Here is a 115,343-nt window from a genome sequence, read left to right on the forward strand (position 1 = left end):
ATTTCGCTCACGCGCCACCTCCGGTGCACGTGCAGTCCTCGAAGGTGCGGCAGCACACTGGGCAGTTGCCAGTCACGACGCCCTCCGGTCCTGCTGCGCGGGCACCGACTTCAGTGCACCGAGGGACAGCAGCCGATCCGCGAGACGCAGCACCTGCACCCCGTACACCGGGACCCGCCCGTCGTCCGCGACCTCGGCCAGCAGATCGGCGACCCGCTCGTCCCGCTCATGCGCCGCATGCGAATCGATGCCCTGGTGGGCGGCGGACCGGGCGCACTCCGCGATGTGGACCAGCTCGGCGAGCAGGCCCTCACCGTCCTCCTCGGCCGCCGACGCCAGGTTCAACAGCACCGAGGTGAGGTAGTGGGACAGGTCGAGCGTCACCCCGGCGGGCAGCGCGTCGACGTAGATGCGGTACGGCCCGTCGACGGGCATGCGGTCAGCGGGCATTGGTGCCTCCGAGGACGGTCATGTTGTGGAGGAGCCGGATGGCGTCGGTCTGGAGGGTGGCGGTGGTGGGCTGGAGTGCGTCCCCGTCGGCGGCCCTGGCGGCAGCCCAGGCGGCGTCCCCGGCGGCGACGGCCAGGAGCAGCTTCTCGCGGTCGTCCCCGTCGGCGGCCCTGGCGGCAGCCCTGGCGGCGTCCCCGGCGGCGTCCCAGGCGGCAGCCCAGGCGGCAACCCAGGCGACAGCCCCGGCGACAGCCCCGGCGGCTCGCGCCACATCACGCGCCTCCCGCACCACCGGACCCGCCAGCCCGGCCGACTCCAAGTCCACAATCCGAGGCAGCCCCCGCACCGACGCCGCAGCATCGCCCAGGCCCCCAGCCTCCAGCCACGTCGGCAGATACACGCGCACCAGCCAGTCCAGCGCCATGTAGCTACGCGCCTCGTCGTGCCCGTCGCCAGCCGTCCCGGCCATCAGCGGCACCAGCGGCACCAGTTCCTGCCGCATGTCCTGCGGCAGGACGTCGTTCAGGTTGCGGCCGAAAGTGCCCAGGACCGGGCTGACGCACTTCGGGGCGTCGCCGTGGGGCTCGCCCGCCCACCAGGCGACAGCTTCCAGCAGGCACACACCATCGGTGCGGGTCGCGTGCTGGCCGTGGGACAGGGTGAGCGTGGTCAGGTCGATGGGAGTGGTCTGGTCAGGCATCGGTGCCTCCGAGGAGCAGTTCGAGGAGCCAGAAAGAGAGGACGGCGAGGGCGAAAACGATCAGCCAGATCACGGCGCCACCCCCGGCAGCGCGCGCGGTGCGAGGTGCTCGAAGGGGTGGTCGAGGGCGTCCATCAGGTGCCGCTGCTCCGCCTCACGACCAAGGCGCGCCTCCAAAACAGCGATGCGGTCGCGCTGCACCCGCAGCGCCTCGGCCGCATCGGACAACGCCTCGTTCGTCGAGTGCCGCTCCGCCTGGAGCCGGTCCCGCTCCTCCTCGGCCCGCCGCCGACGGCCCATCTCCTGGCTCATGACCACGCGCCACTCCTGGACCTCGGCCTCGGCCTCCGCCGCGCGAAGCCTCCACGCCAGCTGCGTACGCCGCTGCTCGGCCGCTGTCTCCGGGGACTGGAGCATGCACACCGAATCCAGCACGAAAGCCAGCGAGTACGGCTCCCGATTCCCCCGGTCCATCGCATCCCGCAGCACCTTCGCCGCCGCGTCGATCAGCCTCGGGTCGATACTCATACCGCACCACCCAGCGTCCGCACCGGGGAGAACCACGCGACGATCGCGGCCGGCGTCCACGGGTACGACGGCCCGTCGCCCCGGTCCTCCGGCGCCTGCGGCGAGTCACACACCATCAACGGCTCACCCGACGCGGTCACACCGGCCTGCCGCCACACGTCACCGTCACGGTCCACCAGCACAAGAGCCACCGGCACCGGCCGGGACGGGGCGGTGAACTCGACGCGGACCGTGCGCCGATCACCGCTCGGGATGTTGGTGGGTAGGGTGATATCCACGGTGTCCTCATTTCTGTCTTCGTGAGGTTCCGGGGGCCGTTCCGGTCGGACGGAGCGGCCCCGTTTTGCTGTCAGCCGATGCGGCGGGTACTGCCCCGCGCGGGAAGCGGCCGAAGTGCGGCAAGCGGGTGCGGACCCGCCGCCGACGCCGGAACGGTGGCGAGGGGGCCAACCGTCGGCTCGTGATGGAAGATCGCGTCGATGCGATCCAGGTCCGCGTCTGTGAAGGTGACGACGCGGCCCTTCTTCGAGTGCGGAAGTTCCTTGATGTGGCGCCGGAGCCAGGACTCTTCGATCCGCAGTTCCTCGGCGGCCTCGGGGTACGTGTAGCGCCGTGTCATGCCGTGTCCGTGAGGCGGAGGTGAGGAGTGCTGGAGTCGGCACGCTGGGAGGGGATGAAAAGAATCAGGAGGTCGACTCCGATCCGCTGTGCGATGGCCTGGGCGGTGGTGGCCGAGACCGTGTCGCGTGCTCCGGTGAGGAGTTCGCCGATGATGCCGTGGGCGACGCCCACGTCGCGGGCCAGCTGTCGGCCGGTGACGGCCGATCCGATGCCGGTTCGCTGCATCAGAGTGCGAAGCAGATCGGCGCTGACAAGCCGGTACTTCGGTGCGTCTGCGATCACATTTACCGCCATGAACGGAGTGTTGTCCTGGGTGAACAACTCCACTGTGGCACACCGTGAACGCTTTGTCCATCAGAAACAACAGCGCGGTGACGATCCGGCCAAGGAGCCGAGCGCCACTAGCGCTCGGTGTTGCTCTTCATGGACAATCCGTTCAGCGCACGCAATGGCGCATGCGCTCCACCTGGGGGTTTTCGCCATACGCACCGCGAGTCACATGGACACCCCACAGCCCATGACATGACACGGAGTGGCAGGATGAGCCCTATGGCTACCGCAGATCGACCCACCACGCTCACGGGGCGGACCGATCTATCCGACCTCGTCAGGGACCGCCGCGCCGAGCTCCGCCTCAGCCTGCGAGGTGTGGAGGGGCGCACGGTCGACCCGGCCACGGGCGAGCCGCTGTGCAAGTACAGCTGGGTCAACAAGCTGGGGAAGGGCCTCGCGGTCGACGCGCCGACCTACCCGCAACTCCGGGCCCTCGCCGTGGCACTTGAGCTCCCACTTGGCAAGATCCAGGATGCGGCCGGCGCGCAGTTCTTCGGCATCGACACTGTGTGGAGCGTCAGCGGTGAGGCGCGCGCACTCGCCGTTCGCGCCGACCGGATGACGCCCGAGCAGCGCGAGCAGTTGCTCCGCCTGATTGAGACCTTCGCGCCGTCCGAGTAAGGCGTATGTCCTTGGCCATGACCGGCACTCTGCGTAGTGTGTACGTGCAGGGTGTAGTCAGAAGTTGTTCAAAGTGGCAGCATTGGTGATCCGCCTGGGGGGCGTGGTTGTCCGGTAGCCTGCATGTTCTGTCCGAGTCGAACTGACGAGCGAATATGCGGGTCGCGCGCACTTGGGGGTTCCATGGCCGAAAGTGAAGGAATGTCGTTGGCGGGCATGCGCATCGAGGTGGCACCCGCAGACGCCATGCCAGAGGGCCGCCTGGTGGTCCCCGTCATCGACAGGGCGGGGGAGGTGGTCTGGGTCGTACGCGAGGACAAGATGCCCGACGACCTCCGCCGAGAGTTCAACGCCCACTTCGAGAACATCACCCACAACCACCTCCTCGACCCGCTGACAGACGAGAAGCCCCCGCCTGGTCACCCGCACTAGGCGCTGCGCACCGACCGCAGCCCCGAACCCTGCACCGGCACCCCCATGACCGCCTCCACGGCCACTGCGATGTCGTCGTCGAGACCCTGCACCAGATGCCCGTACCTGTCCACCGTCGTCTGAATGCTCTCGTGCCCCAGCCGGATTTGAATCGCCGGCAGAGGGATCCGCGCAGCGATCAGCCACGACACATGCGTGTGCCGAAGGTCATGAAGCCGGGGCCGCTTCGGCAGCCCCTTCTCCATCGCCTTCTGCACCGCGGGCAGCCATTTTCGGTTGTAGTAGTTCGCGTGCCGCCAGGCCCCGCCCATCGCGGCCCGGAACACGTAGTCATCCGGCTTTCGCCCGGCCACGTGCCGCCGCACCAACTCCACCTGCGCCGGCGCGAGACGCAGCAGGCGCCTCGCCTTCTTCGTCTTCGGCGGCCCCAGGTAGTACGCCCCGCCTGGTGCGCCTTTCTTCGCCTTCTTCCACGCCCGCTGGATGCTTGCTGACGGCCGGTCGCCAGTCAGGTTCAGGTCGGACACCTTCAGCGCCGCTGCCTCGCTCCACCGCATCCCGGTGCCGACGAGCCAGTCAGCCAGGTCCCGGGCGTCCGGGTCGGTGATCTCCGCGGCGATTCGCTGGTACTCGTCGCGCTCCAGGAAAGTCATCTCCTCGTCCGTGTGGTCGTCCACGCGGGGGAGTCGGGTCTTGGCGCAGCAGTTCTTCGTGCGGAGCTGCGGCTCGGCCTCCACGGCGGCCTGGACGACGCAGTAGAGGAGCCCGTGGCGGTTGCGGATGGACTTGGGGTCGGCCTCGCGGCGCAGCCACTTCTCTGGGTCGTCAGGGTCCCGTTCGCCGTCCTCCTCTGTGCGCACCCAGTCGGACACGTCGTCCTGGGTGAGGGTGCAGATCGTCGCCTCGCGTTCCACGCCGGCCGGGTCGAGGTGCTTGATCAGAGAGAAGTGGATGCGGATCTCGCGGTGGTAGTCCTCGCGGGTCCGGTCGTCGATGCCGGTGAGTCGGTCGACGTAGCGGCTTGCGTAGGCCACGAGGGGCATGTCGCCGGGAGTCTTCGGCTGCTCGACGAAGCCTTCGCCGCGTACCCAGCCGTGCGGCCAGCGGCCACCGTGAGCCTCCACGAGGCCCTTGAACTGATCGGCCGCCGGGCGCTCGCCGAAGTTCTCCGTCTGCCATGTGCCGTCCTGGCGCCACTTCACCTGGAAGGTGCAGGTGCCGTCCTTCTTGGGCCGTTCCACGATGCTCGCCATGGCCCGACGATACGACCGGCGGATGGCATTGTGTTCCCGTTGTGTTCCCAAGGATTCGAGCACGACGAAGGGCTGACCTGTTCTCACAGGCCAGCCCTTGATCATTCAGGGTGAGTAACGGGACTCGAACCCGCGACATCCTGGACCACAACCAGGTGCTCTACCATCTGAGCTATACCCACCATGACCGGGGGTTTCCCTGAGGTTTCCCCGACCGGCCGAGAAGAAGTCTACAGGGTCCCGACGGGTGCTCGCGCCCGCATTCACGGCGAGCGCGAGCGGCGTCTCATTCCGCGGGCAGGACGTGGCGCGCGGCGATCCTCTTCGCGGTGTCCGAGTCGGGGCCGGGCTGCGGGACGAAGACCGCCTCGCGGTAGTAGCGCAGCTCGGCGATGGACTCGCGGATGTCGGCGAGCGCCCGGTGGTTTCCGCTCTTCTCCGGGCTGTTGAAGTACGCCCTCGGGTACCAGCGCCGGGCCAGCTCCTTGACCGAGGAGACATCGACGATCCTGTAGTGGAGGTACTCCTCCAGCGCCGACATGTCGCGGGCGAGGAAGCCGCGGTCGGTGCCGACCGAGTTTCCGCACAGGGGCGCCTTGCGGGGCTCCTTCACGTGCTCGCGGACGTACGCCAGGACCTGGGCCTCGGCGTCGGCGAGCGTGGTGCCGTCGGCCAGCGCGTCGAGCAGGCCCGAGCTGGTGTGCATCTGCCGCACGATCTCCGGCATGGTCTCCAGGGCCGAGTCCGGCGGGCGGATCACGATGTCCACACCGTCGCCGAGCACGTTCAGTTCCGAGTCGGTGACCAGTGCGGCCACCTCGATGAGTGCGTCGTCCGTCAGCGAGAGCCCGGTCATCTCGCAGTCGATCCACACCATGCGATCGTTCATGCGTCCACCTTAGGGGGTGGCCTGTGGATCGGACCCCGCACGGCACCTCGGACACCGCCCTTCGTACGCCGACGGGCGCCCGGGGTGGTGTCCCCTGGCGCCCGTCGGTCTGGGCTGCGCGGCTTGTGGCGCGCGGTCTTGCGGACGCGTCCCCTCAGGGGGTGCGCTGGCCCGGCAGAGCCGGACGTCCGGAGGCGTAGGCGTCCGGGTGGGGCTTGCTGCCCGGCTCCGGGGCCCCGGGCGCGCGCCGTGCCGTCGCCTGCGCGGGCACGACCGGCTCCAGGACCGAGGTCGCCGCGTCACCCTGCGGGCGCCGGGCCCGGTAGGCGGCCCGGTAGGCCGCCGGAGAGGAGCCGAGCTGCCGCCGGAAGTGGCCGCGCAGGGCCACCGGCGAGCGGAAGCCGCACCGGCCCGCGACCTCGTCGACCGAGTAGTCGGAGGTCTCGAGCAGGCGCTGCGCCTGCAGCACCCGCTGAGTGATCAGCCACTGGAGCGGGGCCGAGCCCGTCAGCGAGCGGAACCTCCGGTCGAAGGTCCGCCGGGACATGTACGCGCGGGCCGCGAGCGTCTCCACGTCGAACTGCTCGTGGAGGTGCTCCAGTGCCCAGGCGACGACCTCCGCGAGCGGGTCGGCGCCGATCTCCTCGGGTAAAGACCTGTCGAGGTAGCGCTCCTGACCGCCGCTGCGCCGCGGCGGGACGACCAGCCGGCGCGCCAGTGCACCCGCTGCCTCCGTGCCGTGGTCGGTCCGCACGATGTGCAGACAGAGATCGATTCCGGCCGCGGTGCCGGCCGATGTCAGCACGTCCCCGTCGTCGACGAAGAGCTCCCGCGGGTCCACGTGGACCGACGGGTAGCGCTTGGCGAGCGTGGGCGCGTACATCCAGTGTGTGGTGGCCGGCCGTCCGTCGAGCAGACCGGCGGCGGCGAGCACGAACGCTCCCGTGCACAGTCCGACGATCCTGGCCCCCTCTTCGTGTGCCCGGCGCAGCGCGTCGAGCGCTTCCGGCGGCGGCGGCGAGGTGATCGACCGCCAGGCCGGCACCACGACGGTTCCGGCCCGGCTGATCGCGTCCAGGCCGTACGGCGCGGTGAGTTCCAGCCCGCCGGTGGTCCGCAGCGGACCCTCCTCGCCGGCGCAGACGAGCAGCCGGTAGCGCGGCACGCCCGCGTCCTGTCGGTCGATGCCGAACACGGAGAGCGGGATGGAACTCTCGAAGATGGGGCCACCGCTGAACAGCAGCACCGCGACGACTTCGCGACGGCGGCGCCCGGACAGTTTCCGTGCGGCCTCCGGTGCGGCGGAGTCCTGGCTCATGACGCTAAGCCCCCCTCGGTGTTCGCGTCTCCCTGGTCCTGTCGCTCCTGCACTTTTCCCCTTGGTTTTGCACGAGACCCCAGTCTTCGATACCCATGATCGAATCTACTGTGTCCGGCACCGCCGGAGTGACAAGTTCTCCAACCGGCACATTGTCGACATGGCCACTTGGCGTGAAGCATTCGATCACGAAGTGTTCCGCTCGTGGGTCGTGCGGGGAGACCCGTGGCTCACGTATGGCCCGTCCGCAGGCGGTGTGCGCGCCTGGCGCAGGGCTTTCCCCCCTGGTGGCGCAAGGGTTGAAGAGACGTTCCGCCAAAGACACGCCGGTGTCGGGAAGTTGGCTGAAAACATACGGGTGCGTCTGTGCGACCTTGTCAGCTCCGGGGTGATGGCGTCAGCTGCGCCGCTCCCCGTCGGGCTCCCGCTCCCGGAAGTACGCGCCGGTCCGAGGCTGTCGGCCGCCCGGGTTCTCCCTCTCGGCGCGCAGGCCACGCTCCGAGCGTCGCAGCAGGAAGCGGCAGGCCGCCGTCACCGCCGCGAGGCCGAGGGCCGCGCCGGCGGCCCCGCCCAGTGAGGTGCCGTAGACGACGAGGACCACGGGGACGAGGACGCAGCAGAAGGCGGCCCACCCGACGACGTCCTCCGTGGCGTCCCCGGCCGCCGTGCCCGCCCGGTCCCGGCCGCCCGGCCCGTCCGGCGGCACCGCGCTCCCGCCCGGTGCGCCCGGCCCCGCGGAGGGTGGTGCCGTCCGGCGCAGGCTCGGGTGTCGGCCGGGGGCCGCGGCGGACTGGGGGGTGGTGGCCGGTGGTGCGGGCACGGGCGGGCTCCCTGATCGGTGGCTGGACCTGTGGCAACGAGGAACGGAAGGTTCCGGTCACTACGGAGCGCGTCCGTTCGGCCGCGTGCGGGGACACCTGTAGGGCACATCCGGCATTGCCATATCGGGACGGGCTCGTGCATGCTCCCTGGAATGCCGTGAGGCGGTCGCGTGTGGCATGGCCGTCTCTGGGCAGGAGGAGAGTGTCGCCGTACCCTTGGGGGTATGGGCTTGGGAAGATGATTCCCGGACACAGCTCCGCCCGCCAACCGTTGTTCCGTACGCCGTACTCTTCCGTCCCCTCCACGAGGATCTTCTTCGCCGAGACACCGATGGCCGGTCACGAATTCCCCGAACCCGCGGACCGCAAGCGCGTCGCCGACTCCACGGTCGACCCCCTCGCGGTGGAACAGCCACGCCACCCCTGTGATCCTGCCTTCCGGCACGGGGTGGTCGTCGGCTTCGACGGCTCCACCTCCAGTGAGCGTGCCCTCGCCTACGCCATCGGCATGGCCAGGCGCTCGGCGTCCGGCCTGATCATCGTGCACGTGGCCAACCGGCTGCCCACCACCGTCTGGGCCGGCTGTGAGCCCCCGGTCTTCGTGGACGTGCCCGATCACCGGACCGAGGTGCTCGGTCTGGAGCTGGCCTGCGCCGACTACCTGACCGAGGTCCCCTGGATCCTCGTCGAGCGGGGTGGGGACATCTGTCACGAACTGGAGGAGGTCGGCCGGGAGTACTCGGCCGACGCGATCGTGGTGGGATCCACGCACGGCATCGTCGGCCGGATCTTCGGTTCGGTGGCCGGCCGGCTCGCGAAGCGCGCCCAGCGGCCCGTCGTCGTCATCCCCTGACGCGCCGCCGGTGCGGCGGCGCCGGGCGAGGGGCCATCAACTCCGCCTGGATGGAATAAATCTGGCCACCCTCAGGTGAATTGTGTGCTTGTGAAGGGTAGATAAGTGCCATCGGAGCACAGCGGCCCAAGCAGCACGACTGCGTACCTGAAGGGAGCCCGCCGTGGACAACGAAGTCGCCGCGGGAAACACCACCTCCACGCTCGGCCATCTCGCCCTCGGACTGACCCTGCTGGCCTTCGGCATCGGCAGCACGGGCGTGATCGACAACGTCGCGGCATCGGACGCCGCGGGCCTCGCCACCTGGGTCGGCGGGGTGACGCTGTTCCTCGTCGGCCTGCTCGCCCTGCGGGCGGGCAACACCGGCGAGGGGACGGCCTGTTCGGCGCTCGGCGCCTTCTGGTTCACCTGGGGTGTCGGCGTGGGCGGCGCCGCCGTCTCGTCCGAGGCGGCCGGGCTCTTCCTGCTGCTGTGGGCACTGCTCGCGCTCACCCTCACCCTCGCGGCCTCCGGCGGTGGGCTGCTCGGGCAGGGCGTGTACGGGCTGCTGTTCGTCGCGCTGCTCCTGCTGGGGATCGGCGCGCTCGCCGGCAACGGAGGGCTCGCCAAGGCGGGCGGCTGGGTCGCCGCGGTCGCCGGTCTCGCCGCCTGGTACCGCGCGACGGCGGCGGTGGCCGACTGGCCGACCTCGCTCGGACGCGCCGCGGGACGCCGGGGAGTGACGGCCACCGGCTGACGCGGCTACGGGGTCGCGCCCCGCTCGGGGTGGCGCGACCCGGGGCCGGTGAGCGGGCGGCCCGCCCGCGCCCCTCCGGGGGTGAACCGGCCCCATGGAAGCGGTCCCCGCGCATGGGTGGCGTGCGCGGGGACCGTTCGCGTCCGGGCGGCCGGACCGGCGGGTGCCCGGACGCGAACAGGTCGCCGGGGGCGGCCCTTCCGGGCCGCTACTCGACCGTGACGGACTTGGCCAGGTTGCGCGGCTTGTCGATGTCGCGGCCCATGGCGAGTGCCGTGTGGTACGCGAAGAGCTGGAGGGGGATGCCCATCAGGATCGGGTCCAGCTCGTCCTCGTTCTTCGGCACGACGATGGTGTGGTCGGCCTTCTCCTGGTGCTGGTGGGCGACCGCGAGGATGCGGCCGCTGCGGGCCTTGATCTCCTCCAGGGCGGCGCGGTTCTTCTCCAGCAGGTCGTCGTCGGGGACGATCGCGACCGTCGGCAGGGCCGGCTCGATCAGTGCGAGCGGGCCGTGCTTCAGCTCGGAGGCGGGGTACGCCTCGGCGTGGATGTAGGAGATCTCCTTGAGCTTCAGGGACGCCTCCAGCGCGACCGGGTAGCCGCGCACCCGGCCGATGAACATCATCGACTGGGCGCCCGCGTACTCCCGTGCGAGCCTCTCGATGTCGCCCTCGGACTCCAGGATCTCGCTGATCTGCGCGGGGAGCCTGCGCAGGCCCTCGATGATCCGCTTGCCGTCGGTGACCGACAGGTCGCGGATGCGGCCCAGGTGCAGGGCGAGCAGCGCGAAGGCGACGACGGTGTTGGTGAAGCACTTGGTGGAGACCACGCAGACCTCCGGACCGGCGTGCACGTACATGCCGCCGTCGGCCTCGCGGGCGATCGCCGAGCCGACGACGTTGACCACGCCGAGGACGCGGGCGCCCTTGCGCTTCAGCTCCTGGACGGCGGCCAGCACGTCGTACGTCTCGCCGGACTGGGAGACGGCGATGTAGAGGGTGTCGGGGTCCACGACCGGGTTGCGGTAGCGGAACTCGGAGGCCGGCTCGGCGTCGGCGGGGATGCGGGCCATGGACTCGATCAGCCCGGCACCGATCAGGCCGGCGTGGTACGAGGTGCCACAGCCGAGGATCTTGATGCGGCGGATGCCGCGGGCCTCGCGCGCGTCCAGGTTGAGGCCGCCGAGGTGGACGGTGGAGAAGCGGTCGTCGATCCGGCCGCGCAGCACGCGGTCGACCGCGTCGGGCTGCTCGGAGATCTCCTTGTGCATGTAGGTGTCGTGGCCGCCCATGTCGTAGGAGGCGGCCTCCCACTCGACCGTCTCCGGGGTGGCGGTCGTGGACGCGCCCGAGGTGGTGTACGTGCGGAAGTCGTCGGCCTTGAGGGTGGCCATCTCGCCGTCGTCCAGGGTGACCACCTGGCGGGTGTGGGCGATCAGCGCGGCGACGTCGGAGGCGACGAACATCTCCTTCTCGCCGATGCCGAGGACGACCGGGGAGCCGTTGCGGGCCACCACGATGCGGTCGTTGAAATCGGCGTGCATCACGGCGATGCCGTAGGTGCCCTCGATGACCTTGAGCGCCTCGCGGACCTTCTCCTCCAGGGTGGTGGCCTGGGAGCGGGCGATCAGGTGGGTGATGACCTCGGTGTCCGTCTCCGACGCGAAGACGACGCCGTCGGCCTCCAGCTTGGCGCGCAGCTCCGCGGCGTTGTCGACGATGCCGTTGTGGACGACGGCGACCTTGTTCTCGGGGTCGAGGTGCGGGTGCGAGTTGACGTCGCTGGGGGCGCCGTGGGTGGCCCAGCGGGTGTGGGCGATGCCGGTGGTGCCGGAGAAGCGCTTGGGCACGCGGGCCTCCAGGTCACGCACCCGGCCCTTGGCCTTCACCATCTTCAGGCCGGCGGCCTTCGGGCTGGTGATCACGATGCCGGCGGAGTCGTACCCCCGGTACTCCAGCCGCTGCAGGCCCTCCAGCAGCAGCGGGGCGACGTCGCGCTTTCCGATGTAACCGACGATTCCGCACATGAGGTCTGAACCCCTCCAGGTTGTGGGTGTGTGCTCGGGCGTGGACGAACCGGAAGGCCGGTTCAGCCGTAGACGATGCGCCGCAGCTGGCGGAGCGAGAGCTCCGGCGGAGCCACGGCGCGGTGCGGCAGTTCCGCCGCGATGCGTTCGAAGATCTCCGCGTTCACGGCCCCACCGGACTGCAGTTCACGGTGGCGGCGGCGGACGAATTCCTCGGCCGGCTCGTCGAAGTACGCCAGCACGTCGAGCACCACCCGGGCGGCCTCCCCGCGCTGGAGCGCGGTGCTGCGCACCAGGTGGTCGATGAGGTCGTCATGGGACGGGCGGCGATCGAGCACTCGTGCATATTGAGGGGTTCCGACCTCTCTCCGCAAGAATCCTGCCCGATATCGGGCAGGGTGGGCCTGATCGGGGCCTTCAAGGGCCCCTTGGTCCATACCTTGCCGTCCGGCGGGTGCCGCGGTACGCATGGTGACCGTGGGGTACACCCCGCGCCCGCCGGCCCGTCGAAGGGGACCACGCCCGTGCACCGGCTCAGAACGTCTCCGCGTCTTCTCGGCGCCCTGCTCCTGCTCGCCGCGGCCGGTGCCCCGGCCGCCGGGGCAGCCCCGTCCGTCGCCTCCGCCACCCTGTCCTCCGCGCCCCGGCCGCTCGGCCGGATCGTCCCGGCGCCCGCCTCCGTCACCCCCGGCGGACCGCCCTACACGCTCACCGCCGCCACCCGCATCCGGGTCGACCGGGGCCACCGTGCGGCCCGCGCCGTCGGCCACTACCTCGCCGGCGTCCTGCGCCCCTCCACGGGCTTCCCGCTGCCCGTCGTCGACGCGGCGGCGGCGCGCGGCGGCATCCTGCTGCGGCTGCGCCCCGCCGACGCCGCGCTCGGCGACGAGGGCTACCGGCTGGAGTCCGGGCCCGGCGGCGTCACCCTGACGGCCCGCGGGCCCGCCGGGCTCTTCCACGGCGTCCAGACCCTGCGCCAGCAACTGCCGGCCGAGGTGGAGCGGGACACCGTGCGGCCCGGTCCCTGGACGGTGGCCGGGGGCGCCGTCACCGACGTCCCGCGCTTCGCGTACCGGGGCGCGATGCTCGACGTCTCCCGCCACTTCTTCACCGTGGCCCAGGTCAAGCGCTACATCGACCGGCTCGCCGTCTACAAGATCAACAAGCTGCATCTGCACCTCTCGGACGACCAGGGCTGGCGGATCGCCGTCGACTCCTGGCCCCGCCTCGCCACCCACGGCGGCTCCACCCAGGTCGGCGGCGGCCCGGGCGGCCACTACACCAAGGACGACTACCGGGAGATCGTCCGCTACGCGGCCTCCCGCTACCAGGAGGTCGTCCCCGAGATCGACATGCCCGGGCACAGCAACGCGGCGCTCGCCTCCTATCCCGGACTCAACTGCGACGGAGTGGCCCCGCCGCTCTACACCGGCACCTCGGTGGGCTTCAGCTCGCTGTGCGTGGCCGAGCCCAGGACATACGACTTCGTGGACGACGTGATCCGGGAGCTCGCCGCCCTCACCCCCGGCCGTCACCTCCACATCGGCGGCGACGAGGCGCACTCCACCGGCCACGCCGACTACGTGGCCTTCATGGACCGCGCGCAGCGCATCGTCGCGAAGTACGGCAAGTCCGTGATCGGCTGGCACCAGCTGACCGGCGCCGTACCGGCGCCGGGGGCCCTCGTCCAGTACTGGGGCCTCGACCGTTCCCCGGCGGCGGAGAAGGAGCGGGTGGCCCTCGCCGCGCGGAACGGCACCGGGCTGGTCCTCTCGCCCGCAGACCGGGTCTACCTCGACATGAAGTACACCGCGGACACCCCGCTGGGGCACACCTGGGCGGGCTACGTCGACGTGCGCCGGTCCTACGACTGGGACCCCGGGGCGTATCTGCCGGGCGTGCCGGAGTCGGCGGTGCGAGGGGTCGAGGCGCCGCTGTGGACGGAGCGGATCGCGACGGACGCGCAGCTCGACCGGATGGCGTTCCCGCGGCTGCCGGGCGTGGCGGAACTCGGCTGGTCGCCGGCGGCCACCCACGACTGGGAGACGTACCGGGTGCGGCTCGCCGAGCAGGGGCCGCGGCTGGCGGCGCTGGGAATCGACTACCACCGCTCGTCCCAGGTGCCCTGGCCCGTCGGACCGGTGCCCGGCGGGTGACCCGGCCGACCGCCCAGCTTCGCGAAGCCCAGAGCCTGTCGGGTGGCCTTCGGGGCGGAAACGGCGCGGGCCCGGCGCAGGACCGTACTCCGCCGGCCCGCGCCGGTCTATCGGGCGAACCGCGCGATCGGGTTCACCAGGTCGCCGACGAGCTGGAGGGCCCCGGACGGGTCCGCCAGATCCACCATCTGCCGGTTGTCGCGGAGCTGCAGCCGGTTGAGGGCGGACAGCGCGAAGGTCTCGGCGAACATGTCGTACCGCGCGTACTTGTCCGCCATCTCCGGCACCGACTCCTGGTAGCCGCGCACGCACTCCGCGACCGTCCGCCAGAAGCCGTCCTCGTCCAGGACGCCCTCGGCCGCCAGGGTGGCCGCCAGGAACCGGAAGAAGCAGTCGAAGACGTCCGTGAAGACCGAGAGCAGCCGCATGTCCTCGGGGACGTCGGCGCGGACCCGCTCCACCGCCGGCGGCAGGACCGCGTCCGGGTCCATGACGCAGATCTCCTCGGCGATGTCCTTGAAGACGGCGCGCGCGACCGCGCCCCGCTCGTCGAGCACCAGGATGACGTTCTCGCCGTGCGGCATGTACGCCAGGTCGTACGCGTAGAAGCTGTGCAGCACCGGAAGCAGGTACGCGTCCAGGTAGCCGCGCAGCCACTGCGCGGGGGCGAGTCCCGAGCCCTCGATCAGGGCGCCCGCGAAGGACGCGCCCGTGTGGTCGACATGGAGCAGCGAGGCCATCGTGGCGAGCCGCTCGCCCGGCTCCAGGGACGCCACCGGCGACTCGCGCCAGAGCGCGGCGAGCATCTTGCGGTAGGGGGAGTACCGGTCGGTGGCGGCCTCGTACTCCAGGTGCCGGTAGCCGACCGCCGCCCGCTCGCGGATGATCGAGAAGCGGGCCGCCTTCAGGACGGGGTCGGCCTCGACCAACCCGGCCAGCCAGTCGTTGATCGCCGGGGTGGCCTCCATGTAGGCGGCCGAGAGCCCTCGCATGAAGCCCATGTTGAGCACGGACAGGGCCGTCTTGACATAGTGCTTCTCCGGCGCGGAGGTGTTGAAGAAGGTCCGGATGGACTGCTGCGCCAGATAGGCGTCGTCGCCCTCGCCCAGGTAGACCAGCCGCTCCTGGGCGACCTCGGCGGCGAAGGTGACCGACAGTTTGTTCCACCACTGCCAGGGGTGCGCCGGGATCAGCAGGTAGTCGGCCGGGTCCAGGCCCCGCCCGGTGAGCGTGGCGGCGAAGCCTTCGACGGCCCGGTCGCCCAGCTCGTCCCGGACGAAGGTCTCGTAGGCGAGACCGGCGCCGGCGGTGAAGGTGGCGCGGTCACGGTGCGCCGCCAGCCAGATCAGGCGGACCTCGCTCGCCGCCTCCGGGGCGTACGCGCGGAACTCGTCCACGCCGAAGCCGAGCCGGCCGTTGTTGGCGACGAAACAGGGATGGCCTTCGGTCATCCCGGTCTCGATCGCCTGGAAGCCGGCGCGCGCCAGCACGGCCGCCGGGACGAGCGGCTTGCTCGCCTTGAAGGCCGTCCCGGCCAGGGTGGAGGAGATCTCCTCCAGGTACACGGGCAGGACCTCGTCGCTCAGCCCCAGCGCGCCGCGCAGCTCGGTGATGAAGCGGAGCGCGTCGAGCGGGAGCTGTTCGCCGTCGCGGTGGCAGCTGACGGACTCGGGACGGACCTGCCAGTGGTCGAGCGCGAAGCGGTCGGCGGTGAAGCGGTACTCGGTGGCGCCGTCGTCGCCGAGTACCCGGTAGCGGTCCTCGCCGAGCTCCTGCGGGTCGATCAGCCGTTCGTGGGCGAACTCGGCCAGGCCCTTGCGGATCAGTGCCCGGTTGGCGTCGGCCCAGCGTGCGGGGGTGAGGTGGGCGACGGGGTTCACGGGGCGGCTCCTACGGCGGCGTCGAACTGCTCGCGGGTGCAGAAGCTGAGCAGTGCCCGCTTCTCCGGCTTTTGGATCTCGCGCTCCGGCACGAAACCGACGGCCTCGTTGAGCGCGTGGACGGCCGTGTTGCGCACGTCCGGCTCGACGACGACCCGCGCGGTCGCCGGGTCGGCGAACAGCTCCCGCATCACGGCGGTGATCACCCCGCGGGTGAAGCCGTGGACGGGCTTGTCGGTGGGGGCGACCAGGAAGTGCATGCCGACGTCCCCGGGCCGCGGTGCGTACAGGCCGGCCAGTTCCACGTGCCGGGGGTCGTAGCGCTCCATGAGGACGGCGGGCTCGCCGTCGGCCAGGCCGATGAACGCGTCGTGGTGCGGGTGCGCGGCTATCGCCATGTACGCGCGCTCCACGTCCTGGAGCCGCGCGTCCCCCATCATCCAGAAGGCGGACTTGGGATGGGTGACCCAGGTGTGGACCAGTTCGGCGTCGGCCGTCGGGTCGAGGGGGCGGAAGCTGACGGTCATACGGCGAACTCCTGGAACGCGATGGTCTTCTCGACGGGGTAGTGCTCGCGGCCCAGCATCTCCGCGATGATGCGGGCGTTGCGGTACGCGCCCATGCCCAGGTCGGGCGAGGTGACGGAGTGGGTGTGCACACCGGCGTTCTGCAGGAAGACGCCCCGGCCGGTCGTGTCGACCGCGTAGTTGCGCGCCACGTCGAAGCGGCCCCGGCCGTCCCAGGTGATCCGGTCGCGCAGCGGCTCCAGGAAGGCGGGGACGGTGTAGCGGTAGCCGGTGGCGAGGATCAGGCCCTCGGTCTCCACGGTGAAGTCCTTCCGCTGCTCCTCCTGGTGGAAGCCCAGGGTGTACGTGCCGTCCGTGGCGTCGTACGCGGCGGAGCGGAGGGCGGAGTTGGTGAGCAGGCGGGTGGGGACCGGGCCCACCAGGTTCTTCTGGTACAGCAGGTCGAAGACGGCGTCGATCAGGGCGCCGTCGATGCCCTTGAAGAGGCTCTTCTGCCCGCTCTCCAGGCGGTAGCGGGTCTCCTCGGGCAGGGCGTGGAAGTAGTCCACGTACTCCGGCGAGGTCATCTCCAGGGTGAGCTTGGTGTACTCCAGCGGGAAGAAGCGCGGGGAGCGGGTGATCCAGTTCAGCCGGTAGCCGTGGACGTCGATCTCGGAGAGGAGGTCGTAGTAGATCTCGGCCGCGCTCTGGCCGCTGCCGACCAGGGTGATCGACTTCTTGGCCTGGAGGGCCGCCTTGTTCGGCAGGTAGGCCGAGTTGTGGATCAGGTCGCCGCCGAGGCCGCGGCAGGCTTCGGGAAGGTGGGGCGGAGTGCCCGTGCCGAGCACGATCCGACGGGCCCGGAACGTTTCTCCGCCCTCGGTGCGCACCACGTACAGGTCCTCGGACTCCTCGTGGGCGACGGAGGTGACCGTGGTCGAGAAGCGTATGGAGGAGAGCTTTCCGGCCGCCCAGCGGCAGTAGTCGTCGTACTCCGTCCGCAGCGGGTAGAAGTTCTCGCGGATGTAGAAGGAGTACAGCCGCCCCTTCTCCTTGAGGTAGTTGAGGAAGGAGTACGGCGAGGTCGGGTCGGCCATGGTGACCAGGTCGGACATGAACGGGGTCTGGAGGTGGGCGCCTTCGAGGAACATGCCCGAGTGCCATGAGAAGTCCGGCTTCGACTCCAGGAAGAGGCCGTTCAGTTCGTCGATGGGCTCCGTCAGGCAGGCGAGCCCGAGATTGAACGGACCGAGCCCGATGCCGATGAGATCAAGAGGCTGCGTGGACAAGGTTCTCTCCCAGGTACTGCTCGGCGTGGCCGGCTATCAGATCGAGGACGGCGGCGATGTCGGCCACGGTCGTCTCGGGGTTGAGCAGGGTGAACTTCAGGTACTGGCGGCCGTCGACCTTCGTTCCGGCGACGACGGCCTCGCCCGAGGCGAACAGCGCCTTGCGGGCGTGGAGGTTGGCCCGGTCGATCTCGGCGGGGGAGGTCACGGCCTCGGGGACGTAGCGGTAGACGAGGGTCGACAGCCGCGGCTCGACGACGACCTCGAAGCGCGAGTCGCGGCGGAGCAGGTCCCAGCCGGCCCCGGCCAGGTCGCAGACCTCGTCGAAGAGCCGGCCGACGCCGTCGGCGCCCATCACGCGCAGGGTCATCCACAGTTTCAGGGCGTCGAAGCGGCGCGTCGTCTGGAGGGACTTGTCGACCTGGTTGGGGATCAGTTCCTCGACGCTGCGCCGGGGGTTGAGATAGTCCGCGTGGTACGTCGCGTGCCGTAGCGCGTGGCGGTCGCGGACCAGGACGGCGGAGGAACTGACCGGCTGGAAGAAGGACTTGTGGTAGTCGACGGTGACCGAGTCGGCGCGCTCGATGCCGTCCAGGAGGTTTCGGCGGGTGCGCGAGGCGAGTAGGCCGCAGCCGTAGGCGGCGTCCACGTGCATCCAGGCGCCGTACTCGGCGGCCAGGGCGGCGATCTCGGGCAGGGGATCGAGGGAACCGAAGTCCGTGGTGCCGGCGGTGGCGACGATCGCCATGGGGATCAGTCCCTCGGCGCGGCAGGTCTCCAGTTCGGCGGCGAGGACGACCGACTGCATGCGCTTGTCGCGGTCGACGGGGACGGAGACGACGGCGTCCCGGCCGAGTCCGAGGAGCGTGGCGGACTTCTGGACGCTGAAGTGGCTGCACTCCGAGGCGAAGATCCGCAGTCTGCCCAGGTCCGCGGTGCCGGACTCCTCGCGGGCCAGCAGCAGGGCCTGGAGGTTGGACTGGGTACCGCCGCTGGTGAACACGCCGTCCGCGGCCGGTCCGAGACCGATGCGGGCGGTGGTCCAGTCGATCAGTTTCCGCTCGATGAGGGTGCCGCCGGCGCTCTGGTCCCAGGTGTCGAGCGAGCTGTTGACGGCCGAGAGGACGGCCTCGCCGAGGACGGCCGGGATCACCACCGGGCAGTTGAGGTGGCCCAGGTAACGGGGGTGGTGGAAGTAGACGGCGTCGCGGAGGTAGACGTTCTCCAGTTCGTCGAGAGCCGCGGAGGTGTCTCCCAGGGGCTTGTCGAGGTCGACGGCGTCGATCGCCGGGGCGAGTTCGGCGGGGGTGACACCCGTGAACGGGCGCCGCGTCGTGGCGAGTCTGTCCGCCACCCGCTCGACTCCCTCGGTGACGGAGCGTCGATAGCTCTCCGCCGTGGCGTCGTTGAGCAGGTGCGAGCGCATGCAGATCCTCCCGGATGCGGGACTCGGTCGCTCCCTCCGGACAGGGGAGAGGGGGGCGAGGGGCGACAGCAAACTTAGGTTAGCCTAACCTAAGTTGCGTGCGCAATGATCCCTCACCCCCCTCGGGGCGCACCGGCCGCGCCCCGGGTGTCGGTGGCGGGTCAGGCGGCTTCCGCGGCCTCGTCCGGCGCCTCCCGCAGGGCGTCCTCGGACAGCCCCTTGCGCCAGTAGCCGACGAAGGTGACCCGGCGGCGGTCCAGTCGCCGCTCCTGGACGAGGTGGCGGCGCAGTTCCTTGACCGAGCCCGACTCGCCGGCGATCCAGACGTACGGTGCCGCGCCGGGCAGTTCGGCCGCGCGCACCGCATCCACGGCGGACGGGGCGCCCTCCTCGCGTACCAGCCAGGTGATCGTCGCGTCGGCCTCGGTCGCCGGCTCCATCCGGTCCCCGGTGTACGGCACTTCGAGGTACACCTGCGCGCGGGTGTCGGCGGGCAGCCATTCCAGGATCGCGCAGGCCGCCGGCAGGGCTGTCTCGTCCGCCCAGATCAGCACCGAGTCCGCGTCGGCCGGCAGCCGGAAACGGACGCCGGTGTTGACCGGTACGGCGGGGCCGAGGGCGACCACCCGGTCGCCCTTCGCCGCCTGCCGGGCCCAGCGGCACGCGGGGCCGCCGTCCTCGTGCAGGGCGAAGTCGATGTCGAACTCGCCGGGACGCGAGCGCTGCTCCCTGACGGTGTAGGAACGCATCACGGCGCGCTCGTCGCCGGGCATCGCGCGCCAGGCACCGAGGACCGCGTACAGATCGTCCGTGTCCAGCGGCGGCATGACCGGTTCCGGCTGCCCGGGGTGCGGGAGGAAGAGCGACAGCGACTGGTCGCGGCCCCCCGAGGCGAAGGCGTCGAGGTCCTCCCCGGTGAAGGTGATCCTGACCAGGGACGGGCCGAGCCGCTTCGTCCGGTCGACCTGGAGCGCGAAGAAGCGGAAGGGGGCGGTCTCAGCGGTCGTCATCGGGGCGGGCCACCTTCTGGACGGACGGCTGGATCGATCGAGGGGATCGACCCGACGGAAGCGATCGAAAGATAGGTTAGCCTAACCTCACATGTTCCGTCAGGGTGGGGTGCGGAATCCGCACGCCGCCGGACGCGCCCGTGCCCGCCACCCCGGAGGGCGACGGGCACGGGGACGTGGCCGGGAGGAGCCGCCGTCAGGCGGGCAGCCCCAACTCGCGGGCGATCAGCATGCGCTGGACCTCGCTGGTGCCCTCGCCGATCTCCAGGATCTTGGAGTCGCGCCACATCCGGGCCACCGGGTACTCGTTCATGAAGCCGTAGCCGCCGTGGATCTGCGTGGCCTCCCGCGCGTTGTCCACCGCCACCGTGGAGGAGTACAGCTTCGCCAGCGCGGCCTCCTTCTTGAACGGCTCGCCGAGCACCAGCCGCGAGGCCGCGTCACGCCAGCCGACGCGCGCCATGTGCGCCCGCATCTCCATGTCCGCGATCTTGAACTGGATCGCCTGGTACTCGCCGATCGGCCGGCCGAAGGACACCCGCTCCTTCGCGTACTTCACCGACTCATCGACACACCCCTGCGCCAGCCCGGTCGCCAGCGCCGAGATCGCGACCCGCCCCTCGTCCAGGATGCGGAGGAACTGCGCGTAGCCGCGCCCCTCCTCGCCGAGCAGGTTCGCCGCCGGGACCCGCACGTCGTCGAAGGACAGCTCGCGGGTGTCGGAGGCGTTCCAGCCGACCTTGGAGTACGGGGCGGCCACCGTGAAGCCGGGCGTGCCGGACGGGATGATGATCGAGGAGATCAGCGGACGGCCGTCGGGCTTGCGGCCGGTCACCGCCGTCACCGTGACCAGACCCGTGATGTCCGTACCGGAGTTGGTGATGAAGCACTTCGAACCGTTGACGACCCACTCGCCGGTGGACTCGTCCCGCACGGCCGTGGTGCGGGTGCCGCCCGCGTCCGAGCCGGCGCCCGGCTCGGTCAGGCCGAACGCGCCCAGGATCTCGCCCGAGCACATCCGCGGGAGCCACGCGCGCTTCTGCTCCTCGGTGCCGAAGAGGTGGAGGGGCATCGCGCCCAGCGAGACCCCCGCCTCCAGGGTGATGGCCACGGAGGAGTCGACCCGGGCCAGCTCCTCCAGGGCGATGCCCAGCGCGAGGTAGTCGCCGCCCATGCCGCCGTACTCCTCGGGGAAGGGCAGGCCGAACAGGCCCATGCGGCCCATCTCACGGACGATCTCGTACGGGAACTCGTGGCGCTCGTAGTAGTCGCCGATCTTCGGTGCGACGACGTCGTGGGCGAACTCCTCGACGGTACGGCGGAGTTCCTCGTGCTCTTCGGAGAGCCGGTGGTCGAGGGGCATTGCTAGGACTCCTTGTGGGAGAGCGCGCGAACGGTACGGGAAGGGCTGGGTCGGCCCAGTCGGTCGGCCATCCACACGCTGGTGGCGGTGAGGGCGGCCAGGTCGACACCGGTCTCGATGCCGAGACCGTCGAGCATCCACACGAGGTCCTCGGTGGCGAGGTTGCCGGTGGCGCTCTTGGCGTACGGGCAGCCGCCGAGGCCGCCGGCGGACGCGTCGACGGTGGTGACGCCGCACCGGAGCGCGGCGAGGGTGTTGGAGAGTGCCTGGCCGTAGGTGTCGTGGAAGTGCACGGCCAGCCGGGACGCGGGCACGCCGGCCTCGGCGAGCGCGCCGAGCAGCGCCTCGACGTGCCCGGGGGTGGCGACGCCGATGGTGTCGCCGAGGCTCAGCTCGTCACAGCCCATGTCGGCCAGCTCCCGGGTGACCCGGACGACCTGCTCGACCGCGACCGGCCCCTCCCAGGGGTCGCCGAAACACATGGAGAGGTATCCGCGCACCTTCACGCCGTGCTCTATGGCCCGGGTGACGGTCGGCCGGAACATGGACAGAGCCTCGTCGACGGTCCGGTTCAGATTGGCGCGGGCGAAGGACTCGGTGGCCGAGGCGAAGACGGCGATCTCCCGGGCGCCGAGCGCCAGCGCGCGGTCCAGGCCGCGCTCGTTGGGCACCAGGACGGGCAGCCGGGCGGGCACCCCGGCCAGCAGCGGGAACAGCTCCTCGGCGTCGGCCAGCTGGGGCACCCACCTGGGGTGCACGAAGCTGGTCGCCTCGACGGTGCCGAGCCCGGCCGCCGCGAGACGCCGTACGAACTCGGCCTTGACCGCGGTCGGGACGACGCTCTTCTCGTTCTGGAGCCCGTCGCGGGGTCCGACCTCGTGGATCCGGACCCGGGCGGGCAGCCCGGGGGCGGGCACGCGCAGGGGCAGGCCCGTGGTCATGATTCCTCCCTGGGGGTCACCACGGCGAGCACCTGGTCCATGGCGACGGTGTTGCCGGGTGTGACGTCCAGCTCGGTGACGGTGCCCGCGTGCGGGGCGGAGATGACGTGCTCCATCTTCATCGCCTCGACGACCAGCAGACTCTGTCCCGCCGCCACCTCGTCCCCGACGGCCACCTTGACGACGGTGACCGTGCCGGGCATGGGCGCGGAGAGCGTGTCCGCGCCGGCGTGCGCGGCACCGGACAGGGCGCTGGCCACCGGATCGTGGTCGAGCACGTGCCAGGCGTCCCCGTCGCGGCCGAGCCAGACCCCCTCGGCGGAGCCGGCGCGGTGGAAGTGGTGGGTCAGCCCGTCCAGCCGGACGGAGACACGGTCCGCCGAGATCTCCCCGACCCCGGCCCGCGCCGGGGCCTCCCCGGCCGCGGTGTCGCCGAGGACGAGCTCGGCCTCCGCCGCCGTCCCCCGCACCCGCACCGTCGACGGTTCCCGGCCCGGGACGCGGAAGGGCCGTGGAGTCCAGGCCGGCCGGCCGCCGAGCCGCCAGCCGTCGGCGGCGTCGAAGGGGTCCGTCCAGCCCGAGGCGTCACCGGACTCCGGCGCGAACTGGCGCAGCAGCGCCGCCGCCGCGTACACCTCCTCCGGCACGCCCTCGGGTACCAGCCCGTCCGCCTCACGTTCCACCAGACCCGTGTCCAGGTCGCCGGCCACCACGTCCGGATGGGCGAGCAGCCGACGCAGGAACCCCGCGTTGGTGGGGACGCCCAGCGTCACCGTGTCCGCCAGGGCCGCACGCAGCCGGCGCAGCGCGGTGGCCCGGTCCGGCGCGTGCACGATGACCTTCGAGAGCATCGGGTCGTAGAGGCTGGAGACCTCCGTGCCCTCGCTCAGGCCCGAGTCCGTCCGCACCCCGTCGCCCCGCGGCTCGCGCAGGGACAGGACCGTCCCGCCGGACGGCAGGAAGCCGCGCGCCGGGTCCTCCGCACAGATCCGCGCCTCGATCGCGTGACCTGTCAGGCGCACGTCGGACTGGCCGAAGCCCAGCGGCTCGCCCGCGGCCACCCGCAGCTGCCACTCCACCAGGTCGACGCCGGTCACCAGCTCGGTCACCGGGTGCTCCACCTGGAGGCGGGTGTTCATCTCCATGAAGTAGTACGAGGAGGGGTCCACGCCCGGCACGATGAACTCGACCGTGCCCGCGCCGACATACCCGCAGGAGCGGGCCGCCTCCACGGCCGCCGCGCCCATCGCGGCCCGGGTCTCCTCGTCGAGCAGCACACTCGGCGCCTCCTCGACGACCTTCTGGTGGCGCCGCTGGAGCGAGCACTCGCGCTCCCCGAGGTGCACCACGTTCCCGTGCGCGTCGGCGAGCACCTGGATCTCGATGTGGCGCGGGCGGTCGATCCACCGCTCCACCAGCAGGGTGTCGTCGCCGAACGAGGACCGCGCCTCGCGCCGCGCCGACGCGATCTCGTCCGTCAGCGTCGACAGGTCGCGCACCAGACGCATGCCCTTGCCGCCGCCGCCCGCGGACGGCTTCAGCAGGACCGGCGCGCCCAGCTCCCGCGCGGCGGACTCCAGTTCGGGGTCGGCGGCGCCCGGCACCACGGGCACGCCCGCCGCCTTCACCGTCTCCTTCGCCCGGATCTTGTCGCCCATCAGGGCGATCGCGGACGCCGGCGGGCCGATGAAGGCCAGCCCCGCGTCCGCGCAGGCCCGCGCGAAGACGGCGTTCTCGGCGAGGAAGCCGTAGCCGGGGTGGACCGCCTGCGCGCCGGTACGGCGGGCGGCCTCCAGCAGCCGCTCCACGGACAGGTAGCTGTCGGCCGCCGGCGCCGGTCCCAGCCGGACCGCCGTGTCGGCCTCCCGCACGTGCCGGGCGTCACGGTCCGCGTCGCTGAAGACGGCGACGGAACGGACGCCCATGGCGCGCAGCGTGCGGATGACCCGCACCGCGATCTCGCCGCGGTTGGCGACCAGGACTGTGTCGAACATGGTCATCTGTCACTCACATCCGGAAGACGCCGAAGGCGGGTTCGGCGAGCGGGGCGTTGGCGCACGCGGTGAGCGCGAGGCCCACCGCCTGCCGGGTGTCCATCGGGTCGATGACGCCGTCGTCCCACAGCCGGGCGCTCGCGTAGTAGGCGTTGCCCTGCTGCTCGTACTGCGCGCGGATCGGGTCCTTGAACGCTTCCTCGTCCTCGGTGGCCCAGCTCTCGCCGCGCCCCTCCAGCTGGTCGCGCTTGACCGTCGCGAGCACCGACGCGGCCTGCTCGCCTCCCATGACGGAGATCTTGGCGTTGGGCCACATCCACAGGAAGCGGGGCGAGTACGCCCGGCCGCACATCGAGTAGTTGCCCGCGCCGTAGGAGCCGCCGACGACGACCGTCAGCTTCGGCACCCGGGTGCACGCCACGGCGGTCACCATCTTGGCGCCGTGCTTGGCGATGCCGCCCGCCTCGTAGTCCCGGCCCACCATGAAGCCGGAGATGTTCTGGAGGAACAGCAGCGGGATGCCGCGCTGGTCGCACAGCTCGACGAAGTGCGCGCCCTTCTGCGCGGACTCGGAGAACAGGATGCCGTTGTTGGCCACGATCCCCACCGGGTGACCGTGGATCCGGGCGAAGCCGGTGACCAGCGTCTGCCCGTACTCCGCCTTGAACTCCTGGAAGCGTGAGCCGTCGGTGATCCGCGCGATGACCTCGCGCACGTCGTACGGGGTGCGGGAATCCACCGGCACCGCTCCGTAGAGCCCCGCCGGGTCGACCTTCGGCTCCTCGACCGGCTCGACCGACCAGGGCAGCGGGCCGCGTCCGGGGAGCGTCGCGACGATGTTGCGGACGATGCGCAGCGCGTGGGCGTCGTCCTCGGCGAGATGGTCGGTGACGCCGGAGGTCCGGGAGTGGACCTCTCCGCCGCCCAGCTCCTCGGCCGTCACGACCTCGCCGGTGGCGGCCTTCACCAGGGGCGGTCCGCCCAGGAAGATCGTGCCCTGGTTCCGCACGATCACCGCCTCGTCGCTCATCGCCGGCACGTAGGCCCCGCCGGCCGTGCACGAGCCGAGGACCGCCGCGATCTGCGGGATGCGGGCACCGGACATCCGGGCCTGGTTGTAGAAGATCCGGCCGAAGTGCTCGCGGTCCGGGAAGACCTCGTCCTGCATGGGCAGGAAGGCACCGCCCGAGTCGACGAGGTAGAGGCAGGGGAGACGATTCTCCAGTGCCACCTCCTGGGCCCGGAGGTGCTTCTTCACCGTCATCGGGTAGTAGGTGCCGCCCTTGACGGTCGCGTCGTTGGCGACGATCACGCACTCGCGGCCCGAGACCCGGCCGATGCCGGCGATCACGCCGGCGGCGGGCGCCTGGTCGTCGTACATGCCGTTCGCCGCGAGGGGGGCCAGCTCCAGGAAGGGCGACCCCGGATCGAGAAGCGTGTCCACCCGGTCCCGCGGCAGCAGCTTGCCGCGCGCGGTGTGCCGGGCGCGGGCCTTCTCGCCGCCGCCGAGCGCGACCGCGGCGAGCTTGGCGCGCAGGGTCGCCGCCAGCTCGTGATGGGCCGCCTCGTTGGCCTGCCAGGCCGGCGACGCGGGGTCCGCCGCGCTCGTCAGCACAGGTGCCTGCTGCATCCCTCGAGCTCCCTTGCTCGGTTAATGAGCGTTAACGTATGTCCTCCAGGTTAACGACCGCTAACGGCATTGTCTAGAATCGGATCCATGACCACCACCGCCAGGACCGACGCCCCGACGCGCCGCGAGCAGATCCTCAAGGAGGCCGCCCGCCTCTTCGCCGAGCGCGGCTTCCACGGGGTGGGGGTGGACGAGATAGGGGCTGCCGTCGGGATCAGCGGCCCCGGGCTCTACCGGCACTTCGCGGGCAAGGACGCGATGCTGGCGGAGCTGCTCGTCGGGATCAGCGAGAGGCTGCTCGACGGCGGGCGGCTGCGGGCGGGCGAGGCCACCGGAGACCCGCGGGCGCTGCTCGGCGCGCTCATCGACGGCCACATCGACTTCGCGCTCGACGACAGGCCGTTGATCACCCTCCACGACCGGGAGCTGGACCGGCTGAAGGACGAGGACCGCAAGCGGGTTCGCCAGCTCCAGCGGCAGTACGTGGAGCTGTGGGTGGCGGTCGTGCGCGAGCTGTACCCGGCGGCGGGGGAGTCGGAGGCGCGGGCGGCGGTCCACGCGGTGTTCGGGCTGCTGAACTCGACCCCGCACCTCGCGGCGCTCGGCCGCCCGTCGATGGAGAAGCTCCTCAGACGCCTGGCGCACGGGGCCTTCGGAGCGCTGGCCGAGGCGTGACCACCGGTCCACGGCGTGGGACCCGGCGGCCGCCGGCGCCGCGGCCCGGCAGAATGTCCCCATGCCGATACTCAGCCGCCCCGCCCTCGTCGAGCACCTCGTCCGGACCCGTATCGCGGGAGACGTCGCCACCCCGCGCGACAACAACCTCTCCCACTACCGCAAGCTCGCCAACGGCGACCGGCACTACTGGCTCGGCCTGGAACTCGGTGACCGGTGGGCCGACGAGCAGGACGTGCTCGCCGTGATGGCCGAGCGGTGCGGTGTGATCGATGATCCGGCCCATCGCGCCGGGCAGGACACCATCGACCCCGAACTGACCGTCGACGCCCTCGACCGGATGGCCGCCCGACTGCGCAAGGCCGCCGCCGGCAAGGAGCGGGTGCTCTTCGCGACCGGGCACCCCGGCGCCCTGATCGACGCCCACGGCCGGGTCGCCGCCGCCCTGCGGGCGAAGGGCTGCGACATCGTCCGCATCCCCGGTGGACTGGTCGCCGACGAGGGCTACGTCGTGCAGTTCGCCGACGTCGCCGTCTTCGAGCGCGGCGCCAGCCTCTGGCACACTCATTCCCCGGAGCCGATGAACGCCGTCCTGGACGCCCTCGGGGAGGACGGCCGGCCGGATCTCGTCGTGGCCGACCACGGGTGGGCGGGCCGCGCTGCGCAGCGCGGCGTCGACTCCGTCGGCTACGCCGACTGTAACGACCCGGCCCTGTTCATCGGCGAGGCCGAGGGCACGATGCAGGTGACGGTCCCGCTCGACGACCACGTCGTGGACCCGCGTTTCTACGAGCCGATGACGGCGTACCTGCTGGACGCGGCGGGGCTCACGGCCTGAGGTTCTGGGGCCCGTCGGGAGTCCGCGGCGCCCCGGCCGCCGGGGGACTGGTCGGGTCCGGTCACCCGCTCGCCCTCCCGGGCCGTGGTCCGCCGGAGGCCGGTCGGGAGCCGTCGTTCAGGGGCCGCCGCCCCGGGGGCGGTCGCTCAGGGCGTGTCCCGCAGGAAGCGGATGACGGTCTCCGCGTACTCCTGCGGATGCGTGACATGGGGGACGTGCCCGGCGCCCTCGAAGAGGTGGCGCCGTGCCTGGGGCAGCGCCGCGGCCAGCCGTTCCAGGACCACGGAGCACCACCTCGGGCTGGTGCCGCCGCCGGACAACAGCACGGGAGCCGCGCAGGCGGACAGCCCGTCCAGGTCGAGATCGGCCCAGCCGGGGTCGGTCTGTTCGTCCAGCCACGTGCCGGCGTGGGTCACGAACGACGCGCGCAGGTGTTCGGGGAGCTGGTCCCACATGCCGGGCCCGAGGGTGACCTCCTCGACGAACAGTCGAGCCCCCTGCTCGTACTCCCCCCTGCGGAGGTGGTCCATGACGGCGTCGACCGAGGTCATCATCGGCTGCATCTCGGCGAGGGTGTCCGGGTCGTCGGCCACGATCCCGACGAGCGGCGGTTCGTGGACCACGACGCGCCGCAGCAGTTCGGGGCGGCGGGTGGCGAGTCCCAGCGTGACGGAGGCCCCGAAGGAGCCGGCGGCGACGTGCGCGGAGCCGTCGCCGAGCCGCTCGATCAGCTCGGCCAGGTCGTCCTCGTCCCGGCGCCGGGTTCCCTGACCCTCGGTGTCCGTGCTCCGCCCGTGGCCGCGGCGGTCATAGCGGATGACACGGAAGGACGATCCCAGCCCGGCGTCGACGGCGGGCTGCCAGCTCCGGTGGTCGTTCCACGACCCGTGGACGAGGATCAGCGGCTCTCCCTCTCCCGTGACCTCGTAGAAAAGTTCGACTCCGTTGGCGCTCAGCTGTGGCATGCCGTGTTCCTACCAGCGCCGGTCCGCGCGGTACCCGGGACCGCGCCGGGGGTCACGCGTACGGCGGAGCCCGGCGCGGGGCATCGCGCGCCGGGCGGCCCAGGTCCGGGGTAGCCCCGGGCAGAGGCCACCCGACAGGCTCTCAGCCGCGCGGCACGCGGACGACGCCCTCCTGGATGACCGAGATCGCCAGCTTCCCGTCCTGGGTGTAGATCCGGGCCTGGCCGAGTCCGCGTCCGCCCGAGGCGGACGGGGACTCCTGGTCGTACAGCAGCCACTCGTCGGCCCGGAACGGCCGGTGGAACCACATCGCGTGGTCCAGCGAGGCGCCCACCACGTCGCCGACGGCCCAGCCGCCCCGCCCGTGGGCGAGGAGCACCGAGTCGAGCAGCGTCATGTCGGAGACGTAGGTGGCCAGGCAGACGTGCAACAGCGGATCGTCGGCCAGCTTGCCGTTGGTGCGGAACCACACCTGCGAGCGTGGTTCGCGCGGTTCGCCGACGCTGCCCCACGGGGGTGCGTCGACGTACCGCAGGTCCACCGCGCCGCGCGCCTGGACGAGCCGCTCGGCCACGTCCGCCGGAAGGTACCGGGGCAGCATCTCCGCCGCCGTCGGCAGGGTCTCCGGGTCCGGTGCCGAGGGCATCGGGTACTGGTGCTCCAGCCCCTCCTCGTCTGCCTGGAAGGAGGCGGAGAGGTGGAAGATCGGCTGCCCGTGCTGGACGGCGACGACCCGGCGGGTGGTGAAGGAGCGGCCGTCCCGGATGCGATCGACCGTGTAGACGATCGGCGCGCCGGGGTCACCCGGCCGCAGGAAGTAGGCGTGCAGGGAGTGCGCGAGCCGGTCCCCGGGGACGGCCCGGCCGGCCGCCACCAGCGCCTGGGCGGCCACCTGGCCGCCGAAGACGCGGGGTACCACGGCCGACCGCGACTGTCCGCGGAAGATGTTCTCCTCGATCCGCTCCAGGTCGAGCAGATCGAGGAGGCCATCCAGTGCGCTGTGCTCCTCGGGCACTTACAGGCCCATCGACTTGGCGATGATCGACTTCATGATCTCGCTGGTGCCGCCGTAGATGCGGTTGACGCGGTTGTCGGCGTAGAGGCGGGCGATCGGGTACTCGTTCATGTAGCCGTAGCCGCCGTGCAGCTGGAGGCAGCGGTCGATCACGCGGTGCGCGACCTCGGTGCAGAACAGCTTGGCGCTGGCGGCCTCGGCGGGGGTCAGCTCGCCCGCGTCCAGGGCCTCCAGCGCGCGGTCGGCGACGGCCTCGGCGGCGTCCACCTCGGCCTGGCAGGCGGCCAGCTCGAACTTCGTGTTCTGGAAGTGCGCGACCGGCTTGCCGAAGACCGTGCGGTCCGTGACGTACTCCTTGGCGAACCGGATCGCCGCCTTGGCCTGGGCGTAGGCGCCGAAGGCGATGCCCCAGCGCTCGGAGGCCAGGTTGTGGCCGAGGTAGGAGAAGCCCTTGCCCTCCTCGCCGAGCAGGTCCTCGACCGGCACCTTCACGTCGACGAACGCCAGCTCGGCGGTGTCGGAGGTGCGCAGGCCGAGCTTGTCCAGCTTGCGGCCGATGGAGTAGCCCTCGGACGTGGTGTCCACGGCGAAGAGGGAGATGCCGAAGCGGCGGTCCTCGGCCGTCGGGGCGGAGGTGCGGGCGCAGACGATCACGCGGTCGGCGTGGACGCCGCCGGTGATGAAGGTCTTGGCACCGTTGAGGACGTAGTGCGTGCCGTCCTCCGCGAGCTTGGCGGTGGTCTTCATGCCCGCGACGTCGGAGCCGGTGCCCGGCTCGGTCATCGCCAGCGCCCACATCTCCTCACCGGAGACGAACTTCGGGAGGTAACGCTTCTTCTGCTCGTCGGTGGCGAGCATCTTGATGTAGGGCAGAGCGAGCAGCACGTGCACGCCGGAACCGCCGAACTGCACGCCGGCGCGCGAGGTCTCCTCGTAGAGGACCGCCTCGAACTTGTGGGTGTCCAGCCCGGCGCCGCCGAACTCCTCGGGCACGTTGATGCCGAAGACGCCCAGCTCGCCGAGCTTGTCGTAGAACTCGCGCGGCGCCTGGCCCGCGGCGAACCACTCGTCGTAGACGGGAACGACCTCGGCCTCGATGAAGGCGCGGATGGTCTCCCGGAACGCCTCGTGGTCCTCGTTGAATACGGTACGGCGCACGGTACGACTCCTCCGATGTGCGGGCCCTTGGCTAAGCGCTTGCTCAGTCAAGTTACCCGTCGGTCGTCGAAACTGTCCAGAGTGATACGTCCCACGCCGCGTCCCGGTGGAATCCGGCCACCCGGCCGTCTCCCCTGTCACCGCGGCGCTCGTCGTGCGGCCGGCCCCATGACCTCCGCCCGGCCGCCAGCGCGATCCCTCCACCGAAGTGTTCGAATTCGTTGAGAAGGGCCTGAGGGCCGCCGGGTACTGATACGAAACGGCCGTTCGCGCTCAGGGTTAGGACCTGTGCGTCGACCAGTAGCTCTTCCAGGCGTCCCGGTTCCCTTCGCTGCCGCGCCGGATCGACTGCCGCGTCGGCCGGGAGTGGGCCGGCGGCCGCGTCCAGCCGCGGGCGGCACGAACGGGGGGCGCGGAGCCGATGGTGGACGTGGCCGACCTCACCGCCGCTGGGGCGGCTGCCTCCCGCCAAGAGACCAGGCCGGAGTCGGCCGCATGCGTCTGGGGTGGCCGCTGTTCCAGCTGCCCACGCATCTCGTCGACTACGTGATCGCCCCTGAGCTCGCCCACGTGCGTGCGTCCGGGCACGGGGCGGACTTCCGGCGCCGGCTCGGACGGGCTCCGCCCGAATACGAGGAGAGACGAACCGGACGAACTCGGGCGGCGTAGGTGGAGGGGGGACACCACGTAGCCCCAAGCCGTGGATCAGGCTCCGGCCCGCACGGAGCCGAGCGCGAACCACAGCTCCATCCGCACGTCCGGGTCGTCCAGGTCCCGTTCGAGCAGGGCCGCGCAGCGGGCGATCCGCTGCCGGACGGTGTTGCGGTGCACGCCCATCGCCACGGCCGTCCGGTCCCAGCCCCCGTGCAGCGAGAGCCAGGAACGCAGGGTCTCGGTGAGCGGTTCACCGTCCAGTGGAGCGAGCAGGGCGCGGGCATGGGCCGCGGCCTCGTCGGTGTCCACGAGGGACGTGAGGCCGCCCGGGTGGTGGCGGACCAGGGGCCTCCGGGTCGCCTCCGCCCGGCGCAGCGCCCGCGCCGCCTGTGCGTCGGCTGCCACGAGGCCGGACGCCCCGGCGGGGGAGCTCACCCCGAGGGTCCAGCCGGGCCGGGCCGTGGCGGGGGACGAGGCGGGCAGGAGGAGGCGTACGGGGGAGTCCCCCTCCAGCAGCGTCGTCCCCAGTGCCGCCGCCAGGCCCGCCGCCGCGAACGGGGTGCCGTCGCCGCCCCTCGCGTGGACCACCGTCCACGGGCCCGGGTCCAAGGCGGACGCGGCTTCGGCCGGGGAGGCGCCCAGGAGCAGCCGGACCAGCGCCCCGTCCCGTACGGCCGCGTCCGCGCCCCGGTGCGGGGCCGTCAGCAGGGAGAGCAGCACCACGGCCACTCCCGCGATCGTGTGGTCGCCCGGCTCGCGCCGCTCCGTCGCCACGCCCAGGGTGAGCCCCTCCTCTCCACCGAGCGCGTAGGCGGCGAGCCGCAGCCCGCCCCCGTCGCCGCTCGCCGAGGCCGGCGCGCCCGGACGCGGCCCCAGGACGCCGGCCAGCTCCGCGAGGGCCCGCGCGGCGTCCGCGGGGACCGCGCGGCCGGCCGCCGCGGACACCGCGCCGTCCGGTCCGAAGAGCTCCGCCCGGCCGCCCAGCCGGGACGCGAGCGCGCCGAGGACCGCCGGCACCGGGGCCGGCCGGGCAGCCGCCACCGCCAGTGACTGCTGGGCCTCGGTCACCCGGCGCAGCTCGTGGTGGCGAGCCTCGGCCATCAGCCGCCAGACCGCCCGTGCCACCGCCGTGAACGGGGTGCCCGGCGGTACTTCGAGCAACGGCAGCCCGTGCCGCGCGCACGCGTCGACCAAGGCCGCCGGAACCGTGTCGTACACCGGCGTCACCCCGAAGCCGAGGGCCGCCGCCCCCGCCTCCACCACCCGCTCGACGTACCGCTCCGGGTCGGCCAGCTGCACACCCGCCGTCATCAGCAGCTCGCCGCCGAGCAGGTACGGATAGGGATCGGACATCTCCGAGGTGTGTACCCAGTGGAGCGACGTGTCGCGCGGCCCCGTGAGCAGCCGCAGGCCGAGGTCGCCCCGCTCCAGGAGCGCGCCGAGCGCCACGGGAGGGGCGGGGGGAGTGGAGATGCGCTCCGGCACGGACACGACCATGGACCCTTCGTACATTCAAGAGCTACGCGATGGAGGAAACGTACACTTCTGTGGTGGCGTCCCGCGACCTACTGTCGAGGCACACCCCCAGGCATCCAGGAGGACCCGACATGAGCAGCAGCGACCAGAACGCGTTCCGCGGCCCGACCGACTCGTCCCGCGTCCCGCGGTACGCCGGTCCCGCGACGTTCGCCCGGCTGCCGCGGCTCGACGAGGTCGGCACCGCCGACGTGGCCGTCGTCGGTGTCCCCTTCGACAGCGGTGTCTCCTACCGCCCCGGGGCACGCTTCGGCGGCAACGCGATCCGCGAGGCGTCCCGCCTGCTCCGCCCCTACAACCCGGCGCAGGACGCCTCGCCGTTCGCCCTCGCGCAGGTCGCGGACGCCGGCGACATCGCCGCCAACCCGTTCGACATCAACGAGGCCGTCGAGACCATCGAGGCCGCCGCGGACGACCTGCTCGGCACCGGCGCCCGCATGATGACCCTCGGCGGCGACCACACCATCGCGCTGCCGCTGCTGCGCTCGGTCGCCAAGAAGCACGGCCCGGTCGCGCTGCTCCACTTCGACGCGCACCTCGACACCTGGGACACGTACTTCGGCGCCGAGTACACCCACGGCACGCCGTTCCGTCGTGCCGTGGAGGAGGGCATCCTCGACACCGAGGCGCTCTCCCACGTCGGCACCCGCGGCCCGCTCTACGGCAAGCAGGACCTCACCGACGACGAGAAGATGGGCTTCGGCATCGTCACCTCCGCCGACGTCTACCGGCGCGGCGCCGACGAGGTCGCCGACCAGCTGCGCCAGCGCATCGGCGACCGCCCGCTGTACATCTCCATCGACATCGACTGCCTCGACCCGGCGCACGCGCCCGGCACCGGCACCCCGGAGGCGGGCGGCATGACCTCCCGCGAGCTGCTGGAGATCCTGCGCGGCTTGTCCTCCTGCAACCTGGTCTCCGCCGACGTCGTCGAGGTCGCCCCCGCCTACGACCACGCCGAGATCACCTCCGTCGCCGCCTCCCACACGGCCTACGAGCTGACGACGATCATGTCGCGGCAGATCGCCGCGAGCCGTACCGCGGGCTGACGCCCCCGTCGCGCCGGGGCCGGCCGCCCCGGCGCGCACCGGGAGCCGCGCCCGCCGCCCCCGGTGTCCCGTGCCGCCCCGGGCCCCGCGCCCGGCCCTCGCCCCGCTGCCCGCACGCCACCTCCGACGGGACCGTCCATGACCCACGACCACGACCTGGTGCTGCGCCCCACCGAGGCGCAGACGGCCGCCGCGCTCCACCCGCCGGCCGGCCGCACCGGCGGCGACCTCGTCATCGAGACCCTCTCCGGGCTCGGCGCGACCACGGTCTTCGGCCTGCCCGGACAACACGCCCTGGGGATGTTCGACGCGCTGCGCCGCTCGACGCTCCGGTACGTCGGCCTGCGCGTGGAGAACAACGCGGGCTTCGCCGCCGACGCCTACGGAAGGGTGACCGGCGAGGCGGCCCCGCTGCTGCTGTCCACCGGGCCGGGCGCGCTGATGTCGCTGGCGGCGCTCCAGGAGGCCGCGGCGGCCTCCGCCCCCGTCCTGGCGATCGGCAGCCAGATCCCGGCGGCCGGCCTCGGCGGCGGGCGACACGGCTATCTCCACGAACTGCGCGACCAGCAGGCGTCCTTCCGGGACGTCGTGAAGTCCGTGCACACCGTCCGGACCCCCTCGCAGATCCCCTCGGCGATCGCGGCGGCCTGGGAGTCGGCGCTGACCGCCCCGCACGGTCCGGTGTGGGTGGAGATCCCTCAGGACGTGCTGCTCACGGAGACGATCCTGCCGGTCGTCACGGCGATGGACGCCACGCCGGAGGAGGTCGTACCCCGCCCCGAGCTGACGGCGGTGGCGGCCCATCTGCTGGCGCACGCCGAACGCCCCGCGATCATCGCCGGCGGCGGTGTGGTGCGCGCGGACGCCTCGGGCAAGCTGCGCGCGCTCGCCGAGCGGATCGACGCGCCGGTCGTCACCACCTTCGGAGGCAAGGGCGCCTTCCCGTGGGAGCACCCGCTCTCGCTCCAGTCCTGGCTGGAGGACCGCCACACCACCGAGTTCCTGGAGGACGCGGACGTCCTGCTGGTGGTCGGCTCCGGACTCGGCGAGCTGTCCTCGAACTACCGCACCTTCGCCCCGCGCGGCCGGGTGATCCAGATCGAGGCCGACGCCGGGAAACTGGAGTCCAACCACCCCGCGCTCGGCATCCACGCGGACGCCCGTCTCGGTCTCGCGGCCCTCCTGGAGACGGTGCCGGTCCGTACGGACACGGGCGCCCCGGAACGTGTGGCCGACGTCCTGACCCGGATCAGCGACCGGATCGCGGCACAGGACCTGGGCCTGGAGCAGCGGGTCGTCGCCTCGGTCCGCGCGGCGCTGCCCGACACCTCGCCCAGCTTCTGGGACATGACGATCCTGGCCTACTGGGCCTGGTCCGCCTTCGACGCCCGCCACCCCAACACCATGCACTCCGCCCAGGGAGCCGGCGGCCTCGGCTACGGCTTCCCGGCGGCCCTGGGCGCGGCGGCGGCGGACCCGACCCGGCCGGTGCTGGCGGTGTCGGGTGACGGCGGCGCGATGTACTCGATCGCGGAGCTGGCGACGGCGAAGCAGTACGGGTTCGACGTGACCTGGCTGATCGTCGACGACGGCGGCTACGGCATCCTGCGCGCGTACATGACGGACGCCTTCGGCGAGGCCACGGGCACCGAACTGGCCCGCCCGGACTTCGTGGCGCTGGCCGAGTCCTTCGGCGTGCCGGCGGTCCGCGCGACACCGGAGTCCCTGACGGAGGACCTCAGGGAGGCCCTGGCGACCCCCGGCCCTTCGGTGGTGGTCCTCCCCGCCCTGCTGAGGATGTTCGAACCGACCCACCTCTGAGCGCCCGCCGCCGGCCTCCGGCGGCGGGCTCCGGCCGGGGCCGTCCTCTCCCCGCGCCGCGTCACGAGGTCGGGCGTCGCCACCCCCGGGACCGTCCTAGGACCGTCCTGGCGCCGGCCCGGGACCGTCCTAGGACCGGGAGAGGCCGGGCTGGGTCCTCGGACCGTACTTCGCGGACCTTCGCCGCCGCGGGATGAAATCACGCGCCCGCCGCGTTGGTGCCTTCCGGCAGATCAGGACGAACGGGAGGCGCCAGGTGGCGGCGGTGGGGCACACAGAGCAGGGCTGGGCGCGCAGGCTGGCCGGGTACGCGTGGCGGTACCGGGCGAACGTCGTGCTCGCACTCGGGTCCTCCCTCGTCGGCATGGCCGTACTGGCCCTGGCGCCGCTCATCACCAAGGTGATCATCGACGACGTCATCGGCGAGGGCACCCGTTCCCTCGGCGTCTGGACCGGACTCCTGCTCGGCTCCGCCGTCCTCGTCTACGGCCTCACCTACATCCGGCGTTACTACGGCGGCCGGCTCGCGCTCGACGTCCAGCACGACCTGCGGACCGATATGTACGGGACCATCACCAGGCTCGACGGCCGCCGCCAGGACGAACTGTCCACCGGCCAGGTCGTCGGACGGGCCACCAGCGACCTCCAGCTCATCCAGGGCCTGCTCTTCATGCTCCCGATGACCATCGGGAACTTCCTGCTCTTCCTCATCTCCCTGGTCGTGATGGCCTGGCTGTCCCTTCCGCTCACCCTCGTCGCCCTCGCCGTCGCCCCCGCGCTCTGGTTCATCGCCAAGCGCAGCCGTACCCGGCTGCACCCCGCCACCTGGTACGCGCAGGCGCAGGCCGCGGCCGTGGCCGGTGTCGTCGACGGCTCCGTCACCGGTGTCCGGGTCGTCAAGGGCTTCGGACAGGAGGACCAGGAGACCGGCAAGATCCGCGCGGCCGGCCGCAAGCTCTTCGCGGGCCGACTGCGGACCATCGGGCTGAACGCCCGGTACACCCCCGCCCTGCAGGCCGTTCCCGCCCTCGGTCAGGTCGCCGTCCTCGCCCTCGGCGGCTGGCTCGCCACCCGCGGCCAGATCACGCTGGGCACCTTCGTGGCCTTCTCCACCTACCTCGCCCAGCTCGTCGGCCCCGTCCGCATGCTCGCCATGGTCCTCACCGTCGGCCAGCAGGCCCGCGCCGGCGTCGATCGCGTCCTGGAGCTCATCGACACCGAGCCCACCCTGCGGGACGGCACCAAGGAGCTCCCCTCGGACGCCGCGGCCACCGTCGAGTTCGACGACGTGAGTTTCGCCTACGACGACGGCCGCCCCGTCCTCGACGGCTTCTCCCTGCAGATCCGCTCCGGTGAGACCGTCGCCGTCGTCGGCGCCTCCGGCAGCGGCAAGTCCACCGTCTCGCTCCTGCTGCCCCGCTTCTACGACGTCACCCACGGCGCGATCCTCGTCGGCGGCCACGACGTCCGCGAACTGACCCTCGACTCGCTGCGCGCCGCCATCGGACTCGTACCGGAGGACAGCTTCCTCTTCTCCGACACCGTCCGCGCCAACATCGCGTACGGCCACCCCGGCGCCACCCAGGAGCAGATCGAGACCGCCGCCCGCGCCGCCCAGGCGGACCGCTTCATCGCCGCGCTGCCCGACGGCTACGACACCAAGGTCGGCGAACACGGCCTGACCCTCTCCGGCGGTCAGCGCCAGCGCGTCGCCCTCGCCCGCGCCATCCTCACCGACCCCCGGCTGCTCCTCCTCGACGACGCCACCTCCGCCGTCGACGCGCGTGTGGAACACGAGATCCACGAAGCGCTCTCCTCCGTGATGGCCGGCCGCACCACCCTCCTCATCGCCCACCGGCGCTCCACTCTCGGTCTCGCCGACCGGATCGCCGTCCTCGACGACGGCCGGCTCTCCGACATCGGCACCCACGACGAGCTGGAGAAGCGCTCCGCGCTCTATCGCAGACTGCTCACCGACCCCGATGAACTCGGCGGCGTCTCACCCGGACACCTCCCTGCGGCCGAGACCCCCGAGGACGACTCCCTCCGCGCCGAGCTGGACGCCGAGTTCGACGCCGAGCGCGGCATCACCCCCGCCCTCTGGGTCCGCGAGGAGGAGCCGGCCGGGGAGGCCGCCGCACCCGGCGCCACACCCGAACTGCTCGCCGCCGTCGAGGCCCTCCCCCCGGCCACCGGCACCCCCGGCATCGACGAGGCCCGCGCCGTCGCCCCCGAGGTCTCCTACGGGCTTCGCCGGCTGCTGCGCGGCTTCGGGCTGCCGCTGCTCCTCAGCCTCGGCCTGGTCGCCGTCGACGCGGGCATGGGCCTGCTGCTGCCGGTCCTGATCCGCCACGGCATCGACGACGGCGTCAACAGGCTCGCCCTGGCCGCCGTCTGGACCGCGTCCGCGCTCGCCCTGCTGGCCGTCCTCGTGCAGTGGGTCGCGCAGACCGCCGAGATCCGGATGACCGGCCGCACCGGCGAGCGGATCCTCTACGCCCTGCGGCTGAAGATCTTCGCCCAGCTCCAGCGGCTCGGCCTCGACTACTACGAGCGCGAACTGACCGGCCGGATCATGACCCGGATGACGACGGACGTGGACGCCCTCTCCACCTTCCTCCAGACCGGTCTGGTCACCGCCTTCGTCTCCGTCGTCACCTTCTTCGGGATCATGGTCGCGCTGCTCGTGCTCGACCTGCACCTCGCCCTGGTCGTCTTCGCGACGCTCCCCGTCCTCGCCGTCGGCACTTACTTCTTCCGCCGCTCCAGCGTCAAGGCGTACGAACTCGCCCGCGAGCGGATCAGTGTCGTCAACGCCGACCTCCAGGAGTCGGTCTCCGGCCTGCGGATCGTGCAGGCGTTCCGCCGCGAACGCGACGGTGTGGCCCGGTTCACCGCGCGCAGCGACGACTACCGCGACGCGCGCGTCCGGGGACAGTGGCTGATCTCGGTCTACTTCCCCTTCGTCACGCTCCTGTCGTCCGTGGCCGCCGCCGCCGTCATGGTCATCGGCGCCAACCGGATCGAGGCGGGCACCCTGACCACCGGTGCCCTGGTCGCCTACCTCCTCTACATCGACCTGTTCTTCGCACCCGTGCAGCAGCTCTCCCAGGTCTTCGACGGCTACCAGCAGGCCACCGTCTCGCTGGGGAGGATGCAGGAGCTGCTCCGCGAGCCGACCTCCACGGCCCCGGCCGACCGGCCTCTCGACGTGTCGTCGCTGCGCGGCGAGATCGCCTTCGAGAACGTCTCCTTCGCCTACGGCTCCGAGGAGGAGGCCCTGACCGGGATCGACCTGCGCATCCCGGCAGGCCAGACCGTCGCCTTCGTCGGCGAGACCGGCTCCGGGAAGTCCACCCTGGTCAAGCTGGTCGCCCGGTTCTACGACCCGACCGGCGGCCGGGTCACCGCCGACGGCACCGACCTGCGGGACCTGGATCTCACGGCGTACCGCCACCGGCTCGGCGTGGTGCCCCAGGAGGCGTACCTCTTCGCCGGCACGGTCCGCGACGCCATCGCCTACGGCCGTCCCGACGCGACCGACGCCGAGGTCGAGGCGGCGGCCCGCGCGGTCGGCGCGCACCATGTCATCGCCACCCTGGACGGCGGTTACCTGCACGAGGTCGCCGAACGGGGCCGCAACCTCTCGGCCGGTCAGCGTCAGCTGATCGCGCTGGCCCGCGCGGAACTCGTCGACCCGGACGTCCTCCTCCTCGACGAGGCGACGGCCGCGCTCGACCTGGCCACCGAAGCCCAGGTCAACCAGGCCACCGACCGCCTCGTGGGCCGCCGTACGACCCTGGTCGTCGCGCACCGCCTCACCACCGCCGCCCGCGCGGACCGGGTGATCGTGATGGCCGACGGCAGAGTCGCCGAGGACGGCACCCACGACGAACTGCTGCTGCGCGGAGGCGCCTACGCGGAGCTGTGGCGCACCTTCATAGGCGAGGAGGAGCCCGAGCGGGTCTGAGCTCAAAGCCGCGAGCCTGCCGGGTGGCCTTCGACCGGCAGGCGGACGCGTGCCATGGCGCGTCCGCCCGCCGGCCGAAGTGCCGGGACGGCCGGCCCTGCCCGCCGACCGTCCCTCCGGACCGCCGCCGCCCGGATCGCTTCTCCCGTCCGTCGCGGCTTCCGCCCGGCCGTCCCGCCCGCCACCGGTCCCGGTGGTTCCGTCACCGGTTACTTCCGGCCAATCTCCCCGCGCCCGCCGCACACGGCCGAGGGGGAGCGGCCGGGGCGCGGCCCGGTGGGTCCCGGCCGATCGCGGGTGAGGCCGACGGCCGAGGCAACCGCCCGGGGCTCCCGTGCGTCGTACGCAAGTACGACACAGGGACGGGAGGGGTTCGCGTGTTCGGTAGGGCGGGACGGGGAAGGCACGGAACGTGCTGGCTCGCGCAGTTGACGGCGGCCTTCCTCACAGCGGGCGCGCTCCTCCTCGGCGGGCCTGGCGTGGCCTCCGCGGACGCCGCCTCGGTGTGCAGCGGGCGGCCCGCGAAGACCGTGCGCTTCGCCACCGGCGAGTTGCGCCTCTACAGGACCCGGCAGTACGTGTGCGCCCTGACCGTCGCCAAGAACCCCGGGGCCCGGCGGGCGATGTCCGTCTCGCTCCAGCCCCGCGGAGGGCGTCCCGTCGTCGACGGCGGACGCTTCACCCGCCAGGCCGGCCCCGTCACCGTCCACGCCCTGCACCGCTGCGTCCGCGCCTCCGGCAGCATCGCGGGACACCGTGTGGCGACCGGGTGGATCCTCTGCTGAAATCCCGCCGCAAGGGTCAACTTCGTCTGGCGGCACATGTGTTCGCCCCGCTAGGTTCGCGACACCGTTGTGAGTCAAGGGGAGGGTGAATGCGCAAGTCGCTGAGATGGCTGCTGTCGCTCGCGGTGCTCATAGGCACCGTCGGTGCGACCGGCGCGGCTACCGCCGCGGAGCCGGCCGTCGGCCCGTCCGGTGCCACGAGCGCCGGAACGTCCGCCACCGCGGACATCGAGGACCGCATCCTGGCGATCCCCGGGATGAGCCTGATCGAGGAGAAGCCCTACGCCGGCTACCGCTTCTTCGTCCTCGAGTACACCCAGCCGGTCGACCACCGGCGCCCGTGGAGAGGAACGTTCAAGCAGCGCCTCTCCCTCCTCCACAAGGGCACGGACCGGCCGACCGTCTTCCACACCGGCGGCTACGCGCTGAACACCAACCCCAGCCGCCGTGAGCCCACCCGGATCATCGACGGCAACCAGGTCTCCATGGAGTACCGCTTCTTCACGCCCTCCCGGCCACAGCCCGCCGACTGGTCCACGCTGGACATCTGGCAGGCCGCCAGCGACCAGCACCGCATCTTCACCGCCCTGAAGCGGATCTACGGGAAGAAGTGGCTCTCCACCGGCGCCTCCAAGGGAGGCATGACAGCCACGTACTACGAGCGCCACTACCCGCGCGACATGGACGGCGTGGTCGCCTACGTCGCGCCCAACGACGTGGTCGACAGGGAGGACTCGGCGTACGACCGGTTCTTCGCGCGCGTCGGGACCGAGGACTGCCGCGACCGCCTCAACGCGATGCAGCGCGAGGCACTGGTCCGCCGCGCGCCGCTCGAGAAGAAGTACGCGGAGTGGGCCGCGGCCGAGGGGGCCACCTTCCGCACCCTCGGCTCCCTCGACCGGGCCTACGAGGCCGTCGTCCTCGACTTCGTCTGGGCCTTCTGGCAGTACAACGGCCAGGAGGTGTGCGAGAAGATCCCGGACGCCACGACCGCGAGCGACGACACCGTCTACGAAACGATCGACGCCTACTCCGGCTGGGCCTTCTACAGCGACCAGGGCCTGGAGCCGTACACCCCGTACTACTACCAGGCGGCGACCGAACTCGGCAGCCCCACCATCGAGCAGCCGCACCTCAAGGGCCTGAGCCGCTACGGGTACCAGCCGGCCCGCAGCTTCGTCCCGCGTGAGATCCCGGTGAGGTTCAAGCCGTGGGTCATGCGGGACGTGGACGACTGGGTCCGCAGGCACGCGCACCGGATGCTCTTCGTCTACGGCGCCGACGACCCGTGGGGCGCCGAGCCCTTCCACCTCGGCCGGGGCGCGCGGGACAGCTACGTCTACTACGCGCCGGGCGCCAACCACGGCGCCACCGTCTCGGCCCTGCGCGACGCCGAGCGCGCCAAGGCCACCGCCCGCATCCTGGCCTGGGCCGGCGTCGACGCCGAGGCGACCGCCGAGGCTCGCCCGCTGGCCCGCTTCGACGCGCGCCTCGACACCGTGGACGACGAGGTGTCCTCCCGGGAGCACGGCCTGCGGCCGTGACCCCCGGAGCCTGACCACGTGCGGCCGGCGCCCTCCGGGGCCCGGCCGCACCGGTCTTCACGCCGGGGCCCCCGTGCCGCTGCCCACCCCTTCAGGGGTTCACCGGTACGACAGGCCGAAACCCACGGGGTGCAGTACCCGTGTCGGGTCGTCCGCCCGTGGCACGGGCACCGGAAGCCGCCCCTCGGGCCGCGCCCGGCCCGCGAGGACCCGGACCGCCGCCCGCAGTTCGACGTCGGTCCAGGCGTACGCGGCGACGGTCGCCCGCTGACCGCTGAGCTGCGCGATGTCGTACGGGTTGCGGAGCGCCACCGTCACCACGGGCACGCCGGTCGCGGCCAGGCGGGAGACGAGGGTCCGCTGGGAGCTGGCCGCGTCGACGTCGTAGGTGCCGACGACGACCACGTCCCGGCCCGCCGCCGCGGCCACCGCCTCCTCGATCCGCGCGGCGCTCGGGGAGACGCCGGTGGACAACGCCGTCGCGGTGAAGCCGAGTTCGGTGAAGGCGGCGGCCATCGTGGCGGTCGGCGGCCCGGCCGTACCGGACGGCGAGACGGGATCGGCGCCGACGACCAGGACGTCGCGGTGAGCACGGTTCGACAGCGGCAACAACCGCCCCTCGTTGCGGAGCAGCGTCGTGGTCCGCTCGGCGATGCGGTCGGCGCGGCCGAGGTGGGCCGGGACGCCGACCGCGCGGTCCACGCCGGCCCGGCTGACGTACGGCTCCCGGAACAACCCCAGCCTCGCCTTGAGACGCAGGATGCGCAGGATCGATTCATCGATCCGGGACTCGGCCAGTTCGCCGCTCTTCACGGCATCGAGGACGGCGTTCCAGGCGACGTCCAGCTTCGGCGGGTTGAGCAACTGGTCGACGCCGGCCTTGAGCGCCAGGACCGGGACCCGCGCGTCGCCGTACTTCGTCCGAACCCCCTCCATCCCGAGGGCGTCGGTCACCACCACGCCGTCGTAGCCGAGCCTCTCCCGCAGGATGCCGGTCAGGATCGGACGGGAGAGCGTCGCCGGGTCCTCGCTGGGGTCGAGCGCGGGGACGACGAGGTGACCCGTCATGATCGAGTCGACCCCGGCGGCGATCGCGGCGCGGAACGGCGGCGCGTCGAGCGCGGCCCACTGCGCCCGGGTGTGCGTGATGGTCGGCAGACCGTAGTGGCTGTCGACGGCCGTGTCGCCGTGGCCGGGGAAGTGCTTGGCGGTGGCCGCGACCCCGGCCCGCTGGTAGCCCTCGACCTGGGCCGCGACCAGCCCGGCGACGGCACGCGGTTCGGAGCCGAAGGAACGGACGCCGATGACCGGGTTGACGGGGTTGACGTTGACGTCCGCGACCGGCGCGTAGTTCTGCCGGATGCCGACGGCCGCCAGCTCGGCGCCCGCGATCCGGGCGGCCGTCCGGGCGTCGGACCGCGAGCCTCCGGCCCCGAGCGCCATCGCACCGGGGAGCAGGGTGGCGGGTCTGCCCATCCGGCAGACGGCGCCGTGCTCCTGGTCCGTGGAGATCAGCAGGGGGAGCGGGGTGCGCTGGGCGAGGCCGGCCCGCTGGATGCCGTTGGACAGCTCGGCGATCTGGTGCGGATCACGGGTGTTGTGCGCCCAGCCGAAGTAGATGATCCCGCCGACGTGGTAGGTCTCGACGAGCTCGGCGGCGGTGCGGACGCCGATCTCCGTGAGGTTGGCGTCGATGTCGGCCTGGTCCGGGGCGGTGGCGGAATGGCCGTACACCCGCATGACGAAGAGCTGGCCGACCTTCTCCTGCGGTGTCAGGCCGGCGATGAGCCCGCGCAGCCGGGTCTCGTGGTCCCCGGCCCCGGAGGGGGAGGACCCGTGAGCCGCGCGGGCGAGCGGGGAGGACGCGCCGGTGACGGCCGCGGCGGCCCCGGCGGCGGTGACGGTGAGAAGGGTGCGTCTGGAGGTGGCACGGTGGTGCACTGATGCTCCTTCCGGCCTGCGGGGTGATGGAAACTTCCAAGGAGCCACGGATAGCCCGAAAGTAACTGCCGGTCAAGGACCCGCGCGGCGAAGGGACGGCGTGGTGCGCGGGGCGCGGCGGAACGCGGCCCGGAGGCACCCCGGCCGGCGCCGGGTCAGAGTGCCGCCGACACCGTCGGCCGGACGTCCCGGAGGACGTGCACGGCCATCGGTGATCGCGGGGCGACGGGCCCCTCACAGGCCACAGCGCCCACAGCCGCCGCGTCGGGACCGGGGCCGGACGGACCGGCCCCCTTCTCCGGGCTCGTCCCGGCCTTCGGGACGTCCTCGGAGCGCTCGCCCCGGGTGAATGAGCCAGCCCGCTGCGGTGGTGCGCCGCCGCCCTGCCGGTCGCTGGCGCGGCCGTGACCTCTTTCGCACCCCGCGGGAGCGCCGTCACCGCGGAAGGTGCGGATACCGTCTTCCGGCATGGACTTCGTACCCATCGACCGTGAGCCCGCCCCCGCGGTGCTCCTTCTCGGCGGTATCCCCGGCAGCGGCAAGTCGACGGTGGCGGCGGCCTTGGCCGCGCGATTCGCGCGGTCCGCGCACATCGAGGTCGACGCCCTCCAGGACCTGATCGTCCGGGGCGGCCACCCGCCGGTCCCGGAGGGGGACCCGGAAGCCGACCGTCAGATCTTCCTGCGCGCCCGCAACGCCTGCCTGCTCGCGGACAGTCTCGTCTTGGCGGGCTTCCTCCCGGTGATCGACGACGTGGTCGTCCGCCGCACCCACCTGGACTTGTACGCTTCCTCCCTGCGGACCCGCCCCTTCCACGCCGTCTTCCTGGCCCCCGGCCCGCAGAAGGCGTGGGAGCGCAACAACGCCCGCGACAGCGGTTGACGACGGACTGGGCGCCCCTGGACGAGGCCATGCGCACCGAGCTGCGGGGCGACGGCGTCTGGATCGACAACGCCCGACAGTCGGTGGAGGAGACCGTCGACGCCGTCCTCGCGGCGACGGGACTCGGCCCGACGGCTCCGCCGGGCACGCCGGCGGACGGCACGGGCTCCCTGCGATAGAGCACCCCGCCCCCCGCCCGGCGTTCCGTCCACCGCCTCACCCGGCGAGCCGTCCCGGCGGCCGGTACCGCCGGGCCCCCGCTACGGCATCTTGGCGTCGGGCAGCCGGCCGCTCTTCTGGGCGCAGTCGCGGAACTCGTACCACGGCGCCGCACCCGGCCAGCGCAGGAAGCCCGACGCGCCGGTTCCCGTCGTCATGTTGTTGAAGCGGCAGCCGTCGTAGAGCAGCTTGCCCGCCGTCGTCGTGCCGGCCGCCGTCACCTGGTGCGAGCCGAGCAGCGCGCAGTCCTGATAGCGGATCATCGGACCGCGCGAGGGGCTGACGGCGTCGAAGCGGTACTGGTGGGGGACGGCGTCCACGGCCCAGGACTTGAAGGAATGGGCGGTGTCGTCGCAGGAGACGAAGGTGATGGTGCCCTTGTACCAGGACGAGTCGATCACCTTGTGTCCGGTGCCCCGTACCTCGAAGCGGATGCCCTGGGCGTACAGGCGCATGACCGAGTCGGAGCGCGGCGGGTTCGCGTTCAGTTCGAAGAAGGTGCCCGTCGAGTTCGGGTCGGTGAGGATGTAGGAGCCGCCGATGAAGTTCATCGATCCGCCGTGCTCGTTGCGGACGAAGACCCCCGACTGGAACTCCACCTTGCAGTCGCGGAACCAGTAGTTGAGGAACTGGTCCTGCTGCTGCTCGGCGGGCTCGGTGCCCATGACCAGGAACGCGTCCGCGTAGGAGCCGCTGATCTGGCAGTGGTCCCAGCCCATCTCGCTGTTGAGATTGGACTTGCCCGCCTTCGGACCGTCCAGGACGATGCCGGCCTTCCAGGTGCCGCGCCACTCGACGTCGGCGTACCAGGTGTCCTGCACGCCGAACGTCGCCGAGGAGTAGGAGCGGTTGAACGTCGCGGTCGAGTCCCGGCTCTCGAAGGTCAGGCCGCTGATCCGGATGTTCTTGTACCGGTCCATGTTCCGCCACAGCACGGTGTCGCGGACCGTCGGGTCGTACACGATGTGGGAGAGCCGCTTGCCGAAGCCGCTGATCGAGATGCCGTTGACGACACTGTGCTCGGCGGGGTCGGTGTTCTGGGTCGGCGGCAGCAGGTCCGGCTCGGTGAGCAGGTAGGTGCCCGGCGGGATGAGCAGCACCTTCCCCGGGGTGACGCCGGTCCCGGGAGCGCCGCCGAGCATCTCGGCCACGGCGGCCCGGAAGGCGGCGTCGCTCGGCGTCGCACCGGTGGGGTCGGCCCCCTTGGCGACGACGTCGACCACGTACGGCCCGGCGGTGGCCGTCACGGCGGCGGGGACGGCCACGGCGCTGCGGGTGCCGAGCGCCAGGCCGCCGGCCACGGCGCCCGCCCCGGTCAGCCCGGCCAGCAGCGTCCGGCGGCCCGGACGGCGGCCCGTCTCGTGTCCGCTCGCCGACTCGGCCGCCCGTGCGGACGGCGCGGAGTCCGCCGGTGACGTGTGATCTGTGGATGGTGAGGACATCGCCAACCCCCGTTGTGGTGAACGTCGCTGAGCCGTGATCCGTCGAAGATCACGACAAGAGGTGATCTTCTGTCATGTCCTCAGTCGAAGCAAGGCGCGGACACCGTCCCGGCCCCTCACCCCGCTCCCGCGCGGAGGGCCGGGTGGCGTGGAGGGTGGCGCCGGGTTCTCCTGCCGCCGGGTCCGTCGCCCGTCCGCGGGCCCGGTCCCGCTGTGACGCGGTGTCCCGCTTTCACCGGGCCCCCGGCGCGCTGTCCTACCCCTTCGCTACCGTCGGTGCATGTCCAATCTGGCAGTGCTCGAAGGTGTTCTGGAGCGGATCACCTACGCCAACGAGGAGAACGGCTACACCGTCGCCCGCGTCGACACCGGGCGCGGGGCCGCCGACCTCCTCACGGTGGTCGGTTCGCTGCTCGGTGCCCAGCCGGGCGAGTCGCTCCGGATGGAGGGGCGCTGGGGCTCCCACCCGCAGTACGGCAAGCAGTTCACCGTCGAGAACTACACGACCGTCCTGCCCGCGACCATCCAGGGCATCCGCCGGTACCTCGGCTCCGGGCTCATCAAGGGCATCGGCCCCCGGATCGCCGAGCGGATCGTCGAGCACTTCGGCACCGACACGCTGGAGATCATCGAGCAGCGGCCGGCACGGCTGGTCGAGGTGCCCGGACTCGGGCCCAAGCGCACCCGGATGATCGGCGCGGCCTGGGAGGAGCAGAAGGCGATCAAGGAGGTGATGGTCTTCCTCCAGGGAGTCGGCGTCTCCACCTCCATCGCTGTGCGGATCTACAAGAAGTACGAGGACGCCTCGATCTCCGTCGTGCGGAACCAGCCCTACCGCCTGGCCGCCGACGTCTGGGGCATCGGCTTCCTCACCGCCGACCGGATCGCACAGGCCGTCGGCATCCCGCACGACAGCCCGGACCGTGTGAAGGCCGGCCTCCAGTACGCCCTGTCGCAGTCCACCGACCAGGGGCACTGCTTCCTGCCCGAGGAACAGCTCATCGCCGACGCGGTGAAGCTGCTCCAGGTCGACACGGGTCTGGTCATCGAGTGCCTCGCCGAACTGGCCGCCGACCCGGAGGGGGTCGCGCGTGAGAGCGTCCCCGGCCCCGAGGGGCAGCCGGTCACGGCCGTCTACCTGATCCCCTTCCACCGCGCCGAGATATCCCTGGCCGCCCAGCTCACGCGGCTGCTGGGGACCGGGGAGGACCGGATGCCGGCCTTCCGTGACGTCGCCTGGGAGCGGGCCCTGGCCTGGCTGGCGGACCGGACCGGGGCCACTCTGGCGCCCGAGCAGGAGCAGGCCGTCCGGCTCGCCCTGACCCGCAAGGTCGCGGTGCTCACGGGTGGGCCGGGCTGTGGGAAGTCGTTCACGGTCCGCTCGATCGTGGAGCTGGCCCGTGCCAAGAAGGCCAAGGTCGTGCTCGCCGCGCCCACCGGGCGGGCCGCCAAGCGGCTCGCCGAGCTGACCGGAGCCGAGGCGTCCACGGTCCACCGTCTCCTGGAGCTCAAGCCGGGCGGGGACGCGGCCTACGACCGGGACCGGCCGCTGGACGCCGACCTGATCGTGGTGGACGAGGCGTCCATGCTCGATCTGCTGCTCGCCAACAAGCTGGTCAAGGCCGTGGCGCCGGGTGCCCATCTGCTCCTCGTCGGCGACGTGGACCAGCTGCCCTCGGTCGGCGCGGGCGAGGTCCTGGGCGACCTGCTGGCTCCCGGCAGTCCGGTACCCGCGGTTCGGCTCACCCGGATCTTCCGGCAGGCCCAGGAGTCCGGTGTGGTCACCAACGCCCACCGGATCAACGCCGGAATCCCCCCTGTCACCACCGGCCTCGCGGACTTCTTCCACTTCGTGGAGGACGAGACGGAGGACGCCGCACGGGTCGCCGTCGAGGTCGCCGCCCGTCGGATTCCCGCCAAGTTCGGTCTCGACCCCCGCCGTGACGTGCAGGTGCTCGCCCCGATGCACCGCGGCCCGGCGGGCGCCGGCTCGCTCAACGGGCTCCTCCAGCAGGCCATCACACCGGCCCGCCCCGATCTGCCCGAGAAGCGCTTCGGCGGCCGGGTCTTCCGGGTGGGCGACAAGGTCACCCAGATCAGGAACAACTACGACAAGGGCGCCAACGGTGTCTTCAACGGCACGGTCGGCGTCGTGACCGCGCTCGACGCCGACGAGCAGCGGCTGACGGTCCGCACCGACGAGGACGAGGAGGTCGCGTACGACTTCGACGAGCTGGACGAGCTGGCCCATGCCTACGCTGTCACCATCCACCGTTCGCAGGGCAGCGAGTATCCGGCGGTCGTGATCCCTGTCACCAACAGTGCCTGGATGATGCTCCAGCGCAATCTGCTCTACACGGCCGTGACCCGGGCCCGGAAGCTGGTGGTCCTGGTCGGCTCCCGCAAGGCCATCGGCCAGGCCGTGCGTACGGTTTCCGCCGGTCGGCGCTGTACCGCGCTGGCCCATCGGCTCGGCGGTACCCCGGCCGCGCGACCGTAGCGCCCCGAGGTGCCGCGGCCCCGGCTCGGTCACGCGAAAGGTCACCCCGGACTTCCGGAAGCGGGGCGAAGGGGGCAAGATGAGCAGGTTGGCGGCACTGAGTGCCGCCGAATGGCCCAATGGTCGACCCCGAGTGCACTCTCCTGAGCCAAATGGGGGATGGTAGAGACAGTCAGGGCACCTCGAAGAAGAGGCACTACGTCGGTGAGGGATGACGTGAGCGACAACTCTGTAGTACTGCGGTACGCGGACGGTGAATACACCTACCCGGTGGTCGAGAGCACCGTCGGCGACAAGGGCTTCGACATCGGGAAGCTCCGAGCCCAGACCGGTCTGGTCACCCTGGACAGCGGATACGGCAACACCGCCGCCTATAAATCCGCCGTCACCTACCTCGACGGCGAGCAGGGCGTCCTGCGGTACCGCGGCTACCCCATCGAGCAGCTGGCGGAGCGCTCCACCTTCCTCGAGGTGGCGTACCTGCTGATCAACGGTGAGCTTCCCAAGGTCGACGAGCTCTCGACCTTCAAGAACGAGATCACCCAGCACACGCTGCTGCACGAGGACGTCAAGCGCTTCTTCGACGGCTTCCCGCGCGACGCCCACCCGATGGCGATGCTGTCCTCCGTGGTCTCCGCGCTGTCCACCTTCTACCAGGACAGCCACAACCCGTTCGACGAGCGGCAGCGCCACCTCTCCACGATCCGGCTGCTGGCCAAGCTGCCGACGATCGCGGCGTACGCCTACAAGAAGTCGATCGGCCACCCCTTCGTCTACCCGCGCAACGACCTCGGGTACGTCGAGAACTTCCTGCGCATGACCTTCTCGGTCCCCGCCCAGGAGTACGAGCTGGACCCGGTCGTGGTCTCGGCGCTCGACAAGCTGCTGATCCTGCACGCGGACCACGAGCAGAACTGTTCGACCTCCACGGTGCGTCTGGTCGGCTCCTCGCAGGCGAACATGTTCGCTTCGATCTCGGCCGGCATCTCGGCCCTCTGGGGCCCGCTGCACGGCGGCGCCAACCAGTCGGTCCTGGAGATGCTCGAGGGCATCCAGGCCAACGGCGGCGACGTCGACTCCTTCATCAACAAGGTGAAGAACAAGGAGGACGGCGTCCGCCTGATGGGCTTCGGCCACCGGGTGTACAAGTCCTTCGACCCGCGCGCCAAGATCATCAAGGCTGCCGCGCACGACGTTCTCTCCGCGCTCGGCAAGTCCGACGAGCTGCTGGACATCGCGCTCAAGCTGGAGGAGCACGCGCTCTCCGACGACTACTTCGTCTCGCGTAACCTCTACCCCAACGTGGACTTCTACACGGGCCTGATCTACCGCGCGATGGGCTTCCCGACCGAGATGTTCACCGTGCTGTTCGCGCTCGGCCGTCTCCCGGGCTGGATCGCCCAGTGGCACGAGATGATCAAGGAGCCCGGTTCCCGCATCGGACGTCCGCGCCAGATCTACACCGGCGAGGTCCTGCGCGACTTCGTCCCGGTCGAGGGCCGCTGAGGAACGCGATTCCCGCAGGCGCCGCCGGGTGGTACCCGACGGCGCCCCGGAGGGCCGCCGAACGAAAAGCGCCCCGCCACCGATCCCCCCACGGGTCGGCGAGCGGGGCGCTTCCCATATCCCCGGTGCGGATTCCCCCCACGGGATCCGGGCCGGGCGCCTGCCGGTGTCAGCAGAGGCTTCGTGGGACTGCGCGGTCTGCCGGGGTACGTACGGGAGGGCCGCTCAAAGCTCCCCGAGCACGTGCCCCGGCCAACGCTTGCCTGGAACGTCCCCCAAGACATTCCATGAACGTCCCCCAAGACGTTCTTGGCATCGCCCACTTAGACTCGCGAACGGCCCGAATGGTTACCCCCAAATATCTGTGATCTAGGTCTCTTTGTGAAGGTCCTGTGCGTCACGTGTAGGTGAATTCACGTGAAGCGCCGCAGGCGCAGGCTGTTCGTCACCACGAAAACGGACGAGAAGGCCATCGTCAGGCCCGCGATCATGGGGTTGAGCAGTCCGGCGGCCGCCAACGGCAGGGCCGCGACGTTGTATCCGAACGCCCAGCCGAGGTTGCCCCTGATCGTCGCCAGCGTGCGGCGGGAGAGCCGGATGGCGTCCGCGGCCACCCGTAGGTCGCCGCGGACCAGGGTCACGTCGCTCGCCTGGATGGCCGCGTCCGTGCCGGTGCCCATCGCCAGGCCGAGGTCGGCGGTGGCGAGCGCGGCGGCGTCGTTGACGCCGTCGCCGACCATGGCGACCGTGCGGCCCTCGTCCTGCAGCCGCCGGACCACGGCGGCCTTCTCCTCGGGCAGCACCTCCGCGAAGACCCGGTCCGCGTCGATGCCGACCTCGGCCGCGACCCGCTCCGCGACGGGCCGGGCGTCGCCGGTCAGCAGCACCGGCGTCAGCCCCAGTGCGCGCAGCCGGGCCACCGCCTCCGCACTGGTCTCCTTGACCGTGTCCGCGACCGTGAGGACCCCCCGGGCCCGTCCGTCCCAGGCGACGTGCACCACTCCGGGGGTGTGAACTCCGGGCACCTCGATCCCCTCGGCCCGCAACAGCGCGGCGCGTCCGGCCTGTACCCGGCGACCGTCGACCGAGCCGCGCACTCCGAGACCGGGCACGTTCTCGAAGGCCACCGGCACCGGCAGCTCGCCCACGGTCCGCCCCAGCCGCTCGGCGGCGCCGGCCGCGACCGCGCGGGCGACCGGATGCTCCGAGGCGTGCTCCAGCGCGCCGGCGAGCCGCAGCAGCTCGCTCGCGTCCTCGCCCTCGTACGCGGTCACCGCGTCCAGGGTCATCCGGCCGGTGGTGACGGTGCCGGTCTTGTCCAGGACGATGGTGTCGACCGCGCGGGTGGACTCCAGGACCTCGGGTCCCTTGATGAGGATGCCGAGCTGGGCTCCGCGGCCGGTGCCGACCATGAGGGCGGTCGGGGTGGCGAGTCCCAGCGCGCAGGGGCAGGCGATGATCAGTACGGCCACGGCCGCGGTGAACGAGGCCGTCACGTCGTCGGTCAGGAGCAGCCAGGTCACCAGTGTGGCGAGGGCCAGCAGCAGGACGGCCGGCACGAAGACGGCGGAGACCCGGTCGGCGAGCCGCTGGACCTCGGCCTTGCCGTTCTGGGCCTCCTCGACCAGCTTCGCCATCCGGGCGAGCCGGGTGTCCGCGCCGACCCGGCGGGCCTCGACGACCAGCCGGCCCGAGACGGTGACGCAGCCGCCGGTGACCGGGTCGTGCGCCGCGACCTCCACCGGGACGGACTCCCCGGTGAGCAGGGACGCGTCGACGGCCGAGGCGCCCTCCACGACGACGCCGTCGGTGGCGATCTTCTCTCCGGGCCGGACGACGAAGCGGTCGCCGACGCGCAGCGCGTCCACCGGAACGCGTGTCTCCGCGCCGCCGCGCAGGACGGCCACGTCCTTGGCGCCCAGATCCATCAGCGCCCGCAGTGCCGCGCCGGCCTTCCGCTTGGCGCGCGCCTCCAGGAGGCGGCCCAGCAGGATGAAGGTGGTGACCCCGGCCGCCACCTCCAGGTAGACGGCCTCGGTGCCGTCCGCGTGGCCGGCGGTGAGGTCGAAGCCGTGGCGCATGCCGGGCGCGCCCGCGGCGCCGAAGAACAGCGCCCAGAGCGACCAGCCGAAAGCGGCCAGCGTTCCGAAGGACACGAGGGTGTCCATGGAGGCGGCGCCGTGCCGGAGGTTCGTCCAGGCGGCCCGGTGGAAGGGGAGCGCGCCCCAGACGACGACCGGCGCGGCGAGGGTGAGGGAGAGCCACTGCCAGTTGTCGAACTGGAGAGACGGCACCATCGCCGTCAGGACGACCGGAGCGGAGAGGGCGGCGGAGACGACCAGGCGCTGCCGCAGCGCGGCGAACGCCTGATCGGGGGCCGCCGCGGCGGGGCCGTGTCCACCAGGTTCGCCGCCTTCCCCGTCGGGCTCCGGTCCGAGGTCCGGCTCGGGTGGCGTGAGGGGCACCTCGGCGGTGTAGCCGGTCTTGACGACGGTCGCGATCAGATCGGCGACCGAGGTCCCCTCCGGATACGTGATCCTCGCCTTCTCCGTCGCGTAGTTCACCGTCGCCGTGACGCCGTCCATGCGGTTGAGCTTCTTCTCGACGCGGGCCGCGCAGGAGGCGCAGGTCATCCCGCCGATGGTCAGCTCGGTGCCGAGCACGGGGGTGGTGCTGGAGGTCATGTGCGCGTCCAAAGGGAGCAGGGCCATACCGGTGCAACGGTACGGCCCTGCCGGAGTGTGCCGGGAGTGAGGTCCGGGGTCGGGCCCGGGACGGTGGGGGCCGGGGTGCTCGGCGGGTGGACCCGGCCGAGGGTCAGACCCGTCCGGCCAGCTCGTAGCCGGCCTCGTCGACGGCGGCGCGCACGGCCTCGTCGTCGATCGGCGCCGCGGAGACCACCGTGACCCGGCCGGTGGCGGCGACGGCCGTGACAGAGGAGACGCCGGCGAGCTCGGAGAGCTCGGCGGAGACCGCGCCCTCGCAGTGCCCGCATGTCATGCCCGAGACCTCGTAGACGGTGGTGACGCCGTCGGCCCGGCCGTCCGTGGTGCCGTCCTGGGGTGAGCCGGTCGACGCGCAGCAGCTGCCGGTGACCTGGGGGAGTTCGGTCTTCGTCTCGGCGGTCATGAGGTTCTCCTCGTGTGCGGATGGTGCTGGTTCCGGGTCGTACACTCGCACAGGCTATACCCCTAGGGGGTATGAATTCCACTCGCGGCGCGATCCCGTCGGCCATTGGCCGGAGCCGGTCGCCCGGACGCCGGACCGCCGGACCGCCGGATCTTCGGGTTACCGGGCTCGGGCCCGCGGAGCGGCGGGTCCGCCCCTCCCGGGCGAAGCCCCTCATGTCCCCGCCCGTGGTCGGGTCGGCCGGTCCGGGTGCGTGATAGGTACCCGATATGTCGTTTTCGGGGAAGGCTCTGCTCCTGATCATGTCGATCGCCGTCGCGGCGCCGCTGCTGGCCTACTGGATCGGCCGCCGGATTCCCGTCCCGCTCGTCATCTTCGAGATCGCGCTCGGTGTCCTCATCGGCCCCGACGTCCTGGGCTGGGCGGAGGCGGACCCCCTGATCGACGGCCTCTCGGAACTCGGTCTCGCGATGCTGATCTTCCTCGCGGGCTACGAGATCGAGTTCGGGAAGGTCCGCGGGGACACTCTGAAACGCTCCGTCGGTGCCTGGCTGTGCGCCCTGGCCCTCGGGCTGGGCCTGGGCGTGCTCCTCGCGGACGGCTCCTTCGACAAGGGCGTCTTCATCGGGGTGGCCCTCACCAGTACGGCGCTCGGCACGGTGCTGCCCGTCCTGCGCGACGCGGGTGACCTCCAGGGCCGGTTCGGTTCGGTGGTGATGGCCTTCGGCGCGGTGGGGGAGTTCGGGCCGATCATCGCGATGGCGCTGCTGCTGAGCGGTCGCAACCCCGCTCGTTCGGCCGTACTGCTCGGGATCTTCGCCGCACTGACGGCGGCGGCGGTGTTCTGGGCGCTGCGCCCGCGCCCCCCGTGGTTCTCCGGCGTCATCGCCAAGACCCTGCACACCAGCGGACAGTTCGCCGTCCGCTTCGTCTTCCTGCTGCTCGCGCTCATGCTCGCGGCATCGGAGACGCTCGGCCTGGACGTGCTTCTCGGCGCCTTCGCGGCCGGTCTGATCACCCGTCTGCTGCTGACCGGCGCCGCCCCCGAGTCCGGTCCGGCGGTCCTGGAGAAGGTCGAGGCGGTCGGCTTCGGCTTCCTGGTGCCGGTCTTCTTCGTCGTCACCGGGATCGAGTTCGACCTCGACTCACTCCTCGACGGCGGTCGTACGCTCCTGCTCCTGCCCCTGTTCCTGCTGCTGTTCCTGGCGGTGCGCGGCGGGCCGCTGTGGTTCCTGGCACCTCGTGACTTCGCACGCGCGGACCGCGCCGGACTGGTCCTCTACGGTTCCACCGCCCTGCCGCTCGTCGTCGCCATCACCGCTATCGGGGTGAACGACGAGGCGTTGTCGGCGGCGGACGCGGCGGCTCTGGTCGGGGCCGCGATGGTGTCCGTGCTCGTCTTCCCGCTGCTGGCGCTGAAGCTCCGCGCCCGCGCCGGCGGCGGGAAGGCGCTGCCCGCAGACGCGGCGCGCGACAGGGTCGCCGGCTCGGAGTCGTGGTGAGCGGTCCGGGCCGGGTGGGGGCGGCGGGTGCGGGGGTGCCGGTCAGGCGGTGAGCTCCCGCGTGGCCGGAGCCGTCAGGTTGGCGTCGCGGATGACCGGGTCGAGGTAGCGCAGCAGGACCCGCTTCAGCTCCGCGGCGATGGCGTCGCGCTCGGGTCCCTCCGGCGCGGCGAGCACCAGGGTGAGTCCGCCCTTGAAGATCACGAACGTCATGTCGGCGATCCGGGACCGCTCCGCTGCGGGCAGCTCGGGCACGTACTGGCCGAGCAGGTCGCCGACCCGGGCGAGGAGCGAGGCGTGCAGCTCGTCGTGCTCCTCGGCGATCCGGCCGGGCACGTCGGAACCGTGCATCAGGGCGAGGAAGGCCGGGTTCTGGCAGTTGAACTCGATCAGCGGGTCGACGACCGCGTCCAGCAGCTCGGCCAGCGGCAGCTGGAAGTTCTCCGGGGTGAACGCCTGGCCGTGCGCCTCGCGCATCTCGTGCAGCAGGCGCTCGCCGAGCTCGACGGCGATCGCCTCCTTGTTCGGGAAGTACTGGTAGAGCGTGCCGGGGGAGACGCTCGCCTCGCGGGCGATCGCGTTGGTGCTGGCCGCCGTGTAGCCGTTCGTGCAGAAGACGTTCGCGGCGGCCTGCAGCAACTGCGCGATGCGGCGTTCGCCGCGTGCCTGGCGGCGCCGCGGCTTCGGTTCGGCGGTTCCCTCGGGCATGGCTGTCCCCAGCTTTCGTGGACACGTTTGACAAATGCGAGAGGTCGCTCGCATTCTTGTGGAACGCGAGCGATGACTCGCGTTTGCCAGTCTATGGCAATGGACGACCCATGCGGCCTGCCGGGAAGCGAGCGCACGGGTCACGGTGAAGGGGACACCGCGTCATGGCCGAAGTCAAGAACCCGGGATCCGCCCGCGGCGGGGGGTGGACCCGGTTCGTCACGGCCCGGCCGCGCCTCTCGCTGCTGGTCGCCCTGGTGATCACGGCGCTCGCCGTCCTCGCGGGCAGCGGGGTCGGCGATCACATGGGCAGCGGCGGCTGGGAGGACCCCGACGCCGAATCCACGTACGCCACCCAGGTGCTGGAACGGGAGTTCCCCGCCTCGCAGCCCAATCTGCTGCTCCTGCTCGACGCGGGGGCGCCCGGGGTCGACGACCCGTCCGTCACCGCGGAGGCCCGGCGGACGGTCGAGCGCCTCGCCGCCGAGCCGGGCGTGAGCGGCGTCGGCTCCTACTGGGCCACCGGATCGCCGGCCCTGCGCTCCGCGGACGGCCGGCAGGCCGTGATCGCCGCCCGGATCGAAGGGGAGGAGAAGGAAGCCGGTGAGATCCTCCAGCGGATCGCCCCCGCCTTCCGCGGGACGCACGGCCCGGTCGAGGTGACCGTCGGCGGGCCCCTCGCCGTACGGCACGAGATGCAGACGGTCATCCAGGAGGACCTGCTGCGCGCCGAGCTGATCGCCCTGCCGGTGACACTCGTGCTTCTTGTCATGGTCTTCGGAAGCGCCGTCGCCGCCCTGCTGCCGCTGGGCGTCGGCATCGTCGCCATCCTCGGCACCAACGCGGTGCTGCGCGGGATCACCGAACTCACCGACGTGTCGGTGTTCGCGCAGAACCTGACCACGGCGCTCGGGCTGGGACTCGCGATCGACTACGCCCTGTTCGTGGTCCGCCGCTTCCGTGAGGAGCTCGCCGCCGGAGCCGACACCCGCACCGCGGTGGGAGTCACCCTGCGCACCGCCGGGCGCACGGTCCTGTTCTCCTCGCTGACCGTGGCCGTCTCGCTCGCCGCCATGCTGGTCTTCCCGCAGTACTTCCTGCGTTCCTTCGCCTACGCCGGTATCGCGGTGGTGATGCTGGCCGCGGCGGCGGCGCTCATCCTGCTGCCCGCGGCGCTGATGCTGCTCGGCGACCGGATCAACGCCTTCGACCTGCGCCGGCTCCTCCGGCGCCGCGCGACCGCGAGGAGCGACGGAGGCGAGGGAACCGAGCGGGCGGGGGCCGCGGCCACCGGCGGCGGAGCGGGCTGGGCCCGCACGGCGGCACTCGTGATGCGGCGGGCTCCGGTCTTCGCCGTGGCCACCACCGCCGGTCTTGTGCTGCTGGGGCTCCCCTTCCTGGGAGTGAAGTTCGGTACGGCCGACGACCGGCAGCTGCCCGCCGCCTCCGAGTCGAGGGTGGTGCAGGACCAGCTGCGCGACGGCTTCCCGGGCAATCCGGGCGGCGGGCTGATCGTGCTCGCCGAAGGAGCGGCCACACCCGGCGAGTACGCCGACTACCGCGGGCGCATCGAGCGGCTGCCCGGTGTCGAGCGGGTCGACGGGCCGGTCGCCTCCGGTGACGGTGCCTACTTCACCGTGGTGCCGAAGGGCGAGGCCGTCGGCGAGGACGCGCAGCGCGTGGTGGGTGAGATCCGGTCGGCGCAAGCCCCCTTCGACACCTCCGTGACCGGCACGGCGGCCGTGCTGACCGACTCCAAGAACGCCATAGCCGAGCGGCTGCCCTGGGCGGCGGCGATCATCGTCGTGGTCACGCTCATCCTGGTCTTCCTGCTCACCGGCAGCGTGCTGATCCCGGTCCAGGCCGTCGTCCTCAACGCCCTCAGCCTCACGGCGATGTTCGGCGCGGTCGTCTGGGTCTTCCAGGAGGGTCATCTGTCCGGAGCGCTCGGTTTCACCGCCACGGGGGACATCGAGACGACGCTGCCGGTCCTGATGTTCTGCGTCGCCTTCGGACTGTCCATGGACTACGGCGTCTTCCTGCTCTCCCGCATCAAGGAGGAGTACGACGCCACGGGCGACCACGAGCACTCCGTCCGCTTCGGCCTCCAGCGCACCGGCGGACTGATCACCGCCGCCGCGGCGATCCTCGCCGTCGTGATGGTCGCCATCGGCACCTCCCGGGTGACCAACACCAAGATGCTGGGACTCGGAGTGGCGCTCGCCGTGCTGATGGACGCCATGGTCGTGCGCAGCCTGCTGGTACCGGCGGTGATGAAGCTGACCGGGCGCCTGACCTGGTGGGCCCCGGGCCCGTTGCGCCGCTTCCACGACCGCTTCGGGATCAGTGAGGGCGGCGACGCGTCGCCGGAGGAGCCGAAGGTGCTCGCCGACGCGGCGGCCGGGGCCGGGGAGCCCGCCCGCGACCGCGAACCGGTGGGCTGACCGGGCGGCGCCCGCGAGGGCGCCCCACCCGACCCGCTCGCCGCTCGCCCGGCGAGCGGGCCGGGCAGGCGAGCGGGTCGGGAGGTCAGCCGCGCCGGCTCCGGTTGCCCGGACGGTTGGCGACCCAGGTACGGATGGTGTCCGGGCGCCAGTAGGGCTTGCCCGACTCCACGTGGTCGGGCGGCGGCAGCAGTCCGTGCTTCCGGTAGGAGCGGACGGTGTCCGGTTGGACTCTGATATGCGCGGCAATGTCCTTGTACGACCAGAGCCTTCTGTCGGTCATGCGGGCACCTCCCTGCGCGCCTCGCAACGACGGCGGGGGTGCCGTTCGGGGGGTCTGTGGGGCGCGCGATGGCGATCACTGAGCCTGTGCCCGGTGAACGACACCCCCCGACCGGAGGAGAGCGCCTGTTGAACGTCTGTGACGGAAAGCCCGCGTCATGGAGACATGTGTGACGACAGCGGGACGGATGTGACGCAAGTGACGCACAGTCGTATCCGTTCCCGACCGTGGCCGTCCACCGTGCGGGTCCGCGCGGGAGCCCGCATGGTGGACGCCGCGCTCAGAGCCTGTCGGCCGAAGGTCACCCGACAGGCTCTCAGGCGCCGCAGGAGCGCAGGAAGCGGCGGGTGCGCGTCGCGATCGGATACGGCCGGTCCGGTGGGCACGGGTACATGTCCTGCTCCACGATGGCGAAGAGCTCGACGCCCAGGGCCTGCGCCGCGGCGAGCACCGGTTCCAGGGCCGGCACCCCGCCGGGCGGTTCGCACATCACTCCCCGCGCCACCGCCGGCCCGAACGGCACCTCGTCCGCCACGACCCCGGCCAGGATCTCCGGGTCGACCTGCTTGAGGTGCAGGTAGCCGATCCGCTCCCCGTACGTCTCGATCAGCCTGACGCTGTCGCCGCCGCAGTAGGCGTAGTGCCCGGTGTCCAGGCAGAGCGATACCAGGTCCGGATCGGTGGCGTCCAGGAAGCGGGCCACGTTCTCCTCGGTGTCGACATGGGTGTCCGCGTGCGGATGGAAGACGATCCGCAGGCCGTAGCGCTCCCGGACCTCCCGGCCCAGACGCTCGGTCAGTTCCGTCAGCCACCGCCACTGTGCGGCACTCAGCGTGCGGTCCTCCAGCACCGCACCGGTCTTGTCGTCCCGCCAGAAGGAGGGGATGACGACCAGGTGTCCGGCGCCCATGGCCTGGGCGAGGGAGGCGTTCTCGGCCACATGGGCCCAGGTCTTCTCCCAGACCGCCGGGCCGTGGTGCAGCCCGGTGAAGACGGTCGCGGCCGAGACGCCGAGGCCGCGACGGGCCGTCTCGTCGGCCAGGACGGCCGGATCGGTGGGCAGGTACCCGTAAGGACCGAGCTCGATCCACCGGTATCCGGCGCCCGCGACCTCGTCGAGGAACCGCCGCCACGGCACCTGACGCGGATCGTCGGGAAACCACACGCCCCAGGAGTCGGGAGCGGAACCGATGCGGATACGGGACAGTGGTGACGGCGTCGTCATACCAGCCACCTTGACCGGGGCCGCGGAACAGCGTCAAGACGGTCGTCCGAATGTAAGGACATGTCGTTGACAGGGCTCCGGAAGGGCGGCTAGACCTGGGTGCGGGGCCGCGGCGAGAGGTGACGCGCATGGAGACGGAGCCGGATACCGCGCCATACCGGGCGCCGCAGGCCGAGCCGTACGACCTGATCACGATGGGGCGCATCGGCGTGGACCTCTACCCCCTTCAGGTCGGCGTCCCGCTGGCCCGGGTCGAGAGTTTCGGGAAGTTCCTCGGCGGCTCGCCCTCCAACGTCGCCGTCGCGGCCTCCCGGCTCGGCCGCCGCACGGCCGTCATCACCCGGACGGGTGCCGACCCCTTCGGCGACTACCTGCACCGCGAACTGCGCGCGTTCGGTGTCGACGACCGCTGGGTGACGCCCGTGGCGGCCTATCCGACACCGGTCACCTTCTGCGAGATCTTCCCGCCCGACGACTTCCCGATCCATTTCTACCGGCAGCCCAAGGCCCCCGACCTGGAGATCCATCCGCACGAACTGGACCTCGCGACGATCCGCTCGGCGCGCGCTTTCTGGGTGACGGGCACCGGACTGAGCGCCGAGCCGAGCCGCACGGCCACCCTCCGCGCGCTGCGGGAACGCGACGGAGACGGCCTGACCGTCCTCGACCTGGACTGGCGGCCGGCACTCTGGGCCGACCCCACCGAGGCCGGACCGCTCTACCGGGAGGCGCTCCGGGAGGCGACCGTCGCCGTCGGCAACCTCGACGAGTGCGAGGTCGCGACGGGGGAACGGGAGCCGCACGCCGCGGCGCGCGCCCTGCTGGACGCCGGAGTGCGGCTCGCGGTGGTCAAGCAGGGGCCCGCTGGCGTCCTCGCGTTGTCCGCCGACGGCGCGTGCGCCGAGGTCCGCCCCCTGCCGGTCGAGGTCGTCAACGGCCTGGGCGCCGGCGACGCGTTCGGCGGCGCCCTCGCGCACGGTCTGCTCGCCGGCTGGGGCCTGGAACGCACCCTCCGCTGGGCCAACGCCGCCGGCGCGATCGTCGCCGGGCGTCTCGCCTGCTCCCCGGCGATGCCCTGCCAGGACGAGATCACCCAGGCCCTGGCCACCGGCACCGGAGCGGTCCCCGAACGCCCCGCGTCCGAAGACCCCGCGGAACGGGCGGGCCCTGTGCCTCGTACGGAGGACGGCGCCCGCGCGGACCGCCCTGTCCGTACGGAGCGCGCCTCATGAACGGCGACGCCACTCCGGCTGACCCCGCCGCCGCACGCCACCCACGGGCGGACCCTTCTCCGCCGGACCCTGCCGCCCCGGAAGACTCAGCCCTCGGACGCGACGCCCCGGGTCCCACCGACGAGGCCGACACCCCCTACCACCTGACCGCCGCACCACGCCCGCCCGCACCACGCCCGTCCGCACCACGCCCGCCCGGCCCGCCCGTGCGGCCCGGCAGGCGCACCGGCGGCCCACCACGCCCGCCCGCCCCCGGTCACCTCCGTCCCGCCCCCGACTTCGGCCTCGACGAGTTCGGCTTCGACCTCGACCGGCTCGTCACCCTGCGGGCCCATCACCCCGAAGCCGTCGCCGAAGCGGCCGTCCGCCGCCGCACCCGCCCCCTGCTGCGCGGACGGGACCGGCTGCTGATCATCGCCGCCGACCATCCCGCCCGCGGCATGCTGGGCGTCGGCGACCGGCCGTACGCCATGGCCGACCGCGCCGAGCTGCTGCGCCGCCTCCGCCTCGCCCTCTCGCGGCCCGGCGTCGACGGGGTCCTCGCCTCCGCCGACATCCTCGACGACCTGCTCCTGCTCGGCGCCCTCGACGACCGCCTCGCCCTCGGTTCCATGAACCGCGGCGGCCTCGCCGGCGCCGCGTTCGAACTCGACGACCGCTTCACCGGCCACCGCCCCCGGGACCTCGCCCGCCTCGGCTTGGACGGCGGCAAGCTGCTCCTGCGCATCGACCCCGAGGACCCCGGGTCGCTGCGCACCCTCCACTCCGCCGCCCGCGCCGTCGACGAGATGGCCGGACTGCGCCTGCCCGTCTTCGTCGAGCCCTTCCTCTGCCGGCGCGACACCGAGGGGCGACTGCACACCGACCTCTCCGCCGGCGCCGTCACCACCTCCCTCGCCATCGCCTCCGGACTCGGTGGCACCTCCGCCTACACCTGGCTCAAGGTCCCCGTCACCGAGCCCCCCGACTCCATGGCCCGGGTCATGGAGAGCACCACCCTTCCCGCCGTCCTCCTCGGCGGCGACCCCGGGCCCGAACGGGACGCGCAGGAGAGGGCGTACGAGAAGTGGCGCGGCGCGCTGCGCCTGCCGACCGTCCGGGGCCTGGTCGTCGGCCGCACACTGCTGTACCCGGCGGACGGCGATGTGGCCGGAGCCGTCGATACGGCGGCGAGTCTGCTGTAAGAAGGGGTACACCGACCATGAACTCCCTGCACCTGCCCGCCGGGACCACCGCCCGCGGGCCGTACGCCGTCCATGTCGACCCCGACCGGGCCGGCTGGCGGTACTCCGCCCTGCGCGTCCTCGAACTCGGCCCGGGAGGAACCCACCTCCTGGACACCGGGGACAGCGAGTGGATCGTGCTTCCGCTGACCGGCGGCTGTACCGTGCACACCGACGGCGAGAAACTCGAACTACTGGGCCGCGAGAGCGTGTTCGACGGAGTCAGCGACTTCGCGTACGTGCCCCGCGACGCCCGCGCCCAGATCGCCTCCGGTGCGGGAGGCCGCTTCGCTTTGGCAGGAGCGAAGTGCGAGCGACGACTCCCCGCACGCTACGGCCCCGCGCCGGAGGTTCCCGTCGAGGACCGCGGCAGCGGAGACCAGGCCCGCCGGGTCCACGGCTTCGCGGCGGCCGGCGCCTTCGCCTGCGACCGGCTGATCGCCGTCGAGGTGATCACCCCCGGCGGCAACTGGTCCTCCTTTCCGCCGCACAAACACGACGAACACCGCCCCGGCGAGGAGTCGGAGCTGGAGGAGATCTACTACTACGAGATCGACCCGGCCGGCCTCGGCTACCAGCGCGTCTCGCCCTCCCGGCCGGGTGGTGCCGACCTGCTCACCGAGGTCCGCGGCGGGGACGTCGTCCTCGTCCCCGACGGTTGGCACGGCCCGTCCATCGCCCAGCCGGGACACCCGATGTACTACCTCAACGTCATGGCCGGGCCCGGACCGGAACGCGAATGGAAGATCCGCTTCCACCCTGACCACAGCGAGGGATACCAGTGACCGTCCTGACCGTCGCCCAGGCGCTCGTCCGCTTCCTCGCCGCCCAGTTCTCCGAACGCGACGGCGAGCGTCGTCGGCTGATTGGCGCGACCTGGGGCATCTTCGGGCACGGCAACGTCGCAGGGATCGGCCAGGCCCTCGTCGAGTACGCCGACGACCCTTCCTGCCGCATGCCGTTCCACCAGGGCCGCAACGAACAGGCCATGGTGCACGCGGCCGTCGGGTACGCGCGCCAGTCGAACCGGCTCTCCGCCCACGCCGTCACCACCTCCATCGGACCGGGTGCCACCAATCTCGTCACCGGCGCGGCCCTCGCCACGATCAACCACCTCCCGGTGCTGCTCCTGCCCGGCGACACCTTCGCCACCCGCCCCGCCGACCCCGTGCTGCAGCAGCTCGAAGTCCCCCACACCGGCGACGTCTCGGTCAACGACTGCCTGCGCCCCGTCTCCGCCTACTTCGACCGGATCACCCGCCCCGAGGCCCTGGTCCCGGCCGCGCTCGCCGCCCTGCGCGTGCTCACGGACCCCGCCGCCACCGGTGCCGTCACCCTCGCCCTGCCCCAGGACGTGCAGACCGAGGCGTACGACTGGCCGGAGGAGTTCTTCGCCGAGCGGACCTGGACGGTCCGCAGGCCACGGCCCGGCCGGGCCGAGATCGAGGCCGCCGCCCACGCGGTCGGAGCGGCGGAACGCCCCCTGGTCATCGCGGGGGGCGGGGTGAAGTACAGCGGTGCCGAAGACGCCCTGCGCGTCTTCGCGGAGCGCGGCGGCCTGCCCGTCGCCGTCACCCAGGCCGGCAAGGGCGCCCTCCCGTACGACCACGTCTGCGAAGTCGGCGGCATCGGCCACACCGGCACCGGCACCGCCGCCGCGCTGGCCCGCGACAGCGACCTCGTCATCGGCGTCGGCACCCGCTACACCGACTTCACCACCGGGTCGGGCACCCTCTTCCCCGCCGGCGTCCGCTTCCTCAACCTCAACATCACCGGCTTCGACGCCCACAAGCAGAGCGCCCTGCCCGTGGTCGGCGACGCCCGCGAGTCACTCGCCGCCCTGACCGAGGCGCTCGGCGACCGCCACGGCGACACGACCCGGTGGACGTCCGCCAAGCGGGACTGGCAGCGGCGCACCGACGCCGCCTACGCGACCCCGGACGAACACGCCCGCCCCACCCAGACCCAGGTCCTCGGCCTGCTCGACACCCTGGTCACCGGGGACGACATCCTGGTCAACGCGGCCGGCTCGCTCCCCGGAGACCTTCACCGGCTCTGGCGGGTCCGGTCGGCCGACCAGTACCACGTCGAATACGGCTACTCCTGCATGGGCTACGAGATCCCCGCGGCCATCGGCGTCGCGCTCGCCGCGCCCGGCCGGCCCGTGTGGGCCCTCGTCGGCGACGGTACGTATCTCATGAACCCCACCGAAATCGTCACCGCCGTGCAGGAAGGAGTGCCCCTCAAGATGGTCATCCTCCAGAACCACGGGTACGCCTCCATCGGAGGACTCTCCGCGTCCGTCGGCGGTGAGGGCTTCGCGACCGCCTACCGCTACCGGGCCCCGGACGGCACGTTCACCGGTGCGCCCCTCCCCGTCGACCTGGCCGCCAACGCGGCCTCCCTCGGGATGCGGGTACTACGCGCCCACACCATCCGTGACCTGCGAGAAGCCCTCGCTGACGCCCGAGCGTCGACTGTGCCCACATGTGTCTACGTCGAGACCGAAACGGCAGACACAGTGTCGGGCGCGCCCCCCGCCCAGGCGTGGTGGGATGTGCCCGTGGCCGAGACCTCGACCCGCTCGTCGGCGGTCAAGGCCCGGGAGGAGTACGACCGGCACGTCACCGCCCGACGCCGCCATCTCTAAGGAGTATTTCGTCATGACGAAGACCGTCAACCACTGGATCGGTGGCAAGACCGTCGAAGGCACGTCGGGCAACTGGGGCCCGGTCACCGACCCGGCCACCGGCGCCGTGACCACGCGGGTCGCGCTGGCCTCGGCGGAGGAGGTCGACGCGGCGGTGGCCGCCGCCAAGGCAGCCTTCGGGACCTGGGGCACGGCGTCGCTGGCCCAGCGCACCACCATCCTGTTCAGGTTCCGGGCGCTGCTCGACGCCAACCGCGACGCGATCGCCGAGCTGATCGTCGCCGAGCACGGCAAGGTGCACTCCGACGCGCTCGGCGAGGTGGCCCGCGGCCTGGAGATCGTCGATCTCGCCTGCGGCATCACCACTCAGCTCAAGGGCGAGCTGTCCACCCAGGTCTCCCACCGGGTGGACGTGGCCGCGATCCGGCAGCCGGTCGGCGTGGTCGCCGGCATCACGCCCTTCAACTTCCCGGCCATGGTGCCGATGTGGATGTTCCCGATCGCCATCGCGTGCGGCAACACCTTCGTCCTCAAGCCGAGCGAGAAGGACCCCTCCGCCGCCCTGAAGATCGCCGAACTGCTCGCCGAGGCGGGGCTGCCGGACGGCGTCTTCAACGTCCTGCACGGGGACAAGGTGGCCGTCGACCGGCTCCTGGAGCACCCGGACGTCGCCGCCGTCTCCTTCGTCGGCTCCACCCCGATCGCCCGCCACATCCACACCACCGCGTCGGCCCGCGGCAAGCGGGTCCAGGCGCTGGGCGGTGCGAAGAACCACATGCTGGTCCTCCCCGACGCCGACCTCGACGCGGCGGCGGACGCGGCGGTCTCGGCCGCCTACGGCTCCGCGGGAGAGCGCTGCATGGCGATCTCGGCGGTCGTCGCCGTCGGCCACATCGCCGACGAGCTGGTGGAGAAGATCCGCGAGCGCGCCGAGAAGATCAAGATCGGCCCCGGCAACGACCCCGCCTCGGAGATGGGACCGCTGATCACGGCCGTCCACCGCGACAAGGTCGCCTCCTACGTCAAGGGCGCGGCGGACGACGGCTGCGAGGTCGTCCTCGACGGCACCGGCTACACCGTCGAGGGGTTCGAGGACGGCCACTGGATCGGCCTCTCGCTCCTGGACCACGTCCCCACCACCGCCAAGGCGTACCAGGACGAGATCTTCGGCCCGGTGCTCTGCGTCCTGCGCACCGAGACCTACGAGGAGGGCGTCGCCCTCATCAACGCCTCGCCGTTCGGCAACGGCACCGCGATCTTCACCCGCGACGGCGGCGCCGCCCGCCGCTTCCAGATGGAGATCCAGGCGGGCATGGTCGGCGTGAACGTGCCGATCCCCGTCCCCGTCGGCTACCACTCCTTCGGAGGCTGGAAGGACTCGCTCTTCGGCGACCACCACGTCTACGGAAACGACGGCGTCCACTTCTACACCCGGGGCAAGGTCGTCACGACCCGCTGGCCCGACCCGTCCGAGGCCCCTTCCGGTGTGGACCTGGGCTTCCCGCGCAACCACTGAAGCCCGCCGAACCGCACCCCTCCGCACCCCCCTGCCCCCACGGGCGGGGGGACGCTCCCGCGGCTGTCGAGCCGCAGCGGCGAGGCCGGATACGGAACCACCGGTGCCGCTTCGTGTTCGTCCCCGCCCTTGGAACCCGGGGCCGGGGACACCAGACTTCTTCCCATGACAGCCACCACCGAAGAGCGCTGGGAGCCCGTCCACGGCGCCCCCTACCACCCGGTCCCCTACCGCCCGGAGCGCATGGAGCCCGCGGAGTCCCTGACCCGCTCGGCAGAGCTGCGCGACCGGATGGGGCAGCGGCGCACGGTGCGCCGGTTCTCCTCCGACCCGGTGCCGGACCAGGTCGTACGGGACGCCATCGCCTGCGCGGCCACGGCACCCTCCGGTGCCCACCAGCAGCCCTGGACCTTCGTCCTGGTCCGGGACCCGGAGATCCGCCGGCGTATCCGCGAGGAAGCCGAGCGCGAGGAGGAGATCTCCTACGACGGCAGGCTCGGCGAGGAGTGGCTCGCCGCCCTGCGCCCGCTGGGCACGGACGCGGTGAAGACGCACCTCACGGACGCTCCGGCGCTGATCGTGGTCTTCCAGCAGCGGTACTGGCTGGGTGAGGCCGGCGTGAAACGGAAGCACTACTACGTGGACGAGTCCGTGGGTATCGCCGTCGGCATGCTGCTGTCCGCCCTGCACCTGTCGGGCCTGGCCGCGCTGGTCCACACGCCGAGCCCGATGCGCTTCCTCTCCCAGGTGCTGGGACGGCCCGAGAACGAGAAGGCATTCGCGGTGATCCCGGTCGGCTACCCGGCCGAGGACTGCCAAGTGCCGGACCTCAAGCGGAAGGCTCTGGACCAGGTGATGGTGGAGGTCTGACGGACTCGGGTGGTGCCGGCCGCTCCGGGCCCCGGGGTTCGGATCGGGTCTCGCGCGGGCCGGTCCGGTGTGACCGCACGTCCCGGCCGTCCGCCGAGGGCGAGTGCCAGGGGCGACCGCCGCGGCCGGGTGGAGGCGGACGGCCAGGAGCGTGCGGGCTCTCGACTCGCATGGGGTCGACCTTGCGCAGCTCACGGCGGGCCGGCGGGACGGACCGCGCGCCCCGCCGCCACCTCAGCGCCGGCGAGCGGTTCTGGTGCGAGGGTCTTGGCGTGCGTTCCGTCAGCCCACCTCCATGCCGTGGATCAGCCGCGGGCCCACGTCGACGCCGTGCACGGCCGGCCACGGGGCCCGCCTCCGCTGTCGCCGCAACCGGGCGTGCTCGCGCTCCTCGTACGCGACGAGGTACGGCCCGGACATCATGCGGGAACAAGTGCGCCACCTCCTGTGCGTCGCCGTCGAGCCCCACGTGACGTTCCAGGTGATCCCATTCGAGAAGGGCGCACACGCCGGGATGACCGGCAGCTCCGTGCACATGGACTTCCCGGACGCGGACGACCCCGAACTCGTCTCTCTGGACACGCCCGCCGGTGACCTGTTCCTCGAGTCGGAGGCCGAGATCCGGCGCTACGAGTCGATGTTCGAGCATCTTCAGGCAGTGGCCCTGGGGCCGGCCGACAGCCTCGATCTGCTGGCTGGGGTGGCAGAGGCGAGAGGCCGAGAGGAGGTGTGTGGCGTGCGACATGATCCTGCCGCGTCTGTGTGGCGGAGCAGCGGTCACAGCAGTGGCAACGGCCAGTGTGTCGAGGTCCGGGACGACCTGCCGGGCACCGTGCCGGTCCGGGACGGTAAGCGGACGGCGGGGCCTCACCTGGCCTTTGGCGCGCGTTCTTGGGAGTCGTCCGTCGGAGCGCTCAAGGAACGTCGTCTCGGGTGACCGAGTGCGTGGGGGACCACGCTGCCCCCTCCGCGACAACGCGCGGCCGGGCGGCGCGGTCCCGGTGTTCACGCCCCGGGCGCGGAGGACGACAGGTCTGTCCCCCTCGCGGGCTCCCCTCCGCGAGGGGGACAGACCTGTCGTCCTCCGCGTAAAACGACTGGCCCCGGAGGAGCGTGAGCCACCACTCTGAGGCCATGCCCCTCCCCGTTCAGCCCCCCAAGCACCAGATCCGGGCCGTCCACACCGACACGACGGTGACCGTCTACCAGGCGTACAACCCGTCGATCGGCCTCCCGACGGCCCGCGACGGGCGCTTTCCCGTCGCCTGGAAGAGGGAGCGGATGACCTGGATCAAGCCTTCCTTCCTGTGGATGATGTACCGCTGCGGCTGGGGACTGAAGGATGGTCAGCAGACGGTCCTCGCCGTCGAGATCAGCCGGGCGGGCCTGATCTGGGCGCTGCGGCACGCGTGCCTCTCGCGTCATGTTCCGGAACTCCACGGTGACCGGGTCGCGTGGAAGCGGGAGCTGAAGCGCGCGCCGACGCGCGTGCAGTGGGACCCGGAGCGGGACCTCCACCTCCGCGCCCTGCCCTACCGGTCCCTGCAACTCGGGCTGGCGGGGGAGGCGACCGCGCGCTATGCGGACGAGTGGATCGTCGGGGTCGAGGACGTGACCCCCCTGGCGCGAGAAGTCCATGCCCGTGTCCGGGCCGGCGCGCTCGAGGAGGCGACCGCGCTGTTGCCCCGGGAGACGCCTCTCACGGTGGCGGACGAGGTGCTCGACCGGCTGGGGCGATAGACCGCCCGTCATCCGTCACCGCCACCCGCCATCCGAGCCGTGGTCGTGGTCGTCGCGGGTCGCCGGCCCGACGGCGTGGGAGATTGCCCGGCCCGACCGGCCGCGACATGATCGTTTCCTCGGTCGTGGCGGCGACACAGGGGACCTTGCCTGCCGCAGCCCTGCCCAACGGCCACGGCTGGGTGCCGCGGCCGCACCGGAGGAGGCGGAATGCACGAGGTGCGCGAGGACTTCGTCACGACGGACGACGGCGTGCGACTGCGCTATCTGGAGGCGGGCAGCGGTCCCGACATGCTCCTCGTCCCCGGCTGGTCGCAGACCGCCGCGCAGTGGAAGCACCAGATCTCCGACTTCGCCCGGACCCACCACGTCGTCGCGGTCGACCACCGCGGCCACGGCGGATCCGACAAGCCCGACCACGGATACCGGGTCGCCCGGCTGTCGACGGACCTCCACCAACTCATCCACCGACTGGACCTCACGGAGGTCGTCTGGGTCGCGCACTCCATGGGGTGCGCGCTGGCCTGGTCCTACTGGGACCTGTACGGCGGGGACCGTCTGGCCCGCCTGGTGCTGTTCGACGAACCCGCCGTGCTGCTCCGGCAGCCGTACTGGCCGGACGGCACGGCCGAACGTCTCGGCGCGTTGTACGGCCTCGGACAGATCGCCGACGTCGTCGCCGGGCTCCGCGACCCCCGTGCGGACGCCGAGGCCCTCAGCGCGGGATTCCTGGACGCCATGTGGACGCCCGCCGCCGAGGAGTCGGACCGCGCGTGGGTCGTCGCCCAGAACCTGCTCCTGCCCAGGGAGTACGCGGGCAGACTGCTGTTCGACAACGTCATGCAGGACTGGCGAGACGTACTGCCGAGGATCACGGTGCCGACCCTGGTCCTCGGCGGAGACGACAGCGTGATCCCGTCCGCCGCTGCCCGCGCGGTGGCGGCGGCCATCCCCGGAGCGTCGGTGCGCATCCTCCGGGAACGCTCCAGCCACTTCGCCTTCTGGGAGAACCCCGCCGCCTTCAACCAGGAGATCCGGTCCTTCCTCGACGCCGCTTCCGACGCCTTCCGCGCGACCGCCCGCGACACCGGCTGACACACCGCGGCGCCCGGGACCGCGACCTGAACCGGGAGCGGACCGGGACCGAAGCCGGGTGCCGACGGCGTGTCCGGCGGGCCCCGGTGCGGGGGCCGGGAGGCGCGTGCCCGGCCCCCGCACCGGGACGTGTCGGGATGCCGGGGCGCTCCGAGACATACGCCTTCCCGGCGGGCGGCCGGTCTCGGCCGTCCGACGGCCGTGCCGCGGCGGCCCGTAGGCTCGGACCCATGCAGCTCCGACTTCCCCGGTGGGCCGCGGTCACCGCCGCCCTGGCCGTGCTCGCCGGCGCCGGCACCTGGACGACCGTCGCCTCGGACGAACCCTCGCCCGTGGACCGCGTGGACCAGGTGATCGACGTGCCCGGGGCGCGGATCGACACCTCGTACTTCACCGGCGGGGGCGGCGGACGTCGCCCTGCCGTGCTGCTCGGGCACGGCTTCGGCGGGTCCAAGGACGACGTCCGCGCCCAGGCGGAGACACTCGCCCGCGACGGCTACGCCGTCCTGACCTGGTCCGCGCGCGGCTTCGGCGCCTCCACCGGACAGATCGGGCTCAACGACCCCGCGCACGAGGTCAAGGACGTCCGGAGACTCGTCGACTGGCTGGCGAAGCGCCCCGAGGTCCGGCTGGACAAGGACGGCGACCCGCGCGTCGGCGTCACCGGCGCGTCCTACGGCGGCGCGATCTCACTGCTCGCCGCCGGGTACGACCCGCGGGTCGACGCGATCGCACCGCAGATCACCTACTGGAACCTCTCCGACGCGCTCTTCCCGGACGGCGTCTTCAAGAAGCTCTGGGCCGGGATCTTCTTCTCGGCGGGCGCCGCGAGCGCGGACACCGCGGGTACCGGCCGGCAGCCCGAGGCCCCGGCTCGCCCCACCGGCCCGCAGCCCGGGGCACGGCAGCCCGGGGAACCGCGGTCGGCCACGCCCGGTTCGGCCGCTGGTTCCGCCGGGAACGCGTGTGGACGCTTCACGCCCGAACTGTGCGCCATGTACCAGCGCGTCGCCGTCGCGGGAAAGCCCGACGCCGCCGCCCGCGCCCTGCTCGAAGCGCGCAGCCCCTCCGCCGTCGGAGACCGCGTCAAGGTGCCCACCCTCATCGTCCAGGGCCAGTCCGACTCCCTCTTCCCGCTCTCGCACGCCGACGCCATGGCGCACACGATCGCCGCGCACGGCGCGCCCGTCGCCGTCGACTGGATCGCCGGCGGTCATGACGGCGGCAACCGTGAGAGCGACCGGGTCGAAGCCCGGATCGGAACCTGGTTCGACCGCTACCTGAAGGGCGACGAAACCGTCGACACCGGGCCCGCGTTCCGGGTCAGCCGCACCGGAGGAGTCGACTCCACCGACGGTCGCGCCACGCTGCGCGGGGCGACCTCCGACACCTATCCGGGGCTCTCCGCGGACGGCCGGACCGTCGCGCTCGGCCCGAGCGGCCCGGTCTCCTTCCGAAACCCGGCCGGCGCCACCCCACCCGGCGTCTCCGCCGTCCCCGGCCTCGGCGGCGGACTTCCCCAGCTCTCCTCTCTCGGCCTCGGCCTCTCCCTGGACTTCCCCGGCCAGTACGCCGCCTTCGACGCGGCACCGCTGGACCGGGCGCTGCGGATCACCGGCTCGCCCACGGTCCGTGTCAAGGTCACCTCCGACAGCGCCGACGGCTCCGCCGTCCTGTTCGCCAAGGTGTACGACGTCGCCGCCGACGGACGGCGTCAGGTGCTGCCCGCACAGCTCGTCGCCCCCGTACGGGTCGAGGACGCGCGCGAGGGCAGGACCGTGCGGCTGACGCTGCCCGCCGTCGACCACGAGATCGAGGCGGGCCACCGCCTGCGACTGGTGCTCGCCGCCACCGACCTCGGCTACGCCTCCCCGGTCGCCCCCGCCACCTACACGGTCGCGGTCGAGAGCGGACTGACCGTGCCGACCGCGCCCGCCGTCACCACTCAGACGGCCGGACTGCCCTGGTGGGTCGTGGGCCTGCCGCTCGCCGGTGCCGTGATCGCCGCCGCCCTGCTGCTCACCGCGCGGCGCCGGGCCGCCGCGCCCGCCCCGGACCCGGCACTCGCGCCCGTACCGCTCCTGATCTCCGGTCTCGGCAAGAAGTACGCGGGCGGTGACCGCTACAGCGTCCGGGACCTCTCCTTCCGCGTCGAGCAGGGCCAGGTGCTCGGTCTGCTCGGACCCAACGGGGCGGGGAAGACCACCACCCTGCGGATGCTGATGGGCCTGATCACCCCCGACGAGGGGGAGATCAGAGTCTTCGGCCAGGCGGTCCGGCCCGGTGCCCCCGTCCTCTCCCGGGTCGGCTCCTTCGTCGAGGGCGCCGGTTTCCTTCCACACCTGTCCGGGCGGGAGAACCTGGAGCTGTACTGGAAGGCCACCGGCCGCCCCGCCGAGGACGCGCACCTCGACGAAGCCCTGCGGATCGCGGACCTGGGCGGCGCGCTGGCGCGCGCCGTCCGGACGTACTCCCAGGGCATGCGGCAGCGGCTCGCGATCGCCCAGGCGATGCTCGGCCTGCCCGACCTGCTGATCCTCGACGAACCGACCAACGGGCTGGACCCGCCGCAGATCCGCGAGATGCGGGACGTCATGATCCGTTACGCGGCCTGCGGCCGGACCGTCATCGTCTCCAGCCATCTCCTCTCCGAGGTCGAGCAGTCCTGCACCCATCTCGTGGTCATGGACCGTGGGCGGCTCGTCCAGGCCGGACCGGTCGCGGAGATCATCGGCGCGGGCGACGTCCTGCTGGTGACCGTCGGCGACACCGTCCCCGGACCGCTCGTCGAGAAGATCGCCGCGCTGCCCGGCGTCGGCTCGGCGGAGCGCGCCGAAGGCGGCCTCCTGGTCCGCCTCGACGGGGCCGACGCGACGACCCTGATCGGCGAACTCGTCCGGCTGGACGTCCCCGTGACCGGTGTGGGACCGCACCGGCGCCTGGAGGACGCGTTCCTGACCCTGATCTCGGGAGGCTCGGCATGAGCACACCGCTCGACACCGCGCCCGGCTACCGTCCGCGGCACACCCTGCCGCTGCGCGTCGAGGCCGTACGGCAGCTCAAGCGCCGCCGCACCCTCGTCATGGGAGCGGTGCTCGCCGCCCTGCCGTTCGTCCTGATCATCGCGTTCGCCATCGGAGGCGGCCCGGATGGCAACGGCACCGGACGCATCACCCTGATGGACACGGCGACCGCGTCCGCCGCGAACTTCGCGGCCACCTGCCTCTTCGTCTCTGCCGGCTTCCTCCTCGTGATCCCGGTGGCGCTCTTCTGCGGAGACACCGTGGCCTCCGAGGCCGGCTGGTCCTCCCTGCGCTACCTCCTGGCCGCACCCGTGCCCCGGGCCCGGTTGCTGTGGTCCAAGCTCACCGTGGCACTCGCCTTCAGCGCCGCGTCGATGGTGCTGCTGCCTCTGGTCGCCCTGGCCGCGGGCACGGTCGCCTACGGGTGGGGACCACTGCGCCTGCCCACCGGCGGATCGCTGCCCGCCGGTGACTCCCTGCCCCGGCTGGGGCTGGCCGTCGCGTTCATCTTCGTCTCCCAACTGGTCACCGCAGGACTGGCGTTCTGGCTCTCCACCCGTACCGACGCCGCCCTGGGCGCGGTCGGCGGAGCGGTCGGCCTCACGATCGTCGGCAATGTCCTGGACGCCGTCACCGCGCTTGGCTCCTGGCGCGACTTCCTGCCCGCCCACTGGCAGTTCGCCTGGGCGGACGCACTCCAGCCGCAGCTGGAGTGGGGTGGCATGGCGAAGGGGGCGGCGATCTCGGTGACCTACGCGCTGGTCCTCTTCGCCCTGGCCTTCCGGGGGTTCGCCCGCAAGGACATCGTGTCGTAGGTCCCGTCACCCGGCCCGTCATCACAACCATCCTCTCCGAGCCGCTTCCGCACCCGCGCGGAAGCGGCTCGTCGTCCCCAGTGCCGCCAGCAACTCGCCGACCCGGCGGCTGTAGGTGCGGGCCGACATCCCCAGGCGGGTCGCGGCCGTCTCGTCCGTGAGTCCGGCCAGCAGGGCCTCCAGGACCGGGCGGAGCTGCGGGGACAGCTGCCCGGCCGGGGCGACGGCGTCGACCAGGTCCTGACCGGTGTCCCAACTGGCCCGGTGGGCGCGGACCAGGGCGTGGACGACCACCGGATCGCGGATCAGCAGCAGCCCGTTGTAGAGCAGCTCCAGGTCGAGCGGGACCGCCGCCACCGTGCGGTCCACCACGATCAGCTTGAACGGGATCGCGTCGGTGAGCCGGGCCCGGCCCCGGACCCGCTCCGCGCCCAGCACCTGGGGAAGGGCGTGCCGCGGCACGATCCGCCGGACCTCGCAGGCCCGCTCCGCCGCGGCCCGCATGCACGCTCCCGCCAACTCCAGGAACGGCTCGGGGATCGCGTGGCCCGCGGAGGCGGACGGATCGTCGAAGGTCAGCAGTTCGTGCCGTGTCGAGGCGGCCAGCGCCGCGAGCGCCGCGCTGACACGCCGCGCGCCGCGCACCGGTCTGCCCGGTGGCCGCTGGGCCTCCATCGCCCCACGGTTCAACGCCGAACGGGCGAGTAACACGGAGCCCGCGCTTTCTGCCACCGCTGACCACCCCCGCGATCGATGTGCCACTCCATGTACGCATGTGACTCCGTACTGTGACAACCCCTGCTGGGAAGGATGGCGAGTCCATGCCACGGCGGTGCGGACGGATCGCCTTCGCCGCATCCGGACGCTTCCGCGGCCCCTCCGCCCGCTCCCCCCGGCAGCCCCGGACGCCTCCTCCGCGGCGGGCGCGCCACCGAGGGAAGCGGAGATGAGGCGGCGTCACCGGTGGTTGTCCGCCGCCGAACGGGCCGCCGGAGGCCGCGTCCGACAGCCGTCGAACCGTCCCGCGGGCCGGAATCCCATGATCCGTACGGTGGTTGACCGACGTCCCTGGCGGCGCGGCCGTCACGCCCGCCACGATGGGGCCATGGCCACTCTGCTGCTCGCCCTGTCCGTCGCGTCCACCGGTCTCTACGCCGGCTTCATGCTGATCTTCCGCAGCGGGATCATGCCCGCCCTGGCACGTCTCGACGACGCGGGGTTCGTCGAGGCCATGCGGCGGATCAACGAGGAGGTGCCCGGGGTGGTCTTCCTCGTCGTCTTCCTGGGGGTCCCCGCCTTTCCGGCCGCCGCCCTCCTCGTGCCGGTGGACGGCCGCGACGGCGCCGGGACCCGCCTGATCCTCGCCGGCCTGGTCTGCGCCGTGCTGAACCATCTGGTCACCGTCGGCGGCAACATCCCGCTGAACCGGGCCCTGGCGGGGCCCCGGACCGGGGGCGACGACCCGGCCGTCGTCCGGGCCGCCTTCGAGCGGCGGTGGAACGGCTTCCACCTGGTGCGCACGCTGCTCGTCCTCGCGTCCTTCGGGCTGTTGACCGCCGCCATGGCGGTCTGACCAGGACCCGGCTCCCGCGGCCTGGTCCACGCGGCCTGGTCCACCCGGCACGCTCCGTCCCCGCCCGGTCGAATGTCGCGCGGCCGTCCGCCCGACGCGGTCCGCCGCCGTCCGCCCCGCGCGGGCGCCCGGGACCGTGGAAGGGCCGTCCGGGGCGGGAAAACCAGGGAGGGTCCGCGCGTCCGCCCGCGGCCGGGGCCGGTCCGCCTCCCTACGCGGGCAGTTCCGCCACCGTCGTGATCGCCGTGAAGAGCACCCGCTCGTCCTGGAGGCCCGTCACCCGGACGAGCCGGTCGGGGCTGCCCGGGTCGTCCACGGCCGGCTCGGTCTCGATCCAGCAGGTGCTGCCGAACTCGGCGTACCGGTGGAAGGCGGAGTCCATCGCCACCGGCAGCACGGGCCGGCCCGCGGGGACCCGGCGGTGGACCGCCTGGCGCGCCGCTTCCAGCAGGACCATGCCGGGGATGTGGTCGCCGGGGTGGTCGAAGAGGACCGGATGGCGCGTGTCCACCCGCAGCCGCCAGCGGTCCGCGTCCTCGGTCGGACTGAGAACCACGTCGGCGACGCGGTCCCGGCCGACCGTGAACGGTTCCACGGGGTCGGTCGGCGCCGGCGACGGGAGCGGCACGACGAGCCGGTCGGCCCGCAGCCGCCGGTAGACCTCGGGGCTGGTGCAGGTGTAGCCGGCGCTGCCCGTGGCGACCGTCCGGCCGTCCTCGGTGATGACGACCTCGTAGCGCAGTCCGGTCAGGCGTCCGGCCCGCCGCCGGACGTCGGAGCAGGTGACGTCCAGACGCAGTTCGGCGGGGGCGTCGCCGATGGCCAGCAGCCCCGGCTCCACCCGGTAGCTGAGCTCCCACATGAGGAACTGGTGGTCCAGGGGTACGTCGAAACCCATGTGCGCCAGGAGGGCTCCGACCTGACGTATCGTCTCCGCGGTCAGCATCGGGTCGTAGTGCGATCCGCCGACCGGGGTGAAGAAGGAGTGGCCACGCGGCCACTGGGCGCCGAGGGAGAAGCGGGTCTCGTCCGTGCAGGACCAGTCCGCGGTCAGGAACACCTCCGCGAGCGCGGCCCGGTGTACGTACTCGCGAGGTGCGGCCATGGTCAGCGGACGGAGGGCTCCGGCGGCCGCGATGCCGGTCGGAGCGGGCGACTGCAGCATGGAGACCCTCGATCAGGGGAACTGTTGATCAGTCATCGGACGATAAGCATCGCGCAAGATACGAACTCATGGGTCGGTTTCGCAAGGAGTTCCGCACGGGTTTGTCAGGTCGGCGCTGACCGGTCCGGCGGTTGCCGACGGAGCCGGAGGGGGCGGCGCCGACCGTCACAACGGCAGATGTCCGACTGTTGGGGCACCAGGGTTCACGACGGCGACGGGTTCGGGTATCTTCGCGCTGCCGGAAAATATGTACCGTCGGGTTTGTTTCTCGGGTGTCCGAGACGCCGGTCCGGGTGAACGCGCGAGCGCACGCGCGGTTCGACCTCCGCCGACCGGCCCCTCGTCGGCCGTCCCTGGGAGACATTCGTGGAACACCTGCGCCGGATATCCCTGGCCGCCGTCAACATCGACGGCGTCCTGCTGAACGACACCTTCAGCCCGGTCATCCACCACTTCGTCACCAGCCGTGGCGGGTACTACGACGCGGGGGTCGAGCGCGAGGTCTTCTCCCGGAACCGGCTGGCCGCGGCGGCGGCCCTCGGCGCCGCCGCCGGTCTCTCCTGGAGTCCGGAGGAGGTGCTCGCCGCGTACTTCGAGGAGCGTGCCGCGTATCTCTCCCGGCATCCGGTGCGCCCGCTCGACGGCGCCACCGCACTCCTCCACCGGTTGCGCGCGCTGGGTCTGCGGACGGTCTGCTACGGCGGTCTCGACAGGAGTCACTTCGACCGCCATCTGGGCGAGTGGAAGGAACTGTTCGACGGTCCGGGATACGTCTGCACCGACGCGTTCAGACCCGGTGTGCGCGAGATCATCGCGGAGTCCGGACTCCGCAACGACCAGGTCCTCTTCATCGACGACGTGGCCCGCGTCGGCGAGGCCGCCAGGGATCTGGACGTGCCGTTCGTCGGCCATCCCGGCGACTTCGCCCACGGATTCCAGGCTTCGCTGATGCGGGAGGCGGGTGTGCGCCATGTGGTGCGCTCGCTGGACGAGATCGACGAACCGTTGCTGCGGACCGTCGACGCCGAGGCCGCCGACGGCCGGCTCTGGGCCGTGTGAGCCGGCCGTGACGGACGGGCGCGGAACCAGTCGCGGCTCCGACGTCGTGTTCCCGCAGACCGGCGGCGCCCCACCAGGTGGCGTCGCCACTCGATCGCCGAGGGAGACCACCTTTCCATGAGTGCCGACCACCGACTGCCGACCGCCGAGGTCGCCCCGGTCGCCGCGACCGTGGCACGGACCGGCCACGGGACCGGTACGGGCAGGGGGGCCGGTCCGTACGGCGGCCGGGTGTCCGCCGGGAGCGGCGCCGGCCTTCCGGTGGACGATGGTTCCACGATGGTGTGAGCCGCGGGCCCGGCCTCATCATGAGAGGCGGAACGGTGGGCGGGTGCGTTCTTGTGCCCTCTGCACGTATCCGTCCATACTTGCTGTTTTCGACCGCGACGTGCGTGCAAGCGCGGAGCGAGCGCGAGGGCCCCGAGGGGCTTCGGGCGACGAGAGGGACGTGACCCCCCATGGCGAAGCAGGATCGCGCTATTCGCACGCGCCAGGCGATCTTGGAAGCGGCCGCCACCGTCTTCGACGAGCGTGGTTACGAAGCCGCGAAGCTCACCGACATCCTCCAGCTGGCCCAGGTCACCAAGGGTGCGCTCTACTTCCACTTCGACTCGAAGGAGGACCTCGCGCACGCGGTGATCGACGCCCAGGTCTCGGCCGCGCCGATGCCGATGCCCCAGGTCTCCAAGCTCCAGGAGTTCGTCGACGTCGGCATGGTCTTCGCGCACCGGCTGACCCGTGACGGACTACTGCGCGGCAGTGTGCGGCTCACCCTCGACCAGGGCGGCCACGAACTCAACCGCGGCGGGCCGTACCGGGAGTGGACGGAGCTGAGCCTGAGCATCCTCGACGAGGCCAAGGCGCGTGGCGAGCTGCTGCCGCACGCCGATCCGGCGGAGGTCGCACCACTCATCGTGGGCTCCTACGCCGGCCTGAACTTGATGACCCAGGCGCTGGGCCACAACCGTTCCGAGATGGACCGGTGGGCTTCCGTGCTCTACCGGCACGTGCTTCCCAGCATCGCGGTGCCCGCCGTCCTGGCCACCCTCGACATGGAGCCGGGGCGCGGCGCCCGCGCGCTGGCGGCCGCCGAATCGGCGGCCGGATAGCCCGCCGCGGGGTACCGGGTGTTTTCAGCCGCCTTATTCGTTGAAAACCATACCGACTTGCTGGTTTTCCTGGCGGAGGGTGCACGGCATGCCCGGTACCGGCGGGAACGCCCCCAGAGAAAGCGTACCCGGAGGTCGGAGTATGGCGTCCGCGGGGATGCTCCACCGTCGGCTTTGCCACAGCTTGTTGGAGGCATAGCGCGCCAATCCGGGCAAGCCGCCCGGATTCGGCCCTTGTGGATTCCGTACCCTCCGGTTTCTTATTGACATGCCTCCGGGTCTCTTTTCTAATCGACCAGGGTCATGCCGCGCACAGACACTGAGGGGGCAAAGTGGACGTCCGGATCCTGGGGGGATTCTCGGTGGCCGAGAACGGGGTGTCGATCACCCCGACCGCCGCCGCGCCCCGGCAGCTCCTCGCGCTGCTGGCGGCCCAGGCCGACCAGGTCGTGCCGGTGACCCTCCTCAGGGAGGAACTCTGGCCGTCCGGTGCTCCCCGCGGGGCGCGCGTCGAACTCCAGTCCCACATCCAGGACCTGCGCACCCTGATCGCCGCCGCGCTCGAGGGCGCCGAGCCGACGCCCGCCGCCGCCCCCGGCTGGCCGGAACGTCACACCGCCGAGGCGGTGCTCGTCTCGCTGCCCGGCGGCTACCGCCTCGACACCGGCGGCGGCTCCAACGACGCCCGGCAGTTCGAGCGGGCGGCCGGAGCCGGCTACCGGGCCATGGAGGCGGGCGACCTCCCGCGCGCGGTACGACGGCTCTCCGAGGCCCTCGCGCTGTGGCGCGGGACCCCGTACGCCGGAGTGGCCGCCGGGCCCCGGCTCCGCGGAGAGATCGAACGGCTGGAGACCTCACGTCTGAGCGTCCTCGACCAGTGGGCCGAAGCCCAGCTGGCCCTCGGACGCCACTTCGAGATCATCGCCGAACTCGCCGAACTGGTCGCCCAGTACCGCACCAACGAACCACTGCACGGCCAGTTCATGGTCGCGCTGCTGCGCTGCGGTCGGCAGGACGAGGCGCTCGAGGTCTACCAGCGGCTGTGCGAGGGCCTGAAACGCCGTACGGGCCGGGAGCCCTCGGCGCGGCTGCGCCGCCTCCAGCGCTCGATCCTCGCCATCCGCGACACGGCGCGGGTGGCCCGCCCGGTGTTCGTGCCCGCACCCTCCGCCCGGCCCCGGCTCCTGCCGGCCGGCCTCTCCCTGTAGGCGCGGCGTGCCCGCCGGAGCGGACCGGGACGGGGCGCGGCCCGCCCCGGCCGTACACGCGGAGCGGTCGGGCATGTCCGAGCGGCCCGCCCGCCCGCCCCCGCGACGGGCAGGCGCCCGAAGGCGTCCGGAGGAGATACTGCTCAATGCCCGGGAGGGGTCCCGCTCCGCGGTCGGGGGCCCCTCACACACCCGGGTCGGTGACCGGGCGCACGTCCGGGGTCACCACCGACCGCACCCCGGAACCCGACCGGTTCCGGCTGGAGCACGGGTGCCCCGAGCGGCACCCGGAACGTTCGACAACGGGGGTCGAGGCATGTCCTTGCGTGGCGTGGCCGACGGTACGAACGCGGGCGTGAGCGGCGCCGCCCGCGCGGCCGGCGGCGACGGGGAGTCCGGGGGCGCCGACGTGCTCGCGGTCCTGGAACTGCTCGCCCGGCAGGCCCCGCCGGACCGCATCGAAGCCCTGCTGCGCGAGGCCCGCCGCACGGGCACGTCCGGCACCGAACTCGCCCGGCTCGAAAGGGCCGTCCACCTCGCCACGGGCATCGGCGCCACGCTCGACCGCCGGGAGCAGCGCGAGGCGGGGTTCGCCGCTCTCGTCGACACCGCCCGCGACCTCACCCTGCCCTACGACCTGAACACCCTGCTCCGCGTCATCGCCCGCCGCGCGGCCCGCCTCCTCGGCTTCGACATGGCCTGCGTCAGCCTGCGCGACGCCCAGGGCTCCTCCGTCGTCCACACCGCCGAGGGCGGCCACACCGGCCTCGCCGACGGCCTGCGGATCCCCGACGACCACGGACTCGGCGCCCGGGCGCACGGCCGCGGCGAGCCCGTCTGGACCGCCGACTACGCCGCCGACGAACGCTTCCCGCACACCGGGGAACTCGACGCGCTCGTCCGGTCCGAGGGGCTGCGCGCCGTCCTGGCCGCCCCCCTGCGTGGCGGCGACACCACGGTCGGCGTCCTGTACGGGGCCGACCGCGCGGTCCGCCACTACACGCCCGACGAGACCGCCCTGATGTCCTCACTGGCCGACCTCGCCGCCGTCGCCATCGAGAAGGCCGGCCTGCTCGACCAGACGCGGGCCGAGGTCACCGAACTGGAGCTGGACAGCTCCCGCGCCCGTACCCGCCTCACCCGGATGCGACACGTCGGCGAGGCGCACAGCCGGATCATGAACCTGGTCCTGGCGGGCGGGGACCTGCGCAACGTGGCCACGGCCGCGGGCGACGCCCTCGACGGCACCGTGATGATCCGCGACCCCGGCGGCCGGAGCCTCGCCGCCTCCGGCGACATCCCCGGACTCGACGAGGACGCCGTCGCGAAGGCGTCCCTGGACGCGCACACCGGCCGCCGCCCGGTGCTCACCGGCGACAACACCTGGGTGGCACCGGTCATCGCGGGCTCCGAGGACCTCGGCGTGCTCGTCGTCCGGACCGCGACCGGACTGACCGGAGAGGACGAGCGGCTCCTCGAACTGGCCGCCCAGTCGGTGGCCTTCCTGGTCCTGATGCAGCGTTCCACCGCCGTCGCCGAAGGCCCCGTCCGGGACGAACTCCTCGACGACCTGCTCGCCGACACCCAGCATCCCCCGCAGCAGATCGTGCAGCGCGCCCGCCGCCTCGGGATCGACCTGCACGCACCGCACGTCCTGGTGGTGGCCCGGCCGGAGGGCGGCGAACAGGGGCGCGCCGTCGTGTGGGCGTCCTCCTACGCGTACCGCGTGTCCGGGCTCAAGACCGTCCAGGGCGGCTGCATCGTCCTGCTGCTGCCGGGCGAGGACCCCTCGGCGGCGGCACGGGCCGTGTCCGGTGAGCTGTCCCCCCTGCTCGGGCATCCCGTCTCGGTCGGCGCGGCCGGCCCGGGCAGGAGCCCCGACAGCGGCGCCCGAATGTACGCGGAGGCCCTGCGCTGCCTGGACGCGATGAGCGCGCTCGGCGGCGCCGGCTCCGCCGCGTCCGTGCGCGACCTGGGATTCCTGGGGCTTCTGCTCTCCGACGACCACGACGTGGACGGCTTCATCGAATCGGCGATCGGACCCGTACTGCACTACGACGCCGAGCGGTTCACCGACCTCACCCGCACCCTGGAGGCGTACTTCGCCTCCGGAGGCAGCCCCACGAACGCGGCGGAGGCACTGCACGTCCACCCCAACACGGTCTCACGCCGACTGGAACGCATCGGCGAACTCCTCGGCACACAGTGGCAGAAGCCCGGGCAGGTCCTGGAGGTCCAGCTGGCGCTGCGCCTCCAGCGCACCCGGGCCGTCCTGGCCGGGCAACGGGCCGGCGACGACAGGCTCTGAGGGCCTCGGACGGGACCGGGGCCACCCGGTCGGACGTCGGTGCGGGCGACGGCCGGTGCCATGGTGCGTACCGGCCGGACACCCCTGGGCCGCGTCCGGAAGGGAGCGGAGGGCCCAGGGGAGCCGGCCCGCCGACCCGGCCGTGGGGTGCCGGTCGGGGAGGCGGCCGGTCGTGGGGGACCGGCCGGGCGGAACCGGACGGCCCGTCAGCCCGCGGTCCGCGAGACGCACACCGCGTCCCAGTCCGTCGCCAGGACCGTCGCCGCGTGCGCCGCCGAGGCGAGCGTGATGTGGCGGTGCCAGCCGCGGAACGAGCGGCCCACGAAGTCCCGCAGGCCCGCCCCTTCCCCGACCTCGGTGAAGTCGCGCTCCACCCGACGGGTCAGCTTCGTCAGCCGCAGCAGCGAGCCGACCGTCGACCCCGGCACGTCGCTGATCCACGTCCGGGCCGGCGGCTGCCGCGGGTCGTCCCACTCGCCGAGCAGCATCAGCGGTCGCATCCGCTCTCCCGCGGGAGTCGGCAGCACCACCCGGACCGCCGTGGCCAGTGACGTCCGCGAGGCGCGGGTGCCGGCCGCGGAGTCCACCCAGCTCACCGGGCGGCGCAGACCCTTGAGCGACTCCAGGATGTGCTGGGCGGGCAACGGCCCGGCGCCGAATCCGGGCAGCGCCCGGTCCGCGATCGTCAGCCGGCACCCCGGGCCGATCCGGGCGACGACCGGCACCTCCGCCGCGGCCAGCCGGTTCAGCGCGGCCCGCCCCGCCCCGCCGCGGATGTCGAGCAGTACCGGCTTGCGCGTGACGCCCTGCCAGCGGGCGGTGTCCAGGGCCGCCGCGACCGCGCACTCCTCCTGCGTCTCCTGACGTGCCTCCTCCGGTACTTCCGCCCGGTCCCGCCGCGTCCGGTCCTGCACCCAGGGATCGGGCAGGAAGAGGCGCCAGTTGACCGGCACGCTCAGCTCCTCGGCGGCGAACCACACGCCGAACGCCCGCTGGCCGCGGAAGACCTGCCCCCGCTCGGGGTCGAAGCGCCGGTCGACGCCCACCGAGTGCTGCCCGGCCTTCGGTATCGGCATCGGCCGCACCACCCATGCCTGCGGGCAGCTGACCTGCTCCAGGAATCCGGCGAGCGCCGACCGCATCGGCCGCCAGTCCCAGGTGGAACTGGAGATGAAGTGGTGCAGGCTCTGCTCGGCGGCGGCCCCGCCGATGTGCGCGGCGATGTTGCGGATCGACTTGCGGCCCTGCGCGGTCAGCAGGCCGTGGAGGTACTGCGCGGCCTTCATCCGCTGGTCGCGGCGAGGGAATCCGGAGAAGAGCGTGGCGCACAGCTCGTCGTAGACGTCGTGGACGTCGTCGGACACCGTGCCGAGGTACGGCGCGCAGTGCGGTCCGTGCCCGGTGTGCCGCTGTGCCCCCGATGAGTTCGGAACGGGTCTGGGTGTGGTTGCGACGGTTGGACTCACGACACTCCTGCCTACGGTTTCGCAGCTCCCTCCAGCTGCCCCTCCACGGTCGCGCCTCAGCGGCCCCAGGACGAGGTGGACCCGGCACCGGTCTGGGCGCCCCGATGGTGGCCGGACCACCGGTGGGGCCTCCTTCGTCCCGCGCCACAGGCCGGGTGGGGGCCCGGCAGGGGGCGGAAGTGTGACCCGACCACCAGGCGTCGGGAACCGGCCACCCGCGAGTCGCCCACTCTTCTCGAAGCCGTGGGAGGGAGCTGACACACTCGGTGCGCCCCCTTTGACCGGGCCGCGGGCCGGGCCGACCATCGCAGGACGAGGCGGCACGGGCCGGCCCTGGTTAATGCCCCAGGCCAGAGGCCGTGCCTGGCCGCCTCGCTTCGCGTCCACAAGGTGCCGTCCCCCGCCCACGAACGACCCCGCGGGCGGGGCGGGAAGCGGCCCGCCCGCGCCGGCCCGCGCGGCCCCGTCCACGGCCGCGGTATTAGCCTGGGGAGATGGGACGTCGCGGGCAGCTTCCGTTCGTCGGGGTCGTCGCCGCGGGCGGAGCCCTCGGCGCCGCCGCCCGTTACGGAGCCATGCTGGCCTGGCCCACCCCGTCCGGGGCCTTCCCCTGGACCACGTTCACCGTGAACGCGGTCGGCTGCGCGGCGATCGGAGCGCTCGTCGTCCTGGTCACCGAGACCGGCACCACGGCCCACCCGCTCGTCCGGCCCTTCCTCGGCACCGGCGTCCTCGGCGGCTTCACGACCTTCTCCGCGTACGCCCTGGACACCCAGCGCCTGCTGAGCGCCGGGGAGACGGCCCGGGGCCTGGCGTACCTGGCGGCGACGGTCCCGGCGACACTGGCCGCGGTCTGGGCCGCGACCGCGGCCACCCGTGGAGCACTGGCGAGGAGAGCGGCATGACGCGACTGGCGGGCGAGGCCCTGCGGGTGACCATCCTGGTGGGTGAGAGCGACACCTGGCACCACCGGCCGCTCTACTCCGAGATCGTGCACCGCGCGCACGCGGCCGGACTCGCCGGAGCGTCCGTCTTCCGTGGCGTCGAGGGCTTTGGCGCGTCCTCGCTGATCCACACTTCCCGTCTCCTCTCACTCAGCGAGGACCTGCCGGTCGCGATCCTCATCGTCGACACCGAGCAGCGGGTACGGGCCTTCCTGCCGGAGCTGGACGAACTCGTGACCGAGGGGCTGGTCATCCTCGACGCCTGCGAGGTCATCCGCTACGCCGGCCGGGAGCGCACTTCTTGAACTGGCTCCTCGTCATGGCCGGCGCGGCCGTCGGCGCGCCCCTGCGCTATCTGACGGACCGTGCCGTTCAGTCGCGCCACGACTCCGTCTTTCCCTGGGGCACGTTCACGGTGAACATCGCCGGCTCCCTCGCCCTCGGCCTCCTCACCGGCGTGTCCGCCACACACCCGCAGCTGCTGCTCGGCACCGGCCTGTGCGGGGCGCTGACGACGTACTCGACCTTCTCCTACGAGACGCTGAAGCTCTACGAGAGCGGGGCGCGCGGGTACGCGGCGGCCAACGTCGCGGGGACCGTCACGGCCGGCCTCGGCGCCGTCTGGCTCGGAGTCGAGGTGGCGGGTCTGCTGTGAAGGCTCCGCCCGGGGCCGTTCGGTGACAGTCCGCTCCCCACGATCTCCCGAGAGAGCCGTCCGCCGCCACGGCACGGCCTGGCACGGCCTGGCACGGCACGGTCTGGCGGGCGGCGCGGGGAGCCACCGGGCTTCGCCCTCGCGGGGCGGACCGGACACCCGGCGGGCGGAGCGCGTGCTCAGAGCGTCACGAGTGTCGTCTCCGTCGCCTTCACCCCGGCCCACACGGGGGTGCCCTCGGCGAGGCCCAGCTCGGCCGCGGCCTGCGGGGTGATCTCCGCGACGAGGTCGGGCGTCTCCTCCGAGGTCACCAGGACGCGCAGCCGGCTGCCGCTGGCGGTGATCTCCCGCACCGTGCCGTGCCAGACGTTGCGGGGACTGCCACCGGGCTTCTCGCGGTGGAGCGAGACGGCCTCGGGAGCGATGACCGCGAGGGCGTCCGTGCCCGGCGGCAGCGGGTCGGCGGTGACGAGCCTGCCACCGCCCGCCAAGGCCAGACCCTCGGCGGTGGCGGTGCCCGGCCAGGCGTTGCGGCCCAGCATGCGGGCCACCCACGGGGAGCGCGGATGGCGGCTGACCTCGGCCGGCGAGGCGTCCTGCAGGGCGCGCCCCTCGTCGAGGACGAGGACGCGGTCGGCGAGGGAGACGGCCTCGACGGGGTCGTGCGTGACGATCAGACAGACACCGCCGAAACCCCCGAGGTGGCCGCGCAGGGTGTGACGCACCTGCGCGCGGGTGGTCTGGTCGAGCGCGGCGAGCGGCTCGTCGAGGACGAGCAGCCGGGGACGCGCCGCCAGCGCGCGGGCCAGCGCGACGCGCTGGGCCTGCCCGCCGGAGAGCTGGGTGGGGCGGCGGTGGGCGAGGTGACCGACACCGAGCCGGTCGAGCCACGCCTGCGCGGTCCGGCGGGCCTCGCCGCGGCGGACGCCCCGTGCCCGCAGCCCGTACGCGGTGTTCGCCAGCGCGGTCAGATGCGGGAAGAGCGCCCCGTCCTGCGGAACCCAGGCCACACGACGGCGGTGCGGGGGCAGGCCGGTGACGTCCACGTCGCCGAGCCGGAGGAGGGCGTGGGCCCGCGGGGTGAGGCCGAGCAGGGCGCGCAGCAGCGTCGTCTTGCCGGCGCCGTTCGGGCCGACGACGGCGATGGTGGTGCCCGGCTCGGCGTCCAGGGTGAGTCGCGTGAAACCGGTGACCTCGGCGTGCAGCGGCCAGCGTGCCTCGGACGCGGCCGGCTCCGGCCGCCCGCCGTGCGCTTCCCCGCCCCCCTCATACGGACCGGGCGAGGCGGGGCCCCGGGAGGGGGTGGCGCCCGGTGAGTGGACGGGGCCCGGGGGAGCGAGGGGGTCCGTGGCCCCCGTGTCGGCCGGGGTCGCCGGACGGCGCGCGCCCCCGGCCGGGGTGCCCGTCCAGCGGCCGCGCAGCGCCACGAGCACGGCCATGGCGATGGCCAGCAGCAGCAGGGAGACGGACGTGGCCGCCTCCGGCTCCTCCTGGAGCAGCAGGTAGACCTGGAGTGGCAGCGTCTGGGTGGTGCCGGGCAGATTGCCCGCGAAGGTGATCGTGGCGCCGAACTCGCCCAGGGCGCGGGCCCAGGTCAGTGCCGCGCCCGCGAACAGGCCGGGCGCGACCATCGGCAGCGTGACGGTGAGGAAGACGCGGACCGGGGAGGCGCCGAGCGAGGCCGCCGTCTCCTCGTAGCGGGGACTCAGCCCGCCGAGCGCGCCTTCGAGGCTGATGACGAGGAAGGGCATCGCCACGAAGGTCGCCGCGAGCACAGCGCCGGAGGTGTGGAACGGCAGCGTGATACCGAAGGTGGACTCCAGCCAGGGGCCGAGCAGCCCGCGCCGGCCGAACGCCAGGAGCAGCGCCACGCCGCCGACGGTCGGCGGCAGCACCATCGGCAGGAGGACGAGAGCGCGGACGACCGTCTTGCCCGGGAAGGGCACCCGGGCGAGCAGCCAGGCCAGCGGCACGCCCAGCAGCAGCGACAGGCCGAGTGCCCAGAACGAGACCAGCAGGGACAGGCGCAGCGCCCGTGTCGTCCCCGGCGCGCCGAGATGAGTGGCCAGTTCGCCCCACGAGGTCCGTACGAGGACGCCGATCAGGGGGAGCAGCAGGAGGGCCACGCCCACGAAGGCCGGGATCGCCAGGATCAGGGGCGCACGGGTGCCGGGGGCGCGAACGCCTGCTCGTTTCATGGGTGTTCCCTGCGGAGTTCCGGGAGGAGGAAGCGTGGGGGGCGGTCCGTCGCTCGGGACAGGCGTCCCCGCGGTGTCCGTCGCCGCACCGGCGACGGGCCGGGCTACGGCTGCTGGAAGCCGGCGTCCCGCAGGATCTTCTGCGCCTGCGGCGATGACAACCAGGCCACGAAGTCGGCCGCCGCCTCGGCGTTCCGGGACTGTTTGAGCGTAGCGGCCGGGTAGGCGGTGACGGCGTTCTGCGCGTCCGGGATCTCCACGGCGTCGACCTTGTCGGCGGCCGTGACGGCGTCCGTCCGGTAGACGAGGCCGGCGTCGGCCTCGCCGAGTGCCACCTTGCTGAGCACCGCGCGGACGTTCGGCTCCTGGGAGACCGGCTTCACCGTGATACGCCGGGCGTCGAGGATCTTCTCGCCGTACTTGCCGACAGGGACCTCGGGCGCGGCGAGGACGACCTTCAGCTTCGGGTCGGCGAGGTCCGTCAGCGCGTCGACCCGGTGCGGGTTGCCCTCGCCCGTCGCGATGACGAGCCGGTTCCTGGCGATGACGCTCGGAGTGCCGGTGTCCGCGCTCACCTTGTCCATGGTCCGGGTGTCGGCGGTGACCAGCGCGTCCGCCGGGGCACCCTGCGCGACCTGTGCGGCGAGCTCCTGGGAGCCGGCGAACGAGAAGGTGACCGTGGTGCCGGGGCGCGCCTTCTCGTACGCGGCGCCCGCGGTCTCGAACACGTCGGTCAGCGACGCGGCGGCGAGCACGGTCAGCCGGACCGAGGGCTCCCCGCCCGCCGACGCCTGGCCGCCGGTGTCCTTCGCGACGTCGTCGCCGCAGCCGGCGAGCGGTACGACCAGCGCCGCGGTCACGATGGCGATGGCACGGCGGCCGGTGAGGGTGCGTCGCGTGAGGGACATGAGGGTCGGACTCCTTGGAGGACACGGCCGGCGGGACGCCGTCCGTCGCGGATGGTGTAGAGCCGCGTCGGTGACGGGCGCCGCCGCTCGTGGTGCTGAGAAGTCAGGCGCGGTCGATGTGCACGCTGGTCGACTTCACACGGGCGGTGGCCTGCATACCGACTTCGAGCCCGAGTTCCTCCACGGCCTCACGGGTGAGGAGCGAGACGAGACGGTGCGGCCCGGCCTGGATCTCGACCTGGGCCGCGACGTCGCCGAGCTTGATCGCGGTGACGATGCCCGGGAAGGCGTTGCGCGCCGAGGTGTAGGCCACCTCCTCGGTGCCGCTCTGCGCGATCTCCACCGAGAAGGCGGCCAGCGCCCGGCCGTCGATCAGGCGGCGCCCGGTCTCGTCGCGATGGGTGGCGACCCGGCCGGCGTCCGCCCAGCGCCGAGCGGTATCGGGACTGACGCCCAGCAGACGCGCCGCCTGGCCGATCGTGTAGGACTGCATGTGCGCCACCGTAGAGCTCTGAGCCTGGCATCTGCAATAAGTCTGTGGGACTCGCCGTCGCGTATGCGGACGGACCTGTAGGAACGGACGAGGGGACGGCGCCGGATGTTCCCGCACGGGGTTCCGGACCCGGTGCGACCCGCTGCCGGAGTCGCACCCGCGCGCGTACGACCCGCGCGGCCGGGTAGCCGGTCCATAGAGGGCGGACCCGTCCACGGCGCGGAGGAGACCGGAGCCGACCCGTCCACGGCACCACCACCGGGGCGGTGCGGACGCCCGGAAACCCCGGGAACACACCGTGCGAACACACCGTGCGCTGAGCCGGAAACCGGACGACACGCGGACCGGGAAACCGGACCGTACGGCATGTCCTTGCCGGTGCGGAGGGCGCCGCTGCCGGAACCTGGACCCAGGACCCGAAACACGAGGCCCGGGAACCGGGAAAGCCCGGCGACCGGCGGCACGCCGGGACCGCGCGCGCCGACCGCCGGAACCGGCGCTCCCGGCCGCGGCCTCCGCTTCGGCGTGACCTGAGCGAGAAGGGGAATTCCCGATGAACACCAGCGAGGACACCCGTCGAGTGGTCGTGGGCGTGGACGGCTCACCGGCGTCGCGCGAGGCGCTGCGATGGGCGCTGCGGCACGCGCGGCTGACCGGGGCGACCGTGACGGCGGTGGGGATCTACGACGTGCCCGGGGCGACGGCCTGGTCCGCGCCGGCCGTGGACGCCGCGTTCGACGAGGAACAGGCCCGTGAGGCCCTCACCGAGGAACTCGGCTCGGTACTCGCACCGGGCGACGACGTACCACCCGTCGAGCACCATCTGGTCCGGGGCAACCCGGCCAAGGTGCTGATCGAAGCTGCGGCCGGTGCCGAACTGCTCGTCGTCGGCAGTCGGGGACGGGGCGGCTTCGCCAGCCTGCTTCTCGGATCGGTCAGCCAGCAGTGCGCCATGCACGCGCCCTGCCCCGTGGTCATCGTGCGCTCGGAGACCGCAGGTGACGCTCCGGGCTCGGAGAAGGCAGGCTCATCATGAACGCGACGGCACCGTTCGTCCTCGTCTCGGACGGTCACCTCCTCTTTCCCGCCGACGAGGTGACCGGCCTCCTGCGGCACATAGCGGCGGACTGGCGCGAGGCCGTCGGCACACCTGACTCGGGACTCGACCCGGAGACCACCCTGGTCCTCGCCGGCACACTGGCGCAGCTCGCGGACAAGGTCGACGCGGAGTGCATCGGGCTCATGCCGGCCGGAGACGAACAGGCCGGCCGCAGCGACGAGCCCGGTTCGCCACGGGGCTGAGCGAGCCACTGGGCCGACGGAGCGGGGCGCCGGGGGAGGCGTTTCCCGGTCGGTCCCGCCACCGGGCGCCGGAACTCCGACGAGGAGCCGCACAAGCGCGGGCTGATGGTGGACGGCATACGCCCCCTCGGGCGCCGGACGGTCCGGGTTCCGACAGGCGCACGGGGTCTTCGGCGGATTCGGCGCGAACTGCGGATCCTGTCGGGGCGGACAGGGCACCAGCGGCAGTGGGACGTCCAGCCGTGCGGCTTCGGAGAGGGAAGACCGGAAGATCCCCCGCGAGGACGCGAGTGTCGTGCAGCGCGTCATGAGCGCTGGTCCGCGGGACGCCGTAGTGAGCGGCCAGTGACGTCAGGCTCAGGTCGGCGGCGGGCGGTTCCTCACGCCGGTTCAGGGCCAGGGTGCACAGGCGCTGGGTGACGGGGAGACAGGGCCGGGCGCGGGCGAACTCATGGGCCAGGAAGTCGTAGTCGAACTGTGCGTTGTGGGCCACCATGACGCGGTCCTGCAGGAGCGCTGCGATCCGTCCGGCTACTTGCTCGAAGGTCGGGGCGCCACTCAGCCGTTCCGCGGTCAGGCCGTGGACGGGCATGGGGCCGGGGTCGCAGCCTGGGCAGCAGGGTGGAGTACTCGCCGGTCTGGATCCCGTCCGGTCCGAAGGTCAGCACCGCGATCGAGAGGCCGTGGTCACGCCGCGCGATGAGGCCGGACGTCTCGACGTCGACCAGAGCCCGGTCGTTCGCGTAGTCGGGCAGGTGTGACACGTCGAGCGCGGCGGCGAAGGGCATGACAGTAGGGATGATGCGGACACGATCCCGGCTTCAACCCGAATGCCGATTTGCCCCCCGCGGTCCTACCGAGAGACCGTCCCCAAACTCGGGGCCGTTTTCGGGTAGAACGGTCGGCGGAGACCGCCTCTGGCACAAAGACCCTCCCGAAGAAGAGTCCTTGTGCCGTGGAGCGCCCCCGGCAGGACTCGAACCTGCGGCCAAGTCCTCAATGGCGGTCGTGTCCACAGGTATCCCAATGTAGCGCGATCAAGAGGAGTTTGACCGGCACTGGCCGGTGGCATACACGATGTGCCGATAGTTCCTCCGGGGCAAGCGGAGCCTCGGCGGGGGCCACTAGCAAAGGGGGGTGGTCATGTCGGTCGATCCAGGCAGCATGACGCCAGACGAATACCAGGCGTTCAGCGACAAGACGCTCGCGGACGCGGAGGAGTTCTACGACCGCCAGGACGCCTTTCAGGCGCAGTCCGGCCCGTCCATGGACACGGACACCGCCGCGGGCACCGATTTCCCGACGGCCGACCACGACGACTCCGACGAGTCCAACTCCACCGCCTACGACCCGTCCAACGACGTCGACGACACGGACGACATGGACGACATGGACGACGACCTCTTCTGAGGTCCGGGGCTTCACCACTTTCCCACTCACCGCGTGCCGCAGGCCCTGCCGGGCTTGGTGCTGCCCGCACGGCTGCGGCAATGGCAAGGACTGGAGTCTCATGGCAGTGAAGACGATCGAGGAAGCGGACCGGAAGGCCCGGAACATGGTGCACGGCTGGTGCGCGGCGGCCACGGCCGTGAGCTGGGTGCCGGGCAGCACGTTCGTGCTCGGCATGGCGGACATGAAGATGGTGAACGACGTCGCCAAGGTCTACCGGGTGCAGTCGTTCAGCATCGAAGGGGTCAGTGCGGCCATCGGTGGGGCCGTGGCCGGGCGTGGCGCGTCGGAAGCCGCGCTGGTGTGGTTTCCCGTCGTGGGCTGGGGCATCAAGGCACTGATCGCGGGAGGGGTCACCAAGGCGGTCGGGGAGGTCGTGATCAGCTACATGCGCGAGCGGTCGCCACTGACCGTCTAGGTCCTGTCTGAAGTCCAGATCACGAATGTGTGGGATCGCCTGCGCGCGACGGGGTGTCCTTGGTAGTCAAGTGGCCATGGCGCGAGGCGATCTCACCGACGAGCAGTGGTCCCTGATTGAGCCCCATCTCCCGATCGCCGCGGTCGGGCCTATCCCCGACCTGCGGAAATACTTCAACGCGGCGATGTGGCGCTTTCGGACCGGCAGCCCGTGGCGCGACCTGCCGGAGGAGTTCGGCCCCTGGCAGAGTTCCTACGACCGCTTCCAGGTCTGGGCGAAGCAGGGCATCTTCCAGAATCTGATGGAGATGGTGATCGCGGAAGCTGCCGCCCGCGACCAGGTCGACCTGGGGCTGGTCAGCGTGGACTCGGCGACAGCACGGGCACACCACCATGCCGCCGGGATGATCCTGGATCCGGAGCAGCTGGCAGCCCTGGAGGCGGCTGTCGAGGCCGAAAAGGGGTTTGGTGGAAGGACAACAGCCGCAAGACCGGCAGGAAGAGGACCCCGCCCGCGAGGAGCGACGCCGGGTTCGCCGACGGTACCGGATCCGCTTGACCGCCGCTGACCTGGGGCGTTCGAGGGGTGGGCTGACCAGCAAGATTCATCTGGCGGCTGACCGGCGCTGCCGTCCGCTGGCGTTCGTGCTCACGCCCGGGCAGTGCGGTGACAGTCCGCAGTTCGTCCCGGTGCTGGAGAAGGTGAAGGTCCGCGGGCCGGTCGGGCGCCCGAGGACCCGGCCGGACGCCATAGCCGGCGACAAGGCGTACTCGTCCCGCAGCAACCGTGCTCACCTGCGCAAACGCAACATCAAGGCCGTCATCCCGGAGAAGAAGGACCAGGCCGCCAACCGGAAGAAGAAAGGCCGCAAGGGAGGCCGCCCCGTCAGCCACGACTCCGCGCTCTACAAGGAGAGAAACACCGTCGAGCGGTGCATCAACCGTCTCCGAAACTGGCGGGGCATCGCCACCCGCTACGACAAGACCCCAACCAGCTACGAAGCCGGACTGCACCTGTGCGGTGCGATGCTCTGGCTCCGCAGCATCACACCGCCCTCATGATCCGAACTTCAGACAGGACCTAGTACCTCACACGGCCGTCCCCCTGGACGCGGACATGGAGATAGGAGCCGGTAGGCTTCTTCACCTGGAAAGCGCCTCTGGATTCAGTGGGAACAAGGACCTAGCCTCGCGCTTTCACGAGGTGGGATGTCCGAGGCTTGATCAAATAAGCGGAGAGTGCTCCTGACCTGCAACGATGGGACTTGTCTAGGGTCCTGTTGGCTGCACGGAAAGAAGCACTCTCCAGGTGAAGAAGCGTATCGGGTCGTATCCGCGTGTCCGCATCGAGGGCGGCGGCCGCGCGATGGTGTCGCAGGCCGGGGGCGTGCTGCTGGTCGAGACCGTCCGCAAGACTGGCTTGGACACCGCGATATCAGCGGCGCTGACGCCGTGGCGGAAGGCTCGGGCAGTGCACGATCCGGGCAAGGTCCTGCTGGACGTGGCCTTGGCGGTCGCGCTGGGCGGGGACTGCCTCGCGGATGTCGGCATGCTGCGGGCCGAGCCGGCCGTGTTCGGGCCGGTGGCCTCCGACCCGACGGTCTCCCGCCTCGTTGACACCCTCGCAGCCTCTGGAGAGAAGGCCCTGCGGGCCATCCGTGCCGCGCGGGCCGAAGTCCGCCGACACGTCTGGTGGTTGGCTGGCCGGGAAGCGCCTGATGCCGACGGGATGGTGACTGTTGATCTCGACGGGGTGCTGGTGATCGCGCACTCGGACAAGGAAGACGCCGCACCGACGTGGAAACGAACCTACGGCCACCACCCGCTGATGGGGTTCGTCGACCACGGGCCGGGCGGCACGGGTGAGCCGGTGGCAGCCCTGCTCAGACCGGGGAACGCGGGATCGAACACTGCCGCCGACCACATCATCGCCGCCCAACTGGCCCTGTCTCAGCTGCCGAAGAAGTACCGGCGCGGGCGACGGACCCTGATCCGCACCGACTCCGCGGGCGGCACCCATGACTTCGTGTCCTGGCTCGCCCGGCGGGGACGGTGGCTGTCCTACTCGGTCGGCATGGTGATCACCGAGGCGATCCACCAGCACGTGCTGAAGGTTCCGGCGTCGGCCTGGACGCCGGCCGTCGAGGCCGACGGCGAGATCCGTGACGGCGCTTGGGTCGCCGAACTCACCGGCGATGTCCTGGACGGCTGGCCGGAGGGCATGCGGCTGATCGTCCGCAAGGAACGACCGCACCCCGGGGCCCAGTTGCGGCTCACTGATGCGGACGGCATGCGGCTGACCTGCTTCGCCACCAACACTTTGGGCCGGCCGATCGCCGAGCTCGAGCTGCGTCACCGGCTGCGGGCCCGGGCCGAGGACCGCATCCGCGCCGCCCGAGCCACCGGCCTGCGCAACCTGCCCCTGCACCGCACGGCTCAGAACCGGATCTGGCTGGAGATCGTGCAGATTGCTCTCGACCTGCTGGCCTGGATGCCGATGCTCGCCCTGACCGGCAAGGCCAGGCTCTGGGAACCCCGCCGACTGCGGCTCCGCCTGTTCACCACGGCCGGACAACTCGTGGCCACCGGCCGTCGGCGGATCCTCCGCCTGGCCCGCCACTGGCCCTGGACCAGCCACATCACCGCAGCCCTCGACCGGCTCACCCAACTGCCCGCCCCTGGCTGACCAGCCAATTCCCCGTCCCTACGACAGCAACTCAACACCCGGAGCAGTGGAACCCGGCGCCACCCCGAGGCGACACTCGGGCCCCGGGCCTGCGCAGCCTTCACCCACGGCACGAAAACGGTCCACCGACTCCGTCGGCGGACCGTCACGAAACTTCGAGGCTAGACAATCCTCGTTCTCGCCGGTCAGAGGCCCTTTCTGTTTGTGTGACCGACTGCCGGACAGTCCACTTCATGAAAGCGCGATGCTAAGGGCTCGTAACACGATCATGAGTCGTGCTTCTTGAGACGTCTCCAGCAGATGAGGCTGCAGGCCAGGGAGACGAAGGCGTCGTGGAGTTCGGTGCGACGTTCCCAGCGGACAGCGAGGCGTTTGAACTGGTGGAGCAGGGCGAAGGTCTGCTCCACCACATAGCGGAGCTTGCCCAGGCCCTCGATGTTCGGGGCACCCCTGCGGGAGATCACCGGCAGGGTCCGGCGCTTGCGCAGTGCACGGCGGTTGGGGTCGGAGTTGTAGCCCTTGTCGCCGAGCAGGGCTTCGGGACGCCTGCGGGGCCGGCCGGGGCGTCCGGCGACGGGCGGGATGCCGTCGACCAGGGCGAGGGTCTGGGTGACGTCGTTGACGTTGGCCGCGGTCGTGATGACCTTGAACGGGGTGCCGCGTCCGTCGCAGATCAGGTGGTGCTTGCTGCCCGTCTTGCGCCGGTCGACCGGCGACGGACCGGTGTCGGCTCCCCCCTTTTTCGCGCGGACGTGAGAGCCGTCCACGCATGCCCTGGACCAGTCCAGCTCGCCGGCCGCGTTCAGCTCGGCGAGCAGGATCCGGTGCAGCCGGTCGAAGACCCCGGCCTTCTGCCAGCGGTCCAGTCGCCGCCGGCACGTCTGCCCGAGCCGAACCGATCTCCAGCGGCAGCAGTTGCCAGGCGATGTCGTTGTGCGGCACGTACAGGATGCCCTGCAGGCACAGCCGGTCCGGCCCCGGCCGTGGCCCCGGCGACCGCTCGGGCCAGGGCGGCAGCAGCGGCTCGATCAGAGCCCACAGGTCATCGTCCACGATCCACGGCCGGGTAGTCACACCATCCCGAACGGCCGAATCGTCACACCGGTCACGGCCGACCAGGACTCTTCAGCAAGATCGTGTTACGAGCTCTAAAGGACTTCGTGCAGCACGTACGGCAGGACCGAACCATCCCTGAAACCATCCTCAAAGAGAGGGATACCGGAGTCGCCACTCAATGCACCAAGCAGAAACTCGGTAAAGCCGAACGAATATTCCGACCACCACCCCTGCCAATTGACTACAGTGACCCAGTCGTCAGGTCCCTCCCCCGCAGGCAGGATATTGATCTGAGTGCCGGCCATGGTTTCTGCAATCGGGAAAAGTCCACCCGGCTCCGGAAATATTGAATACGGGTACTTTTCGGGAAAATCCAATCTAATTGAGTTGAATTCACGAGAAACCCGATCGACGAACCCCCCAAGATTGAGAACCGAACCCCGTGGGTGCGAAACGTAGAGATCGCCATATATCTCGCAGGGGCCGTACGCCGAGACGAATTCCTTGTAGTCCCTAGGGAGAGAGAAGCCCCTCTCTCCCTCAAACTCCAGCCAGTCCGACGAGATGTCTGAATTCAGCTCGGGCGGCCCGATGAATTCAGCGAATCTTTCCAGGCCCACTCTTACTCCTCACCTACAAACAACCCCGCCAGCAGCGGTGTTAGATACCGTGCAATCCAAACGAAACCCCTTACGTCCAACAGCTCGGATCAGCAACTCTGTAGGAATCGCCGGCCTGGCACTGTCCCCGTAGATGGGCACCACACCATAGAGAACGGACTCGTCACTGGTCGCGGCTCGCTCCACAGCATACTCAATCTTCCGCATGTCGGGAGTGTTTGCGGGCGTCTGATACCCAGCGACGAAGTTCCTTAGGGTATCCCGGGCTCCACCAAGGTTGTCGGCAATCAAATGAAGAGCCGCTGCATTGTGGACGCGACCCGGAACAGTCCCCCGCGTGGCTTGCGCAATTTCTTCGAACCCGGCAGGTTTCCATTTCGGATTCCTTCTGACCAGTCCAGTGCGAATGTCACCACTGGTGATCCATGCGATGGCTCCAGTGGCCCGACATTCCCCTGCCTCAGGGCCGAAACGAGCCATCGGCGCATAAAAGTAGGACGGATCAGTGGACGCATAGTCGCGCTGACATGAGTTCTTGGTCCGTTTTCTGCTCTCATCGGTGTCTGATCCACCGAATCCCCGGTCAGGATCCAGGTCCTGTTCCGGGAACAGCCCCTGCAGAACCTCTAGGCCTTCAGCATCCCCAGGCGAGAGAGGGTCCATCGCATCGACGACGGCCTGGCCAATGGTCGCATTGACATGCTGCGCGTTCTCCCGCGACTGCTCCTGAATTCTAGCCTCGTTAATCTGAGGCTTCGGCTTCGGGCGCGACACGGTCGGCCTCGGATATTCCTTAGGGGTGCCTCTATTTGGCCCGGTGTCCGGCGTGGGTCGCCCTTGCCTCGTACTCGAACCATTTCCACGGCCTGCAGATGGCACCTTTCCGCGGCCGTTGGTCGGAAGTTTAGCCTTCCCAGCGGTACGGCAATTCCCGAAGGTCACACATCCACGATTGGCAGGCGTCGTGTTTCCGTTTACCCGCTTCGGCTTCGCCGAAGGCCGCGTGTTCTTGAACTTCCCGCAGCGGAATCTGTTGCAGGCGTCGAATGTCCGGCTGCGGATCTGGCCTCCGGTACGCGGATTCGGGCGTGTCCTCGGGGTCGTCGAAGGACGACCCCGAGGGGCGACTCGGGGCATGGCGTCGAATCCTCCTGCCCGCCATCCACCGCACCTGCACACACCGTTGTGTCCTGTGGGGTCGGTGACGTTGAGGGGATCTCCTTCGGCGTATACGTAGCGGTTGGCTTGTCCTGATGGGGTGGGGTCGAGTTGCCAGGTGTCGCGGCTGGTGAAGTCGCCGGTGTCGGGTTGGTACCAGCGGGCTGCCATGTTGACGTCGCCGGTCGTGGTGTCGTTCCAGCCGGACTGGTAGCCGATGGATGGGTTGGTGCCGTTGCTTGCGGTGGTCTTGCCGAAGGGGTCGTAGGCGCGGGAGGCATGGACGGTGGTGCCTTCGGAGTTGAGGCTGGCGATCAGGTCGGTGTGTTGGTCGGTGACGGTCCACTGGGCAGTGGTGCCGTCGTTTGAGGCCAGCAGGGCCCCGCCTGGGGTGCGGCTGTACTCGGAAGTGCCGTCGTTGAGCAGGTTGTTGGAGCCGCCGTCGTAGTGGAAGGCGGTCGGGCCGTGGGTCTCGACGCGGTCCAGGGAGTCGTATGTGTAGGTGCTCGGGCCGTCGCTCACCTTGCGTTCGAAGGCGTCGAATGCGAGGGCTCGTGTGTTAATGCCTGTCCGGATGGTGGCAAGGGTGCCGCGGGGTGTGTAGTTGTATGTCGCGTGGCCGTCGTCGAGGAGGCGGTTGCGCTCGTCGTAGGAGGCTGTCGTGGTGCCTGCGCGTACGCGGTTGCCGGCCGCGTCCCAGGCGTATGCGGTGGTGGAGTCGCCCTTGGTCCAGGAGGCCAGTCGACCGGCGAGGTCGTAGGTGTAGGTGTTCTTGCCCGCTCCCGCCGTGCCTGCTGTCTCCTTGGAGGTGAGACGGTCGTCTAGGTCGTAGCCGTAGACCGTGGAGATGATCTCGGTGACGCCGTCCGGGGTGGTGACGGTGTCGTCGGCGAGGCGGCCCAGGCTGTCGTAACTGTAGGTGCGTCGCGCCGACTCAGCCCACTCCCCGGAGCTCTCCTTCTGGACCAAGAATCTCTGTGTGGTCGGGCGACCGGCGGCGTCCCACGTGTACCAGATGTCAGCGCCGGTCATCTCGTTCCACAGCCAGTCCAGACGGCCCGCGCCGTCATAGCCGTACTCGGTGGTGTTCTGCGGCGTGGAGCGCTCAGTCATGGCGCCGTCGTTGTCGTAGATGTAGCGCGTCTCGCCGGAGGGGCCTTGGGCGTGCAAGAGCTGGCCACGGTCGTTGTAGGCGTAACTGTTAGCGGCGGCTGTGCTGCTGGTGGCGACGCTGGTGAGGCGTCCGTCCAGGTCGTAGCCGAGGCTGCGGGGTTCGGTGGTGGCGGCTCCTGTGCCGGTCTCGGCGGTGAGGTTGCCCAAGGCGTCGTAGGTGCGGTGGCGCTTGACATTGCCGGGGAGTTGTTCGGTGACGGGCTGGCCGGCGGCGTCGTAGGTGGTGGTCCAGGTGCGGTCGGTGAGGTTCGGGTGCTGGGGGGTGGTGGGTTCGATGGTGGATTCGGGTAGGCCCCAGGCGTTGAAGGTGTAGGTGGTGGTGTTGCCGCGACCGTCGGTGAAGCGAGTGCGGTTGCCGGTGGCGTCGTAGCCGAAGGTGGTAGTGATCTGGTCGGTGCTGGAGGTCTTCTCGCTCTGTCCGGTGAGCTGCCCCAGTGCGTCGTAGGTGTAGTTGGTGTGGCTGCCGGCCGGTCCGTCTGCGGTGATCTGGTTGCCATCGGCGTCGAAGGCCGCCTTGGCGGAGCGCAGGACGGTGGTGCCGGTGCCGTAGTCCCTGACCTCGATGACGTTGCCTAGGCCGTCGTAGACGGTCTGGGTCTTGCGGTTGGTGGCGTCGTAGGTCAGGTAGTGGCGGCCGAGTTTGTCGTAGTAGAGGCGGGTGGTGCCGCCGGGGGCCGGGGCGGTGACCGTGGTGGGTTCACCGGCCGCGTTGTAGACGGAGGTGGTGGTGCGGCCCGCAGGGGTGGTGGAGGCGGTCTGGTTGCTGGCGTCGTCCCAGGTGTAGCGGGTGGTCAGGTTCTGCAGCGTGGGATAGCGCTCGATAGTGGTGGCGGTGAGCTGGCGGCCGAGTTCGTCGTAGGTGGCCTCGGTGCGTGCACCGGTCGGGGTGGTGGCGGAGAGTTGCAGTCCGGTCGGGGTCCAGGTGTAGCGGGTGATTCCGCCGCCGTCGAGGTTGGTCTGGGTGGTGGTGAAGGGGCTGGGCTCGGAGAAACCGGTCGTGGTGGTGCCCGGTGCGGGGTCGGTCTGGTGGGTGACGTTGCCGAGCTGGTCGTAGCCGAAGCGGGTGGTGCGGCCCAGGGGGTCGGTCACGGATTCGGTTCGGCCAAGTGCGTCGTAGGTGGTGTGGATGACGGCGGTGAGCGGCTGGCTGGTGCCCGGCGGGGTGTAGGTGGGGAGGATCATGTCCGTGGCGCGGCCGAGCTTGTCGACGATGGTGCCGGTCACGGCGTTGCGGGGGTCGCGGGTGTGGGTGAGCTCGCCGAAGGTGTTGTAGCCGGCACGTGTGGTGGGGCGTGTGGTGGTGGGTGTGGCGCCGTTCTGCTCGGTCTGGACGGCGGGGGCCTTGGTTTCGACGAGGCCCCCGAGGGCGTCGTAGCGGTAGTCGGTGGTGTATGCGCCGGGGTTGGCGCCGGTGGTGTTGCCTCGTCCGCTGACGGTCGATGTGAGCAGGCCACGCTGGTCGAAGGTGTTGGTGGTGGTGCGCAGGGTGCCGGTGGTGTCGGAGACGGTGGTGCGGGTGGGGTTGCCCGCGGCGTCGTACGCGGTTGTCGTGGTGACGGTGGCGCCGCTCAGGCCGACGGTGCGGGTCTGGCTGGTGACGTGGTCGTCGTTGTCGAAGTCGAACGTGGTCGTGCGGGCGAGGTCGTCGGGGTCGAGGACGCTCTGGGTGACGCGGGCGGTGGCGTCGAGGGTGTAGTCAAGGCGGGTCTTGCCGTTGCCGGTGACGGTGCGGGTGATGTTGCCGGCACCGTCGTAGGTGTTGCGTTCCAGGACGATGTCGTGATGGGTGCCGTCGGCCTGGGTGACCTGCTTGGCGGTCGTGGTGGCGGCGAGGTTGTCGTCGTAGTAGCCGTACTCGACGGTGGCACCCATGGCGTCGGTGGTGGACGAGAGGCGGCCTGCCGGGTCATAGGCGTGGGATTCGAGTACCAGGTCGCGGGTCTGGCCGGAGGGGTCGCCGGTCCAGTCCTTCAGGATCGTCTGGTGCTTCTGGCCGCGCGGTGTGTAGGTGTGGACGAGGGTGTTGCCCAGGGTGTCTGTCTCGGTCGTCAGGCGGCCGAGCTCGTCATAGGTGAAGGTCGTGCTGTGTCCTTCCGCGTCGGTGACGCGGTCCTGGCGGCCGAATGTGTCGTAGTGGTGGCTCGTCGTGCGTGCGATGTCCCCGCCGGTGAGGTCCTGGGCGGTCTCGGTGAGGACCTTGCCGTCCGGGTCGAAGGTCCTGCTGATCTGTGCCGTGTGGATGCTGTCGGTGATCTCGTTCTTCACCGCACTGCCAGTCTCGGTGACGACGCGGGACATGCCGTCGTAGCCGAAGGCGGTGGTGACGCCGTCGGGGAAGGTGCCCGAGGTCTGCTTTTCGGAGGTCTTGCGGCCGATGCCGTCGTAGGCGAAGGAGGTCACCAGGCCGGAGGGCGCGGTGGTCTTGGCGAGGTCGCCGTTGGCGAAGTAGGCGTACGACGTGGTTGCGCCACCCGGAGTCAGGGTGGTCTTGACCAGGCCGGGCGGTGTGGTGCCGCCGCCGACGGGGCTCTCGCTGCCGGTGGTGTAGGTGGTGAGTGCCTTGCGCCCGTCGGCGAGGGTGACGGTGTCCGTCAGGCCCTTGTCGGTGTAGGTGACGGTGGTCTTGTAGCGGTTGTCGCCCGGGTTGGCGGAGCGGGCGTCACGGGTGACGGTCTGCTTGCCGTTGCGGGGGTCGAGCGGGTCGTCGGTGTTGTTGTAGTACTCGGCGTAGGAGGTCCAGCAGGAGTCAGCGTCCCGGCAGGTGGTGCGGGAGACGGTGTTGCCGTGGGTGTCGTGGCCGGTGACGGTGGAGTGGCCGTTGGGGTCGGTGACGGTGTGGAGGAAGCCGCCGGTGTCGTACGCATAGGTGGTGACGCCGCCCTCCGCGTCGGTGGACTGGGTGCGGCGCTGGCCGCGCAGGGGATCGTAGGTGGTGCTGCTGGTGGCGCCCTTGGGACCGGTGACGGTGACCGTCATGGCCAGTGCGGAGGTGCTGGAGCGCTCGCGTGAGCGGTAGTGCCCGGCGACCTGTTCGGCGGTGAGGCTGTGCTGGTAGATGGCGACTTCGTCGATCTGGCCGGTGAAGTAGGACACCTCTGCGGGGGCGGCGGGCCAGTTCTTGGCGAAGCCGGCGCCGATGTAGGTGTGGGTGTTGGACTGGTGGCTGACCGCGCCGGTCAAAGTGGCGGACTTCACGCCGTCCAGGTAGAGGGTCTGGTCGGTGCCGGTGGCGGTGACCACGGCGTGGTGCCACGTGTCGTCGTTGACATTCTCGGCGGAGGCGACCTTCGCCGTACCCAGGCCGGGTGAGTAGAACTTTCCGTTGAGTTTGCCGTCGGTGCCCACGTAGAGGAGAGGGGTGTAGCTGCCGGAGGCGGTAGTGCCGCCGATGGGGTTGGCCTGGTCGCCTATGAGGACACCGGGTTTGGTGGTCTTGAACCACAACTCGACGGCGAGGTCGGTGGATTCGTGCAGGATGCCGCCGGGTATCTCGGCATAGCCGTTACCGGACAGGGCGATGGCGGTGTTGTCGCCGGCGCCGAAGACGCCGTCGGTGTTGAGGGCGGCGTTGGTGTAGGAGCCGGTGCCGTCCTGTGCGGCAGCCACGCTGTGGGCCGTGGTGCCGTTCTTCTCGTCCAGGCGCCAGTAGCCGGCCGGCGCGTCGGCGGTGACGGCGCCGCGGTAGTGGGGGCCGTCACCGGCGACCATGCCGGTGCGGGCCTGGTAGTGCGCCTTGATCTCGGCGACCGTGAGGGCCTTGGGGTAGAAGGCGACTTCGTCGATGGCGCCGGTGAGATAGCCCCACTTGTCGTCGGGGTCGACGGATGCCCAGCGGGTGCCACAGCAGTTCTTGCCGAGGAAGATCCGGGTCTGGTCCAGGTGGGTGATGGTGCCCGTCACGGAGCCGGCGAGGGCGCCGTCGATGTAGAGGGAGGAGGTGTCGACGTCTCCGACGAGTACGGCGTGGTGCCATCGGCTGTCGGTGACGGTGTTCTTGGACAGCGGCGGGATCCAGTTGGTGGTCGCCGAGTAGAACTGGCCGTGGAGCTTGCCGTCCGTGCCGACGTACAGCAGCGGGGTGGAATGGGTGGGTATCTGGTTCTCGCTAAGGTCGGCGTTGGACTCGGCTAGCAGGATGCCGGACCTGTCGGTGCGGAACCACAGCTCCGCAGAGAGGGTGGTGCCGCTCAGGGACCCTTCTTCAAGCTGGATGTGGGAGTCGCCGTTGAACCCGGCGGCGGTGTCGTCGCCGTCGGCGAACGCGCCGTAGGTGCCGAGCGCGATGTTGTCGCCGTAGATTCCGTCCGAGCCCTCGGGAAGTGCGCTGGTGGCGATGGTGCCGCGGCGGTCGCCCAGTCGCCAGTAGGCGTTCGGGCCCGATGCGAGGACGGTGTCGCGGTAGACGCTGGAGCCGGCCGAGAAGGCGGGGGCGGAAATCTTCCAGGTGCCGTTGTTGGAGTCCGTGACCTCGGTGACGCGCTCGGTGTCGGAGTCGTAGGCGACCTGGGAGTCGACGCGTCCCGACGGCAGGGTGACCTTGGTGATGCGCGAGGAGGCGGCCTTGGCCGCGTAGTGCTCGGCGGCGGTGCCGGCGTCGAGGGTGTGGCCGTAGACGGCGACCTCGTCGATCAGGCCGCTGAAGTGGCCGAACTGGTCCGTCTTGTCGATGCCCTCCCATGGGACGCTGGTCCAGCCCATGCCTATGTAGGTGTAGCGCTGGTCCAAGTGGTCGATCGCACCGGTCTTCGAGCCGATGGCCGTGCCGTCGAGGTACAGGGTCTGCGCGGTACCGGCGCCCGCCAGCACCAAGTGGTGCCAAGCGTCGTCGTTGACGGCGCCGGTGGACGTCATCGGCGTCCAGGAGGTGCCGGGGTAGTGGAACTGGCCGCGGAGCTTGCCGTCCGTACCGACGTACAGCAGGGGTGTGGCGTGGCTGACGCCGTCGACATCCTCCATCCGCTCATTCGACTGGGACATCAGCACACCGGGCTTGGTGGTCTTGAACCACATTTCTACCGACGCGAACGGGGAGGAGCCCAGCGCGTCGTCCGGAAGGGCCAGATGCGACGTGGTTCCGTCGAAGGAAGCCGCCTTGTTCCCGGTGCCGGCCAGCACCCCGGCCGCTTCGCGGGTCACCTCCCGGTAGAAGGCCTGGTTCACGCCGGTGCCGGAGATGACCTCGCTCTCGGCGGCCTCGCCATTCGCCTCGTTCAGCCGCCAGTATGCCGACGGGCCAGCGTCCAGCACCGTACTGCGGTACAGGCTTCCGTCCTCATAGGTGTAGACGGTGCAGGCGGTCGTGGAAGAAGGGGAGCAGACCTTCACCAGGCGGTCGCCACTGTAGGTGTAGGTCCACGTCAGGCCCGTACCCGCACCAGCAACGGGGTTCGTCGCGGCCGTTGCCACATGGCCGTTCGACCAGGTGAACGTCAGGGCGCGGCCCGACAGCACGTCCTTGGCCTCCGTCAGCTGGCCGTTGGAGTAGGTCAGCTGCTGTACCCGGCCGTGGCCATCGGTGATCTTCGTCAGCAGGCCCGCGGTACTGAACGTGTACAAGGCACCGGAACCGTCCCGCAGAGTCCAACCACCGCCGCTCTGCGCCTTCAGCTTGCCAAGCGAACCGGACGGGGCCGCATAACTGCCATCCGTGTTCCTGCCGAACCGAACCTGGGTACCGGCCGCGAGCGTGATCACCACACTGCCCGCGCTCTCCTCCACCGCCCGCATGTCCCAGCGCGTGGACCAGCCAGCACCGAAAGCACTCTTCCGCCGCCGGTCCATGGAGTTGTAGGAACGGGTCACCGACAGCTCCGGGCCTATTGTCGGCACGGCGGCGTCGGTGGCTGCCGTGGAGTAGTTGCCCGAACGGTCGTCGAACTCGTCCGTGGTGTCCGAGGCGCCCAGCTGACCGGTGATCGCCGGCTGAGGCACTTGGGTGGTGAGCAGGGATGGGCCAGGACGCACAGAGGTGGCGCCGCCGTCGTAGGCGTAGGCGTACCAGGCGTAGGTCTTCGACCAGGAGAGCCAACCGCTGGTGACAGCCCACTGCTGGGAGGACACTCGGGGGCCCGTCTTGCAGTTCTTCCGTGTGTCCTTCCCTTCGACCTCACACACCTCGAACTGGTACTGCAGCGCCTTCGGGTACCGGTCGCGATCCGTGGCGGAAGCCCACAGGGTGGGGGTGAGAGTGTTGGTGACGGTTCCGCCGGGCGGCGCGATGCGGATCAGCTGAGGCACAAGATTGGCGGCTGAGACCTTGATACCGACCGGGGGCACACCGGCACCACTGAACGTGGCGATGCCGTTGTCGTTCATGGTCCACAACAGCGTGTAGTCACCAGGAGTGAGCGGCGCAATCCTTGCGTCAACCGTCACGCTCGCGCCGGGTACTACGTCGGCAGGCATCGCAGACCAGCGAATCTTCGACGTGTCTGTGATCTGCTTACCGGCACCGTCGTACAGCAGGTAGCGCAGGGTGAAATTGCCGCCTTTCGGCCAGGTCTGCTGCCCGCGGTTGGTCACCGTGACGCGGAAGGAGCCTTCGGCGGTGGCTGTGATAGGAGTGACGAACTCGCCCATCTTGTACGTAGCACCGTACTTGGTCCACGTCACGTCAAGCGTCGGCTTTCCGCTTGAGTCGTCGGAGTAGAAGTTCTTCCACCCGTAGGAGTCCGTCGTCGAGGCCTTCACCGCCAGGCCGTAGTTCTTCTTCCGGCCATGCGTCCAGTCGTCGACCAGTTGCCGTCCCGCCGAACCGAGGTTGATTGACTCCCACGCAGGCCCCCCGCACGGGTAGGAACTCGATCCGGAGGCGTGCCAGCCGTGTGCGAACGACTTGGATGCCAAAGCGGAGCCGGTTGAAGGACCTGGATAGGTAGTGGTCGTGGACTCGGACCAGTTCGATGTAATCGGATGCACCGTGACCGGCCGGGCCGTGCACGAGTACGACCAGCTGTTGTACAGGGTCAGTCGGGTGTCGAGGACCCAGGCGTTCTTCAGCGTGGACTCGACGCCACCGAAGTGGAGGAAGGACGCCGCCTTGTGAGCGCCCTTGTCGTAGGTGCCGACCTTCAGCTCCGCACGGCTCGAGAAGTTCGTGTTGTAGGGCGATTCCACGTAGGTGCCCGAGCTGGCTTCGAAGGAAGTCGCCGATACAACCGAGGGGTCGACCTTCACCGGGAAAACTCGACCGGAGTCGTGCAACCAATCGGTGTCCAACGAGACCTTCAACGCCTGCCCACCGGTGATGTCCACCAGTTCATAGCGGACACCGTCGGAGAACTCGCCCTCATTGGAGTTCGGTGCGAGGTTCGCATCCTCCATCCACCCGGCCGGGATCGTGGCGTGGACCTTTCCGGCAGCATCCTTGAACGTCACAACGCCGGTGGTCTCGAGCTGCGCCTTCAACCCTTGCGTATGGAGGGGAAACACCCATTCCGTCGGGGCGTCAACGCTGTTGAGCGTGATGACTTCCTTCACGGACGTTCCACCGGCGACGAAACGAAGATCGGCGTCGGGCCGGACCTCCTCGTAGGTGACCGCGCTGGCGTCCGCCTTGCCCGGCACATGCATGGCGTTCCGGATGGAGAATCCCACCGATGTGTCGGCGCCTGTCTTGAGGGAGACAAGCGGTGCACCGTCCGCGAAGCCGGCGAATGCGGTCTCGACCTCGCCTGACGTGATCTTCCAGCCCCCCTCAGAGCCGCTCACTGAGCGACCGAGACGGCCATCCCTCGCACGTTCCCTGAGGGTGGTGTCGATCGGCTTCCAGTTTCCCGCGGCGTCCTGAAAATTGACCGGCTCGTCGTAGAAACGGGTGGTGAGAGTGCCGTCGGTGTTCTGGAACGTCTTGGACTTCCGGTCCCGCTCGGCGGGGAGCTCACGACTCGTCTTCAGGTCGAAGCCCTTCGGCTCCGCCACCTTGATGGACGCGGGAGCGGTGGTCACATCCGGAATGGTCTCGCCGGCAGGGCTCGCCACCGCGGACTCTCCGCTCTCCAGGGGCAGTTCCCCACGGACAGGGACATGCTCCCTCTTCCCACCGGCCGCAGCCGCCGAGGTATCCGCCGGCGCTTTGGACGACAGCCCCTCCGCGGAACCCCACGGCTGACCGGGCGCATCCACCGCCGCTGCCGCGAACGGCCCGAAAGACGCCTGCACGGCTACCGCCCCCTCCGCACCGGCCAAAGAAGCCATGACGAAAGCAACAGCAATGGAAACAGGCCGCACGAAACGCACGGAGGCCCCCCTCAGAGCACGATCAAGAACCATCAGTAGATCGACATACCGATGAGATAAGCAAGATCCGCGCTCTCTCTGCGACCGCCAGGTGAAGAACGTCACTTCGCATAGCAGGATGAAAGAAACCAACCTCGATCTTGCGTGAGGGTCCGTCGACGGAGTCGGCGGGCTCTTCCGCCTTCCGGGGCGGGTTGTGAGCAGGCCGGTGACCCGACTGTCGCGTCGGGTGGGCGCCGGGTTCCACTGCTCGGGGGTCGGGTGGCTCTGTCGTCGGGACGGGAAGTTTGCTGGTCAGCCTGGGCTGGGCAGGTGTTCTTGCAGCTCGGTGATGGCGGATCGCAGCTCACCGATCCTGACCAGTGCGGAGAACGCTTCCGCGAGTACTTCAGGGTTGGCGTCCCGGGCGATGCGCGCGGCGAGATGACGGCTCTCCAAAGCGGCGCCGATCGCGCCGACGGCATCGTCCGAGATGTCCAGTTGAGTCGCAAGCTTGTCTGTCCGCAGCACGATGTACTGCCCGTCATCAGCCTGTTCGGACACGGCAAGTGAATGGTCGATGTGCCTCTTCAGCGCGTACAGGTCAGCAGAGTTCAATGAGCCTTTTCCAAGCTGGTTTCGTTGACCGCGAGCTGGACAGTCCTGCGCAACGACGAAGCTCCTGGTAGACGGGTTCTCGACCAAGATCACCCGTGTCTGCCAGGAGCTTCGCGTGCTTGTCTATCCGTCTTCGATCGATCTGTCCAGCCGCACCTTGCGGTTCCTGACCGGGCGGCTGACCGCCAGACGGCAGGAGATCGGCACGCGGTGGCGGCGGCTTCCCGCCTCGCGACAGGCTCTGCTGGCCCTGGCCCACCTGCGGTGCGGTGACACCTACGCCCAACTCGCGGCCGGTTTCGGCATCGGGATCGCGACCGCCTTCCGCTACATACGCGAGGCCGTCGACATCCTGGCCGCTCTGGCCCCGTCCCTGGCCGAGGCGATGAGGACGATCCGGACGAAGGCGTTCGTCATCCTCGACGGCACACTCTGCCGCCGATCGACCGCATCGCCGCTGACACCCCCTACTACTCGGGGAAGCACAAGCGCCATGGCATGAACGTCCAGGTCCTCACCGACCCGTTCGGACGGTTGCTCTGGGCCTCGCCGGCGCTGCCCGGATCGACTCACGACCTCACCGCCGCACGACAGCACGGCATCATCGAAGCCCTCACCGAAGCAGGACTCAAATGCTGGGCCGACAAGGCGTATCAAGGCGCCGGCGGACCCGTCCGGGTACCGTTTCGCGGCCGTCGCCTCAAGCGATGGAAGCGCCGCCACAACACCACCCATGCCAAGATCCGCTGCCTCGGCGAGCAGGCCATGGCCACCCTCAAGGGCTGGCGCCTCCTGCGGAAGCTCCGCTGCAGCACCAACCGCATCACCGACGTGGTGAAGGCCGTCCTCGTCCTTCACCACGCATCAGCGTGAGGTTGGAGAACGCTCAGTGGACCGAGGACGGTACGTCTCCAGCAGCTTCGACCAGGCTGCTGCGTGACCGAGCGACGCGGGGGTGGAATCCATGCACCGACGGTGCCGATTGTCTCCGTCAACGGACGGGCCCGTGGCACCGGCATCAGCCGTGCGACGATCTCGGCGTGAACGCCCCAGAAGACCTCTCCGCCGCCGAGCGCGCATTCATGATCAACGCCTTTGAGATCGACATCCTCCTGGAAGACCCGCAGCTCGGCATTCAGGTGGGGGACGCCCTACTGGTCAAGATCCTTGACATCGACACGGTCCGGCGTCGAATCACCCTCTCGCACCGGCAAGCTGTTTCAGGGCTCTAGCCCCAGGCCGTCTGACGATCAAGGCGACGGGACGAAAGTCGCCGACTGGTCAAGCAGGAAGGGGGAGCCGGACCCGGCAGGCTCCCAGCCCTGCGCCAGCGCCTCTTTGATGCTGGCGGCAACATGATCCGGCCTGACGGGCTCCGCTTCAACGCCCAGCCAGTTACTGGGGTGTGGTTGGCCAGTGATGACAACCAACGTGCTGCCCGGGCGGTCTTCGTCGGCCAGTTCGACGGCGTAGGCCAAAGGCGTCCAGCACAGTCCTTGCATGTAGGACGGCTTCCGGCGGATCCGCCAGCGGTAGGCGGCCCCGTCGACTGTGATCCGCCGAGAACCCTTCTTGTTCAGCGCCATCAGGCCCCCTCTCCTGCTCTTGGACTGTAATGCCCTGCCATCGGCCTGTCCCCGTAGATTCCTGGAGGAGGTGGCGCCGCTCCTCCGTGATGCCGATCCACGGCCCGGCCGACTCGGCTGGCGGGCGTGGGCTGAGCCTGTCGTCGGGGATCCGTACCTGTGGTGCGCCAGCTTCAGCGCCAGCGTGCCGCACGACTTGGTTGCGATCTTCGCTTCTTCGGTCGCCTCGCCCCACCCCGTGCCCCGCTCCACCCTGCCGGCCGGTGCGGAGGGGTGGCTCACCTTCGTCCGGCCGGGGCTTGATCGACGCAGGAGAGCCCGCCGGTCGGACTGAGGCATGGGCTGCGGGTAGGCCCAAACTTCGGGAAGTTTTCGGGAAAACCAGCCGCCAGAGGCCGCCTCTGACCGGTTTCAGCCGGACGGATCCAGCCATCCGACGCTTTCTCCCCGGCACCCTCACCCCCGACTGAAAACCACCCCTGACCAGCAAAAAGACCCTCCGGAAGGAGGGTCTTCGCTCGTGCGCCCCCGGCAGGACTCGAACCTGCGGCCAAGTGCTTAGAAGGCACCTGCTCTATCCGCTGAGCTACGGGGGCCGGTTGGTGGCCGGGCGGCCGGAGCCCCCTGGTGGGCGGGCGGTGGCCTTGCCGGGTCAAGGATAGGGGTCCGCTCGCCCTGGCCCGGTTGCTTCACCTGCGTGGCACGATGTGGAGGTTCGGTGAAGCGGAACGATAATCGCAGGCAGGTGCGATTCTCGCAGCGCTTTTTGCGCCACTCGGCCCGGGTGTTGTGCACTCGTTATGCCTGAGGCGCGCGTCATCAGTTGTTCGGTCGGCGCGTAGGACCGCTATACGCTTCAAAAAGACTCCAAAATTGGGCATTCTTCGCATGTGGTGACCTTGGACGAACGGCCTCAGCTGATCGACGCACTCTCCGCCCTGCGCGACTGTGTCGCCGCCGTGCGTCTACCTCTCCCCCTGCCGGGGGCGCCGCGCGCCCGGCAGACCCGTGTCGAGCTCCTCGCCCAGCTCGACGACTACCTCGTCCCCCGCCTCAGGGACCCCGACGCCCCCCTCCTCGCCGTCGTCGGCGGATCCACCGGCGCGGGGAAGTCCACGCTCGTCAACTCCCTGGTGGGGCGCCGCGTCAGCGAAGCCGGCGTGCTGCGCCCGACCACCCGCACACCCGTGCTCGTCTGCCACCCCGACGACCACCACTGGTTCGCCGGACTGCGCGTCCTGCCCCAGCTCACCCGCGTCTGGCTGCCCCAACAGGAGGACGACCAGGCGGGAGACGAGCCCCCGGAGGACAACGCGCTGCGCGTCGAGACGTCCTCCGGCCTCCCGCCCGGCCTCGCGCTGCTCGACGCGCCCGACATCGACTCCCTCGTCGTCGAGAACCGGCTGCTCGCCGCCGAGCTGATGTGCGCCGCCGACATCTGGGTGATGGTCACGACCGCCTCCCGGTACGCCGACGCCGTCCCCTGGCATCTGCTGCGCACCGCGAAGGAGTACGACGCCTGCCTCGTCACCGTCCTGGACCGGGTGCCCCACCAGGTCGTCGGCGAAGTGTCCCGCCAGTACTCGGCCCTCCTGGACAAGGCCGGTCTCGGGGAGGTGCCCCGGTTCACCATCCCCGAGCTGCCCGAGTCGGCCGGAGGCGGCAGCGGACTGCTGCCCGACAACGCCGTCGCCCCGCTGCGGGCCTGGCTCGCCCATCGCGCACTGGACCCCGCCGCCCGCCAGCAGGCCGTCGGACGCACCGCCGCCGGCGTGATCGACTCCCTCGACTCCCGGATGCCCGAGCTCGCCGGCGCGGTCGCCGCCCAGTACGCCGCCGCCGTACGGCTCGGTGGCGCGGTCGAGACCGCCTACGCGGAACAGGGCGAGCGGGTCCGGCAGCAGTTGCGCCGCGGCGCCGTCCTCGCCGGCGACGCCCGTACCCGCTGGCGCGGATACCCCCGCGACAGCTCCGCCGCCGAACTCCTCGACTCGCTCGTCGAGTCCCTGGGCGCCCTCGTGCAGTGCGCGGTCGCCGCCGCCGAGGAGCGGGTACGGGAGACCTGGCGGCGCGAACCGGCCGCCGGAGCCCTCGGCACCCACACCGGTGGGCCCGGCCCCGTGACGCCGGGCCGCGAAGCGGGCGAACGGATCGGCATCACGGTCCGGCGCTGGCGCCGCGTCCTCGAGGAACTGGTGGAGGAGGAACTGGGCGCCACCGACCGCGCCGCCACCCCCTCCCGTACGCCGGCCCGCGCCGCCGCCCCCGACGCCGACACCGTCGCCGCTCTGCTGGCCGCCGCCCTCCTCGGCGGCCGGCGCACCCGCAGCGCCGGGGAACGGCTCGCCGAACTGCTGGGCGCGCAGAGCGCCCTGCGGCTGCGTGACAAGGGGGGCGAACTCGTCACGACGTGCGTCGACGGCGCCCTGCACACCGAACGCGACCTGCGTCTCGCCCCGCTGGAATCCCTCGATGTGACCCCCGAGCCGCAGGCGGCGCTGATCGCCGCGCTCTCGGTACTGCAGAAGGAGAAGTGAGGACCGGTGAGCAGCAGCACGGTGGACGACCGCGAGGACCGCTGGGACGACGGACTGATCGCTCGACGGGCAGCCGAGCGGGCGGAACGGCACCCCCCGTCCCCTGACGAGGCCCGGGAAACGGACACGTCGCAGGACAGCATGCCCGCGATCGGCGGGGCGTACGGCGGTCCCCTGCGCACGCGGCTCGACGCCCTCCACGAACTCGTGGGTCTTTCCCGCACCCGGCTGGAGGGCGACACCCTCGCCGAGGCCGGTCGCGTGCTAGACGAGGCGACGGCACGTCAGCGGCTCTCCTCGCACCACACCGTCGTCGCCGTCGCGGGCGCCACCGGCAGCGGCAAGTCCACCCTCTTCAACGCCCTCGCGGGCGTGCCGGTCTCCGAGACCGGACCGCGCCGCCCCACCACCTCCGCACCCCTCGCGCTCAGCTGGTCGGAGGGCTCCGCCGGTCTCCTCGACCGGCTCGCCGTCCCCGGGCGGCTGCGTCGCCGGCCGCTCGCGGGCGGAGCCGGCGACGAGGACCTCCAGGGGCTCGTCCTGATCGACCTGCCCGACCACGACTCGGCCGCCACCGCGCACCGCGACCAGGTGGACCGGGTCCTCGGTCTGGTCGACGCCGTCATCTGGGTCGTCGACCCGGAGAAGTACGCCGACGCGGCCCTGCACGAACGCTACCTCCGGCCGCTCGCCGGCCATGCCGAGGTCACCTTCGTCGTCCTCAATCAGATCGACCGGCTCGGCACCGAGGCCACCGACCTGGTCCTCGACGACCTGCGTCGTCTCCTCGACGAGGACGGCATGGCACTCGGCGAGCACGGCGAGCCCGGCGCCACCGTCCTCGCCCTCTCCGCCCTCACAGGCGAGGGGGTCGGCGAGCTGCGACGGATTCTCGGGGACTTCGTCCAGGAGCGGGCCGCGCCCGCCCGGCGTCTGTCGGCCGATGTCGACGCGGCGGCGGCCCGGCTCCGCCCGGTGTACGTCTCCGACGGCCCGACCGGTCTGGGCGAGCGTTCCCGGGACGACTTCGCGGCGCGGCTCGCCGTCGCCGTCGGCGCCTCCGCCACCGGCGAGGCCGCCGAACGCGTCTGGCGCCGCAACGCCATCCGCGCCTGCGGCACCCCCTGGCTACGCCTCTACCGCTGGTACGAGCGGGTCCGCGAGCACGGCACGTCCGCCCCGCCCCCCGCAGCCCCCGCCGAGGACGAACTGACCGCACGTCAGCGTGTGGAGCAGGCGGTACGGGTAGTCGCCGACGAGGCCACGTGCGGCCTGCCGGCGCCCTGGGCCCAGGCGGTCCGTGAGGCGGCGGCGCGCGGGGCGCAAGGGCTTCCCGAGGCGCTGGACGAACTGACGACGCGGATCGGGGACCCGGCCGCGCGACCGGCCCGGCCCGCCTGGTGGCCGGCGGCCGTCCTGGTCCAGGTGCTGATGACACTCCTGCAGGTCTTCGGCGCGCTGTGGCTGGTCGGTCAGATCGTCGGCGTCGTGGAACCGGGGCTGCTGCCGCCCGTGCTCGTCATGGTCGCCGGCATCGTCGGCGGACCACTGCTGGAGTGGGCGTGCGCCGCGGCCGTGAAGGGCCCCGCGCGGCGGTACGGGCAGGAGGCCGAGCGCACGCTGCGGGAGGCGGCGACCGCCTGCGGGCGGGCCCGGGTCCTCGACCCGATCTCGGCGGAACTGATGCGCTACCGGGAGGTGCGGGAGCAGTACGTGACGGTGTCGGGTACCCGTTCGGGTGCCCGGATCGCGGGCGGTGGCGCGCGGCTGGGGCCGACACGGCCGGGCGCGCGCCTGCGCTGAGAGCCTGTCGGGTGGTCTTCGGCCGGCGGCGCGCGTGCCAGGGCGTGACCGCCCGGTCAGAGGCCACCCGACAGGCTCTGAGGCGGCCGAAGCGACCGGGGCGGGGCTCCGCGCGGTTGCGGCACCCGTGACGCGTTCCCGGGACGCCCGTCCCGGCGGTCCCTCCCGTCGCCCGGTATGGCTTCCTTCTTCCTGTCGAGGAGTTCACCCGGGAGTCCATCCCCCGCGGGAGTGGCGGACTTTCCCCCAAGGGTGCTGCCCTCCACAGCCGACGGCGGATTCCGCGCGGCCGGGCCAGCATGGAGACGGCCGTGGGGCAACAGGGCCCAGGACGGCAGGGGAGGGGCAGGAAGCATGAACGAGACGACGGTCACGCTCGTCGGGAACGTGGCGACGGCGGTCGAGTACCGCGACACGGTGGCGGGAGGGATGGCCCGGTTCCGCTTCGCCGTGACCGCGCGTCGCTGGGACCGCGAGCGTGCCGCCTGGTCGGACGGCCCCACCAGCTTCTACACGGTCTGCGCCTGGCGCACCCTCGGTGCCAATCTCGCGGCCTCCGTATCGGTCGGCGAACCCCTGGTCGTGCACGGGCGGCTGAAGGTGCGTGAGGAGGAGCGCGACGGGCAGCGACGTGTGTTCGTGGACGTGGAGGCGGTGGCCGCAGGGCACGACCTGACGCGCGGTACGGCTGCGTTCCGGCGGGCGGCGGCGGCCGAACCGCGTGTCAGGGAGGGCAAGAAGCGCGCGTCCGCCGTCGCGGCGACACCGGCCGAACAGACGCGCAAGGACCTGGAAGCCGTTCCCTGAGGCACAGCTGACGGGGGATTTATCGACACGGTGACAACGATTTCCTCGTCGCGGAGGCCGTTCCGATAACGATTATGAGTCGGAATGGTTATCAGACCGCATGAGGGGGCACTCCGACCTCTCCCGTCCCTAGTATTCCCGAATACTCATGCGGCACTTGAGTACATCGGGTCTGTGAGTCTGCGGCGATGCGCTCCCCACACGCGTCACGACCTTGACGCGGAGCAGCTCGCCCGGAGGGGAAATCCATGTTTTCTGTTCGGAGGCGCGGCATTGCCCGCCTTGCCGCCGCGACTGCCGTCACCGGCCTCGTCGCGGCCGGTGCGATAGCCGTCGCGGGTCCCGCGGTGGCCGACGAGACGCCGGAGGGCACCGGCGGTGCCACCGCGACCCTCGGTGATCTGAAGATCTACGACAAGGTCAAGATCAAGGGTCGTGAGCGAGCGATCTCGGCAGGTCTGTTCGAGATGCAGGTCACGCCCGGTGGGTCCATCCAGACCTACTGCATCGACCTGTACACCGGCGCCAAGACGGGCGAGGAATACAAGGAAGTCGGCTGGGACCAGTCCTCCCTGCACGACAACAAGGACGCCGGCAAGATCCGCTGGATTCTGCAGAACTCCTACCCGCAGGTCAACGACCTGGACGCGCTGGCCAAGAAGGTCGGTGCCGCGAGCCTGACCGAGAAGACGGCCGCCGCCGCCACCCAGGCCGCGATCTGGCACTTCTCCGACGACGTCGAGGCCATGCCGGTCGACGCCGACGCGAAGAAGCTGACGAAGTACCTGGAGAAGAAGGCCAAGAACCTCGAGGAGCCGAAGGCGTCCCTGAGCCTGAGCCCCTCCTCCGTCGCGGGCAAGGCCGGTGAGCGCCTCGGCCCGATCACGGTCGACACCAACGCCGAGAAGGCCACCGTCTCCCTCGCCCCCGGCGCCCCGGCCGGTGTGAAGATCGTCGACAAGGACGGCAAGGTCGTCTCCGACGCCGCCAACGGCGACCAGCTCTTCCTCGACGTCCCCGGCGGCACCGCCGACGGCGCCGCCGAGATCGACGTGAAGGCCGACACCACCGTCCCGATCGGCCGCGCCTTCGTCTCC

At 71.4% G+C, this 115,343-nt stretch carries 93 protein-coding genes, 2 tRNA genes and 4 pseudogenes (2 of these 99 only partly in view); 51 read left to right on the plus strand and 48 right to left on the minus strand.

Annotation, left to right across the window (positions count from 1 at the left end; all coding sequences use genetic code 11):
- The 7 genes from OG393_RS21130 to OG393_RS21160 form a co-directional block, all read right to left on the minus strand.
- Positions 1–11, minus strand: the beginning of a protein-coding gene (locus tag OG393_RS21130; RefSeq protein WP_327376238.1) for a hypothetical protein. Its footprint begins 448 nt before the window's first position; 11 of the gene's 459 nt are visible here — the first part of the coding sequence; the start codon lies at positions 9–11; the stop codon falls past the left edge of the window.
- A 61-nt stretch (positions 12–72) separates the two neighbouring features.
- Positions 73–450 (minus strand): hypothetical protein, encoded by a 378-nt coding sequence (locus OG393_RS21135; protein WP_327376239.1) that lies wholly within the window; start codon positions 448–450, stop codon positions 73–75.
- Positions 440–1,150, minus strand: a complete 711-nt coding sequence (locus tag OG393_RS21140) for a hypothetical protein (protein WP_327376240.1) — start codon at positions 1,148–1,150, stop codon at positions 440–442. Before OG393_RS21140 ends, OG393_RS21135 begins: the two co-directional genes overlap by 11 nt.
- A gap of 69 nt (positions 1,151–1,219) precedes the next feature.
- Positions 1,220–1,678: a hypothetical protein gene (locus OG393_RS21145; RefSeq protein ID WP_327376241.1), complete on the minus strand. Its 459-nt coding sequence runs from the start codon at positions 1,676–1,678 to the stop codon at positions 1,220–1,222.
- Entirely contained in the window at positions 1,675–1,956 is a 282-nt protein-coding gene (locus tag OG393_RS21150; RefSeq protein WP_327376242.1) for a hypothetical protein, read from the minus strand. The genes OG393_RS21145 and OG393_RS21150 overlap by 4 nt, the downstream gene beginning before the upstream one ends.
- Before the next feature lie 71 nt (positions 1,957–2,027).
- Positions 2,028–2,297, minus strand: coding sequence for a helix-turn-helix domain-containing protein (locus tag OG393_RS21155; protein WP_327376243.1), 270 nt, complete (start codon positions 2,295–2,297; stop codon positions 2,028–2,030).
- Complete coding sequence (locus OG393_RS21160) at positions 2,294–2,581, minus strand: helix-turn-helix domain-containing protein (RefSeq protein WP_327376244.1); 288 nt, start codon at positions 2,579–2,581, stop codon at positions 2,294–2,296. The genes OG393_RS21155 and OG393_RS21160 overlap by 4 nt, the downstream gene beginning before the upstream one ends.
- Positions 2,582–2,848: 267 nt before the next feature.
- On the opposite strand from OG393_RS21160, the gene OG393_RS21165 reads away from it, so the two are divergent.
- Positions 2,849–3,253: an XRE family transcriptional regulator gene (locus tag OG393_RS21165; protein WP_327376245.1), complete on the plus strand. Its 405-nt coding sequence runs from the start codon at positions 2,849–2,851 to the stop codon at positions 3,251–3,253.
- A 216-nt stretch (positions 3,254–3,469) separates the two neighbouring features.
- Complete coding sequence (locus OG393_RS21170; RefSeq protein ID WP_327376246.1) at positions 3,470–3,685, plus strand: hypothetical protein; 216 nt, start codon at positions 3,470–3,472, stop codon at positions 3,683–3,685.
- On the opposite strand, the gene OG393_RS21175 is transcribed toward OG393_RS21170, so the two are convergent.
- The 5 genes from OG393_RS21175 to OG393_RS21195 form a co-directional block, all read right to left on the minus strand.
- Entirely contained in the window at positions 3,682–4,938 is a 1,257-nt protein-coding gene (locus OG393_RS21175; protein ID WP_327376247.1) for a tyrosine-type recombinase/integrase, read from the minus strand. The genes OG393_RS21170 and OG393_RS21175 overlap by 4 nt on opposite strands.
- A gap of 109 nt (positions 4,939–5,047) precedes the next feature.
- Positions 5,048–5,120, minus strand: a tRNA-His gene (locus OG393_RS21180).
- A 104-nt stretch (positions 5,121–5,224) separates the two neighbouring features.
- Positions 5,225–5,827: an oligoribonuclease gene (gene orn, locus OG393_RS21185; protein ID WP_327376248.1), complete on the minus strand. Its 603-nt coding sequence runs from the start codon at positions 5,825–5,827 to the stop codon at positions 5,225–5,227.
- 154 nt (positions 5,828–5,981) lie between these two features.
- The gene (locus tag OG393_RS21190; RefSeq protein WP_327376249.1) at positions 5,982–7,145 is read right to left on the minus strand and encodes a helix-turn-helix domain-containing protein; all 1,164 of its coding nucleotides are present in this window, start codon (positions 7,143–7,145) and stop codon (positions 5,982–5,984) included.
- A gap of 397 nt (positions 7,146–7,542) precedes the next feature.
- Positions 7,543–7,965, minus strand: a complete 423-nt coding sequence (locus OG393_RS21195) for a hypothetical protein (protein WP_327376250.1) — start codon at positions 7,963–7,965, stop codon at positions 7,543–7,545.
- Positions 7,966–8,297: 332 nt separating this feature from the next.
- Here OG393_RS21195 and OG393_RS21200 point away from each other — a divergent pair, with 332 nt between their 5' ends.
- A complete protein-coding gene (locus tag OG393_RS21200) occupies positions 8,298–8,819 on the plus strand; it encodes a universal stress protein (protein ID WP_327376251.1) in 522 nt (173 codons plus the stop codon).
- A 163-nt stretch (positions 8,820–8,982) separates the two neighbouring features.
- The gene (locus OG393_RS21205; protein WP_327376252.1) at positions 8,983–9,555 is read left to right on the plus strand and encodes a GPR1/FUN34/YaaH family transporter; all 573 of its coding nucleotides are present in this window, start codon (positions 8,983–8,985) and stop codon (positions 9,553–9,555) included.
- Positions 9,556–9,763: 208 nt separating this feature from the next.
- Here the strand turns inward: OG393_RS21205 and glmS are convergent, their stop codons facing one another.
- Together glmS and OG393_RS21215 are read right to left on the minus strand one after the other, a co-directional pair.
- Complete coding sequence (gene glmS / locus OG393_RS21210) at positions 9,764–11,581, minus strand: glutamine--fructose-6-phosphate transaminase (isomerizing) (RefSeq protein ID WP_327376253.1); 1,818 nt, start codon at positions 11,579–11,581, stop codon at positions 9,764–9,766.
- Positions 11,582–11,643: 62 nt separating this feature from the next.
- On the minus strand, positions 11,644–11,919 hold the full coding sequence (locus OG393_RS21215; protein WP_327376254.1) for a hypothetical protein: 276 nt from the start codon (positions 11,917–11,919) through the stop codon (positions 11,644–11,646).
- A 186-nt stretch (positions 11,920–12,105) separates the two neighbouring features.
- On the opposite strand from OG393_RS21215, the gene OG393_RS21220 reads away from it, so the two are divergent.
- Positions 12,106–13,737 (plus strand): beta-N-acetylhexosaminidase, encoded by a 1,632-nt coding sequence (locus OG393_RS21220; protein WP_327376255.1) that lies wholly within the window; start codon positions 12,106–12,108, stop codon positions 13,735–13,737.
- Between the two features lie 107 nt (positions 13,738–13,844).
- On the opposite strand, the gene OG393_RS21225 is transcribed toward OG393_RS21220, so the two are convergent.
- The 9 genes from OG393_RS21225 to OG393_RS21265 all read right to left on the minus strand — a co-directional run bounded on the left by OG393_RS21225 (position 13,845) and on the right by OG393_RS21265 (position 25,776).
- Entirely contained in the window at positions 13,845–15,617 is a 1,773-nt protein-coding gene (locus OG393_RS21225) for an IucA/IucC family protein (RefSeq protein ID WP_327376256.1), read from the minus strand.
- The gene (locus OG393_RS21230; RefSeq protein ID WP_327376257.1) at positions 15,614–16,144 is read right to left on the minus strand and encodes a GNAT family N-acetyltransferase; all 531 of its coding nucleotides are present in this window, start codon (positions 16,142–16,144) and stop codon (positions 15,614–15,616) included. The genes OG393_RS21225 and OG393_RS21230 overlap by 4 nt, the downstream gene beginning before the upstream one ends.
- Entirely contained in the window at positions 16,141–17,412 is a 1,272-nt protein-coding gene (locus OG393_RS21235; RefSeq protein ID WP_327376258.1) for a lysine N(6)-hydroxylase/L-ornithine N(5)-oxygenase family protein, read from the minus strand. Before OG393_RS21235 ends, OG393_RS21230 begins: the two co-directional genes overlap by 4 nt.
- On the minus strand, positions 17,393–18,838 hold the full coding sequence (locus tag OG393_RS21240; protein WP_327376259.1) for a pyridoxal phosphate-dependent decarboxylase family protein: 1,446 nt from the start codon (positions 18,836–18,838) through the stop codon (positions 17,393–17,395). The genes OG393_RS21235 and OG393_RS21240 overlap by 20 nt, the downstream gene beginning before the upstream one ends.
- A gap of 161 nt (positions 18,839–18,999) precedes the next feature.
- Complete coding sequence (locus tag OG393_RS21245; protein WP_327376260.1) at positions 19,000–19,848, minus strand: siderophore-interacting protein; 849 nt, start codon at positions 19,846–19,848, stop codon at positions 19,000–19,002.
- A 196-nt stretch (positions 19,849–20,044) separates the two neighbouring features.
- Complete coding sequence (locus OG393_RS21250) at positions 20,045–21,211, minus strand: acyl-CoA dehydrogenase family protein (protein ID WP_327376261.1); 1,167 nt, start codon at positions 21,209–21,211, stop codon at positions 20,045–20,047.
- Positions 21,212–21,213: 2 nt separating this feature from the next.
- A complete protein-coding gene (locus tag OG393_RS21255) occupies positions 21,214–22,152 on the minus strand; it encodes a hydroxymethylglutaryl-CoA lyase (protein WP_327376262.1) in 939 nt (312 codons plus the stop codon).
- On the minus strand, positions 22,149–24,146 hold the full coding sequence (locus OG393_RS21260) for an ATP-binding protein (RefSeq protein ID WP_327378501.1): 1,998 nt from the start codon (positions 24,144–24,146) through the stop codon (positions 22,149–22,151). Before OG393_RS21260 ends, OG393_RS21255 begins: the two co-directional genes overlap by 4 nt.
- Positions 24,147–24,159: 13 nt before the next feature.
- Positions 24,160–25,776: a carboxyl transferase domain-containing protein gene (locus tag OG393_RS21265; RefSeq protein WP_327376263.1), complete on the minus strand. Its 1,617-nt coding sequence runs from the start codon at positions 25,774–25,776 to the stop codon at positions 24,160–24,162.
- 87 nt (positions 25,777–25,863) lie between these two features.
- On the opposite strand from OG393_RS21265, the gene OG393_RS21270 reads away from it, so the two are divergent.
- On the plus strand, positions 25,864–26,451 hold the full coding sequence (locus OG393_RS21270; protein ID WP_327376264.1) for an SACE_7040 family transcriptional regulator: 588 nt from the start codon (positions 25,864–25,866) through the stop codon (positions 26,449–26,451).
- Positions 26,452–26,512: 61 nt separating this feature from the next.
- Positions 26,513–27,289 (plus strand): phosphatase, encoded by a 777-nt coding sequence (locus OG393_RS21275; protein WP_327376265.1) that lies wholly within the window; start codon positions 26,513–26,515, stop codon positions 27,287–27,289.
- Between the two features lie 146 nt (positions 27,290–27,435).
- On the opposite strand, the gene OG393_RS21280 is transcribed toward OG393_RS21275, so the two are convergent.
- The 3 genes from OG393_RS21280 to OG393_RS21290 all read right to left on the minus strand — a co-directional run bounded on the left by OG393_RS21280 (position 27,436) and on the right by OG393_RS21290 (position 30,427).
- A complete protein-coding gene (locus tag OG393_RS21280; protein WP_327376266.1) occupies positions 27,436–28,254 on the minus strand; it encodes an alpha/beta fold hydrolase in 819 nt (272 codons plus the stop codon).
- A 142-nt stretch (positions 28,255–28,396) separates the two neighbouring features.
- The gene (tesB, locus tag OG393_RS21285) at positions 28,397–29,269 is read right to left on the minus strand and encodes an acyl-CoA thioesterase II (RefSeq protein WP_327376267.1); all 873 of its coding nucleotides are present in this window, start codon (positions 29,267–29,269) and stop codon (positions 28,397–28,399) included.
- On the minus strand, positions 29,270–30,427 hold the full coding sequence (locus tag OG393_RS21290) for an acyl-CoA dehydrogenase family protein (protein WP_327376268.1): 1,158 nt from the start codon (positions 30,425–30,427) through the stop codon (positions 29,270–29,272).
- Positions 30,428–30,922: 495 nt separating this feature from the next.
- Here OG393_RS21290 and OG393_RS21295 point away from each other — a divergent pair, with 495 nt between their 5' ends.
- Complete coding sequence (locus OG393_RS21295) at positions 30,923–31,096, plus strand: M48 metallopeptidase family protein (protein WP_327376269.1); 174 nt, start codon at positions 30,923–30,925, stop codon at positions 31,094–31,096.
- Positions 31,097–31,132: 36 nt separating this feature from the next.
- Here the strand turns inward: OG393_RS21295 and OG393_RS21300 are convergent, their stop codons facing one another.
- Positions 31,133–32,578, minus strand: coding sequence for a PucR family transcriptional regulator (locus OG393_RS21300; RefSeq protein ID WP_327376270.1), 1,446 nt, complete (start codon positions 32,576–32,578; stop codon positions 31,133–31,135).
- Between the two features lie 110 nt (positions 32,579–32,688).
- On the opposite strand from OG393_RS21300, the gene speB reads away from it, so the two are divergent.
- The 5 genes from speB (at position 32,689) to OG393_RS21325 (ending at position 41,786) form a co-directional block, all read left to right on the plus strand.
- A complete protein-coding gene (speB, locus tag OG393_RS21305) occupies positions 32,689–33,666 on the plus strand; it encodes an agmatinase (RefSeq protein WP_327376271.1) in 978 nt (325 codons plus the stop codon).
- Positions 33,667–33,804: 138 nt separating this feature from the next.
- Positions 33,805–35,487, plus strand: a complete 1,683-nt coding sequence (locus OG393_RS21310) for a thiamine pyrophosphate-binding protein (RefSeq protein ID WP_327376272.1) — start codon at positions 33,805–33,807, stop codon at positions 35,485–35,487.
- 256 nt (positions 35,488–35,743) lie between these two features.
- Complete coding sequence (locus OG393_RS21315) at positions 35,744–39,457, plus strand: ABC transporter ATP-binding protein (RefSeq protein WP_327376273.1); 3,714 nt, start codon at positions 35,744–35,746, stop codon at positions 39,455–39,457.
- A 377-nt stretch (positions 39,458–39,834) separates the two neighbouring features.
- Positions 39,835–40,242, plus strand: a complete 408-nt coding sequence (locus tag OG393_RS21320) for a hypothetical protein (protein WP_442817340.1) — start codon at positions 39,835–39,837, stop codon at positions 40,240–40,242.
- 89 nt (positions 40,243–40,331) lie between these two features.
- Complete coding sequence (locus OG393_RS21325; protein WP_327376274.1) at positions 40,332–41,786, plus strand: aminopeptidase; 1,455 nt, start codon at positions 40,332–40,334, stop codon at positions 41,784–41,786.
- 99 nt (positions 41,787–41,885) lie between these two features.
- Here the strand turns inward: OG393_RS21325 and OG393_RS21330 are convergent, their stop codons facing one another.
- Positions 41,886–43,727, minus strand: coding sequence for a glycoside hydrolase family 3 protein (locus OG393_RS21330; protein WP_327376275.1), 1,842 nt, complete (start codon positions 43,725–43,727; stop codon positions 41,886–41,888).
- Positions 43,728–44,195: 468 nt separating this feature from the next.
- Here OG393_RS21330 and OG393_RS21335 point away from each other — a divergent pair.
- Positions 44,196–44,788, plus strand: a pseudogene (locus OG393_RS21335) (AAA family ATPase).
- Positions 44,789–44,869: 81 nt separating this feature from the next.
- Here the strand turns inward: OG393_RS21335 and OG393_RS21340 are convergent.
- On the minus strand, positions 44,870–46,270 hold the full coding sequence (locus OG393_RS21340; protein ID WP_327376276.1) for a hypothetical protein: 1,401 nt from the start codon (positions 46,268–46,270) through the stop codon (positions 44,870–44,872).
- 280 nt (positions 46,271–46,550) lie between these two features.
- On the opposite strand from OG393_RS21340, the gene recD2 reads away from it, so the two are divergent.
- Complete coding sequence (gene recD2 / locus OG393_RS21345) at positions 46,551–48,770, plus strand: SF1B family DNA helicase RecD2 (RefSeq protein ID WP_327376277.1); 2,220 nt, start codon at positions 46,551–46,553, stop codon at positions 48,768–48,770.
- Positions 48,771–48,986: 216 nt separating this feature from the next.
- Positions 48,987–50,276, plus strand: coding sequence for a citrate synthase (locus tag OG393_RS21350; RefSeq protein WP_327376278.1), 1,290 nt, complete (start codon positions 48,987–48,989; stop codon positions 50,274–50,276).
- A gap of 413 nt (positions 50,277–50,689) precedes the next feature.
- On the opposite strand, the gene OG393_RS21355 is transcribed toward OG393_RS21350, so the two are convergent.
- Together OG393_RS21355 and OG393_RS21360 are read right to left on the minus strand one after the other, a co-directional pair.
- Positions 50,690–52,960, minus strand: coding sequence for a heavy metal translocating P-type ATPase (locus tag OG393_RS21355; RefSeq protein WP_327376279.1), 2,271 nt, complete (start codon positions 52,958–52,960; stop codon positions 50,690–50,692).
- 133 nt (positions 52,961–53,093) lie between these two features.
- Positions 53,094–53,405: a heavy-metal-associated domain-containing protein gene (locus OG393_RS21360; protein WP_327376280.1), complete on the minus strand. Its 312-nt coding sequence runs from the start codon at positions 53,403–53,405 to the stop codon at positions 53,094–53,096.
- Positions 53,406–53,674: 269 nt separating this feature from the next.
- On the opposite strand from OG393_RS21360, the gene OG393_RS21365 reads away from it, so the two are divergent.
- Positions 53,675–54,907 carry a cation:proton antiporter gene (locus OG393_RS21365; protein WP_327376281.1) on the plus strand — a complete coding sequence of 411 codons (1,233 nt, stop codon included), beginning with the start codon at positions 53,675–53,677 and terminating at the stop codon, positions 54,905–54,907.
- A 42-nt stretch (positions 54,908–54,949) separates the two neighbouring features.
- Here the strand turns inward: OG393_RS21365 and OG393_RS21370 are convergent, their stop codons facing one another.
- A complete protein-coding gene (locus OG393_RS21370; RefSeq protein ID WP_327376282.1) occupies positions 54,950–55,615 on the minus strand; it encodes a TetR/AcrR family transcriptional regulator in 666 nt (221 codons plus the stop codon).
- A gap of 164 nt (positions 55,616–55,779) precedes the next feature.
- Between OG393_RS21370 and OG393_RS21375 the strand changes: the two genes are divergently transcribed.
- Positions 55,780–58,059 carry an MMPL family transporter gene (locus tag OG393_RS21375; RefSeq protein WP_327376283.1) on the plus strand — a complete coding sequence of 760 codons (2,280 nt, stop codon included), beginning with the start codon at positions 55,780–55,782 and terminating at the stop codon, positions 58,057–58,059.
- An 85-nt stretch (positions 58,060–58,144) separates the two neighbouring features.
- Here OG393_RS21375 and OG393_RS21380 read toward each other — a convergent pair whose 3' ends face one another.
- Together OG393_RS21380 and OG393_RS21385 are read right to left on the minus strand one after the other, a co-directional pair.
- Positions 58,145–58,342 carry a helix-turn-helix transcriptional regulator gene (locus OG393_RS21380; RefSeq protein WP_327376284.1) on the minus strand — a complete coding sequence of 66 codons (198 nt, stop codon included), beginning with the start codon at positions 58,340–58,342 and terminating at the stop codon, positions 58,145–58,147.
- 316 nt (positions 58,343–58,658) lie between these two features.
- The gene (locus tag OG393_RS21385; protein WP_327376285.1) at positions 58,659–59,567 is read right to left on the minus strand and encodes a sugar phosphate isomerase/epimerase family protein; all 909 of its coding nucleotides are present in this window, start codon (positions 59,565–59,567) and stop codon (positions 58,659–58,661) included.
- A gap of 128 nt (positions 59,568–59,695) precedes the next feature.
- On the opposite strand from OG393_RS21385, the gene iolC reads away from it, so the two are divergent.
- From iolC to OG393_RS21415, 6 genes are all read left to right on the plus strand, one after another.
- Positions 59,696–60,799, plus strand: a complete 1,104-nt coding sequence (gene iolC, locus OG393_RS21390; RefSeq protein ID WP_327376286.1) for a 5-dehydro-2-deoxygluconokinase — start codon at positions 59,696–59,698, stop codon at positions 60,797–60,799.
- Positions 60,800–61,122: 323 nt separating this feature from the next.
- Positions 61,123–61,983, plus strand: a complete 861-nt coding sequence (locus OG393_RS21395) for a Cgl0159 family (beta/alpha)8-fold protein (protein ID WP_327378503.1) — start codon at positions 61,123–61,125, stop codon at positions 61,981–61,983.
- A 17-nt stretch (positions 61,984–62,000) separates the two neighbouring features.
- Positions 62,001–62,807: a 5-deoxy-glucuronate isomerase gene (gene iolB, locus OG393_RS21400; RefSeq protein WP_327376287.1), complete on the plus strand. Its 807-nt coding sequence runs from the start codon at positions 62,001–62,003 to the stop codon at positions 62,805–62,807.
- Complete coding sequence (iolD, locus tag OG393_RS21405; RefSeq protein WP_327376288.1) at positions 62,804–64,672, plus strand: 3D-(3,5/4)-trihydroxycyclohexane-1,2-dione acylhydrolase (decyclizing); 1,869 nt, start codon at positions 62,804–62,806, stop codon at positions 64,670–64,672. The genes iolB and iolD overlap by 4 nt, the downstream gene beginning before the upstream one ends.
- Positions 64,673–64,685: 13 nt before the next feature.
- Positions 64,686–66,188, plus strand: coding sequence for a CoA-acylating methylmalonate-semialdehyde dehydrogenase (mmsA, locus tag OG393_RS21410; RefSeq protein WP_327376289.1), 1,503 nt, complete (start codon positions 64,686–64,688; stop codon positions 66,186–66,188).
- 165 nt (positions 66,189–66,353) lie between these two features.
- Positions 66,354–67,058: a nitroreductase family protein gene (locus tag OG393_RS21415; RefSeq protein ID WP_327376290.1), complete on the plus strand. Its 705-nt coding sequence runs from the start codon at positions 66,354–66,356 to the stop codon at positions 67,056–67,058.
- 282 nt (positions 67,059–67,340) lie between these two features.
- Here OG393_RS21415 and OG393_RS21420 read toward each other — a convergent pair whose 3' ends face one another.
- Positions 67,341–67,481 (minus strand): hypothetical protein, encoded by a 141-nt coding sequence (locus tag OG393_RS21420; protein ID WP_327376291.1) that lies wholly within the window; start codon positions 67,479–67,481, stop codon positions 67,341–67,343.
- A 10-nt stretch (positions 67,482–67,491) separates the two neighbouring features.
- Here OG393_RS21420 and OG393_RS21425 point away from each other — a divergent pair, with 10 nt between their 5' ends.
- The 5 genes from OG393_RS21425 to OG393_RS21445 all read left to right on the plus strand — a co-directional run bounded on the left by OG393_RS21425 (position 67,492) and on the right by OG393_RS21445 (position 73,731).
- Positions 67,492–67,995 carry a DUF397 domain-containing protein gene (locus tag OG393_RS21425; protein ID WP_327376292.1) on the plus strand — a complete coding sequence of 168 codons (504 nt, stop codon included), beginning with the start codon at positions 67,492–67,494 and terminating at the stop codon, positions 67,993–67,995.
- A gap of 197 nt (positions 67,996–68,192) precedes the next feature.
- Positions 68,193–68,798 carry a DUF4291 domain-containing protein gene (locus OG393_RS21430; protein WP_327376293.1) on the plus strand — a complete coding sequence of 202 codons (606 nt, stop codon included), beginning with the start codon at positions 68,193–68,195 and terminating at the stop codon, positions 68,796–68,798.
- Between the two features lie 210 nt (positions 68,799–69,008).
- Positions 69,009–69,893, plus strand: coding sequence for an alpha/beta fold hydrolase (locus OG393_RS21435; RefSeq protein ID WP_327376294.1), 885 nt, complete (start codon positions 69,009–69,011; stop codon positions 69,891–69,893).
- Between the two features lie 230 nt (positions 69,894–70,123).
- Complete coding sequence (locus tag OG393_RS21440) at positions 70,124–72,877, plus strand: alpha/beta fold hydrolase (protein ID WP_327376295.1); 2,754 nt, start codon at positions 70,124–70,126, stop codon at positions 72,875–72,877.
- Positions 72,874–73,731: an ABC transporter permease gene (locus tag OG393_RS21445; RefSeq protein ID WP_327376296.1), complete on the plus strand. Its 858-nt coding sequence runs from the start codon at positions 72,874–72,876 to the stop codon at positions 73,729–73,731. The genes OG393_RS21440 and OG393_RS21445 overlap by 4 nt, the downstream gene beginning before the upstream one ends.
- A gap of 21 nt (positions 73,732–73,752) precedes the next feature.
- Here OG393_RS21445 and OG393_RS21450 read toward each other — a convergent pair whose 3' ends face one another.
- Positions 73,753–74,406, minus strand: coding sequence for a helix-turn-helix transcriptional regulator (locus tag OG393_RS21450; RefSeq protein ID WP_327376297.1), 654 nt, complete (start codon positions 74,404–74,406; stop codon positions 73,753–73,755).
- A 430-nt stretch (positions 74,407–74,836) separates the two neighbouring features.
- On the opposite strand from OG393_RS21450, the gene OG393_RS21455 reads away from it, so the two are divergent.
- Entirely contained in the window at positions 74,837–75,304 is a 468-nt protein-coding gene (locus OG393_RS21455; RefSeq protein ID WP_327376298.1) for an anthrone oxygenase family protein, read from the plus strand.
- Between the two features lie 211 nt (positions 75,305–75,515).
- Here OG393_RS21455 and OG393_RS21460 read toward each other — a convergent pair whose 3' ends face one another.
- Positions 75,516–76,469, minus strand: coding sequence for a ScbA/BarX family gamma-butyrolactone biosynthesis protein (locus OG393_RS21460; RefSeq protein WP_327376299.1), 954 nt, complete (start codon positions 76,467–76,469; stop codon positions 75,516–75,518).
- A gap of 366 nt (positions 76,470–76,835) precedes the next feature.
- Here OG393_RS21460 and OG393_RS21465 point away from each other — a divergent pair, with 366 nt between their 5' ends.
- The 5 genes from OG393_RS21465 to OG393_RS21485 all read left to right on the plus strand — a co-directional run bounded on the left by OG393_RS21465 (position 76,836) and on the right by OG393_RS21485 (position 82,153).
- Complete coding sequence (locus OG393_RS21465) at positions 76,836–77,528, plus strand: HAD family phosphatase (protein ID WP_327376300.1); 693 nt, start codon at positions 76,836–76,838, stop codon at positions 77,526–77,528.
- 117 nt (positions 77,529–77,645) lie between these two features.
- Positions 77,646–77,816, plus strand: a complete 171-nt coding sequence (locus OG393_RS21470) for a hypothetical protein (RefSeq protein ID WP_327376301.1) — start codon at positions 77,646–77,648, stop codon at positions 77,814–77,816.
- Between the two features lie 170 nt (positions 77,817–77,986).
- Complete coding sequence (locus tag OG393_RS21475; RefSeq protein WP_327376302.1) at positions 77,987–78,637, plus strand: ScbR family autoregulator-binding transcription factor; 651 nt, start codon at positions 77,987–77,989, stop codon at positions 78,635–78,637.
- Positions 78,638–78,969: 332 nt separating this feature from the next.
- Entirely contained in the window at positions 78,970–79,845 is an 876-nt protein-coding gene (locus OG393_RS21480; protein ID WP_327376303.1) for an AfsR/SARP family transcriptional regulator, read from the plus strand.
- Positions 79,846–80,200: 355 nt separating this feature from the next.
- Positions 80,201–82,153, plus strand: a complete 1,953-nt coding sequence (locus tag OG393_RS21485) for a helix-turn-helix domain-containing protein (protein WP_327376304.1) — start codon at positions 80,201–80,203, stop codon at positions 82,151–82,153.
- 206 nt (positions 82,154–82,359) lie between these two features.
- On the opposite strand, the gene OG393_RS21490 is transcribed toward OG393_RS21485, so the two are convergent.
- A complete protein-coding gene (locus tag OG393_RS21490; RefSeq protein ID WP_327376305.1) occupies positions 82,360–83,517 on the minus strand; it encodes an IS701 family transposase in 1,158 nt (385 codons plus the stop codon).
- Between the two features lie 596 nt (positions 83,518–84,113).
- Here OG393_RS21490 and OG393_RS21495 point away from each other — a divergent pair.
- The 3 genes from OG393_RS21495 to crcB are packed head-to-tail and all read left to right on the plus strand — an operon-like array spanning position 84,114 to position 85,218.
- Entirely contained in the window at positions 84,114–84,524 is a 411-nt protein-coding gene (locus tag OG393_RS21495; RefSeq protein ID WP_327376306.1) for a FluC/FEX family fluoride channel, read from the plus strand.
- Positions 84,521–84,868, plus strand: coding sequence for a DUF190 domain-containing protein (locus OG393_RS21500; protein WP_327376307.1), 348 nt, complete (start codon positions 84,521–84,523; stop codon positions 84,866–84,868). The genes OG393_RS21495 and OG393_RS21500 overlap by 4 nt, the downstream gene beginning before the upstream one ends.
- The gene (gene crcB / locus OG393_RS21505) at positions 84,865–85,218 is read left to right on the plus strand and encodes a fluoride efflux transporter CrcB (protein WP_327376308.1); all 354 of its coding nucleotides are present in this window, start codon (positions 84,865–84,867) and stop codon (positions 85,216–85,218) included. The genes OG393_RS21500 and crcB overlap by 4 nt, the downstream gene beginning before the upstream one ends.
- Positions 85,219–85,397: 179 nt before the next feature.
- Here crcB and OG393_RS21510 read toward each other — a convergent pair whose 3' ends face one another.
- From OG393_RS21510 to OG393_RS21520, 3 genes are all read right to left on the minus strand, one after another.
- A complete protein-coding gene (locus OG393_RS21510) occupies positions 85,398–87,416 on the minus strand; it encodes an ABC transporter permease (RefSeq protein ID WP_327376309.1) in 2,019 nt (672 codons plus the stop codon).
- A 104-nt stretch (positions 87,417–87,520) separates the two neighbouring features.
- The gene (gene modA, locus OG393_RS21515; protein WP_327376310.1) at positions 87,521–88,324 is read right to left on the minus strand and encodes a molybdate ABC transporter substrate-binding protein; all 804 of its coding nucleotides are present in this window, start codon (positions 88,322–88,324) and stop codon (positions 87,521–87,523) included.
- A gap of 103 nt (positions 88,325–88,427) precedes the next feature.
- Positions 88,428–88,817: a TOBE domain-containing protein gene (locus OG393_RS21520; protein ID WP_327376311.1), complete on the minus strand. Its 390-nt coding sequence runs from the start codon at positions 88,815–88,817 to the stop codon at positions 88,428–88,430.
- A gap of 553 nt (positions 88,818–89,370) precedes the next feature.
- On the opposite strand from OG393_RS21520, the gene OG393_RS21525 reads away from it, so the two are divergent.
- Positions 89,371–89,853, plus strand: coding sequence for a universal stress protein (locus OG393_RS21525; RefSeq protein ID WP_327376312.1), 483 nt, complete (start codon positions 89,371–89,373; stop codon positions 89,851–89,853).
- On the plus strand, positions 89,850–90,119 hold the full coding sequence (locus OG393_RS21530) for a DUF6213 family protein (RefSeq protein ID WP_327376313.1): 270 nt from the start codon (positions 89,850–89,852) through the stop codon (positions 90,117–90,119). The genes OG393_RS21525 and OG393_RS21530 overlap by 4 nt, the downstream gene beginning before the upstream one ends.
- Before the next feature lie 123 nt (positions 90,120–90,242).
- Here OG393_RS21530 and OG393_RS21535 read toward each other — a convergent pair.
- Positions 90,243–90,907: pseudogene (locus tag OG393_RS21535) on the minus strand (exonuclease domain-containing protein); the annotation flags it as partial.
- 376 nt (positions 90,908–91,283) lie between these two features.
- Here OG393_RS21535 and OG393_RS21540 point away from each other — a divergent pair.
- The 4 genes and pseudogenes from OG393_RS21540 (at position 91,284) to OG393_RS21555 (ending at position 94,671) form a co-directional block, all read left to right on the plus strand.
- On the plus strand, positions 91,284–91,529 hold the full coding sequence (locus OG393_RS21540) for a hypothetical protein (protein ID WP_327376314.1): 246 nt from the start codon (positions 91,284–91,286) through the stop codon (positions 91,527–91,529).
- 100 nt (positions 91,530–91,629) lie between these two features.
- The gene (locus OG393_RS21545; RefSeq protein ID WP_327376315.1) at positions 91,630–91,986 is read left to right on the plus strand and encodes a hypothetical protein; all 357 of its coding nucleotides are present in this window, start codon (positions 91,630–91,632) and stop codon (positions 91,984–91,986) included.
- A 76-nt stretch (positions 91,987–92,062) separates the two neighbouring features.
- A pseudogene (locus tag OG393_RS21550) lies at positions 92,063–93,047 on the plus strand (IS5 family transposase).
- A 247-nt stretch (positions 93,048–93,294) separates the two neighbouring features.
- Positions 93,295–94,671 (plus strand): IS1380 family transposase, encoded by a 1,377-nt coding sequence (locus tag OG393_RS21555; RefSeq protein ID WP_327373609.1) that lies wholly within the window; start codon positions 93,295–93,297, stop codon positions 94,669–94,671.
- Positions 94,672–94,937: 266 nt separating this feature from the next.
- Here OG393_RS21555 and OG393_RS21560 read toward each other — a convergent pair.
- The 4 genes from OG393_RS21560 to OG393_RS21575 all read right to left on the minus strand — a co-directional run bounded on the left by OG393_RS21560 (position 94,938) and on the right by OG393_RS21575 (position 107,513).
- A protein-coding gene (locus tag OG393_RS21560; RefSeq protein ID WP_442817428.1) for an IS5 family transposase occupies positions 94,938–95,727 on the minus strand; the annotation gives its coding sequence in 2 pieces (ribosomal slippage) (positions 94,938–95,559 and positions 95,558–95,727; 792 coding nt in all).
- Between the two features lie 92 nt (positions 95,728–95,819).
- Complete coding sequence (locus OG393_RS21565; protein ID WP_327376317.1) at positions 95,820–96,347, minus strand: SMI1/KNR4 family protein; 528 nt, start codon at positions 96,345–96,347, stop codon at positions 95,820–95,822.
- A 9-nt stretch (positions 96,348–96,356) separates the two neighbouring features.
- Positions 96,357–106,625 carry a LamG-like jellyroll fold domain-containing protein gene (locus tag OG393_RS21570; RefSeq protein WP_327376318.1) on the minus strand — a complete coding sequence of 3,423 codons (10,269 nt, stop codon included), beginning with the start codon at positions 106,623–106,625 and terminating at the stop codon, positions 96,357–96,359.
- Positions 106,626–107,210: 585 nt separating this feature from the next.
- Positions 107,211–107,513 carry a hypothetical protein gene (locus tag OG393_RS21575; protein WP_327376319.1) on the minus strand — a complete coding sequence of 101 codons (303 nt, stop codon included), beginning with the start codon at positions 107,511–107,513 and terminating at the stop codon, positions 107,211–107,213.
- A gap of 115 nt (positions 107,514–107,628) precedes the next feature.
- Here OG393_RS21575 and OG393_RS21580 point away from each other — a divergent pair.
- A pseudogene (locus OG393_RS21580) lies at positions 107,629–108,386 on the plus strand (transposase family protein).
- Positions 108,387–108,553: 167 nt separating this feature from the next.
- Positions 108,554–108,745 (plus strand): hypothetical protein, encoded by a 192-nt coding sequence (locus OG393_RS21585; RefSeq protein WP_327376320.1) that lies wholly within the window; start codon positions 108,554–108,556, stop codon positions 108,743–108,745.
- Positions 108,746–108,763: 18 nt separating this feature from the next.
- Here the strand turns inward: OG393_RS21585 and OG393_RS21590 are convergent, their stop codons facing one another.
- Entirely contained in the window at positions 108,764–109,099 is a 336-nt protein-coding gene (locus OG393_RS21590; protein ID WP_327376321.1) for a hypothetical protein, read from the minus strand.
- A 70-nt stretch (positions 109,100–109,169) separates the two neighbouring features.
- Here OG393_RS21590 and OG393_RS21595 point away from each other — a divergent pair, with 70 nt between their 5' ends.
- Positions 109,170–109,433: a DUF317 domain-containing protein gene (locus tag OG393_RS21595; RefSeq protein WP_442817341.1), complete on the plus strand. Its 264-nt coding sequence runs from the start codon at positions 109,170–109,172 to the stop codon at positions 109,431–109,433.
- Between the two features lie 189 nt (positions 109,434–109,622).
- Here the strand turns inward: OG393_RS21595 and OG393_RS21600 are convergent.
- Positions 109,623–109,695, minus strand: a tRNA-Arg gene (locus OG393_RS21600).
- A 303-nt stretch (positions 109,696–109,998) separates the two neighbouring features.
- Here OG393_RS21600 and OG393_RS21605 point away from each other — a divergent pair.
- The 4 genes from OG393_RS21605 to OG393_RS21620 form a co-directional block, all read left to right on the plus strand.
- Positions 109,999–111,636, plus strand: a complete 1,638-nt coding sequence (locus OG393_RS21605) for a dynamin family protein (protein ID WP_327378504.1) — start codon at positions 109,999–110,001, stop codon at positions 111,634–111,636.
- 6 nt (positions 111,637–111,642) lie between these two features.
- A complete protein-coding gene (locus OG393_RS21610) occupies positions 111,643–113,439 on the plus strand; it encodes a GTPase (protein ID WP_327376322.1) in 1,797 nt (598 codons plus the stop codon).
- Positions 113,440–113,793: 354 nt separating this feature from the next.
- Positions 113,794–114,246, plus strand: coding sequence for a single-stranded DNA-binding protein (locus OG393_RS21615; RefSeq protein ID WP_327376323.1), 453 nt, complete (start codon positions 113,794–113,796; stop codon positions 114,244–114,246).
- A gap of 248 nt (positions 114,247–114,494) precedes the next feature.
- On the plus strand, positions 114,495–115,343 hold the 5' portion of the coding sequence (locus OG393_RS21620) for a Cys-Gln thioester bond-forming surface protein (protein ID WP_327376324.1). The gene runs 546 nt beyond the window's last position; the window shows 849 of its 1,395 coding nt (coding positions 1–849); it begins with the start codon at positions 114,495–114,497; its stop codon lies off the right edge, out of view.

This window comes from Streptomyces sp. NBC_01216 (assembly GCF_035994945.1).
Classification (GTDB): domain Bacteria; phylum Actinomycetota; class Actinomycetes; order Streptomycetales; family Streptomycetaceae; genus Streptomyces.

What these genes read in the sequence shown, in the direction of transcription:
- OG393_RS21135 (WP_327376239.1), bottom strand. Translation starts at nt 450, where the DNA reads ATGCCCGCTGACCGCATGCCCGTCGACGGGCCGTACCGCATCTACGTC.
- OG393_RS21140 (WP_327376240.1), bottom strand. Translation starts at nt 1,150, where the DNA reads ATGCCTGACCAGACCACTCCCATCGACCTGACCACGCTCACCCTGTCC.
- OG393_RS21145 (WP_327376241.1), bottom strand. Translation starts at nt 1,678, where the DNA reads ATGAGTATCGACCCGAGGCTGATCGACGCGGCGGCGAAGGTGCTGCGG.
- OG393_RS21155 (WP_327376243.1), bottom strand. Translation starts at nt 2,297, where the DNA reads ATGACACGGCGCTACACGTACCCCGAGGCCGCCGAGGAACTGCGGATC.
- OG393_RS21165 (WP_327376245.1), top strand. Translation starts at nt 2,849, where the DNA reads ATGGCTACCGCAGATCGACCCACCACGCTCACGGGGCGGACCGATCTA.
- OG393_RS21170 (WP_327376246.1), top strand. Translation starts at nt 3,470, where the DNA reads ATGCGCATCGAGGTGGCACCCGCAGACGCCATGCCAGAGGGCCGCCTG.
- OG393_RS21175 (WP_327376247.1), bottom strand. Translation starts at nt 4,938, where the DNA reads ATGGCGAGCATCGTGGAACGGCCCAAGAAGGACGGCACCTGCACCTTC.
- orn (WP_327376248.1), bottom strand. Translation starts at nt 5,827, where the DNA reads ATGAACGATCGCATGGTGTGGATCGACTGCGAGATGACCGGGCTCTCG.
- OG393_RS21190 (WP_327376249.1), bottom strand. Translation starts at nt 7,145, where the DNA reads ATGAGCCAGGACTCCGCCGCACCGGAGGCCGCACGGAAACTGTCCGGG.
- OG393_RS21200 (WP_327376251.1), top strand. Translation starts at nt 8,298, where the DNA reads ATGGCCGGTCACGAATTCCCCGAACCCGCGGACCGCAAGCGCGTCGCC.
- glmS (WP_327376253.1), bottom strand. Translation starts at nt 11,581, where the DNA reads ATGTGCGGAATCGTCGGTTACATCGGAAAGCGCGACGTCGCCCCGCTG.
- OG393_RS21230 (WP_327376257.1), bottom strand. Translation starts at nt 16,144, where the DNA reads ATGACCGTCAGCTTCCGCCCCCTCGACCCGACGGCCGACGCCGAACTG.
- OG393_RS21240 (WP_327376259.1), bottom strand. Translation starts at nt 18,838, where the DNA reads ATGCGCTCGCACCTGCTCAACGACGCCACGGCGGAGAGCTATCGACGC.
- OG393_RS21245 (WP_327376260.1), bottom strand. Translation starts at nt 19,848, where the DNA reads ATGACGACCGCTGAGACCGCCCCCTTCCGCTTCTTCGCGCTCCAGGTC.
- OG393_RS21250 (WP_327376261.1), bottom strand. Translation starts at nt 21,211, where the DNA reads ATGCCCCTCGACCACCGGCTCTCCGAAGAGCACGAGGAACTCCGCCGT.
- OG393_RS21255 (WP_327376262.1), bottom strand. Translation starts at nt 22,152, where the DNA reads ATGACCACGGGCCTGCCCCTGCGCGTGCCCGCCCCCGGGCTGCCCGCC.
- OG393_RS21260 (WP_327378501.1), bottom strand. Translation starts at nt 24,146, where the DNA reads ATGTTCGACACAGTCCTGGTCGCCAACCGCGGCGAGATCGCGGTGCGG.
- OG393_RS21265 (WP_327376263.1), bottom strand. Translation starts at nt 25,776, where the DNA reads ATGCAGCAGGCACCTGTGCTGACGAGCGCGGCGGACCCCGCGTCGCCG.
- OG393_RS21270 (WP_327376264.1), top strand. Translation starts at nt 25,864, where the DNA reads ATGACCACCACCGCCAGGACCGACGCCCCGACGCGCCGCGAGCAGATC.
- OG393_RS21275 (WP_327376265.1), top strand. Translation starts at nt 26,513, where the DNA reads ATGCCGATACTCAGCCGCCCCGCCCTCGTCGAGCACCTCGTCCGGACC.
- OG393_RS21280 (WP_327376266.1), bottom strand. Translation starts at nt 28,254, where the DNA reads ATGCCACAGCTGAGCGCCAACGGAGTCGAACTTTTCTACGAGGTCACG.
- OG393_RS21295 (WP_327376269.1), top strand. Translation starts at nt 30,923, where the DNA reads ATGCGTCTGGGGTGGCCGCTGTTCCAGCTGCCCACGCATCTCGTCGAC.
- OG393_RS21300 (WP_327376270.1), bottom strand. Translation starts at nt 32,578, where the DNA reads ATGGTCGTGTCCGTGCCGGAGCGCATCTCCACTCCCCCCGCCCCTCCC.
- speB (WP_327376271.1), top strand. Translation starts at nt 32,689, where the DNA reads ATGAGCAGCAGCGACCAGAACGCGTTCCGCGGCCCGACCGACTCGTCC.
- OG393_RS21310 (WP_327376272.1), top strand. Translation starts at nt 33,805, where the DNA reads ATGACCCACGACCACGACCTGGTGCTGCGCCCCACCGAGGCGCAGACG.
- OG393_RS21325 (WP_327376274.1), top strand. Translation starts at nt 40,332, where the DNA reads ATGCGCAAGTCGCTGAGATGGCTGCTGTCGCTCGCGGTGCTCATAGGC.
- OG393_RS21340 (WP_327376276.1), bottom strand. Translation starts at nt 46,270, where the DNA reads ATGTCCTCACCATCCACAGATCACACGTCACCGGCGGACTCCGCGCCG.
- recD2 (WP_327376277.1), top strand. Translation starts at nt 46,551, where the DNA reads ATGTCCAATCTGGCAGTGCTCGAAGGTGTTCTGGAGCGGATCACCTAC.
- OG393_RS21355 (WP_327376279.1), bottom strand. Translation starts at nt 52,960, where the DNA reads ATGACCTCCAGCACCACCCCCGTGCTCGGCACCGAGCTGACCATCGGC.
- OG393_RS21360 (WP_327376280.1), bottom strand. Translation starts at nt 53,405, where the DNA reads ATGACCGCCGAGACGAAGACCGAACTCCCCCAGGTCACCGGCAGCTGC.
- OG393_RS21365 (WP_327376281.1), top strand. Translation starts at nt 53,675, where the DNA reads ATGTCGTTTTCGGGGAAGGCTCTGCTCCTGATCATGTCGATCGCCGTC.
- OG393_RS21370 (WP_327376282.1), bottom strand. Translation starts at nt 55,615, where the DNA reads ATGCCCGAGGGAACCGCCGAACCGAAGCCGCGGCGCCGCCAGGCACGC.
- OG393_RS21375 (WP_327376283.1), top strand. Translation starts at nt 55,780, where the DNA reads ATGGCCGAAGTCAAGAACCCGGGATCCGCCCGCGGCGGGGGGTGGACC.
- OG393_RS21380 (WP_327376284.1), bottom strand. Translation starts at nt 58,342, where the DNA reads ATGACCGACAGAAGGCTCTGGTCGTACAAGGACATTGCCGCGCATATC.
- OG393_RS21385 (WP_327376285.1), bottom strand. Translation starts at nt 59,567, where the DNA reads ATGACGACGCCGTCACCACTGTCCCGTATCCGCATCGGTTCCGCTCCC.
- iolC (WP_327376286.1), top strand. Translation starts at nt 59,696, where the DNA reads ATGGAGACGGAGCCGGATACCGCGCCATACCGGGCGCCGCAGGCCGAG.
- iolB (WP_327376287.1), top strand. Translation starts at nt 62,001, where the DNA reads ATGAACTCCCTGCACCTGCCCGCCGGGACCACCGCCCGCGGGCCGTAC.
- mmsA (WP_327376289.1), top strand. Translation starts at nt 64,686, where the DNA reads ATGACGAAGACCGTCAACCACTGGATCGGTGGCAAGACCGTCGAAGGC.
- OG393_RS21415 (WP_327376290.1), top strand. Translation starts at nt 66,354, where the DNA reads ATGACAGCCACCACCGAAGAGCGCTGGGAGCCCGTCCACGGCGCCCCC.
- OG393_RS21420 (WP_327376291.1), bottom strand. Translation starts at nt 67,481, where the DNA reads ATGATGTCCGGGCCGTACCTCGTCGCGTACGAGGAGCGCGAGCACGCC.
- OG393_RS21430 (WP_327376293.1), top strand. Translation starts at nt 68,193, where the DNA reads ATGCCCCTCCCCGTTCAGCCCCCCAAGCACCAGATCCGGGCCGTCCAC.
- OG393_RS21435 (WP_327376294.1), top strand. Translation starts at nt 69,009, where the DNA reads ATGCACGAGGTGCGCGAGGACTTCGTCACGACGGACGACGGCGTGCGA.
- OG393_RS21440 (WP_327376295.1), top strand. Translation starts at nt 70,124, where the DNA reads ATGCAGCTCCGACTTCCCCGGTGGGCCGCGGTCACCGCCGCCCTGGCC.
- OG393_RS21445 (WP_327376296.1), top strand. Translation starts at nt 72,874, where the DNA reads ATGAGCACACCGCTCGACACCGCGCCCGGCTACCGTCCGCGGCACACC.
- OG393_RS21450 (WP_327376297.1), bottom strand. Translation starts at nt 74,406, where the DNA reads ATGGAGGCCCAGCGGCCACCGGGCAGACCGGTGCGCGGCGCGCGGCGT.
- OG393_RS21455 (WP_327376298.1), top strand. Translation starts at nt 74,837, where the DNA reads ATGGCCACTCTGCTGCTCGCCCTGTCCGTCGCGTCCACCGGTCTCTAC.
- OG393_RS21460 (WP_327376299.1), bottom strand. Translation starts at nt 76,469, where the DNA reads ATGCTGCAGTCGCCCGCTCCGACCGGCATCGCGGCCGCCGGAGCCCTC.
- OG393_RS21470 (WP_327376301.1), top strand. Translation starts at nt 77,646, where the DNA reads ATGAGTGCCGACCACCGACTGCCGACCGCCGAGGTCGCCCCGGTCGCC.
- OG393_RS21475 (WP_327376302.1), top strand. Translation starts at nt 77,987, where the DNA reads ATGGCGAAGCAGGATCGCGCTATTCGCACGCGCCAGGCGATCTTGGAA.
- OG393_RS21495 (WP_327376306.1), top strand. Translation starts at nt 84,114, where the DNA reads ATGGGACGTCGCGGGCAGCTTCCGTTCGTCGGGGTCGTCGCCGCGGGC.
- OG393_RS21500 (WP_327376307.1), top strand. Translation starts at nt 84,521, where the DNA reads ATGACGCGACTGGCGGGCGAGGCCCTGCGGGTGACCATCCTGGTGGGT.
- OG393_RS21510 (WP_327376309.1), bottom strand. Translation starts at nt 87,416, where the DNA reads ATGAAACGAGCAGGCGTTCGCGCCCCCGGCACCCGTGCGCCCCTGATC.
- modA (WP_327376310.1), bottom strand. Translation starts at nt 88,324, where the DNA reads ATGTCCCTCACGCGACGCACCCTCACCGGCCGCCGTGCCATCGCCATC.
- OG393_RS21520 (WP_327376311.1), bottom strand. Translation starts at nt 88,817, where the DNA reads ATGCAGTCCTACACGATCGGCCAGGCGGCGCGTCTGCTGGGCGTCAGT.
- OG393_RS21525 (WP_327376312.1), top strand. Translation starts at nt 89,371, where the DNA reads ATGAACACCAGCGAGGACACCCGTCGAGTGGTCGTGGGCGTGGACGGC.
- OG393_RS21530 (WP_327376313.1), top strand. Translation starts at nt 89,850, where the DNA reads ATGAACGCGACGGCACCGTTCGTCCTCGTCTCGGACGGTCACCTCCTC.
- OG393_RS21540 (WP_327376314.1), top strand. Translation starts at nt 91,284, where the DNA reads ATGACGCCAGACGAATACCAGGCGTTCAGCGACAAGACGCTCGCGGAC.
- OG393_RS21545 (WP_327376315.1), top strand. Translation starts at nt 91,630, where the DNA reads ATGGCAGTGAAGACGATCGAGGAAGCGGACCGGAAGGCCCGGAACATG.
- OG393_RS21590 (WP_327376321.1), bottom strand. Translation starts at nt 109,099, where the DNA reads ATGGCGCTGAACAAGAAGGGTTCTCGGCGGATCACAGTCGACGGGGCC.
- OG393_RS21615 (WP_327376323.1), top strand. Translation starts at nt 113,794, where the DNA reads ATGAACGAGACGACGGTCACGCTCGTCGGGAACGTGGCGACGGCGGTC.